Raw genomic sequence first — 115,343 nt, 5'->3', positions numbered from 1 at the left:
ACGTGGTGGCGCGGCACGGGCGGATCGACGTGCTGGTCAACAACGCGGGCCGCACCCACGTCGGCGCCTTCGAGGAGACGGGCGAGGACGAGCTGCGGGCCCTGTTCGACGTGCACGTCTTCGGGCCGGCCGCCTTGACGCGGGCCGTGCTGCCGCACATGCGCGAGCGGCGCTCGGGCGCGATCGTGCAGATGAGCAGTATGGGCGGCCAGATGTCCTTCGCGGGCTTCTCGGCCTACAGCGGGACGAAGTTCGCGCTGGAGGGCATGAGCGAGGGGCTCGCGGACGAGGTGCGGGAGTTCGGCATCAAGGTGCTGATCGTGGAGCCGGGCGCCTTCCGCACCGGCCTGTTCGCGAGCGGCGCGGCCGGGCTCAGCGCCGACAGCGGCGTCTACGCGAAGGTGAGTGAGACCCGCGGGCTCGTCACCGGCGGTGACGGCAGCCAGCCCGGCGACCCGGCCAAGGCGGCGGCGCTCGTCCTCGCCGCCCTGGCCGCCGACGACACTCCGCTGCGGCTGCCGCTCGGCGACGACGGGGTCGGCGCGGTCCTCGGTCACCTGGACCAGGTCCGGGCGGACGTCATGGCCTGGGAGAAGCAGACCAGGGCCACCGGCTTCGACGACTGAGCCGCACACGGGCCGGGGCCGGGAGGGGCGGCCCCCCGGTCCTCCCGCCTGCCGGTATTCGCGTACCGGCTCCGCCCCGCGCGCGCTTACCATGCGGTCAGTCACGCGGCCGAACGTTCCGGACGGCCGCTCTCACCCCGCGGAGCCCTCGCGCTGCCGCATGGATCAGGAGCACGGCACCCGTGTCCATACCGCCGCCCCCCGGACCCCAGGGGCCGTACCCCCAAGGGCCGTTCTCCCAGGGGCAGTACGCCCCGCAGCAGCCCCAGCCGGTCTGGGGCGGGCCCTACGGGGCGTTCCCGCGGCAGGCGCCCGTCAACGGCGTGGCCATCGCCGCGCTCGTCCTCGGCCTGCTCTGTTTCGTCCCGGCGGCCGGACTCGTGCTGGGCCTGATCGCCCTGCGCCAGATCCGGCGGAAGGGCGAGCGGGGCAAGGGGCTCGCCGTGGCCGGTTCCGTGCTCTCCTCCGTGGGACTCGCCCTGTGGGTGGTCTCGCTCTCCACGGGCGCCGCCGCCGACTTCTGGCAGGGCTTCCGGGATGCCGCCCGGGGCGAGGGCACCGCGTACGCCCTCTCCGAGGGGCAGTGCTTCACCACGCCCGACGGGGCTCTGCAAGGGGTCGCCTACGACGTCGACGTCGTGCCCTGCGACCAGGAGCACGACGGCGAGGTCTTCGCCGCCTTCGACCTGCCCGGCGGCTCCTACCCCGGCGACGACGAGATCACCCGGTCCGCCGACGACCGGTGCTACGCGCTCCAGGACGCCTACGCCATGGACCGTTGGGCCCTGCCCGCCGACGTCGACGTCTACTACCTGACGCCGACCCGGCAGAGCTGGCGCATGGGCGACCGCGAGATCACCTGCCTGTTCGGCAACACGGACGAGAGCGGCACGCTGACCGGTTCGCTGCGCAAGGACGCCATGACGCTCGACCCGCACCAGTACGCCTACCTCGCGGCGGAGGGCGTCCTCAACCGGGCCATGGACGAGATGCCCGAGGCCGAGACCGTCGAGGAGGACTTCCCGGCGTACGGGGTCTGGGCCGGGCAGGTCTCCGAGGCGCTGGTCCGGGAGACCGGGATGCTGCGCGGCCGCAGCTGGCCCGCCGAGTCCGAGCAGGAGGTCGCCGGCCTGCTCACCGACCTCGACGAGGCCCAGAAGGAGTGGGGCCTCGCGGCGAAGGCCACCGACGTCGACACCTACTACGAGCACTACGACAAGGCCTTCGACCTCATCGAGGCCGACTCGACGGTCACCGCACGCAAGGCCCTGGGGCTGTCCACGTCGCCTCCGGAGTACGTCGAGGACGGCGGCGACGGGGGAGACGGCACCGGCATGGAGGTGTGAGGGCGTCCACAGCGGGGAGAAAGTGCCTGCGTGAAGCCCTCCGACGGCACACGTCATCACTTCGGGTGAATCTCTGGCCTTCGCTTGCCTGGTACAACCTACGGTTGCCACGCTGTTGCTGTCTGTACAACCTGATGGGAGCGGCCAGTGACATTCGGTGAGCAGCCGGCGTACCTGCGTGTCGCGGGTGATCTCCGCAAGAAGATCGTCGACGGCCTGCTGGCGCCGCACACCCGCCTCCCCTCCCAGGCCCGGATCCGCGAGGAGTACGGCGTCTCGGACACCGTCGCCCTGGAGGCGCGCAAGGTGCTCATGGCCGAAGGGCTGGTCGAGGGTCGCTCGGGTTCCGGCACCTATGTGCGCGAGCGGCCCGTGCCCCGGCGCATCGCCCGCTCCGGGTACCGGCCGGCCGGCGGGGCCACGCCGTTCCGGCAGGAGCAGGCCGACGCGGGCTCCCGCGGCACCTGGGAGTCCCGCAGTGAACAGACCGAGGCGAGCGGCGCCGTCGCCGAGCGGCTCGGGATCAAGGCCGGGGACCGGGTGATGTGCACGCGTTACGTCTTCCGGGAGGGTGGCGAGGCGATGATGCTCTCCACCTCCTGGGAGCCGCTCGACCTCACCGGCCGCACGCCCGTGATGCTGCCCGAGGAGGGTCCCTTGGGCGGCATGGGCGTCGTCGAGCGGATGGCCGCCATCGACGTCGTCGTGGACAACGTCACCGAGGAGGTCGGCGCCCGCCCCGGCCTCGCCGAGGAGCTGCTCGCCCTGGGCGGCGTCCCCGGACACGTGGTGCTGGTCGTCCAGCGCACCTTCTACGCATCGGGCCGCGCGGTCGAGACGGCCGACGTGGTCGTCCCGGCCGACCGGTACCGGGTGGCGTACCACCTGCCCGTCAAGTAGGGCCTGGGGCACCCGGGTACGGCCACCCGCCCCTCGAACAGGGCCCCCGCCCACCGAGCCGGGCCCCGTCCGCCGTCGACCGGACACGCCGCCCTGTGAGATGGCGCACGCCTCCGTGCGCCTCTCGCGCCCCCTCGCCCGCGTCCGCACCGTGCCCCGCACCCCGCGCCACCACCCCGCACGGTGACGCTCTCGTCGTTCCCGCAGGTCGCCTCCGCCGCGCCGGATACTCCCGGGACCGGAAGCACCGGTGTCGCGCGACGGCGCATCCGGCATCGTGCGCCCCCTGCGTTCTGGCTGGTTGCGTACCTCTTTGTGAAAAGCCGTATTCGCTGCGTAAAGGTTAGGCGTAGGCTCGGGCATATGCGGATTGCGGTTTCCTCGACGTGCGGGGCGTGCGGGGTGCCGCGGGTGGGAAGCGGAGGGGCGCGATGAACGACAGCACGGTCACTCTTCCCTGGCTGGTCTTCCGCCAGGACGACAACGGCAATCGCTACCGCGTGGGCCGGTACGCGACCCGGGCCGAGGCGCAGGAGATCGCGGACACGCTCGACGGCCGCGGCCACAAACAGCTCTACTGGGTCGAGAAACTCACCCCGCCGGACAACTAGGCTCCCCTGTATGACGGAACGGATCGTGGTGGGCGCCGCGCTGCTCGACGGCGGGCGCCTGCTCGCCGCGCGGCGCAGCGCACCGGCCGAGCTGGCCGGACGGTGGGAACTGCCCGGCGGCAAGGTCGAAGCGGGCGAGACGCCCGAGGCGGCCCTCGTGCGCGAGCTGCGCGAGGAACTCGGCGTGTCCGCCGAGGCGGGCGAGCGCGTCCCGGGCCAGTGGCCGCTCAGACCCCCTTACGTCCTCCAGGTGTGGACCGCCCGCCTGCTGCCCGGCTCCGCCGCTCCCGAACCCCTCGAGGACCACGACACCCTGCGCTGGCTGGCCCCCGCCGAGATCTGGGACGTGCCCTGGCTCGACCAGGACGTACCGGCCGTCGAGCGGGCGCTCGCGCACCTGGCGCCGGAGGCGAAGGGCGCGCCGGGCGCGTGAAGGAGCAGGCGCCGGTGACCCGCACGCCGCCGGTGCTTCAACGCGCCTGCGAGGCCACCGGTGTCCTCACGGACGGTACCGGAACCCTGATAACGGGTATAAGTCGATTAATCCCACGAAACCGGACAGAGTGGGGTTGCCGGCCTGGGAAGTGATCGGCGTGACCGACCCCGAAGACGACTGCGCCGAAGTCGAATGGGTCTTCCCGGGAGAGCCGGGCTCCGTGCGGACCGCGCGCTCCCTCGTGCGCGACCGGCTGCGCGCATGGAATCTCGACAGCGTCGACGACATCACGACCCTGCTGGTCAGCGAGCTGGTCACCAACGCCCTGCGGCACGCGACCGGCCCTATCGGGGTCCGTCTCGTCCTCCGCCCCGACGGGCCCGAAGGCCTTGACGGCGTCCTGCTCGTGGAGGTCTCCGACCCGATCCCGGACCCGCCCCGCCGGCGTGCCGCCCGCCCCGAGGACGAGGACGGCCGAGGGCTCCAGCTGGTGGCCTCCTCCGCCCGCCGCTGGGGTACCCGGCCCGGCGGGAACGGCAAGACGGTCTGGTTCGAACTCGCGGTGCCCCGATGAGGGACCGGCGGCCGCGCCGGGACGCCCCCGCATCCGGTAGCGTCCCGACCGCCGACCGGTTCAGGCCAGTGGCAGTTGTCGGCGTACGTGATTCGATGCCGTGTCCGCTGGTTAGAAGACTGGAAGTGTTGTCACGGTCCGGACCGAAAAGCATCGGGACCGTGCTGTGATCGTGAACACCGTGTTGTGCGGCGCCGTAGTGCTGGATACTGCGGGCAGCCGCTCCCGGTGACCGGTGCCGGGTGCGGTGAGCTGGAGGGGACGGTTCGCGTGAGCGAGATACCAGCGAGGGCCACGGAGTCCGAGGGTCCGTCGGACCGTGCCGGGGCCGGCGCCGCGGGTGCCACGGGCGCGGCCCGGGCCGCGACGGGCACCGGTCACGGCGGCGGCCCGTCCGGCGGCTCGTCCGGTGACGCGGTGTGGCAGAGCAGCCCGCCCGGCTCCATGTACGACTACATCAAGGTCGCGTCCTTCTCCATCGGCCCCGACGGCCTCGTCGACCAGTGGAGCCTGCGCGCCGAGCAACTCCTCGGCATCCCCGCCGAACAGGCCGTCGGCACCGACCCCATCGAGACGTTCATCGACCCCGACCTGCGGGCCCGGGGCCAGCGCAAGATGGCGGAGATCCTCGACGGACGCGAGTGGACCGGCGTGGTCCCCTTCCGCGCACCGGCCGTGCGCACCGAGGACGGCGGACGCGAGCGCCGCGGGCCGCGCGGCCTCGCCGAGGTGTACGTCATGCCGACGCGCACGGAGGACGGCGAGAAGGCCGCCGTCTGCATCGTCGTCGACGTCCGCACCCTGCGCACCATCGAGACCGACCTCGCCGCCTCGCAGGCCATTTTCGGCCAGTCTCCGTTCGGCTTCCTGCTGATCGACCCCGAACTGCGGGTGCGCCGCGCCAACCAGCGGTTCGCCTCCGTCTTCGGCGGCACGCCCGACACCCACCGCGGCAAGGGCGTCCACGACTATCTGTCGCGCGCCGAGGCCGACCGGGTCTCCGCCACCCTGCGCCGGGTGCTGGAGACCGGCGAGTCCATCACCGACATGCACGTCACGGGCTTCGTGCCCGGGTCCGACGAGCGCCGCCACTGGTCCGTCAACCTCTACCGGGTGCACAGCGGTTCGGGCCGGCCCATCGGCGTCGCCTGGCTCGGCACCGACATCACCGCCCGCCGCGCCGCCGCCCGCGAGGCCGCCGCCGCCCGGCGCAACCTCGCCCTCCTCAACGACGCCGGCGCCCGCATCGGCAACTCCCTCGACCTGGAGACCACCGCCCGCGAACTCCTCGACGTCGTCGTGCCCGGATTCTGCGACCTGGCCACCGTCGACCTCTACCAGGGCCTGCTGGCCGGCGACGAAACCCCGCCCGGCCTCGCCGACGGCAGCGCCGAACTGCGCCGCGTGGCCTTCTCCAGCGCCGTCTCCGACGCGCCCTTCCACGACGGCGGCGAACGGGTCAAGCTCGGCGCCGTCCACCACTATCCGTTCAACTCGCCCTGCGCGGACGCCCTGCGCACGGCACGCCCGCGCACCGTGCCCGCCGAGGACGGCGGTCTCGTGCAGTCCACGCTCGCCGTCCCCATGGTCGCCCACGACACCGTCGTGGGACTCGCGCAGTTCGCCCGCACCAAGGGCAGCGAACCGTTCGGGGACCGCGACCGCGGTCTCGCCGTCGAACTGGCGGCGCGGGCCGCCGTCTGCATCGACAACGCCCGCCTCTACCGGCGCGAGCACGAACGCGCGCTGATCCTCCAGCGCTCCCTGCTGCCGCCCGGCGACCCCGAGGCCTCCGGACTCGACATCGCCTGCCGCTATCTCCCCGGCAGCGCGGCCACCGGCCGGCCCAGCGAGGTCGGCGGCGACTGGTTCGACGTCATCGAACTCCCCGGCCACCGAACCGCCCTGGTCGTCGGCGACGTCATGGGCCGCGGCCTGCGCGCCGCCGTCGCGATGGGCGAACTGCGCACCGCCGTACGGACGCTGGCACAACTCGACCTCGAACCGGCCGAGGTGCTCTCCCACCTGGACGAGATCGCCCGCGGCCTGGGCGCCCCAGGAGGCGTGCAGCAGGCGACGCGGGCCGCGCGGCGGCCCCGCGAGGCCGACCTGTCCGAGGTCTACCTCGCGACCTGCGTCTACGCCGTCTATGACTCGGTGACCCGGCGCTGCACCTTCGCCAACGCCGGCCACCTGCCGCCCGTCCTGGTCGAGCCCGGCGAGAGCGCGCTGATGCTGGACGTGCCGCCGGGCCTGCCGCTCGGCGTCGGCGGCGAGCCCTTCGAGGAGGTGGAGGTCGAACTGCCTGAGGGCGCCCTGCTCGCGCTCTACACGGATGGACTGGTCGAAAGCCGCGACCACCCGCTGGACGAGGGCCTCCAGGCCTTCGTCGGCGCGCTCACCGATCCCGCCCGTCCCCTCGAGGACGTGTGCGACCAGGTTCTCGACACCCTCGGCAGCCACCACGGCGAGGACGACATCGCCCTGCTGATGGCCCGAGTCCAGGGACTGCCCGCCGAGTCCGTCGGCGACTGGACCCTGCCGCGCGAGCCGCGCAGCGTCGGCCGGGCCCGCGAGTACGCCCGCGCGCAACTGCTCAGCTGGGACATGGAAGACCTGGTCGACACCACCGAGCTGCTGGTGAGCGAGCTGGTCACCAACGCGCTGCGGTACGGCGAGGGCGAGATCAGGCTCCGCCTCCTGCTCGACCGCACCCTGGTCTGCGAGGTCTGGGACTCCGGCCTGGTCCAGCCACGCCGGCGCCGCGCCCGCGACACCGACGAGGGCGGCCGCGGTCTGCAACTGGTCGGCCTGCTCAGCGCGGCCTGGGGCTCACGCCGTACGCCGCGCGGGAAGACGGTGTGGTTCGAGCTGCCCCTGCCGGGCGACGAGACCCAGCTGACCGACCCGGCGGAGGCCCTGCTGAGCCTCTTCTGACCCGCCCCGGCGTCGTACGGGTGCGGGCCCGCCGGATGCGGCGCATCCTGCCGTATCCGGCGAGCAGCAGCGCCGCCCCGGCCGTGACCAGGGGCGGCACCAGGTCGGCGGAGATCATCACGACACACCCCTGACCGCAACCGGAACACCGGTTCGAGTCGTCCCCGGTGGCAACACGCTCGGAGCGTATGCGCCGGAACAGGCCACCGCGACCGGGGACGGCCACAGGGAGGGGACACCGTGGAGGACACGGACCGCAGAGACACCGAGCGGAAGGCCGAGCCGACAGCCGACCCGGCACCTGAACCGAAGGCCGAGCCGACAGCCGACCCGGCACCTGAACCGAAGGCCGAGCCGACAGCCGACCCGAAGGCCGGTCCGTCAGCTGAGCCGGTTGCCGGTCCCGCAGCCGAAGCGGCAGCCGATCGGGCAGCCGCGGACGCCGATCAGCCCCCACGGAGGAAGAAGCGGCTCCGCCGTACCCGCCGCATCGCCCTCACCGTCCTCCTCGTCCTGCTGATCCCCCTCCTCACCGCCGAGGCCGCCCTCCGCGTCAACTACATGGGCGACCCCGCCGACGGCACCCACACCCGCAACCGCGACGCGATCTGGCTCGGCCACGCCTGGGTCGACGGCCGCAAGACCGACACGGACCTCACCGCGCTCGCCCGCAGCCTGAAGACCACCGGCATCCGCGACCTCTACGTCCACACCGGCCCGATGGAGCACGACGGCACGCTGCCCAAGTCGCTGTATCCGCGGGCGCGCTGGCTGACCGAGGCGGTGCACCGGGAGATGCCCGGCGTCCGCGTCCAGGCCTTCCTGGGCGACGTCCTCGCCACCGAGAGCCCCGACGGCATGCGGCTGGAGAAGGCCGCCACCCGGGCCGCGGTCGTACGCTCGGCCCGCCAGGTCCTGGACGTCGGCTACGACGGGGTCCACCTCGACCTGGAGCCGCTCCACTCCGGCGACCGGAACTACCTGTCCCTCCTGGACGACCTGCACGCCGTGACCCGGACCGAGGGCGCGCAGCTCTCGGTGGCCGCCCACCAGATCGACCCGCTCCCGGGCTTCCACTCCTTCTGGGGCACGGTCGCGGGGCACCCCAAGTGGTGGTCGCAGGAGTTCTTCGGCCAGGTCGCCCGCCGCGTCGACCAGATCGCCGTCATGTCGTACGACACCATGCAGCCCCTGGAGAGCCTGTACGGCGGCTACGTCGCCCAGCAGACCTCCCTCGCCCTGGAGGTCACACCGCCCACCACCCATCTGCTGATGGGCCTGCCCTTCTACCACGAGAACCGTTTCGGCCACTGGAATCACGCCGAGACCGTCTCCGCCGCCGTCCGCGGGGTCCGCCTGGGACTGTCCCGCACGGACGCCGACCGCGAACGTTTCGGTGTCGCCGCTTACATCGACTTCGCCGCGACGGAGGAGGACTGGACGGCGTACCGCGAGGGCTGGGTCCGCTAGCCGCGGCCCCGGCCGCGGGTCAGGACGACCGGCGCCTGATCTTCGAACCGAGCCACACCAGCGGGTCGTACTTGCGGTCCACGACCCGCTCCTTCAACGGGATCAGCGCGTTGTCCGTGATCCGGATGCCCTCGGGGCAGACCTCCGTGCAGCACTTGGTGATGTTGCAGTAGCCGAGACCGTGCTCGTCCTGGGCCGTGCGTCCCCGGTCCAGGCCGGTCTCCGGCGCCGCGTCCAGCGGGTGCATGTCCAGCTCGGCGACCCGCATGAGGAAGCGCGGACCGGCGAAGGCCGGCTTGTTCTCCTCGTGGTCGCGGACGACGTGACAGGTGTCCTGGCACAGGAAGCACTCGATGCACTTGCGGAACTCCTGCGAGCGGTCCACGTCCTCCTGCATCATCCGGTACTCGCCCGGCCCCAGGCCGGCGGGCGGGACGAACGCCGGGACCTCGCGGGCCTTCGCGTAGTTGAAGCCGACGTCCGTCACCAGGTCCCGGACGACGGGGAAGGCCCGCAGCGGGGTGACGGTGACCGTCTCCTCGCGGCCGAAGACCGACATGCGGGTCATGCACATCAGCCGCGGACGCCCGTTGACCTCCGCCGAGCACGAACCGCACTTGCCGGCCTTGCAGTTCCAGCGCACGGCGAGATCGGGGGCCTGGGTGGCCTGGATGCGGTGGATGATGTCGAGGACCACCTCGCCCTCGTTCACCTCGACACGGAAGTCCTCCAGTCCACCGCCCTCGGCGTCGCCCCGCCACACCTCGAACCGGGCCTCGTAGCCGCTCATTCGGTCAGCTCCTCCTCGGCGAGGTACTTGACCAGCTCCTCCTTCTCGAAGAGGGCGAGCAGGTCGGGGCGGATCGGCTCGGTGGTCTCCCGTTCCAGGCTGATCTGGCCGTGCTCCGGGTCCGTCGCCGCCAGGCCGCCGGTCGGGTCGGCCAGCGAGCACAGCAGGTTGACCGCACGCCACCGCCGGTCCATCGACGGACGGTCCTCGCGGGTGTGCCCGCCGCGCGACTCGGTGCGTTCCAGCGCCGCCCGCGCCACGCACTCGCTGACCAGCAGCATGTTGCGCAGGTCCAGGGCGAGGTGCCAGCCCGGATTGAACTGCCGGTGCCCCTCCACACCGGCCCGCCGGGCCCGTATCCGCAGCTCGGCCAGCTTCTCCAGGGCCTGCTTCATCTCCGGTTCGCGGCGGATGATGCCGACCAGGTCGTTCATGGTCTGCTGGAGTTCCTGGTGCAGGGTGTAAGGGTTCTCCGGCGGACCCTCGTCGGGTTCCTCCGTCTCGGCGGAGAACGGCCGCAGCGCCTCCGCGGCGGCCGCCGCGACCTGGTCGTCGTCCACCCGGGGCCGTGCACCGGGCTCCCGGTCCGCCGCGTGGCCGGCCGCGTGCCGGCCCGCCCGGCGCCCGAACACCAGCAGGTCGGACAGCGAGTTGCCGCCGAGCCGGTTGGAGCCGTGCATGCCGCCGGCCACCTCACCGGCCGCGTACAGTCCCGGCACCCCGCGCGCGGCGGCGGTGTCGGAGTCGACGGCGATGCCGCCCATCACGTAGTGGCACGTGGGCCCGACCTCCATCGCCTCGGTCGTGATGTCGACGTCGGCCAGCTCCTTGAACTGGTGGTACATGGACGGCAGCCGGCGCCGGATCACGTCGGCCGGCATCCGCGTCGACACGTCCAGGAAGACCCCGCCGTGCGGGGAGCCCCGGCCCTCCTTCACCTCGGCGTTGATCGCGCGGGCGACCTCGTCGCGGGGGAGGAGCTCGGGCGGCCGCCGGTGGTGGTCCGGGTCGTCGTACCAGCGGTCGGCCTCCTCCCCCGACTCGGCGTACTTCTCCTTGAAGACGTCGGGGACGTAGTCGAACATGAACCGCTTGCCGTCCGCGTTCCTGAGCACCCCGCCGTCGCCGCGCACCGACTCGGTGACGAGGATGCCCTTGACCGACGGCGGCCAGACCATGCCCGTCGGGTGGAACTGCACGAACTCCATGTTCAGCAGCGGCGCCCCGGCCAGCAGCGCCAGCGCGTGACCGTCGCTGGTGTACTCCCACGAGTTCGACGTCACCTTGAAGGACTTGCCGATGCCGCCCGTGGCGATCACCACCGAGGGCGCCTGGAGGACGAAGAAGCGGCCGCTCTCGCGCTCGTAGCCGAAGACGCCCGAGACCTCCCGGCCCTCCTTGAGCACACGGGTGACCGTGCACTCCTGGAACACCCTCAGCCGGGACTCGTGGTCGCCGGTCTCCCGGAAGTCCTCCTGCTGGAGGGAGACGATCTTCTGTTGGAGCGTACGGATCAGCTCCAGACCGGTGCGGTCGCCGACGTGCGCGAGGCGCGGGTACTCGTGGCCGCCGAAGTTGCGCTGCGAGATCCGGCCGTCCTTCGTCCGGTCGAACAGCGCGCCCCAGGTCTCCAGCTCCCACACCCGCTGCGGGGCCTCCTGGGCGTGGAGCTCGGCCATCCGCCACTGGTTGAGGAACTTGCCGCCGCGCATGGTGTCGCGGAAGTGGACCTGCCAGTCGTCGCCCGGGTTGACGTTGCCCATGGCGGCCGTGATGCCGCCCTCGGCCATCACGGTGTGCGCCTTGCCGAACAGCGACTTGCAGATCACGGCCGTACGGGCGCCCCGCTCCCGGGCCTCGATCGCGGCGCGCAGCCCGGCGCCGCCCGCGCCCACCACGACGACGTCCCACTCCTGCCGGTCGACCACGGACATCAGAACAACCTCGGATCGTCGAAGGCACCGGACGCGACGAGATACACGTAGAAGTCGGCGAGCGCCACGCTCACCAGAGACGCCCAGGCGAGGGCCATGTGCCGGGCGTTGAGCCTGCCGGCCAGACGCCACGCGCGGTAGCGCACGGGATGCCGGGAGAAGTGCCGGAGCTTGCCGCCGACGATGTGCCGGCAGGAGTGGCAGGAGAGGGTGTACGCCCAGATCAGCACGATGTTGGCGAGGAACACCAGGGTGCCGAGCCCCATGTGGCCCCAGGCGTAGTGCTCGTCGCGGAAGGCGAGCACCGTGTCGTAGGTGAGGATGCCGGCGACCGGGAGCGCCGCGTAGAAGAAGTACCGGTGGACGTTCTGCAGGATCAGCGGGAAGCGGGTCTCGCCGGTGTACGTCCCGTGCGGCTCGGCCACCGCGCAGGCCGGCGGAGACGCCCAGAAGCCCCGGTAGTAGGCCTTCCGGTAGTAGTAGCAGGTCAGGCGGAAGCCGAGCGGGAAGACCAGGATGAGGATCGCGGGGGACAGGCCCCACCAGGAGCCGAACAGCTCCCCGTTGGGACCGGAACGCATCGGCTCGCAGTTCTCCGCGAGGCACGGGGAGTAGAAGGGCGAGACGTACGGCGCCGCGTAGTAGTCGGCGTTCGCGAAGGCCCGCCAGGTCGAGTAGGCGATGAAGGCCAGCAGCCCGGCGACGGTGGCGGCCGGCGCCAGCCACCAGCGGTCGGTGCGCAGGTGCGGGGCGCGGATGGCGGCGCGGGCCGGTGAGCGGACGCCGCCGCGGGATCGGGGGTCCGTGTCGGGTGGTTCCGTTCCAGTGGCCACGGTGCGGCTCCGGGTCGGGGTCAGGGGGCGCGGCGGTCGCGGGCGCCGAGGCCCTCGTCGTCCGAGTCCGTCCACAGGGAGCCGTCGTACGGCGTGTCGGGGATCGGGACGAGGTCGGGCCGCTTGGCCGCGGCGGGGGAGGCGGCCGCCGCCCGCAGCAGCGCGACGCTCTCCCGCAGGTGGTCGGCGTCGGTGCGGACCCGGCGCATCTCCAGTCCGTCGCCGCCGAGCTGCTGTGCCAGCCGGCTCACCGAGCGGGACAGGTCGTCGAGGCAGCGCTGGAGGGATGACAGGTCGTCGTGCACGGACATGACGTGACCTCACTTCCATCGGGCCGGCACCCGGCCGGCCCTGGACGGCGACGTTCATGCGCCTGCGAGTGTCGCGCGTCACACCTTCCGCTGGGAAGGCACGTGCACGGATTGGCCGGGGCGTACAGGTGCGCGATGCGGTGCGTTCCGCCGCACGGGTGGGCTTGCGTACCGCCGCCGCCGTGTCTCCCCGCCTCGCCGAACCGTTTCCTCTTCAGTGGCCGCATACCGCACGGATACAAATGATCAACTCCAAATACCGCAAAAGCGATCACCGTGGACGTGATCACCGTGGACGTGATCACCAGCCCCGCGGCCCACCGGAGGTAGCAGAGATGTCCCACGTCGGCGTCGGACCCCGCGCGGTCATGCGCTCGGTCGCCTTCCTCACCGCGGGTGTGCTCGCGCTCCCCGCGCTGGCCGGATGCAGCTCCGAGGACCCCTCCGGCAAGCCCCTCGCCGGACAGGACATCGCCCTCGCCTCCCGCGCCCGCATCGCCGACGGCGGCACCCTGCACTGGGCCGTGGACTCCGTGCCGGACACCCTGAACACCTTCCAGTCGGACGCCGACGCCACCACGACCCGCGTCGCCCAGGCCGTGCTGCCCTCGATGTACCGGATGGACGCGACCGGCCGCCCGGTGCGCAACCCCGACTACCTGGAGTCCGCGAAGGTCGTCGACACCGAGCCCAAGCAGGTCGTGCTCTACAAGCTCAACCAGCAGGCCGTGTGGAGCGACGGCCGGGAGATCGGGGCCGCCGACTTCGCCGCCCAGTGGCGCGCCCTGTCCGGCAAGGACAGCGCCTACTGGACCGCCCGCAACGCCGGCTACGACCGGATCGAGAAGATCGAGCGCGGCAAGGGGAACCTCGAGGTCAAGGTCACCTTCAGCCGGCCCTACGCCGACTGGCGGTCGCTGTTCACGCCGCTGTACCCGAAGGACGTCATGGGCACCCCGGACTCCTTCAACGACGGGGCCCGGCGCAAGCTCAAGGTCACCGCCGGGCCCTTCTCGCTGAAGAAGGTCGACACCAAGGCCGACGAGGTCGTCCTCACCCGCAACCCCCGCTGGTGGGGCACCCAGCCCAAGCTCTCCGAGATCGTGCTGCGCGCCGTGCCGCGCGACGAGCGGGTCTCCGCGCTCACCGGCGGCAAGGTCGACCTCGCCGAGATCGACCCCGAGACCGCCGAGCAGGTCGCGCTGGCCTCAGGCCCCCGGGACACGGGGAGCAGCGCCCCGGTCATGGGTGCGAGCGGCAGCCCGGCCGCGGGCGGCACGCCGCTGCCCGGGCCCGACGGCAAGCGGTCCGCCGCGGACGACCTGCGCTCCTGGGCCGTCGCCAACGGCTCCGACGAGGAGGCCGCCGACGAGGAGACCCTCGCCCGCGAGGAGCGCCGCGAGGCCGCGGAGAAGTACCAGCGCCGGCAGGAGGCCCTGCGGGGATTCGAGCTCCGCAAGTCGCTCGAGCCCGCCTACACCCAGCTCGCCCTCAACGGCGCCGACGGCCCCCTCGCCGACGAGCGCGTCCGCCGCGCCGTCGCCCGCGCCCTGGACCGGAAAGCCCTGGCCAAGGCGGTGCTGAAGCCGCTGGGCCTGCCGGCCGAGCCCGTGGGCAGCCACCTCGCCCTGGCCGGCCAGCCCGCCTACGCCGACAACAGCGGAGCGCTCGGCGGACCGGACGCCAAGGAAGCCCGCGCCCTCCTCGCGGACGCCGGGTGGGTGCCCGGCGGGCCCGTGGACGAGCGGGAGAAGGGGGAGAAGGCGGCCGGCGCCGAGGGAGAGAAGAGCGAGGACGGCGAGAAGGACAAGGACGAGAAGACCGAGGGCGACGACGGCACCTACATCGTCGGCGAGGACGACAAGAACGACGACACCGACCGGGAGAGCGGCGAGCGGCACCGGAGCGGGAAGAACACCGCCCAGGGCGGCGCCCCCGGCGCCTACGCCCCCAAGGGAACCGCCGCCCCGGCCGGCCGGGCGGTGAAGCCGCTGGCCAAGGACGGCAAGGCCCTCACCCTGCGCTTCGTGCTCCCCTCCGGCCCCGGCTCCGAGGCGCTGCGCACCGTGGCGGACCGCATCTCGGCCATGCTGAAGAAGGTCGGCATCACCACCGACATCACCAAGGTCTCCGACGAGAGCTACTTCAAGGACCACATCGCCTCCGGCGAGTACGACCTGGCGCTCTACTCCTGGCCGACCACCGCCTTCCCCGCCACCGACGCCCGCCCCATCTACGCCAAGCCCGTGCCGGCCGCCGACGGCTCCCTGAACGTCGCGCAGAACTACACCCGGGTCGGCACCGACCAGGTCGACCAGCTCTTCGACCAGGCCCTGGGCACGCTGGACGAGGACGAGGCCCGCGACCTGCTGCGCAAGGCCGACTCGCGGATCTGGGCGGCGGCGGGCTCCATCCCCCTCTATCAGCGCCCCCAGCTGACCGCCGCCCGCAAGAACCTCGTCAACGCCGGCGCCTTCGGTTTCGGCACCCCCGTCTACGAGGACATGGGCTTCCTGAAGAAGGGCGCCGAGGGCGCGCCGCGGTCGGCGAGCCCCTCGTCCTGACCCGGCCTTCCCGGCCCCCGGACACGGCCCGGCAAGCCCCTGCCCCCGCGGCCCCGTACCATTGGGTGAGGCCGTGGCATGTAGCGCCCGGCAGGCCCGCGTGACACGGACGTCCGCGAGGGCCGTCCTCACACCCTCCGGGAGTACGCCACACATGGCTGTGTCTGTTACGCGTCACAACATCCGCAACGTCGCCATCGTCGCCCACGTCGACCACGGCAAGACCACCATCGTCGACGGGATGCTCAAGCAGGCCGGTGCCTTCGCCGCGCACCAGCTCGACTCCGTCGACGACCGCATGATGGACTCGAACGACCTGGAGCGTGAGAAGGGCATCACGATCCTGGCCAAGAACACGGCGGTGAAGTACCACCCGAAGGACGGCGGGGAGCCGATCACGATCAACATCATCGACACCCCCGGCCACGCCGACTTCGGTGGCGAGGTCGAGCGCGGTCTGTCGATGGTCGACGGTGTCGTCCTGCTCGTGGACGCCTCCGAGGGTCCGCTGCCGCAGACCCGCTTCGTGCTGCGCAAGGCGCTCAGCCAGCGGCTGCCGATCATCCTGTGCATCAACAAGACGGACCGGCCGGACGCCCGGATCGACGAGGTCGTCAACGAGACGTACGACCTCTTCCTCGACCTGGACGCCGACGAGGAGCAGATCGAGTTCCCGATCGTCTACGCCTGCGGCCGTGACGGCGTCGCCTCCCTGACCAAGCCGGAGGACGGCACGGTGCCGGGCGACTCCGACAGCCTGGAGCCGTTCTTCTCGACGATCCTGGAGCACATCCCCGCCCCCACCTACGAGGAGGGCGCCCCGCTCCAGGCCCACGTCACCAACCTGGACGCCGACAACTTCCTCGGCCGCATCGCGCTGCTCCGCGTCCACCAGGGCGAGCTGAAGAAGGGGCAGACCGTCGCCTGGATGAAGCGCGACGGCTCCGTCACCAACGTGCGCATCTCCGAGCTGATGATGACCGAGGCGCTCACCCGCAAGCCGGCCGAGAAGGCGGGCCCCGGTGACATCTGCGCCGTCGCCGGCATCCCGGAGATCATGATCGGTGAGACGCTGGCCGATCCCGAGAACCCGGTCCCGCTGCCGCTGATCACGGTGGACGAGCCCGCGATCTCCATGACCATCGGCACCAACACCTCCCCGCTGGTCGGCCGCGGCGCCACCGGCAAGGGCGCCGACAACAAGGCGGCAGTCAAGGACCGCAAGGTCACCGCCCGCCAGGTCAAGGACCGCCTGGACCGCGAGCTGATCGGCAACGTCTCGCTCCGCGTCCTGGAGACCGACCGCCCGGACGCCTGGGAGGTGCAGGGCCGCGGTGAGCTGGCGCTCGCCATCCTGGTCGAGACCATGCGCCGCGAGGGCTACGAGCTGACCGTCGGCAAGCCCCAGGTCGTCACCAAGGAGGTCGAGGGCAAGACGTACGAGCCCGTCGAGCGCATGACGATCGACGTGCCCGAGGAGCACATGGGCGCCGTCACGCAGCTCATGGGCGTGCGCAAGGGCCGGATGGACAACATGTCCAACCACGGCTCGGGCTGGGTCCGCATGGAGTTCGTCGTCCCCTCCCGCGGCCTGATCGGCTTCCGCACGGAGTTCCTGACCCAGACCCGCGGCACCGGCATCGCCCACTCCATCCACGAGGGCCACGAGCCCTGGTTCGGCACCCTCACGACCCGTAACAACGGTTCGCTGGTCGCCGACCGGGCCGGCGCCGTCACCGCGTTCGCGATGACGAACCTCCAGGAGCGCGGCGTGCTCTTCACCGAGCCCGGCACCGAGGTGTACGAGGGCATGATCGTCGGCGAGAACTCCCGCGCCGACGACATGGACGTCAACATCACCAAGGAGAAGAAGCTCACCAACATGCGGTCGTCCACGGCCGATGTGACCGAGTCGATCGTCCCGCCGCGCAAGCTGTCGCTGGAGCAGTCGCTGGAGTTCTGCCGTGACGACGAGTGCGTCGAGGTGACCCCGGAGGCCGTCCGCATCCGCAAGGTGAACCTGGACGCCCGCGAGCGCGCCCGCGCCGCGAGCCGCGCCAAGCACGGCTGACCCACACCGCCGAACGGCGCCGGGCGCCCCTTCCGAGGGGTGCCCGGCGCCGTTTTCGCGTCTTCGGTGCGATCCTCGGAGGAAGGGGCCGGCGGAGGCTCTGGAGCGGGGCTCGCGAAAGCGTAGGGAAAACCCTCTATTTCGTGACGGGACGCCGTCCGGGGGCCCGGTTCGCACTACCCTGCCCGCAAGTCACGCGGCCGTACGGGCCGGTGGGGCGGGATTCGCGTCACCGAGGCCGACGAGCCCGTGCACGGAGCGTGCTGAGCACGGGACATGCCTGTCGGCACCCTGCACGGCGGGCACGTTACTCGCAATCTCTTTTCCCGACACAGGTGTCCGCTATGCGGGCACCCGCTCCCGATAGATGTGTAACAAGTCCGTTTCGCAGTGATCTCTCACCAAACCCTTTGTCCGGATTTTGGAAGATCTAGCCCCTATCTGTGATCGAACCGAGACCTCGAGAGTGTGGTTCGGTCCCTGGCGGATGGCAGATAGTTAGGCGCGTAGAGCTCGTATGAACGGGTCACGCGCTGACGGCGCCGACTCGCGAGCGCGGGGGCACTTGGCGGATCTCAGGCACCGGTGACGGGGCCGGGAGTTGTCGTGTGCTCCTCTTTGCGGTGAACCAGCGGATTCATGAGGAGGAACCCATGCGAGGTGCCACAAGCGCCATATGGGTCGCGTCGTCCCCGGTGGCAGGTGCAGGTGCCGTGGGTGGGTTCAGTTCCGTTGCCTTCGCCGCGGTGGCGATCCGGTGGCGCGGACTTCCTTGACGGGTCGCTCCCGTGGCCGGCCGGTGCCGGCCGCGAGCCAGGGTTCCCCAAGGGCGGGTTCGCCGCCAGTCGTTGTTCCCCTCGCGCGCTTCGAATGACATACGCCGTGCGAAGGCCGTCGGACCACTCGTGCACTGCCGACGGTCTCCAACACCTGTGAAATGGACGAATCATGACGAGTCCAATCGAGATTGAGGGTGCTGAGGCCTCTTCCGTCTTGGACAAGGAGAGCGCACCCCAGGGTGACGCCAAGAAGTCGAAGAAGTCTTCTGAGGGGCGCACCCCCGGGCAGTTGATGTGGAGTCGCTTCAAGCGCGACCGGGCCGGCGTCATCTCTGCCTTCATCGTCCTGTTCTTCTTCGTCATCGCGGCTGCGGCGCCGCTGATTTCGAAGGTGTACGGCAAGGACCCGTATACGCTCTACGGCCAGGAGAACCCCGACCTCCTGGACATGTTCACCATGCCCGCGAAGCCGGCCGGCGGCATCGACGGCGAGTTCTGGTTCGGCATCGAGCCAGGCCTCGGCCGCGACGTCTTCACCCAGCTGCTGTACGGCATGCGGACGTCCATCGCCACGGCGCTGGCCGCGACCATCATCATGACGGTGCTGGGCGTGCTGATCGGCCTGGCCGGAGGCTACTTCGGCGGCAAGATCGACTACTGGCTCGGCCGGGTGACCGACTTCTTCATGGCGCTGCCCAGCCAGCTGTTCTTCGTCGCCGCGATGCCCGTGATCACCACGGTGTTCGTCGCCCCGGACGAGGAGACGCCCACCTACGTGCGCACTTCGGCGATCATCATCGTGCTGGCCTTCCTGGGATGGATGAGCATGGCGCGTATCGTCCGCGCCGCCACGCTGTCCCTGCGGGACCGGGAGTTCGTCGAGGCGGCGCGCATCTCCGGTGCCTCGTCCTGGCGGATCATCCGCAAGGAACTGCTGCCCAACATCGTCACCCCGACGCTGGTGCAGGCGACCCTCACGCTGCCGAGCACCATCCTCAGCATCGCCTTCCTCTCCTTCGTGGGTGTGGGATACGTCGAACCCACGCCGGACTGGGGCCGGATGTTCGCCATCGGCGCGGACATCGTGGAGCAGGACCCCTACTACATGCTCTTCCCCGGTGTCGCCATGGTGATCTTCATGGTGGCCTTCAACCTCCTCGGCGACTCGGTGCGGGACGCCTTCGATCCCAAGACGGGCCGCTGAGCCCCCACGGGGACTCCTCGCTCTGCCCCTCGGTCGGGCCCGGTGCCACACAGCCCGTCTCCGGCCACGTATCAGCAGTGCTCACTACTCACAGGCAGGTGGATTCGACTCCATGAGCATCTTCCGAAACCGCACCGCTACGGCCGCGCTCGTCGCGGTGGCGGCGGGCGCCCTGACCCTCACCGCCTGCGGCGGCGGCGACAGCGGCAACTCGTCCAAGGACAACAGCAAGAGCAAGCAGGACGCCGCGTCGCAGTCCAAGCCCGTGCAGATCGGCGACGCCGCGGCGTCGACCGGTCCCGCGGCAGAGGTGCCCGGCGCCAAGCCCGGCGGCGTTGCGACCGTGTACCAGGAGGACGACTTCTCCCACCTGGACCCGGGCCAGATCTACGTCTCGGACGGCAAGCTGCTCAGCCGCCTCATCTACCGCGGCCTGACCCAGTACTCCGAGGACGACAAGGGCAACCTGACCGTTGTGGGCGACCTCGCCACCGACGCGGGCAAGGTGTCCGACGGGGGCAAGACCTGGACGTACACCCTCAAGGACAACCTGAAGGACGAGAACGGCAACCCGATCAACTCGGCGGACATCCGCCACTCGGTCGAGCGCCTGTACGCGTCCTACATCACGGACGGTCCGACCTACCTGCAGCAGTGGCTGTCGGGTGCCGGCACCACCTACCGCAAGGCCTACGAGGGCCCGGACAAGGGCAAGCACCTGCCCGACTCCGTCCTGTCGACGCCGGACGACAAGACGGTCGTCTTCCACTTCAAGGAGGCGCAGCCCGACCTTCCGCAGATGCTGACCATGCCCGGTTACAGCGTCGTCCCGGAGGAGACGGACACCAAGGAGAAGTACGACAGCGACCCGGTCGCCACCGGTCCGTACAAGATCGCGGACTTCAAGCCGGGCAAGTCGATGAAGCTGGTGAAGAACACCCAGTGGGACCCCAAGTCCGACTCGGTGCGCCACCAGTACGTGGACGGCTTCAACATCAGCATGAACCACGATGACGAAGACCAGACCAAGACCCTCCTCGCCGACCAGGGTGAGGCCAAGAACGCGATGATGTTCACGGGTCAGGTCGCGACCACGCAGCTGCAGAAGGTCGTCAGCGACAAGAACGCGATGAAGAACCGCACGATCCAGGGCTACGCGCCCTACGTGTGGCAGCTGAACTTCAACCTGGACCGCGTCAAGGACAAGAAGCTCCGTGACGCCATCGCCCTGGCCCTGCCGGCCTCCGCGGTCTTCAAGGCCGACGGTGGCGCCTACGGCGGTGAGGTCGCCAACTCGCTGATGTCGCCCACCACTCCGGGCTACGACGAGAAGTACGACCCCTTCCACCGCGCCACGAAGCCGAACGGTGACATCGAGGCCGCCAAGAAGCTGATCAAGGAAGGCGGCTTCGAGGGCAAGAAGCTCGTCTACGCCTACGGCAACACGCCGACCCGTCAGCAGCAGGCCGTCCTGATCGCCGACGCCCTGGGCAAGATCGGCCTCGACATCCAGAAGAAGGAGATCGACTCCGCGACCTGGTACGAGCAGGTCGGCAAGGTCAAGAACGGCTACGACCTCTACATGACCGGCTGGGGCCAGGACTGGCCGTCCGCCTCCACGGTCATCCCGCCGTCGTACGACGGCACGCAGATCCAGGACGGCGCGTCGAACTACTCGCACATCAACGACCCGCACGTGAACTCGGAGATCGCCCGGATCCTGAAGATCACGGACACCGCCGAGGCCACCAAGGCGTGGGCCGAGCTGAACCAGTACATCACCGACAAGATCAACCCGGCCGCGCCGATCTACTACACCAAGGTCTTCCAGATCTTCGGTTCGAACATCGGCGGCATCCGCTACAGCTCCGACTCGAGCTATGTGGACGTCACCCGGATCTTCCTCAAGAAGTAGTCCGTCCTGTCGGGAAACCGGTGGTGGGTGCGCGGCGGAGCGCCCACCACCGGGGCCCGGACCCTCTTTTAGACCTCCCAACCGATTGCCGCCGTCCTGAGAGCAGCTGCCTGCCATGCTTCAATTCCTCATTCGCCGGACGTTCGGCGCGGCGCTGATTCTGCTGTTGATCAGTGCGTTCACGTTCTTCATGTTCTTCGCGATCCCGCAGGACCCGGCCACGCTGGCCTGTGGCAAGAACTGCACCCCGGACGCGCTGGCGATCATCCACAAGAACCTCGGCCTCGACTCGCCGGTCCCGGTCCAGTACTGGAACTTCCTGGTCGGCATCTTCGCCGGCCGTGACTTCGCCGTCGGCCACTGTGCCGCACCCTGCTTCGGTGTCTCCTTCGCGAACAACCAGAACGTCTGGGACACGATCCTCGACCGCTTCCCGCTGACCATCTCGCTGACCGTCGGCAGCCTCCTGGTCTTCCTCGTCGTCGGTCTCGGCGCCGGCATGCTGGCCGCGAAGTACCGGGGCACGTGGCTGGACAAGGTGTTCAGCTCCGGCTCGCTGGTGATCAGCTCCTTCCAGATCTACTTCCTCGGCCCGCTGGTGGTCCTCGCCCTGGTGTACAGCACCGGCTGGCTGGAGAAGCCGAAGTACGTGCCGTTCTCCGAGGACCTGGGCGGCTGGTTCATGGGGCTGCTGATCCCCTGGGTCGTCATGGCGACCATCTTCACCGCCAACTACACCCGTATGAGCCGTTCCTCGATGGTCGAGCAACTGCAGGAAGAACACGTGAAGGCCGCCCGCGCCAAGGGCATGTCGGGCAACTACGTCTTCTTCCGCTACGCCTGGCGCGGCTCGCTCATCCCCATCGTCACCATCCTCGGCATCGACCTGTCGGCGCTGCTGGGCGGCGGCATGGTGACCGAGATGACGTTCGGCCTGGCCGGCATCGGCCGGCTCGCGCTGGATTCCGTGCGTGACAAGGACCTGCCGATGCTGATGGGCGTCATGCTGGTCAGCGCCGCGTTCATCATCGTCTGCAACCTGATCGTGGACGCGCTGTACGCCGTCATCGACCCGCGCGTGCGCCTGTCCTAGGAGAACCACCGTGACCACTCAGACCAAGCCCGAAGAGGCCGCGGCCGCCGCCGCGGGGGACGCCTTCCTGTCGGTGCGCGACCTCAAGGTCCACTTCTCCACCGAGGGCGGCATCGTCAAGGCGGTGGACGGGCTCTCCTTCGACCTGGAGCGCGGCAGGACGCTCGGCATCGTGGGCGAGTCCGGCTCCGGCAAGTCGGTGACCAACCTGGCCGTCCTCGGCCTGCACAACCGCAAGAAGACCGCCATCGACGGGTCGATCACACTGGACGGTCAGGAGCTGACCGACGCCAGTGAGAAGCAGATGGAACAGCTGCGCGGCAAGAAGATGGCGATGATCTTCCAGGACGCGCTCACCGCCCTGTCGCCGTACTACACGGTCGGCCGCCAGATCGGCGAGCCGTTCATGAAGCACACCGGCGCCTCCAAGAAGGACGCCCGGGTGCGCGCCATCGACCTGCTGGAGAAGGTGGGCATCCCCCACCCGCAGCAGCGCGTCGACGACTACCCGCACCAGTTCTCCGGCGGTATGCGCCAGCGCGCCATGATCGCCATGGCGCTCGCGTGCGACCCCGACCTGCTGATCGCCGACGAGCCGACCACGGCGCTCGACGTGACCGTGCAGGCGCAGATCCTGGACCTGCTCAAGGACCTCCAGCAGGAGTTCGGCTCCGCGATCATCATGATCACCCACGACCTGGGCGTGGTCGCCAACATGGCCGACGACATCCTGGTGATGTACGCAGGCCGTGCCGTCGAGCGCGGCACGGTGCGCGAGGTGCTCAAGACGCCCCAGCACCCCTACACCTGGGGCCTGCTGGGCTCGATGCCGAGGCTCTCCTCGGACGTCGACGAGCCGCTGATGCCGATCCCCGGATCGCCGCCGTCGCTGCTGAACCCGCCCACGGGGTGCGCGTTCCACCCGCGGTGCGCGTTCACCGACAAGGTGCCCGGCGGCCGTTGCTCGGGCGAGCGTCCGACGCTCGCCCCGGGCCGCGCGGCCGCCTGCCACCTGACGGCGGAACAGCGGCAGCAGGTGTTCATCGAGACGATTCAGCCCCGGCTGGGCTGAGCGGAAACCGGCGACTGGGGCATCACCATGAGCGACAACAGCAAGACCAACACGGCGGTCGCCGACTCGATCCCGCAGCAGCGGGACGGCGACGGCGCACCCCTCATGCGGGTCAAGGGCCTGAAGAAGCACTTCCCGATCAAGGGCGGCTTCCCGATCCGGCGCACGGTCGGCGCGGTCAAGGCCGTCGACGGCGTCGACTTCGAGGTCTTCCCCGGCGAGAGCCTCGGCCTCGTCGGCGAGTCCGGCTGCGGCAAGTCGACCACCGGCCGGCTGATCACCCGTCTGTACGAGCCCACCGAGGGCACCATCGAGTACAACGGGCAGGACATCAGCAAGGCGAACCGGTCGCAGCTCGCGCCGATCCGGTCCCAGATCCAGATGATCTTCCAGGACCCGTACGCGTCGCTGAACCCGCGCCAGACCGTGGGCACGATCATCTCGGGCCCGATGGAGATCAACGGGATCAACCCGCCCGGCGGCCGTGAGAAGCGGGTCCGGGAGCTCCTGGAGATCGTCGGTCTCAACCCGGAGCACTACAACCGCTTCCCGCACGAGTTCTCCGGCGGCCAGCGCCAGCGCATCGGCGTCGCGCGCGCCGTCGCGCTGGAGCCGAAGCTGATCGTCGCCGACGAGCCGGTCTCGGCCCTCGACGTGTCGATCCAGGCCCAGGTCGTGAACCTGCTGCAGGAAGTGCAGCGGGAGATGGGCATCGCCTTCGTCTTCATCGCCCACGACCTGTCGATCGTCCGGCACTTCTCGCAGCGCGTCGCGGTGATGTACCTGGGCAAGATCGTGGAGATCGCGGACCGCGACTCCCTCTACAACCGCCCCCGGCACCCGTACACGCACGCGCTGCTGTCGGCCGTGCCGGAGGCGGACCTGGACGCGGACAAGCGGGAGCGCATCCGCCTCCAGGGCGACGTGCCCTCGCCGATCTCGCCGCCGTCCGGCTGCCGCTTCCGTACGCGGTGCTGGAAGGCGCAGGACAAGTGCGCGACCGAGGAGCCGCCGCTCGTCCGCATCGAGGGCAGCAAGGCCGGTCACCTGACGGCCTGCCACTTCCCGGAGGAGCCGAACACCGAGGCCCGCGCCGAGGACATCGTCCTCGACCCGGCTCTCGCGGCCATGGAAGAGGGCACCGACGGCGAGGCGGTCTCGAAGAGCTGACCCGGCGGACCCGGCCCCTGCGGCCGGGACCCTGACGGCCCGTGGACCGGGGGCGGGAGGACATCTCTCCCGCCCCCGGTCCTCGGCATGCCATCGGTTCCCGTGCCTCGGTCCGTCGTACGCCCGTCCGGAGGACCCCCGAACCCGTACGGACCGGACGAATGTGCGCTCCGCGACCCGCCCCCCGATCCTGGCCGAGACCGGATCATCGGACGAGTCAGGCACCGGGAGGCACTCCATGCGCGGAGCCACGCACGCACAATGGGCCGCTTGCGCAGCGGCGACCGCCCTCGCGCTGACGGCCTGCGGGGGCGGAGGAGGTGACGGCGGCTCGGACAGCGGGGCCGTGCTCAGCTCCTCGTGGGGCGACCCGCAGAACCCGCTGGAGCCGGCCAACACCAACGAGGTCCAGGGTGGCAAGGTCCTCGACATGATCTTCCGGGGCCTGAAGAAGTACGACCCCGACACCGGCGAGGCGAAGAACATGCTCGCCGAGAAGATCGACACCTCCGACTCGCAGAACTTCACCATCACCGTCAAGGACGGCTGGACCTTCAGCAACGGCGAGAAGGTGACCGCCCAGTCCTTCGTGGACGCCTGGAACTACGGCGCGAGCCTGAAGAACAACCAGCGCAACGCGTACTTCTTCGCGTACATCGACGGCTACGACAAGGTGCACCCCGAGGACGGCAGCGCGCAGAGCGCCGACACGCTCTCCGGGCTCAAGGTGACCGGCCCGCAGACCTTCACGGTCAAGCTCAGCCAGAAGTTCTCGAGCTTCCCCGACACCCTCGGCTACGCCGCCTTCGCCCCGCTGCCCAAGGTGTTCTTCGACGACCACGACGCCTGGCTGAAGAAGCCGGTCGGCAACGGGCCCTACCTGGTCGACAACTACGCCCGCGGCTCCCAGATGTCCCTGCGCAAGTGGGACCAGTACCCCGGGGACGACAAGGCCCAGAACGGCGGCGTCGACCTGAAGGTCTACACCGACAACAACACCGCCTACACCGACCTGATGGCCGGCAACCTCGACCTCGTCGACGACGTCCCCGCCGCCCAGCTCAAGAACGTCAAGAACGACCTCGGCGACCGCTACATCAACACCCCCGCCGGCATCATCCAGACCCTCGCCTTCCCGTTCTACGACGACGACTGGAACAAGTCCGGCTCGGACAAGGTGCGCACGGGCCTGTCCATGGCGATCGACCGCAAGCAGATCACCGACACGATCTTCCAGCAGACCCGCACCCCGGCCACCGACTGGACCTCGCCGGTGCTCGGCAAGGACGGCGGCTACAAGCCCGGTCTGTGCGGGGACGCCTGCGAGTACAACCCCGACCAGGCCAAGAAGCTGATCAAGGAGGGCGGCGGACTGCCCGGCGGCCAGGTCAAGATCACCTACAACGCCGACACCGGATCCCACGGACAGTGGGTCGACGCCGTCTGCAACTCCATCAACAACGCCCTGGACAACGACCGCGCCTGCGTCGGCAATCCGGTCGGCACCTTCGCCGACTTCCGCAACCAGATCACCCAGAAGAAGATGAGCGGTCCCTTCCGCGCCGGCTGGCAGATGGACTACCCGCTCATCCAGAACTTCCTCCAGCCGCTCTACTACACCAACGCCTCCTCCAACGACGGCAAGTGGTCCGACGAGAAGTTCGACGGACTCGTCGACCAGGCGAACGGCGAGTCCGACACCGCCAAGGCCGTCCAGACCTTCCAGCAGGCCGAGGAGGTCGTGCGGGACAACATGGCCGCCATCCCGCTCTGGTACCAGAACGGCAGCGCCGGCTACTCGCAGCGGCTGTCCGACGTCAAGCTCAACCCCTTCAGCGTCCCCGTCTACAACGAGATCAAGGTCAGCTGAGGAGGCGCCATGGGACGGTACGTCGTCCGGCGGCTGCTCCAGATGATCCCGGTCTTCTTCGGGGCCACGCTGCTGATCTTCCTGATGGTCAACGTGATGGGCGACCCCATCGCGGGCCTGTGCGGCGACCGGGAGTGCGACCCGGCGACCGCCGCCCAGCTGAGAAGGGAGTTCGGCCTCGACAAGCCCGTGTGGCAGCAGTACGCCACCTACATGGGCAACGTCTTCACCGGCGACTTCGGCACCGCCTTCAACGGCCAGCCGGTGACCGAGCTGATGGGGACGGCGTTCCCGGTCACCATCCGGCTGACCATCGTGGCGATCATCTTCGAGATCGTCGTCGGCATCGCGCTCGGCGTCATCACCGGCCTGCGCCGCGGACGCCCCGTCGACACCGGGGTGCTGCTGCTCACCCTCGTCGTCATCTCCGTCCCCACCTTCGTCACCGGCCTGCTGCTCCAGCTCCTGCTCGGCGTCAAATGGGGCTGGATCGACCCGGCGGTCTCCACGGCCGCCCCCTTCGACGAGCTGATCGTCCCCGGCCTCGTCCTGGCCTCCGTGTCCCTCGCGTACGTCACCCGGCTGACCCGCACCTCCATCGCGGAGAACCGGCGCTCCGACTACGTCCGCACGGCCATCGCCAAGGGCCTGCCCCGCCACCGGGTCATCACCCGGCACCTGCTGCGCAACTCCCTCATCCCCGTGGTCACCTTCATCGGCACCGACATCGGAGCCCTGATGGGCGGCGCCATCGTCACCGAGCGGATCTTCAACATCCACGGCGTCGGCTACCAGCTCTACCAGGGCATCCTGCGCCAGAACACGCAGACCGTCGTCGGCTTCGTCACCGTCCTGGTCCTCGTCTTCCTGATCGCCAACCTCGTCGTCGACCTCCTGTACGCCGTACTCGACCCGAGGATCCGCTATGCCTGAGCAGGAGCCCTACGAACCCGAACGCGCCATCGCCGGGACCGGCATGGGCGGCACGATGGACCTCGGCACCAGCGAGGCCGTCACCCTGGAGCAGCCGCCGGGTCCGGACGGGGCGGACCCGCGCGACAAACCCCGCAGCCTGTGGTCCGACGCCTGGCACGACCTGCGCCGCAACCCCGTCTTCATCGTCTCGGGCCTGGTCATCCTCTTCCTGATCGTCATCTCGATCTGGCCCTCCCTGATCGCCTCCGGAAACCCCCTCAAGTGCGACCTCGCCAAGGCCCAGGAGGGCTCCCAGCCCGGCCATCCCTTCGGCTTCAACGGCCAGGGCTGCGACGTCTACACCCGCACCGTCTACGGCGCCCGTACGTCGGTGGAGGTCGGCGTCCTCGCCACGCTCGGGGTCGCGGTCCTCGGCAGCGTGCTCGGCGGGCTCGCCGGGTTCTTCGGCGGCGTGGGGGACGCGGTGCTGTCCCGGATCACCGACGTCTTCTTCGCCATCCCGGTCGTCCTCGGCGGCCTGGTGCTGCTCTCCGTCATCACCAGCAACACCGTCTGGCCGGTCATCGGCTTCATCGTGCTGCTCGGCTGGCCGCAGATCTCCCGCATCGCGCGCGGCTCCGTCATCACCGCCAAGCAGAACGACTACGTCCAGGCCGCCCGCGCGCTGGGCGCCTCCAACTCCCGCCTCCTGCTGCGGCACATCGCGCCCAACGCCGTCGCCCCCGTCATCGTCGTGGCGACCATCGCGCTCGGCACCTACATCTCCCTGGAGGCGACCCTGTCCTTCCTCGGCGTCGGCCTGAAACCGCCCAGCGTCTCCTGGGGCATCGACATCTCCGCCGCCGCCCCCTACGTACGCAACGCCCCGCACGCCCTGCTCTGGCCCTCCGGCGCCCTGGCCATCACCGTCCTCGCGTTCATCATGCTCGGCGACGCGGTGCGCGACGCCCTCGACCCGAAGCTGAGGTGAGCCGCCGCCATGCTGCTCGAAGTGCGCGACCTGCACGTGGAGTTCCACACCCGCGACGGCGTCGCCAAGGCCGTCAACGGCGTCAGCTACGGCGTGGACGCCGGCGAGACCCTCGCCGTCCTCGGTGAGTCCGGCTCCGGCAAGTCCGTCACCGCCCAGACGGTCATGGGCATCCTCGACATCCCGCCCGGCCGCATCACCGCCGGTGAGATCCTCTTCGAGGGACGGGACCTGCTCAAGCTGAAGGAGGACGAACGCCGGAAGGTCCGCGGCGCCGAGATGGCGATGATCTTCCAGGACGCGCTGTCCTCGCTCAATCCCGTCCTCACCGTCGGCGACCAGCTCGGCGAGATGTTCACCGTGCACCGGGGCATGTCCCGCAAGGACGCCCGAGCCAAGGCCGTCGAGCTGATGGACCGCGTACGCATCCCCGCCGCGCGGGAGCGGGTGAAGCAGTACCCGCACCAGTTCTCCGGCGGCATGCGGCAGCGCATCATGATCGCGATGGCGATGGCCCTGGAACCCAAGCTCATCATCGCCGACGAGCCGACCACCGCCCTCGACGTCACCGTCCAGGCCCAGGTCATGGACCTGCTCGCGGAACTCCAGCGCGAACTGCACATGGGCCTGATCCTCATCACCCACGACCTCGGCGTGGTCGCCGACGTCGCCGACAAGATCGCCGTGATGTACGCGGGCCGGATCGTGGAGACGGCACCCGTCCACGACATCTACAAGGCCCCCGCGCACCCGTACACCCGTGGCCTGCTGGAGTCGATCCCGCGGCTGGACCAGAAGGGCCAGGAGCTCTACGCCATCAAGGGCCTGCCGCCCAACCTCACCCGCATCCCGCCCGGCTGCGCCTTCCACCCCCGCTGCCCGATGGCCCAGGACGTCTGCCGCACCGACGTGCCGCCGCTGTACGACGTGACGGAACCGGAGTGGTCCGGCGCGCCGCGCGGAAGCGCCTGCCACTTCTGGAGGGAGTGCCTGCATGGCTGAGGCCACGGAACCGATCCTCGAGGTCCGCGGCCTCGTCAAGCACTACCCGCTGACCTCCGGCATCCTCTTCAAGAAGCACGTCGGCGCGGTGAAGGCCGTCGACGGCGTCGACTTCGAGCTGGCCCGGGGCGAGACCCTCGGCATCGTCGGCGAGTCCGGCTGCGGCAAGTCCACGGTCGCCAAGATGCTGGTCAACCTGGAGAAGCCGACGGCGGGGGAGATCCGCTACAAGGGCGAGGACATCACCCGCCTGTCGGGCAAGGCCCTCAAGGCCGTGCGCCGCAACATCCAGATGGTCTTCCAGGACCCGTACACCTCCCTCAACCCCCGGATGACGGTGGGCGACATCATCGGGGAGGCCTACGACATCCACCCGGAGGTGGCCCCGAAGGGCGACCGCAGGAAACGGGTCCAGCACCTGCTCGACGTGGTCGGCCTCAACCCGGAGTACATCAACCGGTATCCGCACCAGTTCTCCGGCGGCCAGCGCCAGCGCATCGGCATCGCGCGCGGACTCGCCCTGCGCCCGGAGATCATCGTCGCGGACGAACCGGTCTCCGCCCTCGACGTCTCCGTCCAGGCGCAGGTCATCAACCTGATGGGCCGGCTCCAGGACGAGTTCGAGCTCTCGTACATCTTCATCGCCCACGACCTGTCGATCGTGCGGCACATCTCGGACCGGGTCGGCGTGATGTACCTGGGCCGCATCGTGGAGACCGGCCGCGACGCCGAGATCTACGACCACCCGACGCACCCCTACACGCAGGCCCTGCTCTCCGCCGTGCCCGTGCCCGACCCGGAGGCCCGGGAACACCGCGAGCGGATCATCCTGACCGGTGACGTGCCCTCCCCGACCAACATCCCCTCCGGCTGCCGCTTCCGCACCCGCTGTTGGAAGGCGCGGGAGCGGTGCGCCCTGGAGGTGCCCGCGCTGGCGGTGCCCGCCGAGTTCCGGGACGTCGCCGGCCCCGCCGCCCACGACTCGGCGTGCCACTTCGCGGAGGAGAAGCAGGTGGTGCCGCCCGAGACGGACGGCGAGGGCGAGGGCGGGGGAGACGGCAGCGGGCCGGGGTGACATGGTCGCCCCGGCCCGCTCACGGCACCCGCACGGCCGTACGCATAAGAGCTTCGCGCGTCCGTATATCGGTACCGCTTCGGCGAAGTTGCCTGCGTGTTACGGCTGTTGGTGTTCGGGTGAGGTCAGCCCCAGCGACCGCTTCAGGAAGTCCACCTGGAGCCGCAGCAGGTTCTCCGCGACCTCCTCCTGCGGCGTCATGTGGGTGACGCCGGACAGCGGGAGCACCTCGTGCGGGCGGCCTGCCGCCAGCAGGGCCGAGGACAGGCGCAGGGAGTGCGCCACCACCACGTTGTCGTCCGCCAGCCCGTGGATGATCATCATCGGACGGTGCGGTGCGGCGGCGTCGACCAGGCCCGCGTCGTCGATCACCGAGTTGCGGCGGTAGACGTCCGGCTGCTCGTCCGGGTGGCCGACGTACCGCTCCTGGTAGTGGGTGTCGTACAACCGCAGGTCCGTCACCGGGGCGCCCACGATCGCCGCGTGGAAGACGTCCGGCCGGCGCAGCGCCGCCAGTGCCGCCAGATAGCCGCCGAAGGACCAGCCGCGGACGGCCACCCGGCCCAGGTCGAGCGGGAAGTCCTCGGCCAGGGCGTGCAGGGCGTCCACCTGGTCCTGGAGCACGACCGCGGCCACGTCGTCCTTGATGGCCTTCTCCCAGGCGGGGGAGCGCCCGGGAGTGCCCCGTCCGTCGGCGACGACCACCGCGAAGCCCTGGTCGGCGAACCACTGCGAGGTGAGGTGCGCGTTGTGCGCGGCCACCACCCGCTGCCCGTGCGGGCCACCGTACGGGTCGAGGAGTACGGGGAGGGGGGTGTCACCGTGGTAGTCCGTTGGCATAAGCACGGCGCACGGGACACGGCGTGCGCCCCCTTGGGTGAGCGTCACGCGCGGGGACAAACCGGGATGTTCGGCGTGGGAGGCGATGGTCGCGACCGCCTTGCCGTCCCGCAGCACCTGGGCTCGGGAGCCCGGCCGGTCCGGCGTCGCCGAGACCAGAACGGTCACGCCCCCGGCGCGCACCGCCGAGTGCACGCCGGGCTCCTGCGAGACGCGCTCCACGCCGAGTTCGTTGACCCGGTAGACGTGGACCTCGCCGGTCTCCGGGGCGGCCGCGTCCTCGCCCGCCGACGCCGACACCAGCACGTCGTCCGCGGAGACGTCCAGCACCGCCCGCACATGCAACTGAGCCCCGGTGAGCGGCCGTTCGCCGACCGCCAGCACCCGCGCGCCGCCCTCGTCGGCGATCCGCACGAGCTGCCCGGACGGGCTCCAGCAGGGCACGCCGGGGAAGAGTTCCAGCCAAATCGGATCTTCGTCGGCGTGCACCATCCGGGTCGCCCCGGACGCGGTGTCCACGGCCAGGAAGAGCTGGCTGCGCTGGTCGCGTGCCTGCACCAGGATCAGCGGCGCACCCGCCGCTGACCAGTGCACTCGCGCCAGATAGGGGTACCGCGCCCGGTCCCAGAGGACCTCCGTGCGCCCCCCGTCGAGGCCGATCGCGAACAGCCGCACATCCGCGTTGGCGGTGCCCGCCGCCGGGTACGGGACGTGTTGTGGATCACGCCCGGGGTGGGCCGGGTCGGAGATCCACCACCGCTCGACCGGCGTGTCGTCCACCCGCGCGACCAGCAGCCGGTCGGAGTCCGGGCCCCACCAGAAGCCCCGGGTGCGCCCCATCTCCTCGGCGGCGATGAACTCGGCGAGCCCGTACGAGACGCCCTCGGCGTCCGGCTCGGCCAGCGCCCGGTCCCCGTCCCCCTCGGCGCCCACCACCCGCAGGGCACCCCGGGCGACGTAGGCGACGTGCCGTCCGTCGGGGGCGGGGCGCGGGTCGATCACCGGCCCGGGGACGGGGAGTTCACGTGCCGTGCCCGCGCGCAGCTCGGCCGTGAAGAGCCGCCCCGACAGGGCGAAGGCGGCCAGCTCCACGGCCGCGTCGGTGGCATATCCGACGATGCCGGCGCCGCCCTCACGGCTGCGCTCGCGCCGCGCCCTCTCCTCGGGCGGGAGGTGCTCCTCGGCGCCGCCCAGGAGGGCGCGCGGGTCGGCGGCGACGCGCTCCTCGCCGTCCGCGACGTCGAGGACCCACAAGGAGCCGGCCCGGTCCGTACCGGAGCCGGAGCGCAGGAAGGCGACCCGTGAACCGTCGGGTGCCACGGTGAACGCACGCGGCGCACCGAGCGTGAACCGCTGGGTGCGGGCGTGCCGTTTGGGGAAGGAGTCGGACTCGGTCGTCATGCCCCGACCATATTGGCCATGCGCCCCCTTGTGCGGCCGTGCGCCGATCGATGCGCGCGTACGGATAGTTATGATCACTAGCGCATAGTGGGTATCAACTCGGTGCCCGCTGCGTGGATTTATCTGCTCCTGCGTACCGAAGCGTTCCGATAGTCCGACCGCGTCCGACCTTCCCATGTCCCTGGGTTCTTTGGAGGTGAGCCGCCGTGGCACTCTCGATTTCGGCGGTGGTGCTGCTGGCGATCATCGTCTTCCTGCTGGTCAAGAAGTCAGGACTGAAGGCCGGGCACGCAGTGGTCTGCATGCTGCTCGGCTTCTACCTGGCCTCCTCGACCGTCGCCCCCACGATCAGTGAGGTGACGACGAACATCGCGGGGATGATCGGGAGCATCAAGTTCTGACGTCGGCAGGCGTGCCGCGGCCGGCGTCCCGGCCGTCCGGGACCGCTTGAGGTCAGCCGGAGGCCGCCGACGGCCGCGGACCGCCCGGTGTTCCCGAGGGCGCCCCGCCAGGCGGGGGGCCGGACGGCGCTCCCGCGGGCGGCGCGCCGGTCGGGGCGCCGCTGGGTGGCCGGCCGCCCTCGGGGCCGCCGCCACCGCCGCCGGGTGCGTTGCCCCCGGTGGGCTCGGTGGCGGTGTCGATGGGGACGGTCAGCTCGGCCGCGTAGCCCTCCTTCACCGACCCGCTCACGGACGCCAGCTGGTGGACGCCGCCGTCGTCGCCGAACACGTTGTCCGTCTTGAGCGTGAGCTGGGACAGATTGCGGACGGAGGACTCGTAGCCGTCGGTGGCGAAGACGGTGTCGCAGACGTCCTTCGGGAGCGCCAGCTGGGACGTCGAGAGGCGCTTGTCGTAGTCGGTGATGGACTCGAGGTCGGGGTAGACCTCGAAGTGGATGTGGGGCCAGCGGCCCGTGTAGCACGCGGGGAAGATGCTGACGAACGTGACCACTCCGTCGTCGTCGGCGACCTGCACGCCGCGCAGGTAGTTCTCGTCCTCGATGCCGCTGGAGTACAGGGAGTAGTTGCCTCCCCGGTCGCAGTGCCACGCGTAGACGGCCGCACCGGCGAGCGGCCGGCCGTCGTTGGCGATGTCCAGCAGGGTGAACTCGAAGGTCAGGGGGATGCCCGGGGCGGTCGTCGTGGAGTCGCCGAAGCTCGAGCGGATGTCCCGCCGGACGATGCCGTCCTGGTCCAGGACCTGGACCCCGTTGGTGCCGTCGGCCGGGTAGGGGCCGTTCGTCTCGTCGGGGATCTCGGTCAGGCCCGACGACGACGCCGAGGCGGAGGCCGCGGAGGTGCTGCCGCCCGAGCCCGAACCGCACGCCGCCAGTGCCGCCATGCCGCCGACCCCGCCGAGGACGGACAGGGCCCGCCGACGTGAGCAGAGAGTGCCCAGGTCGAACGCGAGCCCCTGGTCGACGACCTCCTCCTCGGGGTTCGGGAGCAGACGCCCCTGGTAGGCGGGAGCACCGGGGGTCCGGGTGGCTTTCGGCTTGCGCATCGGGAGCCTTCCGTCGGGGGTGACAGGGTGGTGTGGCCGCGCCGGGAGCCGGGCCCGGGACACCGTCGTCGGCCTGCGGAGCAGCCTGGCAGCGGAGTCCATGACCCGGCTCTGTGCCGCCTGTGCGTCGGCTGAGAGGCGCGACGGCCGGCGCCGGCGGTCTCCCGCGTTGCGGGTGCGGGCCCGCGGCCTCATAGGGTGGCCCCATGACGGAACCACCCGCCCGGCGTCTGCTGCTGGTGCACGCGCACCCGGACGACGAGTCGATCAACAACGGCGCCACCATGGCCAGGTACGCGGCCGAAGGCGCCCACGTGACGCTGGTGACCTGCACCCTCGGCGAGCGGGGCGAGGTCATCCCGCCCGGACTCGCGCACCTCACCGGGGCCGCCCTGGGCGGGCACCGCAGGGGTGAACTGGCGGCGGCGATGCGTGCGCTCGGCGTCGACGACTTCCGGCTGCTCGGCGGGCCCGGCCGGTACGCCGACTCCGGGATGATGGGCCTCCCCGACAACGACGACCCCGGCTGCCTCTGGCAGGCGGACCTCGACGAGGCCGCCGGCCTCCTCGTCGACGTGATCCGCGAGGTACGCCCCCAGGTCCTCGTCACCTACGACCCGGACGGCGGCTACGGCCACCCCGACCACATCCAGGCCCACCGCATCGCGATGCGCGCCGTGGAGCTGGCGGCCGAGGCGGGCTGCCCGGTCGCCAAGGTCTACTGGAACCGCGTGCCGCGCACCGTCGCCGAGGACGCCTTCGCGCGGCTCCGCGACGACCTCCCCGGCCTGCCCTTCGAGAAGGCGGCCGGTGTCGAGGACGTGCCGGGCGTCGTGGACGACGAGCGGGTCACCACCGAGATCCGCGCCGAAGGCACCCCGTACGCCGCCGCCAAGGCCGCGGCGATGCGTGCGCACGCCACCCAGATCACCGTGGCCGAGCCGTACTTCGTCCTCTCCAACGAACTGGCCCAGCCCGTCTTCACCACCGAGTACTACGAACTGGTGCGCGGTGAGCGCGCCGGTGACGGCGGCGGGCGCGAGAGCGACCTGTTCGCCGGGACCGGAACGGAGGGGACGGCGTGAGCGGGCGCACCCAGCCGCCGGCCTCCCCGCTGGCCCAGCCGCTGCGGCCGCCGTCCCCCGGACGGGCCGCCCTCTACCTCGGGCTCCTCGTCCTCGGCGCGCTGACCGGTGTGGCGGGGGCGCTCGTGCAGTCGGCGTGGTTCCCGGGCGGACTGCTGCTCGCGCTGGCCGCCGAGGCGGGACTGTGTCTCGGCGCCGGCCGGGCCATGGCCCGCCGCGGCGGAGCCGTGGCGCCCGCCGTCGGCTGGGCCGTCGCCGTGGTGCTGCTCACCGCCAGCCGCCCCGAGGGCGACTTCGTCTTCGCCGCGGGCGCCGGCTCCTACCTCTTCCTGCTCGGCGGCATCGCCGTCGCTGTGATGTGCGCCACCCTCGCGCCGGTACGGCAACCGGACGGCGGCGGCGCCCGACTTGGCAAATGACGTACTACTTCGCCGTGGCACGGGCGTGCGAGTCCGGTGTGGGTTTCCCCGGCAGTCATGGGATACGCGTGAGAAGTGGCCAGTATGGTGGTGCGCGCCGCCGAGCCGCCCGCTATCTGGTGTGCCGGGCGGCGGAGCCAACCGGGAGAACCTGCCTTGAGTCGTGAAACTGACAGTCCGTCCTCCGGGCCCAACGGGCGCGGTGGAGCCGCGTACCCGTCGGGCACCCCGCCCTACGGGACCCCCGTGGCTTCCGGCGCCGGTACGGACGCGGGCCGTTCGGCCACGCGCCCGGAGGAACGCAAGACCGAGACGACGCTGACGACCCGGATCCGGATCAACATCCCCGGATCGCGGCCCATTCCGCCGGTCGTCGTGCGCAAGCCCGTCGCGGACGCCGAGAGCGACACCGCCGACACGGAGCCGGCCGAGCACCCCGAGCCGGGCGCCACCGCGCCCACGGGCAGCGCCGAGGCTCCCGCCGAGCCCGCCGCCCCGCAGGCCGAGGAGAAGGCGACCAGCGACTGGTTCGCGCCCCGCAAGTCGGCGCCGGCCAAGGGCGGTCAGGGCGGCGGCTCCACCAACGGCGCGGGTCTTCCCGGGGGTTCCGGAGCCGGCGGCGCCGGCCCGAACGCCGGTCAGGGCCCCGCGGCCCCCGGTGCCGGTACGGCCGGCGGTGCGCGGCCGGGCGGCGGGAGTGGCCGTCCCGGTGGCGTGGTCGGCTCCATGAGCGTGCCGGGCGGTTCCCGGCCCGGCTCCACCAACGGCGCCGGCCTGCCCGGCGCGACCGGCGGTCCCGTCGCGCCCGGACACGGCGGCGGCACCGGTTCCTTCGACGTGACCGAGGCGCTGACGGCGGGCCCGCTCGGCGGCAACGGCAACGGTCCCGCCGACAGCAGCCGTGACGACCGGCCGTTCTCCCCGGAGGGCGCGCGGGGCGAGCGGAGCACCCCCGACGGACCGGGCGGCCGCAACCGGCAGAACGGGCAGCCCGCCTTCGGCGGCGCCCAGGCGCCCGCGGGCCCGACGACCGGCCCGGTCACCGGGGACGGTCCGTCGGTGCCCCCGCTCGGCGGACCGGGCGCACCCGCACGGTCCGGCGGCCCCGGCGCGCCCGACGGACAGCGCGGCCCCGCCGCCCCCGGCCTGCGCGGCCCCGGCACCCTCGGCGTACCGGGCCTGCCCGGCGGGCCCCAGGGCCCCGGTCAGGGCCCCGGCCCCGCCCGTCCCGGCCCCGGCGGCGGACTGAGCGACGACACCGCGATCCTCACCCCGCAGCGGCTCGCCCCGGAACCGCCCGGCGGTGCCCGCCCCGGCAACCCGGACAACGTCTCCGGCAACACCGTCACCAGCGGCATCCCCGTCGTGCCGGGCGACCGCAACGCGCCGTTCCCCGGCGCGTCCCCCGACGGACCGCGCCCGCACACGCCCCCGAAGGCGCCCGAGCCTGCCCCCGCGGCGCCGGCGGGATCCGCCAAGCCGACCGCCCGGAAGAAGGGCCGCAAGAAGCTCCCGCTGCTCGTCGGCGCCCTGATCGTCGTCGTCGGCGGTGCCTACGGCGCCGGTCTGCTGATGAACCGCTCCGACGTGCCCAAGGGCACCACGGTGCTCGGCGTCGACATCGGCGGCGGCACGCGCGACGACGCCGTCGAGAAGCTCGACGCCGCCCTCGGGGACCGGGTGAACAAGCCGCTGAAGCTCACGGTGGGCGGCGACAGCGTCTCCCTCAAGCCCGACCAGGCGGGGCTCCAGTTCGACACCCAGGCCACGGCCAGCGCGGCGGCGACGAGCGACTACAACCCGGTCTCCGTGATCGGCTCGCTCTTCGGCAACCACCGTGTCGTCGAGCCGCAGATGCCCGTCGACGAGGAGAAGCTGCACGCCGCCCTCAAGAACGCGGCGGGCGGCGCCGGCTCGATGACCGAGGGCACGATCAGGTTCGAGTCCGGCAAGGCCGTCCCCGTCTACGGCAAGGCGGGCAAGGGCATCGACGTCGCCGGGTCGACCGAGGCCGTCGAGAAGGCGTACCGCACCCAGGTGGAGACCGGCGCCTCCACCCCGGTGAACGTGCCGACGACCACCCGGCAGCCGGCGGTCTCGAACGCCGAGGTCGACCGGATGATGAAGGAGTTCGCCGAGCCGGCGATGTCCGGCCTGGTCACGGTCCGCACCGACGCCGCGCACGAGATCTCCTTCAGCCCCGCCAAGTCGCTGTGGAAGTTCCTCGCCGTCAAGCCGCAGAACGGCAAGCTGGTCGAGTACTACGACCAGGCCGCCCTGAAGGAGCTGTACGGCGACACCTTCGACGGCGTGCTCATCACCCGCGGTACCGGCCAGAAGACCCCGGTCACCGTCCAGGACGTGATCAGCGCCCTGCGCCCGGCGCTGAAGAGCACGACCAACCGCGTCGCGGTCATCGACACCGACCCCAGCTGACGCACGGCCCACGCCACGAGAGGGGGCACCCGGCAGACGCCGGGTGCCCCCTCTCCGCATCGGGACCGGGCACCGTATGACATCTGTCATCCGGCACTCGGGACCGCCGACACTGCCGCGCACCCGGCCCCGGCGGCCACGATGACCGGCATGACGACGACAGAGGTGGTCGGTTTCGACCAGGTGACCAAGAGCTACGGGGACGTCCGGGCCGTCGACGGCCTGACGCTCACCCTGCGCCCCGGGGAGACCGTGGCCCTGCTGGGGCCGAACGGGGCGGGCAAGTCGACCACGCTCGACCTGCTGCTCGGCCTCAGGCAGCCCGACACCGGCACCGTCCGGGTCCTCGGCACCGGCCCGCGCGAGGCCATCGTGGCCGGGCGGGTGGGCGCGATGCTGCAGAGCGGCGGACTGATGGACGAGGTCACCGTCGCCGAACTGGTCCGGCTCGGCTGCGCGCTCCACCCCAGGGCCTACCCGGTCGCCGACGTCCTGGCCCGCGCCGGTCTCACCAAGTTCGCCGACCGCAAGGTCGACAAGCTCTCCGGCGGCCAGGCCCAGCGCGTCCGCTTCGCGCTCGCCACCGCCGGCGACAGCGACCTGATCGTCCTGGACGAACCCACCACCGGCATGGACGTCTCCGCCCGCCAGGCCTTCTGGGCCACCATGCGCGCCCAGGCCGAGCAGGGCCGCACGGTCCTGTTCGCCACGCACTACCTGGAGGAGGCCGACGCCATCGCCGACCGGGTGCTCGTCCTGCACCGGGGCAGGCTGCTGGCCGACGGCACCGCCGCCGAGATCAAGGCCAGGGCCGGGGCCCGCCGGATCTCCTTCGACCTCGACGGCCCGATCGACGAACGGGCCCTGAGCGCCCTGCCCTTCCTGACCTCCCTCACCGTCTCCGGCCGGGCCGTGCGCATCCAGTCCTCCGACGCCGACGCCACCGTGCACGCCGCGTACGGCCTCGGCCTCTACCCCCGCAACCTCGAAGTCGCCGGCCTCGGACTCGAGCAGGCCTTCGTCGCCATCACCGCCGCCGAGGAGGCCAAGCAGTCGTGAACAGCCTGATCAAGCTGGAACTCACCCGTGCCCTGCGCAACCGCAAGTTCCTGTTCTTCTCGGTGATCTACCCCTCGGCCCTGTTCCTGCTCATCGCGGGCAGCGCCGACGGCACCACCGAGGTCGACGGCACCGGCCTGACCCTGCCCACCTTCTTCATGGTCTCCATGGCCTCCTTCGGCGCCCTGACCGCCGTGCTGATGGGCAACAGCGAACGCATCGCCAAGGAGCGCGAGAGCGGCTGGGTACGGCAGCTGCGGCTGACCACGCTCCCCGGCCGCGGCTACGTCCTCGCCAAGACCGCGAGCGCCGCCGTCGTCAGCCTGCCCTCCATCGTGATCGTCTTCGTGGTCGCCGCCGCCGTGAAGGACGTGCGCCTGGACGCCTGGCAGTGGCTCGCCCTGACCGGCGCGATCTGGGCGGGCAGCCTGGTCTTCGCCGCGCTCGGCGTCGCCATCGGCTACCTGGCGACCGGGGACGCGGTCCGTCCCATCACGATGATCGTCTACTTCGGCCTGTCCATGCTCGGCGGCCTGTGGATGCCCACGACCACCTTCCCGGGCTGGCTCCGGGACATCGCCGAATGGCTGCCCACACACGCGTACGCTTCCCTGGGGCAGGCGATCGAACAGAGTCACGCCCCGCACGCACAGGATCTCGCCATTCTCGCCGTCTCGTTCGTGCTCTTCACGGGCGGCGCGGCCTGGCTGTACCGGAAGGACACGCTGAAGGCGTGAGCGGCGTCGGCATCGGGCAACGCCCGGAGAACCGCAGGCAGAAGACCATCAAGGTCATGTGGACCGCCATCTGGCTGGCCTACCTGAGCGCCCCCGTCAGCGACCTGCTGCACGGCGGTCACGCCGCGGGCGTCCAGGTCCTCGGCTGGCTCGGTCTCGCCGTCTTCGTGGTCTGGTACATGCTGTTGCTCTTCCGCACCGGCAGGGGAGACCGGGCCGGCGTGGTCATGGGCTCCCTCGCCGTCCTCGCGGCCCAGTCCACGGTCCTCGCGCTCACCCTGGGCCGCGAGTGGCTCGTCCTGTTCGTCTACGTGTCGATCGCCTCCGGCGCCGCCCTGCCGCTGCGCCTGGCCCGCTGGACCATCCCGGGCGCTTCGGCGCTGCTGACGGCGCTCGCGTTCGCGGTGCCGGGCGGCACCTCCTTCATCGGCGGCCTGCTGCTCCCGGCGCTGCTGGGCGGCTTCGCCATGACCGGCGTGCGCGAGCTGATCCGCACCACCATCGCGCTGCGCGAGGCCCGCGCCACCGTCGCCCACCTCGCCGCCAACGAGGAGCGGCTGCGGCTCGCCCGCGACCTCCACGACCTGCTCGGCCACTCGCTCTCCCTGATCACGCTGAAGAGCGAACTGGCCGGCCGCATGCTCCCCGGCCACCCGGACAAGGCCGCCCAGCAGGTCGCCGACATCGAACAGGTCAGCCGCCAGGCCCTCGTCGACGTCCGCGAGGCCGTCACCGGCTACCGGCGCCCCCGCCTGACCGCCGAACTCGCCGGCGCTCAGGTGGCGTTGACGGCAGCCGGCGTGGTCCCCGAACTGCCCGCCGAACCCGACCTGACCGGCGTGCCGGAGGAGTCCGAGTCGGCCCTCGCCTGGGCCCTGCGCGAGGCGGTCACCAACGTCGTACGGCACAGCGGCGCCCGGCGCTGCACGGTGGAACTGCTGCGCCGCCAGACCCTCGACGGTCCGGTGCTGGAGCTGTCGGTGGAGGACAACGGCTCCGGCGGCCGAGGGCCGGCCGCCGGCCCGGGCAACGGCCTGACCGGGCTCGCCGAGCGCCTGGAGAAGGCGGGCGGCGAGCTGGAGGCCGGCCGGACCCGGCAGGGCTTCCGGCTGGTCGCCCGCGTGCCGGCCCACGCCGTCGCGGACGTAGGATCCGGGGCATGAGCCGCACGATCAAGGTCCTGCTGGCGGAGGACCAGGCGATGGTCCGCGAGGCACTGGCCGCCCTGCTCGGCCTGGAGGAGGACATCGAGGTCGTCGCCCAGGTGGCGCGCGGCGACGAGGTGCTGGACGCCGCCCGCGAGCACGGCGTGGACGTGGCGCTGATGGACATCGAGATGCCGGGCGCGACCGGAATCGAGGCGGCGGCCCTGCTGCACCGCGAACTCCCCGCGGTGAAGCTGATCGTCCTCACCACCTTCGGCCGGCCCGGCTATCTGCGCAGCGCCATGGAGTCGGGCGCGGACGCCTTCCTGGTCAAGGACGCTCCGGCGGCCCAACTGGCCGAGGCGGTACGGAAGGTACTGGCGGGCGAGCGGGTCATCGACCCCACCCTGGCGGCAGCGGCCCTCGCCGAGGGCGCCAACCCCCTCACCGACCGGGAACGCGAGATCCTGCGCGCCGCGTCCGACGGCTCCACCAACGCGGAACTCGCCCGGGCCCTCCACCTCTCCCAGGGCACGGTCCGCAACTACCTCTCGACCGCCATCCAGAAACTGACGGCCCGCAACAGGGCGGAGGCGGTCCGCATAGCCCGAGAAAAGGGCTGGCTGTAGCCGCCCGGCTCGGCAGCCGCGTGCCCCGCCCAGCCGGTGGCCTGCCGCGCCTCACCCGCCTTCCCGCCCGCCCAGCCTGCGGGCAGTCGTGCCTCCCCCAGTGCCTGAACGGCCTGGGAGGTACCCCCAGGGGCGGCACGGGTGAGCTGGGGGTCCCCCCTCTGGGGGAGGCACCCCGCAACGCCGGGCCGCGCATCCCTCTCGCCGCCAACGGCACCGGCGGCACCCCCGCAAGGCGGAGCGACACCACCGACCCCACGCCCCCACCCGCAGCGGGCGTTCAGTTCAGCAACGCCCGAGCCGCCCGAGCCTCCCCCCGCACCTTCTCCGCGGCCCCCTCGTCCACCGCCGCGACCACATCCGCGTACGCCTCCAGCTCCACCGCCCCCGCCACGAACTCCCCCCGCCGCACCAGCAACTGCGCCCGCTCGTACCGCAGCCGCGCCGCATGCGACGGCAACAGCAACGCCAGCTCGATCGCCCAGAGCCCCACGTCCGACCGCTCCGGACGAGCCGCCGCCCACGCCCGGACGTTGTTCAGGATCCGCGACACCACGTCCAACGGCGCCGCAGGCTCCAGCATCGACGGGTCGAGCCCCGCCCCCGTCGCCCCCGCCACCAGCACCTCCGCGTCGTTCCCGCTGAGCACCCGCCCCCCGTCGAAGGGATCGGCGAGCACCCGCTCCTCCTCCGGCCCGAACCCGACCACGAAGTGCCCCGGCAGCCCCACCCCGTACACCGGAGCCCCCGCACGCCGGGCCACCTCCAGCCACACCACCGACAGCAGGATCGGCAGCCCCCGCCGACGCCGCAGCACCTCGTGCAACAGCGAGGACTCCAGACGCCGGTAGTCCGCCGCCGTCCCGTGGAACCCGTACCGCTCACCGAGCAGGTCCCGCAGCGCGACCGCCCACGCCCGCGGCGACCCCGGCCGGAACGGCACCTGCCCGGCCAGCCGGTCGAGCTCCATCTGCGCGGCGTCCAGCCCCTCCTCGTCCAGGCCCCCGTCCGCCACGGCGCCCACCAGGAGGCACAGCGTCGACAGATCGGGCCGCTCGGACCGCGCCTCCTCGGCGAACCGGCGCCGCACCTCGGCGGAACGCCCGGACGACGGCGGTTGGGGAAGGTGACGACGCATATCAGGCTCGCGCCCCCTCACGGCGATCGGCGCCCTCCGGCGCGCGGTAGTGGTGATACGCGTGGTGCGCCGAGAAGCCCATCCCGGCGTACAGCGCCCGCGCCCCCGCATTGTCCGCCTCCACCTGGAGCCACGCCGCCGAGGCGCCCTCGTCGAGCGCCCGCCGGGCCAGCGCGGCCATGACGGCGGTGGCGAGCCCCCGTCGCCGTTGCCCGGGGTCGACCTCGACGGCTGCGAAGGAGGCCCACCGCCCGTCCACGACACACCGCCCGATCGCGGCCGGCGCCTCAGCGCCGGGCACCGTCGCGAACCACACCGAGGGACCGCTGCCCAGCACCCGCAGTGCCACCTCGCTCACGCCCTTGCGCTGATACCGGGCGAGCCACGCCTCGTCGGCCTCCCGGGACAGCACCACCCCGGCCCCCTCGGCCCGGTCGGCGACCGGAGCCAGCGCGCCGGTCCACACCTCGGCCGTCACCTCCCGCACCCAGCCCCGCCGCTCCAGCTCCGCGCACAGCAGCTCCTGCGTGCCCTCGGCCCCGGTGGCGGTCTGGACGTACGCGGGCAGGCCACGTGCCTCGTACCAGCGGCGTACGGCGCTCAGCGCGTCGTCGAGCGATGTCCCCGGTTCGCCGAGCGGCAGTACGGAGTTGGCCCGCCGGGTGAAGCCGGCGGCGGCGCGCAGCTCCCATTCGCCGAGCCACTCGCTCTCCACCGGCCGCCAGGCACGCGCGGCGACCCGCGCCAGCTCCTCGTAGGACGCGGCGGGGCCGCGGCGACGCGCCGGGGCGGGCGGCACCACCTTGCCCGCCACCACGGTGGATTGAGCGATCCGGACCGATTCGCCACTCTTCCGTGTGATCAGCAGCACACCATCGTCCCATGATGTGAGAACCCCGACCGTGTCGGTGAACTTCTCCGCCGCGACACCAGGCTCCCTCAAGCACCGCACAGAGACTCGTTTGCCCACGTCAGCAGCCGTAATACGGACCTCGAGCCGCCCGGCGGCAGAGAATTCCACGGGTCGGTCCACCCCTCCTGTTCGGATCATGCCCAAGAACGGAGATACTAGGGGCGGGCATCGACGACGCCGCGCTCCCGCGCGCCAGGCGGCGGAGCCTGAGGAGGCCCGCCAGCGCCCTATCGAGGAGGAACGACAGCGTGACCTACGTCATCGCGCAGCCTTGTGTCGACGTGAAGGACAAGGCGTGCATCGAGGAGTGCCCGGTCGACTGCATCTACGAGGGCCAGCGGTCCTTGTACATCCACCCGGACGAATGCGTCGACTGTGGTGCCTGTGAGCCGGTCTGCCCGGTCGAGGCGATCTTCTACGAGGACGACACTCCGGAGGAGTGGAAGGACTACTACAAGGCGAACGTCGAGTTCTTCGACGAGCTCGGCTCGCCCGGCGGCGCCAGCAAGCTGGGTCTGATCGAGCGCGACCACCCCTTCGTCGCCGCGCTGCCGCCGCAGAACAAGTAACGGCGGCCCGCACGCGCGCCGCCTCGGTCCCGTACGGCCCGGTCACCCCGACCGGCGCCGCACGGGACCGAGGCGTTTGCCGTACCGGGCGCCCACGAGAAAGTGAGCCACCACCGTGTCCGCAGTCTCCGACCGCTTGCCCACCTTCCCCTGGGACAAGCTGGAGCCCTACAAGAGGACGGCCGCCGCGCATCCGGACGGCATCGTCGACCTCTCCGTCGGCACCCCGGTCGACCCGGTCCCCGAGCTGATCCAGAAGGCCCTGATCGACGCGGCGGACTCCCCGGGCTACCCGACCGTCTGGGGCACCCCGGCACTGCGCGACGCGATCACCGGCTGGGTCGAGCGCCGTCTCGGCGCCCGCGACGTCACCCACCGCCACGTCCTGCCGATCGTCGGCTCCAAGGAACTCGTCGCCTGGCTCCCGACCCAGCTGGGCCTCGGCCCCGGCGACCGCGTGGCCTTCCCGCGGCTCGCCTACCCGACCTACGAGGTCGGCGCCCGCCTGGCCCGCGCGGAGTACGAGGCGTACGACGATCCGACCGAGCTGGACCCGGCGGGCCTGAAGCTGCTCTGGCTCAACTCACCGTCCAACCCGACCGGCAAGGTCCTCTCCCGGGCCGACCTCACCAGGATCGTGGCCTGGGCCCGCGAGCACGGCGTCCTCGTCGTCTCGGACGAGTGCTACCTGGAGCTGGGCTGGGAGGCCGACCCGGTCTCCGTCCTCCACCCGGACGTCAACGGCGGCTCGTACGACGGCCTGGTCGCCGTCCACTCCCTCTCCAAGCGCTCCAACCTCGCCGGCTACCGCGCGGCCTTCCTGGCCGGCGACCCTGCCGTCCTGGGCCCGCTGCTGGAGATCCGCAAGCACGGCGGCATGATGACCTCGGCGCCGACCCAGGCGGCCGTGGTGGCGGCCCTCGGCGACGACGAGCACGTGCACGTCCAGCGCGAGCGCTACGCGGCCCGCCGCGCGGCCCTGCGCGAGGCGCTGCTCGGCCACGGCTTCCGCATCGAGCACAGCGAGGCCAGCCTCTACCTGTGGGCCACCCGCGACGAGTCCTGCTGGGACACGGTCGCCCACCTGGCCGAACGGGGCATCCTCGTGGCCCCCGGCGACTTCTACGGCCCCGCGGGCGAGAACTTCGTCCGAGTGGCCTTCACCGCCACGGACGACCGCGTGGCAGCGGCAGTGAGCCGCCTGTAGCACTCGAGCGCCCACAACCCACGCGGCCGTCCGCAGCCGCACGCACCCGCACGACAAAGCGACGGGGTCCGGGGGACACCCCCCCGGACCCCGTCGCCGCAACAGGCCGTCGTCGGACACTCGTCAGCGCAGCGGCAGCCCCTGCACCGGCAGCGTGTCACTCGCCGGCAGCCCGCCCTTCGTGGCCGTCGAGGCGGCGTCACCGACCAGCTCCCCGGTGGTGTCCGTCGCGTCGCCCGCGGCCTTCTTCACGACCGAGCCACCGGTCTTCCCCGCGGCCGGCACCGTCTTCTTGACGGCCTTGCCGCCGGTGTCACCCGCGACCTTGGTGACGTTCTGCGCGGCGCCGTCGACGGCCTCGCCGACGTTCGCCCCGTCCAGCGCGGTCAGCCCGCCGAGGTTCGGGGCGGCCGGCAGCTCGGGAGCCGCACTGGCGGAGCCGGCCGCACCGACCCCGGCTGCCGCTCCCGCAGCGACGAGCAGCGCGGCACGGGCGATCCGGCGGGTCAGGGGGAGGGACATGATGCTCCTTCGACGGAAGTGAACGATGAGGTTCCGACCTCGCCCGGCGGGTGATCGCCGGGCTCGGACGCAGTGACTACCGCTCGAAGGCCACGAAGGTTGCGGCGGCCCAACCTAAAGAGTTGGCAATGCGTCGCATTATCGGTTGCACGGAAAAGCGGGCAAAAGGGCTCCGTCCGCAAAGCCTGCCGAATCCTTACAGCCCTTTGCTTTCCCGGGCTCCGCCGGATTCGGGGGCGGCGACGTGAAAACCCGCGTCCCCCGTCGACCCGCCGCCCCGACGACTCCCTCCCACGGGGGACGGCTCGCACTATCGCGCGGACGTGATCCGGACCGCTCCCGCGCCCTGCTCCGCACCGTGCGTGCCGGACCCGCCCGTCGCGTACCACTTGCTGTCGGTGTTCCCGGCGGTCCACTGCCGCCCGGCGTAGGTGACCCGCTCGATGCGCAGCGCGGAGGCGTTGGCCACCGCCCAGTGCGCCAGCTGCCAGCCGCGCCGCTCGGCCGCCCGGTCCGTGCCCGAGCCGTCGTCCACGGGCAGTGTCACGGTCCGCCCGTCGGAGCCGCCGGTGCCCGGGGACGCCGTGGGGCGGGGCTCCGCCGAGCCGCCCACCTCCGCGCCGACCGGCTGGAGCACATCGCGCCCGAAGTCCCGTACGAGCGCCGCGCGCACCGCGTCCGGACCCGTGGCCCGCTGCTCGCCGGGGCGGCCCTCGCAGGTCAGCGTCGCCGCGGACCGCCCGGTCAGCGCCGCCGCCAGCAGCGTGGCGTCCGGCTCGTGCTTGGCGTACGCGTCGGGGAACCCGCTGCGCTGCACGCGCTGCGCGGCGACCGTCAGCGGCAGCCGCGTGTAGTCGGGCACCTCGACCAGGTGGTCGTAGAACATGCCCGCCGCGTACGCCGGGTCCATGATCTCCTTCGCGCTGCCCCAGCCCTGCGAGGGCCGCTGCTGGAACAGGCCGAGCGAGTCGCGGTCGCCGTAGTCGATGTTGCGCAGCGCGGACTCCTGCAACGCGGTCGCCAGGGCGATCGTCACCGCCCGCTCGGGCAGCTTGCGCGCGGTGCCGACGGCGGTGATCGTCGCCGCGTTCACCGCCTGCTCCGGTGTGAACTCGTAGGCCGTACGGTCGTCTTCGCCCGAGACGACCTTGCAGCCCGGCGCGCCGCCGGTGACGTACTGGACCGTGAGATAACCGGCGACCGCGAGCAGGACGACCAGGGCGGCCCCGAAGCGGAGGAGGCGGCCACGGCGTGTGCGGGTGGAGGACGGCTCAGACACGCGTACAAGGTACTGGAGAGTAGGACTTCTGGGGCCCCCGGTGCGGATGATGCGCGAGAAGGCGGCCCACGACCCGGCGGGTAGGGTCGACGGCATGGCCGATACCCCGCTTGACCTCACGCTGGACGCCGCGGAGCTCACCGCGCGGCTCGTCGACTTCCCCTCCGAGAGCGGCTCCGAGAAGCCCTTGGCGGACGCGATCGAGGGCGCGCTGCGCGCCCTGCCGCACCTGACGGTCGACCGGTACGGCAACAACGTCGTGGCCCGCACGAACCTGGGCCGGACGGAGCGCGTGATCCTCGCCGGGCACATCGACACCGTGCCGATCGCCGACAACGTCCCCTCGCGGCTGGACGAGGACGGCGTCCTGTGGGGCTGCGGCACCTGCGACATGAAGGCGGGCGTCGCCGTGCAGCTGCGCATCGCGGCCACGGTCCCGGCGCCCAACCGCGACCTGACCTTCGTCTTCTACGACAACGAGGAGGTCGCCGCCGAGCTGAACGGCCTGGGGCACGTCGCCGAGGCGCACCCCGAGTGGCTGGAGGGCGACTTCGCCGTGCTCCTCGAACCGTCGGACGGCCAGGTGGAGGGCGGCTGCCAGGGCACCCTGCGGGTGCTGCTGAGGACGACGGGGGAGCGCGCGCACTCCGCCAGGAGCTGGATGGGGTCCAACGCCATCCACGCCGCCGCCCCGATCCTCGCCCGCCTGGCCGCCTACGAGCCGCGGTACCCGGTGATCGACGGCCTGGAGTACCGCGAGGGCCTCAACGCGGTCGGCGTCACGGGCGGGGTCGCGGGCAACGTCATCCCCGACGAGTGCGTGGTCACCGTCAACTTCCGCTACGCCCCGGACCGCAGCCCCGAGGACGCCCTCGCCCACGTCCGCGAGGTGTTCGCCGACTGCGGGGTGGCGGAGTTCGTGGTCGACGACCACAGCGGCGCGGCCCTGCCGGGACTGTCCCACCCCGCCGCGGCGGCCTTCATCGAGGCGGTCGGCGGCACCCCGCAGCCCAAGTACGGCTGGACGGACGTGTCGCGCTTCTCCGCGCTCGGCGTCCCCGCCGTCAACTACGGCCCGGGCAACCCGCACTTGGCGCACAAGCGGGACGAACGGGTCGAGACGTCGAAGATCCTCGCGGGGGAGGAGCGGCTGCGGTCCTGGCTGACGGCATGATCCGGACGACCCGGTCCGGGTTTACGCCGCTGCGTGCCGGACATGCTGACGTCCCCCGTACGTAACCCGCGTAGATCTACGCTGAGGTGGAACGACCTGCACACGGAGGGAGCGCATATGCCTACAGGCAACCCGGAGGGCAAGAAGCAGCCGCCCGATGAGCAGCGCCTGGGCCCGGTCCTCCGGCGGCGGGACCAGGTCCAGGGGAGCACGACCGACCAGCGCCTGCTGGACGAGCGGGCCCCCACGGACTGGGTCCACACCGACCCCTGGCGCGTCCTGCGGATCCAGTCGGAGTTCATCGAGGGCTTCGGCACGCTCGCCGAACTCCCGCCCGCGATCAGCGTCTTCGGCTCCGCCCGCACGCCGGTCCACTCGCCGGAGTACGACGCCGGGGTCCGGCTGGGCCGGGGCCTGGTCGACGCGGGCTTCGCGGTCATCACCGGCGGCGGGCCGGGCGCGATGGAGGCGGCCAACAAGGGCGCGCTGGAGGCCAAGGGCATCTCGGTCGGCCTCGGCATCGAGCTGCCCTTCGAGCAGGGCCTCAATCCCTATGTCGACATCGGGCTGAACTTCCGTTACTTCTTCGTCCGCAAGATGATGTTCGTGAAGTACGCCCAGGGCTTCGTGGTCCTGCCCGGCGGCCTGGGCACCCTCGACGAACTCTTCGAGGCGCTCACCCTGGTCCAGACCCAGAAGGTCACCCGCTTCCCCATCGTCCTCTTCGGGACGGAGTACTGGGGCGGCCTGGTCGACTGGCTCCGCAACACCCTGGTGGCCCAGGGCAAGGCCGCGGAGAAGGACCTGCTCCTGTTCCACGTCACGGACGACGTGGAGGAGGCAGTGGCCCTGGTCTCCAAGGAGGCGGGCCGCTGACCGCGGCAGGGGGCAGGCCGCGACCCCGGCGGACCCCGGCGGACCCGGCAGCGCCCGGGGACGCGAGCCCGGCGGCGGCCCGGGGACGCGGGCCCTGCGGGGGCGCAGAGGGCGCGGCCCCCGCGCAGTCCCCGCCAGGGTCCAGGGGCGGAGCCCCTGGAGAAGGGAACGGGTAAGGGCGCAGGGGCGGGCCCCCCACGCCCACCCCACCCGGTCCCGCGACCGCCCGCCCTACGCCAGCCCCCGCCGGGCGACCGCCGGCTCCCGGTGGCCGGCGATCGTCGCCACCATGTCCAGCACCTGCCGCGTCTCCGCCACCTCGTGCACCCGGTACACCCGTGCCCCCAGCCAGGCCGACACCGCCGTCGTCGCCAGCGTCCCCAGCACCCGCTCCTTCACCGGCCGGTCCAGCGTCTCCCCGACGAAGTCCTTGTTGGACAGGGACACCAGCACCGGCCACCCCGTCTCCGCCATCTCCCCGAGCCGCCGCGTCGCCTCCAGGCTGTGCCGCGTGTTCTTCCCGAAGTCGTGCCCCGGATCGATCAGCACCGACTCCCGCGGCACCCCCAGCGCCACCGCCCGCTCGGCCAGCCCCACCGTCACGTCGAGGATGTCGGCCATGACGTCGTCGTACACCACCCGGTGCGGCCGCGTCCGAGGCTCCGCGCCACCCGCGTGCGTGCACACCAGCCCCGCCCCGTACCGCGCCGCCACCTCCGCGAGCTTCGGGTCGACACCGCCCCACGCGTCGTTCAGCAGATCCGCCCCGGCCTCGCACACGGCCTCGCCGACCTCGTGCCGCCACGTGTCCACGCTGATCACGACGTCCGGGAACCGCCGCCGCACCTCCGCGACGAAGCCCACGGTCCGCCGTGCCTCCTCCTCGGCCGACACTTCGTCGCCGGGCCCGGCCTTCACCCCGCCGATGTCGATGATCGCGGCCCCGTCGGCCACGGCCTGCTCCACGCGCGCGAGCGCCGGCTCGTCGCGGAAGGTGGCGCCCTGGTCGTAGAAGGAGTCCGGGGTCCGGTTCACGATCGCCATGATCACCGGCTCGTGCGGCGCGAACTCGCGCCTGCCCAGCCTGAGCATCCCCTGTGACATCTCCTCGTCCACTCCGTCCCTCGCCCGCGTCCTTCGACCTTCGACCGCCCGCGTTCGACCGCCTGCGATCCCGACTGTCAGACTCGCATGGCACGATCGGACCCGACACAACGACTCCGATCCAACCAGCCGACGCGATCCGTCCACGCACCTCGCACCACAGCACCACGCGATCGCGGCGCCCGATCCGACAAAGATCCGACCAGATCGACCGTGGGGGCCCCAGCGATGGTCATGTTCCTCTTCCTCGTCGTCGCGCTCGCCGTCGTGGTCGCCGCGGTGACGCTCGCCGTGGTGAGCGGCGGCGACAGCGGGCCGCTGCCCGAGGCCGCCCCCGAGCAGCTGAGGGACTCCCTGCCCCCGGACCGCCCGGTGGCCCGTGCGGACGTGGAGCGGCTCCGCTTCCCGCTCGTCGTCCGCGGCTACCGCATGGCGGACGTCGACGACGCCCTCGGCCGCCTCGGCGCGGAACTGTCCGAGCGCGACGCCCGGATCGCCGACCTGGAGTCCGCGCTGGCGGGTGCCCGGGCCGCCGCCGTCCACCACGGCGCCCCGGAGAAGCCGGCGCAGGAGGAGCAGCAGTGAGCGCCGGAGAGGCCGTCACCGGCCCGGACGGCGCGCCGCGCTGCCCCTGGGCCCTGTCCACCGCGGACTACGTGACGTACCACGACGAGGAGTGGGGCCGCCCGGTCCACGGCGACGACGCCCTGTTCGAGCGGCTCAGCCTGGAGGCCTTCCAGTCCGGCCTGTCCTGGATCACGATCCTGCGCCGCCGCCCGGGCTTCCGCACCGCCTTCGCGGGCTTCGAGATCGCCGAGGTCGCGGAGTTCACCGACGAGGACCGCGAGCGGCTGCTCGCCGACCCCGGCATCATCCGCAACCGCGCCAAGATCGACGCGACCCTCGCCAACGCGCGCGTGCTGACCGGCTGGGCCCCCGGCGAGCTGGACGAGCTGATCTGGTCCCACGCCCCCGACCCGGACGGCCGCCCGGTGCCGAAGACCCTCGCCGACGTCCCGGCCGTCACCCCGGAGTCGACGGCCCTGTCGAAGGCCCTGAAGAAGCGAGGCCTGCGCTTCGTCGGCCCCACGACGGCGTACGCGCTTATGCAGGCGTGCGGACTGGTCGACGACCACCTGGCGGCCTGCGTGGCACGCCGCGCGTGAACGGCACGGGCGGGCGGCGCGGGACACCTCCCGCACCGCCCGCCCGCCCGTGCCCGCCCGTGCGCGCCCGGCTCAGCGCCCTACGTGCCCCGGCTCAGCGACCCAGGTACACCGGCTTCCGCTTCTCGACGAACGCCCTCACCGCGATCCCGTGGTCCTGCGACGCCCCGGCCCGCGACTGGAGCTCGTCCTCCTTCTCCAGCGTCTCGGAGAGCGAGTGCGTCAGCCCGTACGCCATCGACTCCTTCAGCGCGGCGTACGCCACCGTCGGCCCTTCGGCCAGGGCCCGCGCCGTCCGCTCGGCCTCGGCGCGCAGGTCGGCGGCCGGGACGAGCCGGTTGGCGATGCCCAGGTCGTACGCCTCCCGGGCCTTGATGCTGCGCGGGAACAGCAGCAGGTCGGCGGCGCGCCCGGGGCCGACGACGCGCGGCAGCGTCCAGGAGACGCCCGAGTCGGCGGTCAGCGCGACGCCCGCGAACGACGTGTTGAAGGCCGCCGTCTCCGCGACGATCCGGTAGTCCGCGGCGAGCGCGAAGCCGAAGCCCGCCCCGGCCGCCACCCCGTTCACGGCGGCGACCACCGGCTTCGGCGCCTCGGCCAGCGCCCGCACGATCGGGTTGTAGTGCTCGCGGACCGTGCTCATGGTCCGGCCCTCGCCCGTCTCCCGGTCGGCGGCCAGCAGCCCGATGTGCTCCTTGAGGTCCTGGCCGACGCAGAACGCCCGGTCCCCGGCCGCCGTCAGCAGCACCGCCCGTACCGCGTCGTCCGCCGCGGCGGACCGCACCACGTCCCGGAGCGCGACCTTGGTCTCGATGTCCAGCGCGTTCATCGCCTCGGGGCGGTTCAGCGTGATCGTCGCGAGCCCGTCGCTCACCTCGTAGAGCACGGTGTCGGCCATGGATATCCCCTCCGCGTCGCGGCTTGTGTCTGAGGGACAGCATGACGGAGATCACCGGCGGCGGACCGCCGCGGGGGTGTGACCTCCGTCAAAGAATTCCGGTCCGTATCCATTCGGTGGAAGTGGGGCGGGGCGCGCAGTATCGCAGTCACATCGCCGAATTGAGTGGTTTTGCTCGCGCGCGTTGCCCAAGCGATGCGGACCGATGTTGGTCATCGGGTCCTGGGATGCGGGATAATGGCTGGGAAGCAATGTGTTCGATGCCGGTGTCGCGCGTCCGTGCCGGACTGCGCGTGCCCTCACGGGCCGTCGGCGGTGACGGTGAGCTGGTATCAGGAAGGGGAACGAGCATGGCGGCCATGAAGCCGCGGACGGGCGATGGCCCGCTCGAGGTGACCAAGGAGGGGCGGGGCATCGTCATGCGCGTTCCGCTCGAAGGCGGCGGTCGACTCGTCGTCGAGCTGACCCCCGACGAGGCCGACGCGCTCGGCGACGCCCTCAAGAAGGTCGTCGGCTGACGCGCAAGCGACCATACCCGTTCAGTCGCCCCGGTGCCGTAGCTGGTGCCGGGGCGATTGTTCTTCCCCGACTTCTCCGGATTTCCGGATTCCCGCGGACACTTCCGGCGGGTTTTCCCCGCGCCGGACACCGCTTCTCCGAGGCGGTTCTCCGCGCCGCTTCCCCGGGCCGCACACGGCTGCCGCTACCGCTTCACCGCGCACAGCAGCCCGTCGCCCACCGGCAGCAGCGACGGCACCAGTTCCTGGCTCTCCCGCACCGCGCGCAGCACCTCCCGCAGCCGCAGCACCTCGGTGGGCTGCGGTCCCGAGTCGATCGTCCGGCCCGCGCCGAAGACGCCCTCGAAGGCGACGAGACCCCCCGGACGCAGCAGGCGCAACGATTCAGCTAGGTAGTCCGGGTACTCCAGCCGGTCGCCGTCGCAGAAGACGAGGTCGTAGCCGGCGTCGGCCAGCCGGGGCAGCACCTCCAGGGCGCGGCCCGGGATGAAACGCGCCCTGTTGCTGGCGAAGCCCGCGGCCCGGAAGGCCTGCCGGGCGAACTGCTGGTGCTCCGGCTCCGGGTCGACGGTGGTCAGGACCCCGTCCGGCCGCATGCCCTGCAGCAGATGGATCCCCGACACGCCGCAGCCGGTACCGATCTCCGCGACCGCCTTGGCGTCCACGGCGGCGGCGAGCAACCCGAGCGCCGAGCCCGTGCCGGGCGTCACCGAGCGCAGGCCCGCCTCGCTGGCCCGGTCGCGTGCCCAGCGCAGCGCGTCGTCCTCGGCGACATAGGCGTCGGCGAACGCCCAGCTCGTCTGCCGGTTGCCGGTAATGACCCTCTCCTGTCCCCGTCGTTGCCTCGGCGTGACTGTATCCGTTGGCCTCGGGAACCCGCAGATGGGACCGGTCGTTTAAAGGGGTACGGGAAGACGCGACGGAGCGGCCGGTACGGCGACGGGGGGAAGCGGATGGGCAGCGGCACCGCGCAAGTGCTGACGCAGCCGTACGAGCGGTACGGGCTCAGATCAAATTCTCGTAAAACCGCTTATCCGGAGCTAACGGGCGAGGTGGCTATGGTAGGGGCTCCACTGGACACCACCAGAGCCGACAGGGGAGGTGCGGCCGCACCTGTGGATCGGGGAGGAGTGCTGCGGCGCTTTCTCGGATCGGCGGGCAGGCCGAAATCCGTGAACGACACCGCTGCTGACCACAGCCACGCCGGTCCCGCCACCGGACAGACCCAGACCGCGACCTTCACCAGCGACGCGGACGGGCAGGCGTGGACTCCGCCCACCTGGGAGGAGATCGTCAGCACACACAGCGGCCGGGTCTACCGCCTCGCCTACCGCCTCACCGGCAACCAGCACGACGCCGAGGACCTCACGCAGGAGGTCTTCGTCCGCGTCTTCCGGTCCCTGTCGACCTACACTCCGGGGACCTTCGAGGGCTGGCTGCACCGCATCACCACCAACCTGTTCCTGGACATGGTGCGCCGCAAGCAGCGCATCCGCTTCGACGCCCTCGGCGAGGACGCGGCCGAGCGGCTGCCCAGCAAGGAGCCCACCCCGCAGCAGGTCTTCCACGACGCCCACTTCGACGCGGACGTCCAGCAGGCGCTGGACACCCTCGCCCCCGAGTTCCGCGCCGCCGTCGTCCTGTGCGACATCGAGGGGCTGTCGTACGAGGAGATCGCCGCGACCCTCGGCGTCAAGCTCGGCACCGTCCGCTCCCGTATCCACCGGGGCCGGTCCCAGCTGCGCAAGGCCCTCGCGCACCGTTCTCCCCAGGCCCGCGCCGAACGCCGCTCCTTCGTGGCCCGCGTTCCGGTACTGGGAGGAGGGGGCACGAGCGCGTGAGTGGGTCACGGCCGAATCCGGAGGGACACCTCGCGGAGCAGCACCTGGGAGACCGACTCTCCGCCCTGGTGGACGGAGAGCTCGGTCATGACGCGCGTGAGCGCGTGCTGGCGCACGTGGCGACCTGCCCGAAGTGCAAGGCGGAGGTCGACGCGCAGCGCCGTCTGAAGAACGTCTTCGCGGCCGCCGCCCCGCCGGCCCCGTCCGAGAGCTTCCTGGCCCGGCTCCAGGGTCTTCCGGGCGGCGGTGACACGGACGGCCGCGGCTCGCCGCTGAGCGGCGGGGGCTTCTCCGACCCGATGCCCGGGATGCCCGGCAAGTTCGAGTTCGGATACGTCCCCGCCCGGTCCCACTCCTCTCTGCTGCCCTCCTCGGCGGACCGGGGCTTCCGGATCCATGACGTGAGCCGGCAGGAGTCGGAGCGGTCGGCCTCGCGCGGGATGCGGTTCGCGTTCGTCGCCGCCGGAGCGGTGTCGCTGGCCGCGATCGCGCTGGGCGGTGTCACCCTCGGCACGCCCGACACCACGACCACGGAGGCCAGGGGCTCCGGCTCCGGCAGCAATGTGACGCCGATGGGCACCCAGGGTGCGGCGGCGTCCAAGGCCCCGGAGAACCAGCGGCGCCGCTCGGCCGGCCCACTGCTCGGACAGGCCCAGGGCCAGCGGGGACTCGGCGAGAGCCCCGTGGCGCCGACCGGGGTGTCCGCACCGCTGCTGCCCGGCCTGCCGGTCCCCGCGGTCGCCGATCCACGGCAGCAGCCCGTACGGGCGCTGACCGCGCCGGTCCCGGTCGGCGCGGTCACCGTCTCCCCGCTGATACGGCCGCTGAACGGGCTTCTGCCGCTCGTCCCGCCCGCCTGGCCGTCGCCGCCCGCGGCCGCACGGCCCACGGTCGAAGCACCGGTGACCGCATCGCCCGCGGCCGGACCGCCCGGTCTGTTCACCGCACCCGTCCCCGACCCGGTCTCCTCCGCCCGGGCCTCGGCGCTCCCCGCCGCGTCCCACCGGCCGGCTCCCTGACGGGATCTGCGCACCGGCACGCGGACCTGATTGAATCCGGGGTGGCACCAGAGCCCTTGGAGCCGACGATCTGCGGCCAGGTGTGGGGAGAGCATGAACGAGGGGAAGCCCACGAAGGCGAAGTGGTGGAGCCGTCCTCGCCCGTCCGGGGACGGCTCCGACGGAGACTTCGAACTGGCACGTCCGCGTGCCGCCGGGGACGACTTCCCGTCGGAGCGCCCGGAGACGCCCGAAGCGACCGGTGAGCGGGACCGCGACGGCGACTACGAGCTGGACGGTCCCGCGGCGCGCCCCGACGGGCCGGCTCAGAACGCCCCCGTGACGGTCCCGGAGCCCCGCACCACCACCGACACCCCGGGCGCACCCGGTGCCGACGCCCTCTCCGGGGACACGGGCCCCGACACCGGCGCCGTCGGCATCCCCGAGGCCCCGGCCGCCCCCGTCGACCCCCGCTCCGACGACCGCCCGGCCTCCGCCACCACCCCCGTCGCCGAGCGCCCCCGGCCCCTGCACGACCCCGATCCGTACAGCACCCCGCCCTACGGCGAGCCCGGTCCCTGGGCCCCCGCCCCGCCGGTCCAGCACCCGGGGACGACGCCGGCGCACGGCACACCGGCCCCGCTGCCGCACGGCACGACGGCACCCCCCGCACCGGTGCCCCCGGGATCCGCCGCACCGCCCGCAGCGGCGACACCCGACCCGGCCTACGCGGACGCCCCGCCCCCGGCCCCGCTGCCCCCGCACCCGGCGCCGGCCCCCCGGACACCCATGAGCGCCCCCGCCGCGGGCACCCCCACCGCGCCCGGCGCGTCCGTGCCGCCGGCCCCGCTCCCCGGCGGCACCCCGCCCGCGGGCGCGCCCGCGCCCGACCCCTGGCGGCGGTACGACCCCTGGGCCGCGGCGGCCGCCGGCCCGCTCCAGCAGAACGGCGCCACCGCCGAGGCGCCCGGGCAGCGGCGTAAGCGGGCCCGCCGGACACTCGTCGTCGGCATCGTGCTGATCGCCCTCGTCTCCGGCGGCATCGGCGGCGCCGTGGGCGCGTACCTGGAACGCCACGGCGGCCTGGGCACGGTGGAACTGCCGCAGGCCGGGAAGGAACCGGCCGACCGGGCCCCGGACAGCGTCGCCGGGATCGCCGCGCGGGCCCTGCCCAGCGTGGTGACGCTGCACGTGAGCGGCAGCGACGCCGCGGGCACCGGCACCGGCTTCGTGCTCGACGGCCGCGGCCACATCCTCACCAACAACCACGTCGTCGAGCCCGCCGGGAACGGCGGCGAGATCACCGTGACCTTCAACAGCGGCGACACCGCCGAGGCCACGGTCGTCGGCCGCGACAGCGGATACGACCTGGCCGTGGTGAAGGTCAAGGGCGTCGACGGCCTCACCCCGATGCCCCTCGGCAACTCCGACAACGTGCAGGTCGGAGACCCCGTAGTCGCCATCGGGGCGCCTTTCGACCTGGCCGGCACGGTCACCTCCGGCATCATCAGCGCCAAGGAGCGGCCCATCACGGCGGGCGGCGAGGAGAGCGACGGCAGCGACGTGTCGTACGTCGACGCGCTGCAGACCGACGCGCCCATCAACCCCGGCAACTCCGGCGGCCCCCTCCTGGACGCCCGGGGCCGGGCCATCGGCATCAACTCCGCCATCCGCTCCGCCGACGGCGGCGGCGCCGAGTCCGAGGGCGGCCAGGCCGGCTCCATAGGCCTGGGCTTCGCCATCCCCATCAACCAGGGCAAGCGCGTCGCCGAAGAGCTGATCAACACCGGCAAGGCCACCCACCCGGTCATCGGCATCACCCTCGACATGGGCTACACCGGCGACGGCGCCCGCGTGGGCACCGAGGGCAGCGACGGCGGCCCCCCGGTCACCGCGGGCGGACCCGGTGCCGACGCCGGCCTCAAGGCCGGGGACGTGATCACCGAGGTCGACGGCCGGCGCGTGCACTCCGGTGAGGAACTCATCGTCAAGACCCGCGCCCACCGCCCCGGCGACCGCCTGGCGCTGACCGTGGAGCGGCAGGGCAAGGAGATGAACGTCTCGTTGGTGCTCGGCTCCTCCGACGGAGGCTGAACCAGGACAGACCGGCACACGGCCAGGAACCGGGGCCGGGAAGGCAAACAATCGGGAAAGCGCTCGCATACGCACGGTCGGTGGTCACGGGACGGTACCGGCCGGGCGGGATCGGCGGGTACCGTGGTTGCGGCCCGGACATCCCAAGGAGCTTCAGGTGTTCAATGACATAGGCGCACTCGAGCTGGTGACGCTCGTCGTCCTCGCCGTGCTCGTGTTCGGTCCGGACAAGCTCCCGAAGGTCATCCAGGACATCACGCGGACCATCCGGAAGATCCGGGAGTTCTCGGACAGCGCCAAGCGGGACATCCGGGAGGAGCTGGGCCCCGAGTTCAAGGACTTCGAGTTCGAGGACCTCAACCCCAAGACGTTCATCCGCAAGCAGCTGGACAACGACGAGCTGGGGCTCAAGGAGATCCGCAACAGCTTCGACATGAAGAAGGACATGGCCGAGGTCGCCGACGCGGTCCACGGCCGCGAGCCGGAGACGCCGTCGGCGGGCTCCCCGGGCGGGGCCATCGACATGTCGAAGAAGATCGACATGTCCAAGAAGCCCGAGACCGCCGCGCAGGACGAACGCCCGCCCTTCGACGTCGACGCCACCTGAGCCCCGGCGGACCGGCTCTCCGCTTCCCTGCGGCCTGTCGTACGTGACGCGTCTCATACTCCGAACCGGTCGCACGTGCCCCGATCACGGCACCGGTGCGGCCCACGCGCCGGGCGCTTTCCCGGCTGTCCCCACGGGTGTGGCTATGCTGCCGAGTTGTTGTGCGGAGCGGACGAGTGCGCCCGAAGGGGGGTGGGCCGATCCGCTCCGACGAGAGCGAGGAGGCGTCCGGGCACATGGAGACGACGAACGCGGCGGTCGCGCAGGCGCCGGCCGCGGAGGACGGACAACCAGTCCCCTCCGCCCGGCGTACGGTCGACGGCTATCTGCGGGCGCACTTCCCGTGGTACGGCCTCGACGAGGCGTTCACGGGGCGGCGCTGGCTGATGCAGGTCGGCACGTCGGCCGACGGGTCCGTGGAGCACGGATCGATCGGACACGGCGACGAACCGTCGGTGCGCAACGAGCACGTGGCGGGTGACGAGCAGGACGCCAAGGAGAGGTTCGCGGTGGTCGTGACGGTGGCCGCCAACCCCGACCGGCGCAGCGCCGACGGCACGGGCCTGCTGGAGGCCACCTCGGTCTCCTCGGCGGCGTGGCTCGCCGGGGTGGGGCTGCTGTCCTTCACCTGGCCCGGCCAGATGGACCACTCCCTGCGCGACAACTGGCTGGAGCAGCAGACCGAGACCGCGTGGGTGCTCGCCGACGACCTCGACGGGGAGGACTGGACGACGCTGTCCCTGCCCGTGGACGGCGTGCCGACGCCCTTCCACTACCGCGAGTCCGAGTTCGGCTGGGTGCTCGCCGGTACCACCGACCGGGGCGTCCACCTCGGGGCGTACGGCCGTGGCATGAGCGCCTACGGACTCGCCTTCTCGGTCGTCAAGGACATCGCCGCCTACGACGCCTGACCGGCGCGCCGGGCGCGCCGGCAGCAGCACGACAAGGGGCGCCGTCCCTCAGGACAGCGCCCCCGGTGCCGTACGGGCCGTGGAAGGCTCAGAACTTGTTCCGGGGCGTGATCCCCAGCGACAGCCCCGACAGGCCGCGCTGACGGCCGCCCAGCTTGCCCGCGATCGAGCGCAGGGCCGCGCCCGCCGGGGACTCCGGGTCGGACAGGACCACGGGCCTGCCCTCGTCGCCGCCCTCGCGCAGGCGCACGTCGATCGGGATGGAGCCGAGGACCGGGACCGAGGCGCCGGTGGTGCGGGTCAGGCCGTCGGCGACCATCTGGCCGCCGCCCGTGCCGAACACGTCGACCATCTCGCCGCAGTGCGGGCAGGGCAGCCCCGACATGTTCTCGACGACGCCGACGATCTTCTGGTGGGTCTGCACGGCGATCGCACCGGCCCGCTCCGCCACCTCGGCGGCCGCCTGCTGAGGGGTCGTCACGACGAGGATCTCGGCGTTCGGCACGAGCTGCGCCACGGAGATCGCGATGTCGCCGGTGCCGGGCGGCAGGTCGAGCAGCAGGACGTCCAGGTCGCCCCAGTACACGTCCGCCAGGAACTGCTGGAGCGCGCGGTGCAGCATCGGGCCGCGCCAGACGACCGGCGCGTTCCCCGGGGTGAACATGCCGATCGAGATGACCTTCACGCCGTTGGCCGACGGCGGCATGATCATGTTCTCGACCTGGGTGGGCCGCCCGTCGGCGCCCAGCATGCGCGGCACGGAGTGGCCGTAGATGTCGGCGTCGACGACACCGACCTTCAGACCGTCGGCCGCCATCGCCGCCGCCAGGTTCACCGTGACCGACGACTTGCCGACGCCGCCCTTGCCGGAGGCGACCGCGTAGACCCGGGTCAGACTGCCCGGCTTGGCGAAGGGCACCTCACGCTCGGTCTGGCCGCCGCGCAGGGCGTTCGCCAGCTCCTTGCGCTGCTCGTCGCTCATCACGTCCAGTTCGACGTCGACCCGAGTGACGCCCTCGACCCGCGAGACGGCGTCGGTCACCCGCTGCGTGATGGTGTCCCGCATGGGGCAGCCGGAGACCGTCAGGTACACGGCGACCGCGACCGCTCCGTCCGCGCCGATCTCCACCGACTTGACCATCCCGAGCTCGGTGATGGGCCGGTTGATCTCGGGGTCGTTCACCGTCGCCAGTGCCTCGCGCACCGCGTCTTCCGTAGCCATAAGGACGATGGTACGGCGCCGCCCACGGGGCACGGAAAGGGCCGTCAGCGGTCGTGTACGTCACGTCCGCCGGACCGGTCTGCCGGGAATACCCCGTCTCCGCGGCGATGGCCGTCCTGCCGTTCCTCCATCTCCCTGATCAGGTCTTGGAGCTCGGAGCGGATCCAGTCCCGCGTCGCGACCTCGCCGAGTCCGATGCGCAGGGCCGCGATCTCCCGGGTCAGGTACTCGGTGTCGGCGATCGACCGCTCGTTCTGCTTGCGGTCCTGCTCCAGATTGACCCGGTCCCGGTCGTCCTGCCGGTTCTGCGCGAGCAGGATCAGCGGGGCCGCGTAGGACGCCTGGAGCGACAGGGCCAGCGTCAGGAAGATGAACGGGTACTCGTCGAAGCGCAGGCTGCCCGGCACGGACACGTTCCACAGCACCCAGACGATGATGACGACCGTCATCCAGACGATGAACCGCCCGGTGCCGAGGAAGCGCGCGATGCGCTCCGAGAGCCGTCCGAAGGCCTCCGGGTCCCACTCGGGCAGCAGCCGGCGGCGCGGCGGCCGGGGCTGGTCCAGGCGGGCGCCGCGGGGCCGGCCGGCGGCCGTGGCCCCCGACACCGCCCGCTCACGCGGCGTGCTCTCGCGCTCAGGCGCCATCGGCGCTCACCTCCCTCGGCCCGTCCGTCTCGTCCAGGTGGTACTCGGTCTCCCGCCAGTCGTCGGGCAGCATGTGGTCCAGTACGTCGTCCACGGTGATCGCGCCGAGCAGCGACCCGGAGTCGTCGACGACGGGCGCTGCCACCATGTCGTACGTGGCGAAGAACCCGGCGACCACGGGCAGCGCGGCGTCCGGTTCCAGCGGCTGGAGGTCGTCGTCGAGGATCGACCCGACCAGCGTGTACGGCGGGTCGCGCAGCAGGCGCTGGAAGTGGACCGTGCCCAGGTACTTGCCGGTCGGCGTCTCCTCGGGCGGCCGGCAGACGTAGATCTGGGCGGCGTGCGCCGGCGACAGGTCCGGGTTGCGGATGCGGGCCAGGGCGTCGGCGACGGTGGCGTCCGGCCGCAGCACGATCGGCTCGGTCGTCATCAGACCGCCGGCCGTGTGCTCCTCGTACGCCATCAGCCGCCGCATGTCGGCCGCGTCGTCGGGCTGCATCAGGCTCAGCAGGCGTTCCTTGTCCTCCTCCGGCAGCTCGCCGAGCAGGTCGGCCGCGTCGTCCGGGTCCATCGCCTCCAGCACGTCCGCGGCGCGCTCCTCCTTGAGCTTGCCGAGGATCTCGATCTGGTCGTCCTCCGGCAGCTCCTCCAGCACGTCGGCCAGACGGTCGTCGTCGAGGGCGGCGGCGACCTCGGCGCGGCGCTTGGCCGACAGGTGGTGCAGCACGTTGGCGAGGTCGGCGGGGCGCAGCTGCTCGAAGGTGGCCAGCAGGTTCTCAGCGCCCTGCCCCTGCTCCTCCACGGACAGCCCGGTGACGCCGGACCACTCGACGGTCAGCGTCTCGCCCTTGGCCCGCCGGAAGGCACTCCCCTTCCTGCCCTTGCGGACGAAGACCTTGTCGATCTCCCAGTCCCGGCGCGCCGGCAACTGCTGGACCGACAGGTCGAGGATGGTGGCCTCCTCGCCGTCCTCGGTCAGCGTCACGCGCCGGTCCAGGAGCTCGCCGAAGACGAGGCGCTCGGTGGGCCGCTGCTCGAAGCGCCGCACATTGAGCACCCCGGTCGTGATGACCTGCCCGGACTCGATCCCGGTGACCCGGGTCATCGGCAGGAAGATGCGGCGCCGGGTGGACAGTTCGACGACCAGCCCGAGCACCCTCGGGGGCTTGCGGCCGACGCGGAGCATGACGACCAGGTCGCGCACCCGTCCCACCTGGTCGCCGGCCGGGTCGAAGACGGCGATGCCGGAGAGGTGCGAGACGAAGATCCGGGGGGCGCCCGCTGCCATGGCCGCGGCTCCTTTTCGTCAGTCAGTCCGTGAGAGGAGTTTCGTACTGTGTCTCTTTTCCGAATTGCCCGCTCGGACGGCCTTCAGGCTAGCCCGTCCCGAAGCGGTCCGCCCTGGCGGCCGGTCCGGACGGACTGGCTCCGATCATCGCCTTCGGCCCCGGTACGCTGCGGTACGCCGCTTGGATCTCCGTCAGAAAGGCAGCCCCACCTGTGACCGTCACTCCCCGGCGCCGATTCCGCAGGGCCGCCTGGCTGGGCGCGGTGTGCGCCCTGGCCGTGACGGGCGCGGGACTGGCGGGGTGCAGCAGCGAGGACCCGGACGCGGGCACCAACGGGGTGGGCAAGCTCCCGGCGGAGAAGATCCACGCCAAGACGCGCGCGGCCGCCGGCTCCGCACGCGCGGTGCGGCTGCACGGGACGGTGGCCGCCGGCGGCAGCACGTACACCCTGGACATGCGCCTGAAGTCGGACGGCGGCACCGGTTCGGTCGCCGCCGAGGGGGCGACCTTCCGGCTGCTGCGCGTCGGTGAAGAGCTCTTCCTCAAGGCCGACGCCGGTTTCTGGAGCCACGACGGCGGCGACGCCGCGGCCGCGGAGAAGCTGGCCGGCAAGTACGTGAAGGTGCCGGAGGGCGACCCGGCGTACCAGAAGTTCAGCGGCTTCACGGACAAGGACGTCCTCCTCGACGGACTGCTCACCCTGCACGGCACGGTCGAGACGGACGGCCGGCACGAGCAGGACGGCGTGCGCACCGTCCGCATCACCGGTGACCAGGGCTCCGGCGGCTCGCTGGACGTCTCCCTGGAGGGCACCCCCTATCCGCTGCGCCTGGTGCGGGCGGGCAGCGCGGGCACGCTCGACTTCTCCGACTGGAACAAGGACTTCGCGCTCACGGCACCGGCCAAGGACGACACCCTGGACTACGGCAAGCAGCTGCCGACGTCCTGAGGCCGCGGCTCAGCCCCGCCGGCTCTTCTTCCGCCGCTTCAGCAGCAGGCGCGGCAGCCCCGCCGGGACCGGTTCGCGCGTCGTCGCCGGGCTCGGCAGCGGAGGCTCGGCCAGCGAGCCGTCGGGCAGCGGCTCGAGCGCCCCCGTCGGCTCCAGGCGCAGCACCCGGCACTCACGGGCCCAGCGGTCGGTCATCGCCTCGCCGTCCGGCGCGTTGAGCCGCTTGCCCTTGAGGTCGGCGACCGCGGCCCGCCACGCCTCCGAGCCGGACGGCAGCTCGACGACCCGCGCCGCCCAGGAGACCAGCCGGCCCCCCTTGTCCTTGCTGCGCACCGTCACCTCGGCCGCGGCCCCGTCGGCCAGGCCCGGCAGCGGCTGCTCGCCCGGTCCGTCGCCGACGACGCAGGCCGCGCCCTCGTGCCAGACGTGCCACAGCGCACGGGCGGGCACACCGGACCCCTTGACCCAGATGAGGCCGGACTTCTTGGTGGCCTCCTCGACGAGGGCCTGGTCGAGCAGCTCGCGTGTCATGCGGTCAGCCTATCCAGGAGCCGCGGGACGCCTCAGAGCCAGCCGTTGCGCTTGAGCGTGCGGTGGATGCCCAGACAGATGCAGACCGTGACCGACAGGACCAGCGGATAGCCGTACCGCCAGTGCAGTTCGGGCATGTGCTTGAAATTCATGCCGTAGACCCCGCACACCATCGTCGGCACGGCGATGATCGCCGCCCATGAGGTGATCTTGCGCATGTCCTCGTTCTGCGCGACGGACGCCTGGGCGAGGTTGGCCTGGAGGATGGAGTTCAGCAGCTCGTCGAAGCCGATGACCTGCTCCTGGACGCGCGCCACGTGGTCGGCGACGTCCCGGAAGTACTTCTGGATCTCCGGGTCGATCAGCCGCATCGGCCGCTCACTGAGCAACTGCATGGGCCGCAGCAGCGGCGCCACCGCCCGCTTGAACTCCAGCACCTCGCGCTTGAGTTGGTAGATCCGGCCGGCGTCCGTGCCGCGCGGGCTGCCCTTGCGGCCCGGCGAGAACACCTCGGTCTCGACCTCGTCGATGTCGTCCTGCACCGCGTCGGCGACCGCGATGTAGCCGTCGACCACGTGGTCGGCGATGGCGTGCAGCACCGCGGAGGGGCCCTTGAGCAGCAGCTCGGGGTCGTCCTGCAACCGGTGCCGCAGGGTGCGCAGGGAGCCCTGCCCGCCGTGCCGGACGGTGATGAAGAAGTCCCGTCCGGTGAAGCACATGACCTCGCCGGTCTCGATGACCTCGCTGTTCGCGGTGAGCTCGTCGTGGTCGACGTAGTGGACGGTCTTGAAGACCGTGAACAGGGAGTCGTCGTAGCGCTCCAGCTTGGGCCGCTGGTGGGCCTGGACGGCATCCTCCACGGCCAGCGGGTGCAGCCCGAACTCCCTTGCGATACCGGCGAATTCGTCCTCGGAGGGCTCGTGCAGGCCGATCCACACGAAGCCGCCGTCGCGGCGCACCTGACGCATCGCCTGCTGCGGGCTCAGCGGGGTGTCGGTCACGACGCGGGTGCCGTCGCGGTAGACGGCGCAGTCGACGACGGCGGAGGTGGTCTCCGGGTCGCGGGCGGTGTCGTAGGCGCCGTCGTCCTTGCGCAGCGAGACGCGGGACGGGCGGACCGCGGCGCGCAGGTCACGGATCATCGACATGGCAGGCTCCTTCGCGACGGGCAGCGAGCGTGCCGGCGACGGGTGGAACCACCCGGAATGAGGACGTCCAGACCACGCGTGCTCGGCGCGTCCACAAAGCGGGGGGCACCGCACCGTCGCGGTGGCCGGCTTCACTGCTGATTCAGCGCTGCTGTTGCAGGCAGGCAGATCAGGCAAAACGAGACGAAGTGCTCTTCCGAGGAGAGGCGCGCGAGCAGGAAGCGGCGGTGGAAGAACCGGAGCAGCTGCGTCAGCGACCGGAAGAGCGAGTGGTACTGCACGGTCGACTTCGGTCCATGCCGCCCACCTCCTCCGGCCGGTCCCTCGTGAGGGACGATCCATACCCCTGTTTGGCGGGGTTCCCCGTAGGGGAGTGTCCTTAGCGTCGGGGTCATGATCGCGCATCCTCCAGAGCCTGGAGGGCCTGGGAGGTACCCCAGCTGCGTGCTGCCCCAAAACCGCTGGCCCAGAGTATCAGTGACTCGACGTGTCAAGGCGCCGCTTTGCCGCGTACTGACGAGTTCTATGCTCGCCGCATGGCTGATGTTCTTCCTCTGGTCGAGGCCCGGTTGTGTACGGCCCTGGGCGAACCGGACGCACGCGCGGCGGTCACCTTCCTCGGCGCCGACCGCATCGAGGTGCTGCGCTTCCCCGGCGGCGGCCCGGAGGGCGACATCGTCCGCTACGCCACCCTCGGCATGTCCGCCCAGCCCATGGCGGACCCCACGGCCGTGCTCGCCGACCCGGTCAAGGGCCCCCGCGCCGAGCTGGTCCTCTCCGTCCGGGCGGGCGCCGCCGACACCGGCAAGGTGCTCCGGCCGCTCGCCGTGCTCGCCGCGTCCCCGCAGGTCGAGGGTGTCGTCGTGGCGCCCGGCGCCTCCCTGGACGTCGGCGAGCCGCTGTGGCCCGGCGCCCCGTTCACCTCGGTGCTGGTCGCCGAGCCGGGCGGCCTGGTGGAGGACCTGGAGCTGGACGCCCCGCTGGACCCCGTACGGTTCCTGCCGCTGCTGCCGATGACGCCGAACGAGGCCGCCTGGAAGCGGGTGCACGGCGCGCAGGCCCTCCAGGAGCGCTGGCTCACGCACGGAACGGACCTGCGGGATCCGTCCCGCAGGTCCGTGACCCTGGAGTGAGGTAACTCACCAACGGCGGTGCGCCTTGGCTCAGTTGGCGAAGACGGTGGTCCCGTCCTCGGCCGCGTGCCGCGGCTCCGGCTCTTCGGCCATGGGGGTCCCCCCGCTCGAGCGAAGCCGAGAGTGGGGAAGGGTGAGCGCCCGGCGCCGCACGACGACCACGGCCGCGCCCAGCAGGGCGGTGACCGCCGCCACCACGAAGGGGATGTGGATGTCGGTCCACTCCTCGATCTTCGGTGCGAAGTACGGGGCGGCCGCCGCCGCGAACCAGCGCACGAAGTTGTAGCCGGCGCTCGCCACCGGGCGCGGCGCGTCGGACACGCCGAGGGCCAGCTCCGTGTACACGGTGTTGTTCACGCCGATGAAGGCGCCGGACAGGACGGTGCAGACGATCGCCGCGGTGTGGTTGCCGTAGCCGAGGACCAGCACGTCGGCCGCGAGCAGCACCAGCGAGCCGCCGAGCACCTTCAGCGAGCCGAAGCGCTTCTGCATGCGCGGCGCCACCAGCACCGAGAACACGGCGAGCAGCACGCCCCAGGCGAAGAACACGGCACCGGACTTGTAGGGGGTCATGTTCAGCACGAACGGCGTGAAGGCCAGCACCGTGAAGAACGTGTAGTTGTAGAAGAACGCGGAGATCGCCGCGGAGGCGAGGCCGCCGTGGCCCAGCGCCTTGATCGGGTCAAGGAGCGAGGTCTTGCGGGCCGGCTTCGGCTGCTCCTTCAGGAACACCGTGATGCACAGGAAGCCGATCGCCATCAGGAACGCGGTGCCGAAGAACGGGTAGCGCCAGCTGGCGTCGCCGAGCAGCGCACCCAGCAGCGGGCCGCAGGCCATGCCGAGGCCCAGGGCGGACTCGTACAGCAGGATCGCCGCGGCGCTGCCGCCGGCCGCCGCGCCGACGATGACCGCGAGGGCCGTCGAGACGAACAGCGCGTTGCCGAGGCCCCAGCCGGCCCGGTAGCCGACGAGCTGGCCGACGGTGTCGGAGGTGCCCGCCAGGCCCGCGAAGACCACGACGAAGGCCAGGCCGAGCAGCAGGGTCTTGCGCCCGCCGATGCGGCTGGAGACGAAGCCCGTGACCAGCATGGCGACGGCCGTGATCAGGAAGTAGGAGGTGAACAGGAGGGAGACCTGGCTGGCGCTCGCGTCCAGACCCTTGGCGATGGACGGCAGGATCGGGTCGACGAGCCCGATGCCCATGAAGGCGACGACGGACGCACCGGCGGTCGCCCACACCGCCTTGGGCTGCCGCAGGATGCCGCCCGCACCCGCGTCGAAGGGGTCCATGGTTGCTCCAATGCCGACGGAGATGGTTGGTGTATGCACATAGTAAGTTAGCGTAGCTAATTAATGCAACATGCACCTACTTTCCTCCGGTCATGTCCGCCGCCCGGATGGGTGATCGTCCTTGACGTGGGCGGGCGAGGGTAGGACCGTGGGGCTGTATGAGGGGCGAACCCAGTTGCCCGAAGTGTGGTGGCCGGGTCAGGGCTCCCGGTCTCTTCGCCGATTCATGGCAGTGCGACGTGCACGGCACGGTGCACCCGCTCCAGCCCGTGATACCGCCCAGCGTCGAGGCGCTCGGCGTCGTGGTGCACCGCACCCAGGTGCCGGTGTGGATGCCGTGGCCCCTGCCGGTCGGCTGGCTGTTCACCGGCGTGGCCTGCGCGGGCGACGACCGCAGCGGCGGCCGGGCCACCGCGGTCGCCTGCTCGGGGCCGGGCCCGCTCGGCGGCCCCGGCGAGCTGATCCTGGTGGCCGAGGAGCTCGGCGTCGGACTCGGCGCCCGGTACGCGGGGATCGACGCCCCGGACCCCGGCCCCTACATGGACGTCGAGAAGCCGGCCCAGGCCAAGGTCCTCGCCGCCGGACGCCCGACCCCGCTCTGGCATGTCTCCGGCACCCCGGCCGACCGCGCGGTGTTCGCGGGGGAGGCCCTCGGGATGTGGCTGTGGGCCGTGCTGTGGCCCGAGCAGTCGGGGCTGCTCATGTACGACGAGCTGGTGCTGACCGACCTGAGGGATGCCGGCGCCGAGGTCGACCTGGTGCCGTGCGGCGCGCTGTCGCCACGGCTGATCCGGCCGTAGGGCGGGGTGCCGTGGGGCGAGGTGCGGAGGCGGGCGGCGGAGTCGTGCGCGTAGGGGGCGCGGGGCCGTTTCGGGTGTGACATCGGGGTGCGAAATTCCGGTTATCCTTGAGCGTCCCCTTCCGTCCCGTCACCGCCTGGAGTCAGCGTCGTGCGCGTCGATCTGCACACCCACTCCACCGCGTCCGACGGCACGGACACCCCGGCCGAACTGGTGCGCAACGCCGCCGCGGCCGGTCTCGACGTCGTCGCGCTGACCGACCACGACACCACCCGGGGCCACGCCGCTGCCGTCGCCGCGCTGCCTGAGGGCCTGACGCTGGTCACCGGCGCCGAACTCTCCTGCCGTCTCGACGGCGTCAGCATGCACATGCTGGCCTACCTCTTCGACCCCGAGGAGCCCGCCCTGCTCGCCGAGCGGGAGCTGGTCCGGGACGACCGGGTGCCGCGGGCCCGCGGCATGGTCGCCAAGCTCAACGCGCTGGGCGTCCCCGTCACCTGGGAGCAGGTCGCGCGGATCGCCGGCGACGGCTCGGTCGGGCGCCCGCACGTGGCGTCCGCGCTCGTCGAGCTGGGCGTCGTGCCGACCGTGAGCGACGCCTTCACCGAGGACTGGCTGGCCGACGGCGGCCGGGCGTACGTCGAGAAGCACGAGACCGACCCCTTCGAGGCGATCCGGCTGATCAAGGGCGCCGGCGGCGTCGCGGTCTTCGCCCACCCGGCCGCCGCCAAGCGGGGCCGCACGGTGCCGGAGCCGGCCATCGCCGAGCTCGCCGCCGCCGGGCTGGACGGCATCGAGGTCGACCACATGGACCACGACGCGGACACCCGGGCGCGGCTGCGCGGACTCGCCGCGGAGCTCGGGCTCCTGGTGACCGGCTCCAGCGACTACCACGGCAGCCGGAAGACCTGCCGGCTGGGCGAGTACACGACGGACCCCGAGGTGTACGGGGAGATCACACGGCGGGCGCACGGGGCGTTCCCCGTGCCGGGGGCCGGCGGAGCCTGAGGCCCGCGGCGTCCGAGGCCCGCGGGCCGCTCCCGTCTCCCACCCCGTTCGTTGTTCCTGTCATCGCAAGGCTCAGTCACGCTCATGTTCGACCTCGCCGTCTTCGGTTCCCTCTTCCTGACCCTTTTTGTCATCATGGATCCCCCCGGGATCACCCCGATCTTCCTCGCGCTGACCGCCGGCCGGCCCGCCAAGGTGCAGAAGCGGATGGCCTTCCAGGCCGTCTGCGTGGCCGGCGGTGTGATCACGGTGTTCGGGCTGCTCGGGCACCAGATCCTGAACTACCTGCACGTCTCCGTGCCCGCGCTGATGATCGCGGGCGGGCTGCTGCTCCTGCTGATCGCGCTCGACCTGCTCACCGGCAAGACGGACGAGCCCAAGCAGACCAAGGACGTCAACGTCGCGCTGGTGCCGCTGGGCATGCCGCTGCTGGCCGGACCCGGGGCCATCGTGTCGGTCATCCTCGCCGTGCAGAAGGCCGACAGCGTGACCTCCCAGGTGTCGGTCTGGTCGGCGATCCTCGCCATCCACGTGGTGCTGTGGCTGGTGATGCGGTACTCGCTGTTGATCATCCGCGTCATCAAGGACGGCGGCGTCGTCCTGGTGACCCGGCTCGCGGGCATGATGCTCTCCGCGATCGCCGTGCAGCAGATCATCAACGGGGTCACGCAGGTGATCCAGGGCGCGTGAGCGCCGGAGAACCACGGAGCCCCCGCGCGGCACCGGTGACGGTGCCGGGCGGGGGCTCTCGGCGTGTGGAACGGACCGCGCTACAAGGCCGAGGTGTCGGCGGGGCGGATCCACAGGCGCTGCCCGATGGCGGCGGCCTGCTGAACGATGCGGTTCACGGAGGCGGCGTCCACGACGGTCGTGTCGACGGGCGTTCCGTCGATGTCGTCGAGTCGCATGACTTCAAAGCGCATGGGCCTCTCCCTTGATCTGGTCATCCTCCTGAGGAGAACTACTGGTGTGGGTCCCGGGTCGTCGGTGCCCGGGCGTCCATGGGAGTCAACGGTCCGGATGTTACGAACATTCCCTACGCTAAAGAAATTTTTCGAACAACTAATTACTGACGCGTAAGAAGACGGCCGCGAAGTGATCGTCGGACGGTCGTACAAGACTGACCGGGACCGGTTGTGTTCGCAGCGTGACCGCCGGGACAATGGAGGCGATGAACGACGACCTCGCGTCCCTGAACGCCCGCATCGACCGCACCAACGAGCTGCTGCAGCGCATGCTCGCCGAGGTGGCGAAGACGCCCTCGACCCACGCGATCTTCGTCGACGCGGGGTACCTCTACGCGGCGGCCGGACGGCTGGTCGCCGGGACCGAGGACCGCCGGGCCTTCGACCTGGACGCCGAGGGGCTGATCGAGGCCCTCATCGACAAGGCCCGCACGATCTTCGCGGACAGCCGCCTGCTGCGGGTCTACTGGTACGACGGCGCCCGCCGCCGCATCCACACCGCCGAGCAGCAGACCATCGCCGAACTGCCGGACGTCAAGGTCCGCCTGGGCAACCTCAACGCCAACAACCAGCAGAAGGGCGTCGACTCCCTCATCCGCTCCGATCTCGAGTCCCTCGCCCGGCACCGCGCCATCAGCGACGCGGCCCTGCTCGGCGGCGACGAGGACCTGGTGTCCGCGGTCGAGGCCGCCCAGGGGTACGGCGCCCGCGTCCACCTGTGGGGCATCGAGGCCCCCGAGGGCCGCAACCAGGCCGAGCCGCTCCTCTGGGAGGTCGACAGCCAGCGCACCTTCGACCTCGACTTCTTCAAGCCCTACGTCTCCCGGCGCACGGCCCACGCCTACGAGCCGGCGGGCGTCGTCCGGCCGGCCCGCGAGGACGTCCGCTTCGTGGGTGCCCAGATCGCGGCGAAGTGGCTGGCGGCCCGGGGCCGCGACACCCTGCTGGAGCTGCTCCCCGGCCATCCGTACCTGCCCGGTTCGGTCGACCAGGACCTGCTGGTGGAGGCCGAAGGGCTGCTCCAGTACTCCCTGCGCGGCCAGGCCGACCTGCGACGGGCGCTGCGGGACGGCTTCTGGGAGCACCTCCGGGCGCAGTACTAGGCCGTCACGGCGCGGGGACGCCGTCCCAGAAGTCGGCCAGGGCGCGGGCGGTCGGCAGCGGCTGGTCCGTGTTCGGCGAGTGCTCGGCCCCCGGGACGACGGTCCGGCGGGCCTTCAGCCGTACGGCCATCTCGTCCAGGAGAGGCACGGGCCAGGTGTCGTCGAAGGCGCCCGACAGCACGTGGAACGGCAGCGGCACCGCGGCGAGCTCGGCGACCCGGTCCGGCTCGGTGCACAACTGGCGCCCTGTGGCGAGCAGTTGGGCCGGTCGGGTGCCCAGCCAGCGCTCGCGCAGCCGCTCCGGTGCGTCCGGTCCGTGCGCGGGCACCGGGGCACCGGCCTCCTCGGGCGGCCCCATCGCCTGCATCACCTCCCAGACCTGGGCCATCGTCATGGTGTCCAGTGCGTCCCGCAGGAGCTTCACGCGCTGCTGCTGCGACTCGGAGATCCGGGCCGGGCCCGAGGACATCAGCGTCAGGGAGAGGAAGGGGGAGTGGTCGAGGAGAACGGCGGCGCGGGCGATCTGACCGCCGAGCGAGTGCCCGACGAGATGCACACGCGTCCCGAGCGCGGCGACCTGCGCGAGGACGTCCCGGGCCAGCTCGGTCTGCGCGTAGCCGGCCTCGTCGTGCTCCGGGCCGTCCGACTCGTACTGCCCCCGCCCGTCCACGGCGACCGTACGGTACCCGCGCGCGCCGAGCGGCTCGTGCAGCAGCGTGAAGTCCTCCTTGCTGCCCGTGAACCCGGGCAGCATCAGCACGACCCCCTTCGGCACACCCCCGCCCGCCACGGGCGAATCGACGACGGCGAACTCCCCACGCGCGGTACCCATCCGGTACACACGGGCATCGGGCGGCGGGGTGAAACGGGCGTTCGTACTCACGAGGAGAGGCTATCGGGCCCCCATCCAGCCGGCCTGAGGGCAGTCGTCCCTCCCAGTGCCTGAACGGCCTGGGAGGTAGGCCCAGGGGCGGCACGGGCGGGTGCTGGGATCCCCCGACGGGGGCGCCCTGTGAGCGCCGGCAGGCGCCCCCGCCCCCGCGCCGGACCGGTCCTCCGCACCCTCCGGACATCGCGGTCCCGACACACCGACGGCCCGGCCCCGCCTGACTGGCGGGACCGGGCCGACGTCCGGACGAACCGGCGGGATCAGCTCTCGGCCGACTCCGCGGACGTCACCGCCTTACGCGCACGACGAGCCTTCGGCTTCGCCTCCTGCGTGGCCTGCGCCGGGATCTCGGCGGTCCCGGCGGCGGCCTCGGCCGGCTCGGCGGCCTTGCGGGTGCGGCGGCGCGGCTTGGTCTCCGTGCCCTCGGCCGTGTCGACAGCGGCCTCGGCCTTGGCGGCAGCCGTCTTACGGGTGCGGCGCGGCTTGGCCTCGGTGGTCTCCGGAGCGTCCGCCGTCTCCACCGGCGCCGTCGCCTTCTTGCGCGTACGGCGCGGCTTCTCCTCGGCCACCACACCCTCGGCGGTGTCGACCGCCACCTCGGCGGCAGCCTTACGGGTGCGCCGGCGCGGCTTCTCGGCGGGCGCCTCGACGACGGCCGCCTCGGGAAGCTCAGGGGCCTCGGGAACCTCGGTCACCGGAGCTTCCACCACGGAAGCCTCGGCCGCGACAGCGGTCGGCTCCGCCGACTTGCGGGTGCGCCGACGACGCGGCTTCGCGTCCGCGGCCTCCGGAGCAGCGCCCTCCGCCGTGGCCACCGCCGCCTCCGGCGCCGTGGTCTCGGCCGTGGCGGCCGCCACCGGCTGCTGGGCCGGCTCACCACCGCGCGTACGGCGACGCCGACGCAGGGTGCGGGGACCCTGCGTGGTGCCCTCGGCATCCGGGGCGCCGTCCGCTCCGCCGGTCACGGCCTCGGGCGCGGCGGTCCCGCCGGCCGGCGCGTCCACCTGGGCCCCGCCCCGCGTACGACGACGGCGACGCGGCGTACGGGCCGAACGCTCGGAGGAACGCTCGCGGTCACCGGAACGGGACTCCTCACCACGGCCACCGCGGGCGCGACCGCCCCGGCCGCCCGGCTCGCCAAGGTCCTCCAGCTCCTCCGCGTCAAGACCGGCGCGCGTGCGCTCCGAGCGCGGCAGGATGCCCTTGGTGCCCTCGGGGATACCCAGGTCGGAGTAGAAGTGCGGGGAGGTGGAGTACGTCTCCGGCGGGTCGTTGAAGTCCAGCTGCAGCGCCTTGTTGATCAGCTGCCAGCGCGGGATGTCGTCCCAGTCGACCAGCGTGATCGCCGTGCCCTTGGCGCCCGCGCGGCCGGTGCGGCCGATGCGGTGCAGGTAGGTCTTCTCCTCTTCCGGCGACTGGTAGTTGATGACGTGCGTCACGCCCTCGACGTCGATGCCGCGGGCGGCCACGTCGGTGCAGACGAGCACGTCCACCTTGCCGTTGCGGAAGGCGCGCAGGGCCTGCTCGCGGGCGCCCTGGCCGAGGTCGCCGTGGACCGCGCCGGAGGCGAAACCGCGCTGCTTGAGCTGGTCGGCCAGGTCGGCCGCGGTGCGCTTGGTGCGGCAGAAGACCATGGCGAGACCGCGGCCCTCGGCCTGCAGTATGCGCGCCACCATCTCGGGCTTGTCCATGTTGTGCGCGCGGTAGATGAACTGCTTTGTGTTCGCGACCGTCGCGCCCTCGTCGTCCGGCGAGGTGGCGCGGATGTGCGTGGGCTGCGACATGTAGCGGCGGGCCAGTCCGATGACCGCGCCCGGCATGGTCGCCGAGAACAGCATGGTCTGACGCCGGGCCGGCAGCATGTTGATGATCTTCTCGACGTCGGGCAGGAAGCCCAGGTCGAGCATCTCGTCGGCCTCGTCGAGGACCAGGCACTTGATGTGCTTCAGGCTGAGCTTCTTCTGGCCGGCGAGGTCCAGCAGACGGCCCGGGGTGCCGACGATCACGTCGACGCCCTTCTTCAGGGCCTCCACCTGGGGCTCGTACGCCCGGCCGCCGTAGATCGCGAGGACGCGCACATTGCGGACCTTGCCGGCGGTCAGCAGGTCGTTGGTGACCTGCTGGCAGAGCTCACGCGTCGGGACGACGACGAGGGCCTGCGGGGCGTCGGTCAGGGACTCGGGCGCGGCGCGGCCCGCCTCGACGTCGGCGGGCACGGTGACGCGCTCGAGGAGCGGAAGGCCGAAGCCCAGCGTCTTGCCGGTGCCGGTCTTGGCCTGGCCGATGACGTCCGTGCCCGACAGGGCCACGGGGAGCGTCATCTCCTGGATGGGGAAGGGATTCACGATGCCGACGGCCTCGAGGGCTTCGGCGGTCTCGGGGAGGATCCCGAGGGATCGGAACGTCGTAGTCAGGGTGCTGCCTCTTCTGTGTGCGTGGTGCGAGGCGAGCGCGCGGGTCGTGCCGGACCGTGTCGGGGACGTCGGCGGCCCTTACGGGTGAGCCGTAGGACACGGGACCTCTGTCGACGCTCCAGCGCTCGTACCACTGAGGGTCCCCCTCCGGGGTCCGTACGCAGTGTGGCGTACGGCAGGGAGGGCTGTCGGGTCGGAGCCGATCGGGCCACCGACCGGGCATCCTCATGCGTGCGGCCCGACGAAGACGTCACGTACCCGTACGTCACATACTCGGCAGGCGCATTACCACCATACCCCGGATTCGCGCACACGCGATGGCCGATTTGGTCACGTAGTCGTCGTCACAGTCACTGACCAGGCCCTTACGGTCCACGGCGGGCGGGCTATTGTGCGCTGCATGACGAGCTCTGACAAGCCTGGCAACGCCGCAGACGCCCCCGCCGAGACCACCGGAGCGACCGGGGTCGCCGGAGCCACCGGAGTCGCCGCCCAGGACTGGGCGACGGCGGCCGCCGACCCGCAGTACCGCGCCGCGGTCGTGGACCTGCTCGGCGCGCTCGCGTACGGCGAGCTGGCGGCGTTCGAGCGGCTCGCGGAGGACGCCAAGCTGGCGCCCACGCTGGCCGACAAGGCGGAGCTGGCGAAGATGGCGTCGGCGGAGTTCCACCACTTCGAGCGGCTGCGCGACCGGCTCGCCGAGATCGGTGAGGAGCCGACGGCGGCCATGGAGCCGTTCGTGGCCGCCTACGACGGTTTCCACAAGCAGACGGACCCCTCGGACTGGCTGGAGGGCCTTGTCAAGGCCTACGTCGGCGACTCCATCGCCAGCGACTTCTACCGGGAGGTCGCCGCCCGGCTCGACTCCGACACCCGGGGCCTGGTGCTGGCCGTGCTGGACGACACCGGGCACGCGAGCTTCGCCGTGGAGAAGGTGCGCGCGGCGATCGACGAGGACCCGCGGGTGGGCGGGCGGCTCGCGCTGTGGGCGCGGCGGCTGATGGGCGAGGCGCTCTCGCAGTCCCAGCGGGTGGTCGCCGACCGGGACGCGCTCTCCACGATGCTCGTGGGCGGCGTCGCGGACGGCTTCGACCTCGCCGAGGTGGGCCGCATGTTCTCCCGGATCACCGAGGCGCACACCAAGCGGATGGCCGCGCTGGGCCTGGCGGCCTAGACATCGCCCTCCCGGACATCCGCCGGTGCCCGCGCCGGCGGATGGTCAGACGGTCGCCGAACGGCGCCGCAGCCCTCCCGCCGGGCGCAGCAGCAGCGACAGCGAGGCCGCCGAGACGGCCACCGCGCCCATCAGGACCAGCACCAGCCCCCCGGCGCCCAGCGCGGTGTGCGTGACGAACGCCCCGCACAGGGCGCCGGCGACACCCGTCGGCATGACCAGGACGCGGTCGGGGAGGCGGTGCGGCAGACGGTGGGCGGCGGCCCAGGCCAGAGCGAGGCCGAGGATCGAGGCGCTGAGCGCTTCCAGGAGCATGTCGGGGTCCCTCCCACGTGGCCGGCCTGCCCGAAACGGTCCTTGCACGACATACCCCTGACCTGCGGAATGCAATCCTCCCCCTGTGGACGAGCTGTGCGCCGGACGAGGAGACGGACCGAGTGGGGAGGCGGCCGGGACGGAGAGACGGACCGGGCGGGACGGAGAGGCGGACGGGATGGGGAGGCGGCCGGGACGGAGAGACGGACCGGGCGGGACGGAGAGGCGGGCGGGACGGGGACACGGAGAAGGGCCCGGCGGTCATGGCCGCCGGGCCCTTCCGTGTGTCCTGCGTCGGCTACAGCGCCCCGAAGCCCACCTTGCGCGGGCTCGGCTCGCCGATCTCGACGTACGCGAGGCGGTCGGCCGGGACCAGGACCTTGCGGCCGTGCTCGTCCACGAGGCTCAGCAGCTGCGACTTGCCGGCCAGTGCCTCGGCCACCACGCGCTCTACCTCCTCGGCACTCTGACCGCTCTCCAGAACGATCTCGCGGGGCGCGTGCTGCACGCCGATCTTGACCTCCACGGCTATGTCCCTCCGACGGTCAGTGAAGTGCGCGATCTTCCGCGCCGTACCCCGCACACATTAGCCCGGTGAGGGGACGTACACGCTCCGCCCGAGAACGCCAGGAGCGAACAGCCCGGGGGAACAAGCGCCCCCCGGTACGCCGAACGTGCGACGCTCAGTGCTGCTCGCTGCCGTGCAGCGGGAAACCGGCGATGCCCCGCCAGGCCAGCGACGTCAGCAGCTGGACCGCCTGGTCGCGCGGCACGCTGCGGTCGCTGTGCAGCCAGGCGCGGGCCACCACCTGGGCGAGGCCGCCCAGGCCGGAGGCCAGCAGCATCGACTCGGCGCGGGAGAGGCCGGTGTCCTCGGCGATGACGTCGCAGATCGCCTCGGCGCACTCGTTCGTGACCTTGTCGACGCGCTCGCGCACCGCGGGCTCGTTGGTCAGGTCCGACTCGAAGACCAGGCGGAAGGCGCCGCCGTCGTCCTCGACGTACGCGAAGTAGGCGTCCATCGTCGCCCGGACGCGCTGCTTGTTGTCGGTCGTCGACGCGAGCGCGTTCCGCACGGACTGGATCAGCGCCTCGCAGTGCTGGTCCAGCAGTGCGAGGTAGAGGTCGAGCTTGCCGGGGAAGTGCTGGTACAGCACCGGCTTGCTGACGCCGGCACGCTCGGCGATGTCGTCCATCGCGGCGGAGTGGTACCCCTGCGCCACGAACACCTCCTGGGCGGCGCCCAGCAGCTGGTTGCGTCGGGCACGGCGGGGAAGGCGTGTGCCCCGCGGGCGTACCGCCTCTGTCTGCTCGATGGCTGTCACGCCGCCTCCCAAAGTCGTCCACGTGCGGTGTGCGCCGCGACGCCATCGTACTTTTCGGTAACCGTGCTGTGCGCGGTGCGAGCGCAGAATTTCACGGACCGGACGGTGGCGAAAGCCGCACAACAGGTTTCAAAAGATCCCAGGGCGGGCAAAAATCGGCCTCCCTCCTGCTCGGCGGCCCCCGCTCTCAGCGGTAGTCGTCCTCGTCGTGCGAGACGACCCGGGCCTGTTCGGCCAGGTCGGCCTCGTTGGCGCGGTCCGGTTCCACGTCGGTCAGCGGGTCGTCGCGGTCGGGGGTGATGTCCGCGTGCTGCTCGGCCGCGTCGGCGTCCGGCGCCTCGACGTCGAGTTCCTGAGGCTCCTGGTCCTCGTCGTCGAAGGTCTCCGGGTCGGTGGGGTCGACGGTCATGCTGGGCTCCCTTCCTACGGTCGTCCCTGGAGATGCAGGGGCCACATGCGGGTGCCCTCTCCATGAGCCTAGGAGACACCCGATTCGGCCGCCAGGCGTCACCGTGCGCCGATTGCGTACCCGGCCCGCCGGGTGCCGGACGCGCGCCTGTGACGGCGAACACATGAGCCACTGCGTGATCGTCTCGTAACATTGCCGCATGCCTTCGACCGAGCCGCCGCCCGTGCCGCCCGCCACCGTGCTGCCGAAGGTGGCCGCCGTCAAGGTCGCGGACGGGGAGCGGCTCCGCTCGGTCCGGCTGCCCGGGATCAGCCTGACGGTGCGCTCCAGGCGGCCCGCACGCGAAGGGCTCCCGCCCGCGCTGTACGTCCACGGCCTCGGCGGTTCCTCGCAGAACTGGTCGGCGCTGATGCCGCTGCTGGACGACGTCGTCCACAGCGAGGCCGTCGACCTGCCCGGCTTCGGCGACTCGCCGCCACCGGACGACGGCGACTACTCCGTCTCGGCCCACGCCCGGGCGGTCGTCCGCCACCTCGACGCGTCCGGGCGCGGCCCCGTGCACCTGTTCGGCAACTCGCTCGGCGGTGCGGTCGCCACGCGCGTCGCCGCGGTGCGGCCCGACCTCGTGCGCACCCTGACCCTCGTGTCGCCCGCGCTGCCGGAGATCCGTGTCCAGCGCAGCGCTGTGCCGACGGGGCTGCTGGCGCTGCCCGGCGTGGTGTCGCTGTTCACCCGGCTGACCAGGGAGTGGACCGCCGAGCAGCGGGTCCGCGGGGTGACGGCCCTGTGTTACGGCGACCCCGCGCGGGTGTCGCCGGAAGGCTTCCGCAACGCCGTGGAGGAGATGGAGCGGCGGCTGCAACTGCCGTACTTCTGGGACGCGATGGCGCGTTCGGCGCGCGGGATCGTCAACGCGTACACCGTCGGCGGCCAGCACGGACTGTGGCGGCAGGCCGAACGGGTTCTCGCACCCACGCTGCTGGTCTACGGTGGACGGGACCAACTCGTCGGCTACCGCATGGCCCAGCGCGCCGCCCGGGCCTTCCGCGACTCCCGGCTGCTGACCCTGCCGGACGCGGGACACGTGGCGATGATGGAATACCCGGAGGCCGTGGCCACCGCGTTCCGTGAACTCCTCGCGGACACCGGGAAGCCGGCGGTCGGCGCACGCACCGACGGGGCCGTCGACGACGAGCCCGCCAACCAGACCACAGGAGGCTGAGGCGCGAGTGGGACGCCACAGCCGCCGCGGACCCGCCCCCAAGAGCGACCACGCGGACGCCCCCGCAGCAGCACGGGAGGACCGGTCCGCACGCCCGGGCCGACGACGCGTGCCCGGGCCGCCGGCGGAGGGGATGCCGGGCCCGGCTCCCCGGGGCGCGGTACCGGGCGGGGGTCAGGGGTACGCGGTCCCACGTCTTCCCGACGGGACCCCCGCCGAGGGGTTTCCGGGGGTCCAGGGCGGCACGCCCGCGCACGGCGTCCCCCGGTTCCCGGACGCCACGCCGGCCCACGGCGTCGCCCGGTTCCCCGACGGCACCCCCGCGCAGGGCGTTCCTCGGGTGCAGGGCGGTATGCGGCAGGCCCAGGGCTTCCCGGGGTTCCCGGACGGCACGCCCGCGCACGGTTCCCCGCGTATCGGGGGCGGCACGCCCGCGCGAGGTGTTCCCCGGTTCCCCGACGGGACCCCGGCGCACGGCATGCCGCAGGTGCGCGGCGGGCATCCCGAGCAGCGTGAACCCGGCGGTGGCTGGGGCGAGCCGGGCGGGCGGTCCGGCGCCGCGTACGGCGCGCCGGCCGGATCGCCGCCCGGCGTGTCCACGCCCGGCGTGCCCTTCCCGCGGCAGCGGCAGGCGCCCGCCGAAGGGCCTAGGCCGGACTACCTGGACGCCTTCGGCGAGGACGACGACGACGTCTTCTCCGCCCGCACCCGGCGCCGTACCCCCGTCCCCGGCCAGGCCCCCGACCCGTACGGCTCCGTCGCCGACCGGAGCTCCGGCGACGGCCCCGGCGCCCCCGTCGACGACACCGCGCCCACCGGCGAACCCGCACCGGCCAAGGGCGGCAAGGGTCGCACCTTCACCGGCATCGCCGCCGCGGCCGTCACCACCGTGCTGGCCGTGGTCGTGGCCGGCCAGGTCGCCGACGGCCAGGACGGCGAGGGGGCGGCGAGCTCCCGATCGGCGACCGACCAGGCCCGCGACGCCCGCGACCCCGCCTCCCGCGCGGACGGGCGGCCGACCCCGTCCGCGTCCGGCGGTGCGGCGGCGCCGCTGACGTACGAACAGGCGATGGCCAAGACGTACCCGCTCGGCGCCGGCTACAAGGGGTCGGGGAAGTTCGAGGCGATCCCCGGCTTCGACAAGGCGCCGGGGACGGGGCAGAAGTACACCTACCGCGTGGACGTGGAGCAGGGGCTCGGCCTCGACGGCGCACTCTTCGCGCAGGCCGTGCAGAAGACGCTCAACGACAACCGGAGCTGGGCGCACAACGGCGCCCGTACGTTCGAGCGCATCCACTCCGGTGAGCCCGACTTCGTGATCACGCTCGCCAGCCCCGGCACCACGGCCGACTGGTGCGCCAAGTCCGGCCTGGACACGACCGAGGACAACGTCTCCTGCGACTCGGCCGCCACCGAACGCGTGATGATCAACGCCTATCGGTGGGCCCAGGGCGCCGAGCCCTTCGGCGACCAGATCTACGCCTACCGGCAGATGCTGATCAACCACGAGGTCGGCCACCGCATCGGCTACAACCACGTCTCCTGCGACAAGGACGGCGAACTCGCCCCGGTCATGCAGCAGCAGACCAAGTTCGTCGACCACGACGGCATCGACTGCCGTCCCAACGCCTGGGCCTACCCCAACGGCTGAGTCCGCCAGGTGTGGCCGGTGCATCGCTCATGGTAATCGCATGATCTCTTAGCGCGACCGAACGCGTCCCGCCCGGGAAAGTTACGACCGTTCACCCCTTTTGGTGGCGCGACGGACAACCGTCCATCGCGCCACCGCCTTGTCCGCATACGTTCGTCCCGCTGCGAGCCGCCGGACCAACGGCGGCTCCCTCAACGGGAGATCGGGGGTGCGCGCGTGCGCATCGGACTGCTTACGGAGGGTGGCTATCCGCATCTGAGCGGTGACGCCGGACTCTGGTGCGACCGGCTCGTGCGCGGGCTCGGGCAGCACGAGTTCGACGTCTACGCCCTCAGCCGCAGTGCGGAGCAGGAGGACCGGGGATGGGTCCCGCTGCCGCCGCAGGTCGCCCGGGTGCGCACCGCGCCGTTGTGGGACGCCGCCGACGACGCTCACCGGGGCGGTTCGACAGGGCTCGTCGGCCGGGTGACGCGGAGCGAGCGCTGGGCGTACGGGCGGCGCGCGCGCCGGCGCTTCACCGAGTGCTACGACGAGCTGGCCGCCGCCCTGTGCACCCCCGCCCCACAAGACCCGTCCGGGGCCTCGACGGAGGCGTCCGCCGTTGAGGCGGACCGTTTCGCCAGTGCGCTGTACGGCCTCGCCGAACTCGCCCGCGACGAGGACGGACTGGGGGGCGCCCTCCGCTCGGAGACCGCCGTACGCGCCCTGGAACGCGCCTGTCGCGCGCCCGGCGCCCCGCCTGCCGCCCGCACGGCGCGCGTCCCCGAGCTGCTGACCGTCGCCGCGCGCCTGGAACGCGCCCTGCGCCCCCTGTCGCTCGACTGGTACGACGCCGACGGGCTCGGCGCGGTCGACCTGTGCCATGCCGCCTCCGGCGGTACGGCGGCCCTGCCCGGCCTGCTCGCCCGGCACTTCCACGGCGTTCCCCTGCTGGTGACGGAGTACGGCGTGCGGCTGCGGACGCACTACCTCACGGACCACGGCGCGCCGCCTGCCATACGCTCCCTGCTGGCCGCCTTCCACGGGCGGCTGGCCGCCGAGACCTACCGGTGCGCGGCCGTGATCACGCCCGGCAACGCGCACGCCCGCCGCTGGCAGGAGCGCTGCGGGGCAGACCGCGCCAAGCTCCGCACCGTGCCTCCGGGCATGGACGTGACGCCCTTCGCCGAGGCGGGGGAGTCGCCCGAGTGCGCCGATCCGCACACCCTCGTCTGGGTCGGCCGCGTCGAGCCCGCCAAGGACCTGGTCTCGCTGCTGCACGCCTTCGCGGAGATCCGCAGACGCGAGCCCACGGCACGGCTCAGGATCGTCGGCGCCCCTCTCGGCGCGGAGGGCGCGGCCTATCTCGCGCACTGCAAGGCCCTGGCCGCGCAGCTCTTCCCCGACGAGGCCACCGGCCCGCACGCCGTCGGCGACAACCCGGTGTCCTTCGAGGAGACCGGCGGACCGGAACTGCCCACCCGCGCCGACGCCTATGCCGCGGGCGCGCTCGTCGTCCTCTCCAGCGTCGTCGAGGGATTCCCGGCCGGCCTGGTCGAGGCCATGTTCTGCGGCCGGGCGACGGTCTCCACGGACGTCGGCGCCGTGGTGGAGGCCATCGGCGGCACCGGACTCGTCGTGCCCCCGCGCAATCCGCGGGCGCTCGCCGAGGCGTGCGTCGCCCTGCTGCGCGACCCCGAGCGCCGTGCGCGCCTGGGGGCCGCCGCGCGCGCCCGCGCTCTGGAACTGTTCACGGTCGAACAGAACATCGCGGCATTTCACAGCATTTACGTGGAGATCCTCTCGCGCACGCCGATCCGCCGCGTCGTCCTCGACGAGGCCGGGGAGCCCCTGCCGTTCGCCGTTCCCGCCGAGGCACGGGTCACCGGCGGCTGGACCGGACGCGCCGGCCGGGTCGTGGCCCGGGGCGGCCCAGGGTGGGCGACGGACGGCCCCGTCCGCGCCACGACCGCGGCCTCCGCGAGCGAGGGGGTCCGATGAGCGGCCTGGGCGAGCTGGACCGCCCCGGGACCCCGAACAGCCCGGGCGCCTGGGACGAGCGCTCACACGAGTGTCTGGGCGAGGAGGGACCGGGGACGGGGACACCCGTCGGCGCACGGTCCGGCACCGGGCACGGCGACGCGGCGTCCCCGGCCGGCAAGCAGGCGTCCGCGGCCGGCAAGCAGGCGTCCCCGGCCGGTACGCGGTCGGCCCCCGCCGCACGGCGCGTCGCCGACCCCGTCAAGGCCCTGATGCACCGTCACCGCGACCTCTGCGAGCGGGCCGTGGACCCCCTGGAGATCGCGGCCGGACTGGAGGCGCACGGCGTCACCGACCGGACCGCGGCCCGCTTCCGCCACCGCGACGTCTTCTCCCTCGCCGAGGAGATGTTCGCCCGCGTCCCGCGCGACGGCGAGGCGGCCGAGGACCCCGCCGCACCGCCGGCGCCCCGGCTGCGCGGCACCTGGATCGTCCTCGCCCTGCTGCCCGGGACGCTGTGCGCCGCCGCCGCGGCCGGCCTGCGCCTCACCGACGGACGGGCGAGGCTGACCGTGGCCGTCGCCGCCGTCCTCGCGGTGACCCTGACCCTGCGCGCCGTACTGCGCCGAGGCCCGCTGAGCGCCGGCGCCGACACCGGCTCCGCCCCGGTCTGCTGGCTCCTCGGCTACGCCCTCCTCGGCGACGGCCTGCTGAGCAACGCCCTCACCGGCGGCCCCGACAACCTGCCCGACGGCACCGCGGACGGCCCCTGGCCCGTCACCGTCGCGCCCGTCGTGGCCCTCGCCCTGGCCTGCGCGCCCGCCGCCGCGAGCGCCCATCTCTTCGCCGCCGGGGCCCGCCGCAAACTGGCCGCCAGCCGCGGACTGACGGACTTCTCCGCTTCCGTACGCCCCCTGCTGTTCGGCGTGTTCACCCTGTTCCTGGGCGCCCTGGCGGTCCTGCTCGCGCTGACCGGCGCGGCCCTCGGGGAGCCGGCCGCCTACCCGCAGGCGCTCACCCTCGGCGCGCTCCTGCTGCCGGCCCGCCTCCTCGCCGTCCACGGCTTCACCCACGCCGCCCGGCTCGTCCTCACCGCCTCGGCCGTGGCCGAGGGGACCGCCGTGGCCACCCTCTTCGCCGGCCGCCTCCCCGGCCTCGACCTCCTCGCCGCGCCCGTGGAGGCCCTCGTGGCCGCCTGGGGACCGGCCGGCGTGCCGACGACGGCCTGCGGCATCGGCGCCCTGGTCCTCCTCGGCCACGCGACCCGCCGCCTCACCCGGGCATCCGCCCACGCACCCACGGAGCGGACGCGATGACCGCGCGCTCCGGACGACCCCCCACACGTCCCGCACCGCCCCTCGAAGGAGACCCCCAGATGACCACCTCCCGACCGGACGCCTCCGCCCCGGGAGCCGCGCGATGAGAGTCCTGCTGATCGGAGCCAACGGCTACATCGGCCGGTTCGTCGCCGACCGCCTGCTCGCCGACCCCGCCGTCCAGCTCACCGCCCTCGGCCGCGGCGACGACGCCGACGTCCGCTTCGACCTCGCCACCGGCAGCCCGGGCGCCCTCACCCGCTTCCTCGACGCGGTCCACCCGGGCGTCGTCGTCAACTGCGCGGGCGCCACCCGCGGCGGCGCCCGCGACCTCACCCGCCACAACACCGTCGCCGTCGCCACCGTCTGCGAGGCCCTGCGCCGCAGCGGCTGCGGCGCCCGCCTGGTGCAGATCGGCTGCAGCTCCGAGTACGGGCCCAGCCAGCCCGGCTCGTCCACCGCGGAGGACGCCGTGCCCCGGCCCGGCGGCCCCTACGGCGTCAGCAAACTGGCCGCCACGGAACTGGTCCTCGGCTCCGGTCTGGACGCCGTCGTCCTGCGCGTCTTCTCGCCCGCGGGGCCCGGCACCCCCGCCGGCTCGCCGCTGGGGCGCCTCGCCGAGGCGATGCGCCGGGCCATGCAGTCCGGCGACGGCGAGCTCAGGCTCGGCGGCCTCGGCGTCCAGCGCGACTTCGTCGACGTCCGCGACGTGGCGCGCGCCGTCCACGCCGCCTCGCTCTCCGCCGCCCAGGGCGTCATCAACATCGGGTCCGGCCGTGCCGTCCGTCTGCGCGACGCCGCCGCCACCCTCGCCCGTGTGGCCGGATACGGCGGTGCCCTGCACGAACTCGACGCACCGCCCGGCGCCCTGCGGCCGGTCATCGGCCATCCCCGCACGGAAACCGTCGGCCACCGCGTCGACGCCCTGGCCCACCACCGCGCCGAGACCCTCGGCCACCACCGCCCCGATTCCCCCGTGCACCGCGGCGACCACCGCGCCGACGCCGAGCACGCGGCCCCGGTCGCCCACCCCTATCCCGACGGCTGCGGCGGCTGGCAGCAGGCCGATGTGCGCACCGCGCGCGACCGGCTCGGCTGGCGGCCCCGGATCAACCTGGAGGAGTCCCTCGCCGACATCTGGATGGAGGCGGCATGCCGTATCTGACCAGCGCGCAGACAGGCACCGCGAGCACAGGCGTCCACACCGGTCTGGGTGTCCCCGGCCTCGCCCACCCGCTCGTCGCGCCCGACGAGTGGGCCGGCCTGGCCTCGCACGGCACCTCCCTGCACTGGGTCGTCCTCAACGTCGATGACGGCCCCGGCGCCCAGCCCGACCCGCACTGCCTGGAGGCGTCCGGCCGACTGCGCAACGCGGGCGTCCGCGTCCTCGGGCATCTCGACGCCGCGTACGGGGCCCGCGGCTTCGGGGAACTGATCTCCGACGCCCACCGGTATCTCGACTGGTACCGGGCCGACGGCTTCCTCCTCGACCGCTGTCCGTCCGACCGGGCCGCGCTCCCCGAGGTCCGCCGCACGGTCTCCACGCTCCGCGTCATCCGTGACGACGCGCACATCGTCCTCGGCCACGGGACCCACCCGTACCCCGGCTACGCCGAGAACGCCGACCAGCTCGTCACCTTCTCGGGAGCCTGGAGCGACTACCGCTGGTCCCAGGCGGCAGAGTGGAGCGCCGACTACCCGCCCGAGCGCTTCTGCCACTTCGTCCACGGCGTGCCCCGCGGCCACCTGGAGGAGGCGCTGCGCATCGCCCGCTGGCAGGGCGCCGCGACGATCTACTTCACCGACCGCGCGAACCGGGCCGGGCGAGCGGACCCCTGGGAGACGATGCCCGGCTACTGGGACGACATCGTCTCGCGCATCGGGACGGGTGTCTCGGAATGAAAAAGGCCGTGGCAGTGTTACGGGAAGAACACCCGTAATGATTGACCGACCAACGGAGTCCCCGTGTCGCTGCCACCCCTGGTCGAGCCGGCTGCCGAGCTCACCGTAGACGAGGTCCGCAGGTACTCCCGCCACCTGATCATCCCCGACGTCGGGATGGACGGGCAGAAGCGGCTGAAGAACGCCAAGGTGCTCGCCGTGGGCGCGGGCGGCCTCGGCTCGCCGACGCTGATGTACCTGGCGGCAGCCGGTGTCGGCACGCTCGGCATCGTGGAGTTCGACGAGGTCGACGAGTCGAACCTGCAGCGTCAGGTCATCCACAGCCAGGCCGACATCGGCCGTTCCAAGGCGGAGTCCGCCCGCGACACCATCAAGGGCATCAACCCGTACGTGGACGTGGTCCTTCACGAGGAGCGGCTCGAGGCCGACAACGTGATGGACATCTTCAGCCAGTACGACCTGATCGTCGACGGTACGGACAACTTCGCGACCCGTTACCTCGTCAACGACGCCTGTGTGCTGCTGAACAAGCCCTACGTCTGGGGCTCGATCTACCGCTTCGACGGCCAGGCGTCCGTCTTCTGGTCCGAGCACGGCCCCTGCTACCGCTGCCTCTACCCGGAGCCCCCGCCCCCCGGCATGGTCCCCTCCTGCGCCGAGGGCGGCGTCCTGGGCGTGCTGTGCGCGTCCATCGGCTCCATCCAGACCAACGAGGCCATCAAGCTTCTCGCGGGCATCGGCGAGCCGCTGGTCGGCCGCCTGATGATCTACGACGCCCTGGAGATGCAGTACCGCCAGGTCAAGGTCCGCAAGGACCCGAACTGCGCGGTCTGCGGCGAGAACCCGACCGTCACCGAGCTCATCGACTACGAGGCCTTCTGCGGCGTCGTGTCCGAGGAGGCGCAGGCGGCGGCCGCCGACTCCACGATCACTCCCAAGCAGCTCAAGGAGTGGCTCGACGACGGCGAGAACATCGAGCTCATCGACGTCCGCGAGCCGAACGAGTTCGAGATCGTCTCCATCCCGGGCGCCCGGCTGATCCCGAAGAACGAGTTCCTCATGGGCTCCGCCCTGGAGAGCCTCCCGCAGGACAAGAAGATCGTCTTGAACTGCAAGACGGGTGTCCGCAGTGCGGAAGTCCTGGCGGTCCTCAAGTCCGCGGGCTTCTCGGACGCCGTCCACGTCGGCGGCGGCGTGATCGGCTGGGTCAACCAGATCGAACCGGAGAAGCCGGTGTACTGAGCCGTGTCCGGCTCGGGCGGACACGGATCCGCCCGCCTCGGTCTCCGGGCGGCGGGGGTCTCGCGCACGCAGGGTGCGCGGGGCCCCCGCCGTCGTCATGAGCAGACCTTGCCGTCCTTCGGGACCGTGCCCTTCAGCAGGTAGGTGTCGACCGTCGAGTCGACGCAGTCGCTGCCGCTCCCGTAGGCGCCGTGGCCCTCGCCCTTCCAGGTGAGGACCACTCCGACCCGCTTGCCCAGCTCGTCGGCCATCCTGCGGGCGCCCTCGTAGGGGGTGGCCGGGTCGCCGGTGTTGCCGACCACGAGGATCGGGGCCGCGCCGGGCGCGCTCACCTCCGGGGTCTCGTGCTGTCCGGGCACCGGCCAGTCGTGGCACCAGCCGGCCGTGTCCCAGCCGAGGAACGGGCCGAAGACGGGGGAGATCTTCTCGAAGGCGGGCAGACGCTTCTTCGTCTCCTGCGCGGTCGGGCGCTGCTTGCCGTCCAGACACGATATGACCCGCTGCGAGTGGGTCGTCGTGCCGTAGTGCCCCGCCTCGTCGCGCTCGTTGTAGCCGTCGGCGAGGGCCAGCAGCTCCGAGCCGTCGCCGTCCTGGGCCGCGGCCAGCGCGCTCGTCAGGGCCGGCCAGCCGTCCTTGCTGTACAGCGGCAGCACGATGCCGGTGATCGCCAGGGTCTGCGTCAGCTTCCGGCCCGCGGACGACGTCGGCAGCGGCTCGGCGTCGATCCGCTTCAGCAGGGCCGCGATCTTCCGCGTGCCCTCCTCGGGCTCCTGCCCCGTGGATTCCAGGTAGTCGTCCAGCGCCCGCTGGAAGCCGCGCGCCTGGTTCTCCGCGTGGCCCATGGTGTCGGCGCTCGGGTCCACGACCGCGTCGAGGACCATCCGCCCCACGTGCTTCGGGAACAGGTGGGCGTAGACGCCGCCGAGTTCGGTGCCGTACGAGATGCCGAAGTAGTGCATCTTCTCGTCGCCCAGCACATGCCGCATCAGGTCCATGTCACGGGCGGTGTCCGCCGTCGAGACGTGCGCCATCAGCTTGCCGGCGGCCTTCTCGCAGCCCTCGCCGAAGTCGGCGGCGTCCTCGAAGAACGCCTCCTCCTCGGCCGGGGTGTCCGGCGTCGCGTCCACCGACTCGGCGTCCTCGATCTCCTCGTCGCCGCGGCAGCGGACGCCCTCGCTGGCGGCCACCCCGCGCGGGTCCCAGCTCACCAGGTCGTACCGCTCGTGCAGTGCGGAGACGGTGTCGGCGTAGGACGGCATCATGGACACGCCCGATCCGCCCGGTCCGCCGAAGTTGAACAGCAGGGAGCCGGCGCGGCCGTCGCCGGTCGCCTTGGACCTGATCAGGGCGAGGTCTATCGTCTCGCCGTCCGGCTCGGCCCAGTCGAGCGGTGCCTCGAGCGTGGCGCACTGCCAGTCGCCGCCCGGCGCGGGCGCGTCCGCCGTGGCCTTGCAGCGGCCCCACTCGAGTGTCTGAGACGCCAGCGACGCGGGCACGCCGGAGGGCGCCGCGGCGGACGGCCGCGCACCGCTCGTGTCCCCGTCGTCCCGGTCGTCGCCGGACGAGCCCCCGCTGCAGCCCGCCGTCAGCAGTGCGGCGGCGGCGGTCAGAGCCGTCCACCGGACGAGACGTGTCATGGCAATCCCCCCTCGCTGGCCGTCCGCGCCGTGCGGCGGATGGCGTTCCTGCCATCGTAGGGGGACGCCACGAAACCCGCGGGGCCCTGTGGATAACGCTGTGACCTGCGAGTTCGGGGAGGGGGAGGCTGTCGGAGATCTGGGGGATCAGGAGCAGACCGTCCCGGCCGCGGGTACCTTCCCGTCCAGCAGATAGCCGTGCACCGCGTTCTGCACGCACTTGTTCTTGCTGTCGTAGGCCCCGTGCCCCTGTCCCTTGTAGGTGAGCTCCACTCCGACGTCCTTGCCCAGTGCGTCGGCCATCCGCCCCGCGCCCTCGTAGGGCGTCGCCGGGTCGCCGGTGTTGCCGATCACCAGGATCGGCGCCGCACCGGGCGCGCTGACGTCGGGGTGGTCGGCCGCACCCGCCACCGGCCAGCCGGTGCAGCCGACCATGGACCAGGCGAGGTAGTCGCCGAAGAGAGGGGACGCCTTCCTGAACTCCGGCAGCTGCTCCTCCACGAACGCGGGGCCGTAGCGGGGTTTGTCGTCGGCGCAGTTGATGGAGACGTTCGCCGCGGTGATGTTGCTGTACTCGCCGTCCTCGTTGCGCCCGTTCAGCGAGTCCGACAGGGCCATGAGGATCCTGCCGTCGCCGTCGTAGGCCTGCTCCAGACCCTCGGTGAGGTACTCCCAGAAGTCCTTCGAGTACAGCGCCTGGGCGATGCCGCCGGTCGCGGCGGTCTGGGTGAGGTCGCGGGGGAAGATGCCGGGGATCGGCTTGCGGTCGAGGTCCTTCAGCAGCCGCGCGATGCGGTTCTCGACGTCCTGGACGCTGTCGCCGACCGGACAGTCCTCGACCTTGGACACGCAGTCCTCGGCGTAGTTGCCGAGGGCCAGCTGGAAGCCCTGGGCCTGTCCGAGCGAGCTCTCCTCGGGGTTCTGCGTGGGGTCGACGACCGCGTCGAACACGGCCCGGCCCACCTTCTTCGGGAACAGATGGGCGTAGACGCCGCCGAGTTCGGTGCCGTAGGAGATGCCGAAGTAGTGCAGCTCGTCGTCGCCGAGGACCTGCCGCATCAGGTCCATGTCGCGGGCCGCGTCGGTGGTGGCCACGTGCGGCAGCATCTCCTCGGAGTGCTTCTCGCAGGCCGAGTTGAACTTCTCGGTGTTGTCCATCAGCTTCGTGCGCTCGGCCGCGTCGTCGGGGGTGGCGTCCTGCTGGAAGTACGCGTCGAGCTGCTCGTCGTCCAGGCACTCCACCGGGGCGCTGCGGCCCACGCCGCGCGGGTCGAAGCTGACCAGGTCGTAGCGGGTGCGCAGGGTCGCGTAGTCCTCGCCGAAGGCGGGCAGGGTGGTGACGCCCGATCCGCCGGGGCCGCCGAAGTTGAAGACCAGCGAGCCGATCCGCCGGTCCGCCGGGCCGCTGGTTCTCGCCCGGATCAGTGCCAGCCCGATGGTGTCGCCCTCGGGGTCGTCCCAGTCGCGCGGGGCCTTCATGGTGGCGCACTGCCAGTCGTCGCCGTCCGGCAGCGGCGAGGGTGCGGGGCCGCCGCCCTCGGCCTGGGACGGCGCCGGGCAGTCCTTCCAGGAGAGCTTCTGCTCCGTCAGGTCCGCGTCGTCCTGCGGACCGTCGCCACAGCCCGCGAGGAGGGCGGACAGCAGGACGGCCGTGGCGGTGAGGGCGGCGGCGCGCAGCCGGGCGGGATTCGGCATGCTCCCATCGTGCGGCCGGCCAGGTCCGCGCGCCCGGGGCGCGAGCCGTACGAGGTACGGGGGCTGGCTGGACCGGCGGGAGCCTCGCAGCTCTCCCCGCGGGGCCGGCGCGTTTCCTGCGGGGCCCTTACAACGTCCCCTGCGGGGTCCTTACAACGTCCCCTGCGGGGCCCTTACAACGTCCCCTGCGGGGCCGTTACAGCGCGCCCTTCCGGGACAGGTGGTTGAAGGCCAGCCAGCCAGGCAGCACCGGCAGCCACAGGGTGAGCAGCCGGAACAGCAGCACCGCCGGTGCGGCGACCTCCTTGGGCAGGCCGACCGCGATCAGACCGACCGTCAGGGTCGCCTCCACCGCGCCGACACCGCCCGGCGTCGGCGCCGCCGACCCGAGCGCGTTGCCCGCGAGGAAGACGACGGCGACACTCGCCAGGCTGATCGACGACGACTCGTCGCCGAAGGCCCGGATCGAGGCGTCCAGGCACATCACGAAGCAGGCGGTGAGCAGCAGCATGCCGCCGATGCCGGTGACCAGCTTCTGCGGCCGCTGGAGCACGTCCAGCATGCGCGGCACGACACCGGCGAAGAGCGACCGCACGCGCGTGACGACGAACTTCCGCAGGAAGGGCACCGACGTCACCACGAGCACGAGCACCGCCACCGTCAGCAGGCCGGCGATGACGGTCCGGGACGGCGACAGGGAAGGCGTCTTCTCGGTGCCGGTCAGATAGCCGAAGGACAGCAGCATCAGGATGTGGCAGCCGAGCCCGAACAGCTGCGACGCGCCGACACTCGCCACGGCGAGCCCCGGCCGTACGCCCGCGCGCTGCAGGAACCGGGTGTTCAGCGCGACGCCGCCGACCGCCGCCGGAGCGACGATCTTGACGAACGACCCGGCCACCTGCGCGGCCACGGTCCGCAGGAAGGGCACCCGCTCGGGTACGAAGCCGAGCAGGGCCATCGCCGCGGCGACATAGCTCGCCGCCGAGAAGAGCACGGCCGCGGCGACCCAGCCCCACTCGGCGTTGGAGATCAGCGGGCCGAACTCGATGTGCGTGAGCTGGGTGAGCAGGAAGTACGCGCCGATCGCACCGGCGATGAAGCTGATCAGCGTGCGGGGCCGCACCCGTTCGAGACGGGCCGGCTCGACCGGCGCCTGCGGCCTGATCCGCAGGACCGCGTGCCGGATCTGCGTGAGCAGATCCTCCTCGCGGGCCTCCTCCAGCGCATCGTCGAGCGCCCGTTTCTCGGCCCGCTGCTCCGCGCGCGCAGCCTTCTTGTCGGGCTTGCCGGGTACGGCGGTCTCGTCGGCGCCGGCCGCCTCCGAGCGGGCCAGCTTGGCCTGGCGGGACGCCTCCAGGACCGCCTCCCGCTCGCGCTCGGCCCGCTCGCGGGCCAGCTTGCGCAGGGTCGCGCGGGTGGAGCGGCTGAGTGCGATGGGCTGGAGCATCGGCAGACAGTCGGCCACGGCGTCGGGGCCGAGCACGTCCACGGCCGAGGCGACCGCGCGCTCGGCGCCCACCCGCAAACCGAGCGTCACCAGGAGCTGGGAGATGTCCATGCGCAGCAACAGGTCGCCGGCGGCGATCTCGCCGATGCGCAGTTCGGTGAGGATCACGGTGCCGGAACGATCCACCAGGATGGCGTCGCCCACCAGCCTGCGGTGCGCGATGCGCCGGGACTGCAGGGCGCGCACCTGCTGCCAGGCCTCGCGCAGCAGGCCGTCGGTGATCTCCTCGTCCGGCAGTGAGTCGAGGGTGCGGCCGCCGGTGTGCTCGTAGACGAGCATCACGGCGTCGGGCCCGAGCTCGGACGTCGCGATCAGCTTCGGCGCGTTGGCCCCGGCCGCGATCGCCGCGTAGGCGAGCAGCGCCTCCTGCTCCAGCGCCTGCCGCAGCGAGGGGAGGCTGCTGCGGGTGGCGAAGCCGCGCAGGGTCAGATTGCGCCACGCGCGGTAGAAGAAGCCCTGCGCCTGCTGCTCGCGGTCGACCACCGTCACGTCCAGCGGGCGGCCGTCCTCCAGGGTGACGAAGTAGCGCCGGCCCCGGTCACCGGTCTCCGCGTTATCCTGCGACGCCTCCTCGCGGGCGGCGGTCACCGGGCGGAAGCCGACCGTCCGCAGGCCCGCCATCAGCGTCCGGCCGGTGGGACGTGCGTTGGGGGAGCCGACGGCGTACAGAGTGCCGTAGGCCACGGTCCAGCCGATGAGGACGGTGAGGATGATCGAGAACGGCGTCGTGTAGCCGGTGACGAGCATGGAGAAGGCGTCGAGGAGCAGCACGATCCACAGCACCGCACGCCAGCGGGGTCTGCGGGACATCCCGACGGCCGTCATGTAGGCGATGACCGGCGCGAGGTAGCCGTGCACCGGGTCGGTGAGCGCGTGGACGTCGCCGGGTGAGGGCTGGGTGAGCGCCTCCTGGATGGAACCGGGGGCCGCCTTGGCCACCCACAGGTCAGTGGCGAGCGTCACCCCGTGCGCGAGGACCGCCGCGAGCACGCCGTCGGCGATCCGCAGCCCGTCCCGTTTGATCAGCCGTTCGACGGCGAACGCGACCGGCACCAGGAGGATCGCGATGCTGGAGGCCAGTCCCGCAACCTTGATCAGCAGGTCGGGGGCCTGCCCGGTGCCCTTGTTGATGTCCTGCTCGAGACCCGAGGTCGTGCCGTGCGCGAAGGCGGCGACGGCCAGCAGCACGCCGATCGCGAGCACGCCCACCAGCAGCCGCATCAGGTCGGACGGGCGGTGCACGCGCGCGGGGAGCAGCGGTTCGTCGCCCTCCACCTCGTCGATGTGCGCCACGTCCTCGGGGTCGGCGGCCGTCGCCGACGGGCCGTCGGCGGTCTTCCCGTCCCCGGCGGACTTCTCGTCCCCGGTGGTCTTCCCGTCCCCGGCGGCCGCGTCCGGGCGCGACGAAGAGTCAGAGGTGCCCTCGGCGTCCTCGGGGTGCACACCCTGCTGCTTCATCGCCTCTTCTTGCTCTCGTATCACTGGTCACCGACCGCACGATGGTGGCATGCCGGACCGACAGCCGGGGGCATCAGGGTGCCCGTGCGGGCGGCACAGTCTGCCCGAAGCGCCGCTCGCGGGCGAGAGACGCACACCGTCGCGAGCGCGTCGCATTGTCGGTGGGGTGCGGCAGGATGGGACGGATGAGCGAGCAGAGCCTTCCGGACGGAGCCCCTCCGGAGAACGCGGACGCGCTGCCCGAGTACGCCGAGCGGGTCCTCGACGTCGCCGACCTGATCCCGCCGGGCCGCGTCATGACGTACGGGGACGTCGCGGAGTACCTGGAGGAGGGCGGTCCCCGGCAGGTCGGCCGGGTGATGTCCCTCTACGGGGGAGGCGTCTGCTGGTGGCGGGTCGTCCGCGCCGACGGTGTCCTGCTCGCGGGGCACGAACTGGAGGCGCTCGGCCACTACCGGGCGGAGGGCACGCCCCTGAAGGAGGCGAGCAGAGCCGCCGAGGGCCATCTGCCGCGCCTCGACCTGAGACGGGCCCGGTGGGACGGCGGCGAACGCGCGCAGGGTCACACCTGACAGCTTCCGCCATCGGACGGGCCGGTGTGCGACCTGTGATCCGTATGAGGGAAACGGGGCGGATCGGACACGTGCGCCGCATGACGTACGTTCGAAGGGCGGGGGACACCCGCGCCGCGAGTGACCCGGGGGAAGGACCGGAAACCCTGCTTCCGCCTCGTCCACCGGCGTAGCGTCGGCCGCGCGCGTCCCCCTCATACGGCGGCCACCGCCGCCCCCGCGGGACGGACAGCCCACCAGCACACCCACCAGGACCGGCGAACCACGTGAGCTCCTCTTCCTCCACCGGACGACCGGCGCACCCCCAGGTGCGCCGGGGGAGCTCCGGCGCCTACCGACTGGTGCGTACCCCGCCGGAGCAGGTGACTCCCCCTCGTCTGGACGCCGCACAGCGTGCCGTGGTTGACCACCGGACCGGGCCCCTGCTCGTCCTCGCAGGCCCGGGCACCGGCAAGACCACCACCCTGGTCGAGTCCGTCGCCGACCGGATCGCCCGCGGCGGCGACCCGGAGCGGATCCTCGTCCTGACCTTCAGCCGCAAGGCGGCCGTCGAACTGCGCGACCGGATGGCACTGCGCATCGGCGCGGCGCGCGCCCCCCGGGCGACGACCTTCCACTCCTTCGGCTACGCCCTGGTCCGCGCCCACCAGGACAGCGAACTGTTCGTGGAGCCCTTGCGGCTGCTGTCCGGTCCGGAACAGGACGTCGCGGTCCGCGAGCTGCTGGCCGGGCAGGCGGATCTGGAGCGGCTCGGCCTCGCGCACGTGCGCTGGCCCGACGAGCTGCGCGCCTGTCTGACCACCCGCGGCTTCGCCGACGAGGTCCGCGCGGTCCTCGCCCGCAGCCGCGAACTGGGCCTCGGCCCGGACGCCCTGGAGGCGTTCGCCCGGCGCATCGGCCGCCCCGACTGGCGGGCCGCCGCCACCTTCCTCGCCGAGTACCTCGACGTGCTCGACCTCCAGGGCGTCCTCGACTACGCCGAACTCGTGCACCGCGCGGTGCTGCTCGCCCGCCGCCCCGAGGTCGCCGCGCAGCTGGCCGCACGGTACGACGCCGTCTACGTCGACGAGTACCAGGACACCGACCCGGCCCAGGTACGGCTGCTGCACGCCCTCGCCGGGGGCGGGCGCACGCTCGTCGCCTTCGGCGATCCCGACCAGTCGATCTACGCCTTCCGCGGCGCGGACGTGAACGGCATCCTCGACTTCCCGCACGCCTTCCCGCGCGCGGACGGCCGCCCCGCGCCGGTGGAGGTGCTGCGGACCTCGCGCCGTTCCGGGGCAGCGCTGCTGGCCGCCACCCGGCTGCTGACCCGGCGCATGCCGCTGACCCGCCTGCCGGCCGAGAAGGTACGCGCCCACCGTGAGCTCGCCGCCGCACGGGACGGGGGGCGCGTCGAGGTGTACACCTACCCGACGTCCGGCACCGAGCTCGACAACGTCGCCGACATCCTGCGCCGGGCCCACCTGGAGGACGGGGTCCCGTGGAGCGACATGGCCGTCCTCGTGCGCGCCGGATCACGCACCATCCCGGCGGTGCGCCGTGCCCTCACCGCGGCCGGCGTCCCGCTGGACGTCGACGGCGACGACCTGCCCCTGCGGCACGAACCGGCGGTGGCACCCCTGCTGACGGCCCTGCGGGCGGTGGCCACGGCGGTGGCGCAGGCGGCGGTGGCCGAGGAACGTCCGGAAACGGTGACCTCAGGAGGGGTGTCCGACGTCCCGTCGGGCTCGGGGGCTGTGCCCGGTGCCGCGCCTGATGCGGGAGACGCACCCGGCTCCGCTGCCGCGTCCGACGCGGGGGGCGTGTCCAGGACCGGCCCCGGCTCCGCCGCCGCGTCCGACGCGGGGGGCGTGTCCGGGACCGGACCCGGCTCCGCCGCCACGCCCGACGCCGACGACGTACCTGACGCAGCCGACGCCGAGCCCGCCGCCACCGGCGTATCCGAGGCAGAACCCACCCCCGCCGGAGGCACCTGGCTCGGGACCGAGACCGCCCTCACCCTCCTCACCTCCCCCCTCGCCGGCATGGACGCCGCCGACCTGCGCCGCCTCGGACGCGCCCTGCGCGACGAGGAGCGCGCCGCCGGCAACCCGCTGCCGCCGCCCTCGGACGAGCTGCTCGCCCGAGCCCTGGCCGAACCCGAGCGCCTCGCGGTGCACGACCCGGCGTACGCACGCGGTGCCCAGCGCCTCGGCGCGCTGCTCCGCAAGGCCCGTGAGCGCCTCGCCGGAGGCGGCAGCGCCGAGGAGGCGCTGTGGGACCTGTGGGAGGGCACCCCCTGGCCCGCCCGCCTGGAACGCTCGGCCAGGCGCGGCGGCGCCGCCGGACGCAACGCCGACCGCGACCTGGACGCCGTGTGCGCCCTGTTCGCCACCGCCGCGCGCGCCGAGGAGCGCACGGGCGGACGCGGCGCGCTGAACTTCCTCGAGGAGATCGACGCCGAGGACATCGCCGCCGACACGCTCACGCGCCGTGCCGTACGCCCCGACGCCGTCCGCCTGATGACCGCGCACCGCTCCAAGGGACTGGAATGGCGGCTGGTCGTCGTCGCGGGCGTCCAGGAGGGCCTGTGGCCGGACCTGCGCCGCCGCGGCTCCCTGCTGGAGGCCGACCGGATCGGCCGCGACGGACTCGCCGAACCCCTCACGCCCGGCGCGCTGCTCGCCGAGGAGCGCCGCCTGTTCTACGTGGCCGCCACGCGCGCGCGTGAGCGCCTCGTCGTGACCGCCGTGAAGGCACCGGCCGACGACGGCGACCAGCCCTCCCGCTTCCTGACCGAGCTCGGCGTCGAGCCCTCCGACGTCACGGGCCGCCCCCGCCGCCCCCTGGCCGTCGCCGCCCTCGTCGCCGAACTGCGCGCCACCACCGTGGACCCGCGCGTCACCGCCCCCCTGCGCGAGGCCGCCGCCCACCGCCTGGCCCGCCTCGCCGCGCTCGCCGACGAGGACGGCCGCCCGCTGGTGCCGTCCGCCCACCCCTACCGCTGGTGGGGCATGTGGGACCCGACCGAGAGCAAGGTGCCGCTGCGCGACCGCGACCAGCCCGTCACCCTCTCCGGCAGCGCCCTCGACCAGCTCGCCAACACCTGTGCCCTCCAGTGGTTCCTCGGCCGCGAGGTGAAGGCGGACGCGCCCGCCACCGCCGCGCAGGGCTTCGGCAACGTGGTGCACGTCCTCGCCGACGAGGTCGCCTCCGGGCACACCCCGGCCGACCTCGACGTGCTCATGGAGCGCCTGGACTCGGTGTGGAACGCGCTAGCCTTCGACGCGCCGTGGAAGTCGGCGCAGGAGAAGGCCAACGCGCGCGTGGCGCTCGAACGCTTCCTCAAGTGGCACGTCATGGACCGCGCCGGGCGCACCCCGGTGGCGAGCGAACACGACTTCGACGTGACCCTGGAGGCCGGCGACTACGAGGTCCGCATCCGCGGTCAGATGGACCGCGTCGAGGCCGACGGGGACGGGCGCGCGTACGTCGTCGACTTCAAGACCGGCAAGCAGGCGCCCAGCGCCGCCGAGGTGGCCCGCCACCCCCAGCTCGCCGTCTACCAGCTCGCCGTCCGCGAGGGCGCCGTGGACGAGGCCTTCGACGGGGTGCGCCCCGAGCCGGGCGGCGCGGAACTCGTCCAGCTGCGCCAGGGCGCGGCCAAGCGCGACGGCGGGGATACGCTGCCCAAGGTGCAGGCCCAGGACTCCCAGGCCGGCCCCGAGGGCGAGTGGGTCGGGGACCTCCTGGCCACGGCCGCCGGCAAGGTCCTGGACGAACGGTTCACCCCCACCGCGGGCCAGCACTGCACGCACTGCGCCTTCCGGGCGTCGTGCAGCGCACGGCCCGAGGGACGGCACGTCGTGGAGTAGGACGCTCCGGCAGCAGCACGCCCTCGACGCGCGGCGGCGGGTGTGACCAGTCGCACCACACGCACTGACCTGCGCTTCTCTCCGCCCGCCAGGCGCATCCGGCCGCCGCTGTCAGTGCCCGCGGCTAGCCTCTTCGACGTGCCCGCCCGTATCACCGATCCCGAGCAGCTCAAGGAGCTCCTCGGCATCCCCTTCACCCCGGAGCAGACGGCCTGCATCGTGGCGCCGCCCGCCCCGCAGGTCATCGTGGCCGGAGCCGGGTCGGGCAAGACGACCGTGATGGCGGCGCGCGTGGTCTGGCTGGTCGGCACCGGCCAGGTCGCCCCCGAACAGGTGCTCGGTCTCACCTTCACCAACAAGGCCGCCGGCGAACTCGCCGAACGCGTCCGCAAGGCCCTCGTCCGGGCCGGCGTCACCGACCCCGACGTCATCGACCCGGACGATCCGCCGGGCGAGCCGGTCATCTCCACGTACCACGCCTTCGCGGGCCGCCTGCTGACCGACCACGGCCTGCGGCTCGGCCTCGAGCCGACGTCCCGCCTGCTCGCCGACGCCACCCGCTACCAGTTGGCCGCGCGCGTGCTGCGCGAGGCGCCCGGACCGTATCCGGCGCTCACCCGCTCCTTCGCCGACCTGGTCAGCGACCTCCTCGCCCTCGACGCCGAGCTCGCCGAACACCTCGTACGCCCGGAGGACCTCCGTGCCTGGGACGCGGACCTCCTGACCTCCCTGGAGGGCGCCAGACTCAGCAACGCCGATCTGCGCAAGGTCCCCGAGGCCGCCGCCGCCCGCCGCGAACTCGCCGACCTGGTGATCCGCTACCGGGCCGCCAAACGCGAACGCGACCTCCTCGACTTCGGCGACCAGATCGCCCTGTCCGCCCAGCTCGCCGGGCTGTCCGAGGTGGGCCGCGCCCTGCGCGACGAGTTCCGGGTCGTCCTGCTCGACGAGTACCAGGACACCTCGGTGGCCCAGCGCATCCTCCTCGCCGGGCTGTTCGGCGGCGGCACCGGCCACCCCGTAACCGCCGTCGGCGACCCCTGCCAGGCGATCTACGGCTGGCGCGGCGCCTCCGTCGCCAACCTCGACGACTTCCCGGAACATTTCGCGCACGCCGACGGCCACCCCGCCGCCCGTCAGGCGCTCAGCGAGAACCGCCGCAGCGGCGGCCGCCTCCTCGACCTCGCCAACGGCCTCGCCGAGCCGCTGCGCGCCATGCACGCGGGCGTGGAGGCACTGCGCCCCGCTCCCGGCGCCGAACGCGACGGCACGGTCCGCTGCGCCCTGCTGCGCACCCACGCCGAGGAGATCGACTGGATCGCCGACTCGGTCGCCCACCTCGTGCGCACCGGCACCGCGCCCGGTGAGATCGCCGTCCTGTGCCGCACGGCGACCGACTTCGCCGAGATCCAGGGCGCGCTGGTGGCCCGCGACGTCCCCGTCGAGGTCGTGGGCCTGTCCGGCCTGCTGCACCTGCCCGAGGTGGCCGACCTGGTCGCCGTCTGCGAGGTCCTCCAGGACCCCGGCGCCAACGCCTCCCTGGTCCGCCTGATCACCGGCCCCCGCTGGCGCATCGGCCCCCGCGACCTGGCCCTCCTGGGCCGCCGCGCCCGGCTGCTCGTGAGCCACGCGCGCGTGGACGGCGGCGACGACCCCGACCGGCGGCTCGCCGAGGCCGTCGAGGGCGTCGACCCGTCCGAGGTGATCTCCCTCGCGGACGCCCTCGACACCTTCCTGGAGACGCCGCTGGACGGCACCGGCGACGACGACGGACTGCCCTTCTCGCCGGACGCGCGCGTGCGCTTCGCCCGCCTGGCCGCCGAGCTGCGCGACCTGCGCCGCGCCCTGTCCGACCCCCTGATGGACGTCCTGCACCGCGTCCTCGCCACCACCGGTCTGGAGGTCGAGCTGTCGGCGTCCCCGCACGCCCTGGCAGCCCGCCGCCGCGAGACCCTGTCGAACTTCCTGGACGTCGCCGCATCCTTCGCCGCGAGCGACGGCGAGGCCACCCTCCTCGCCTTCCTCGGCTTCCTGCGCACCGCCGCCCAGTACGAGAAGGGCCTCGACAACGCCCTGCCCGGCGGCGAGAACACCGTCAAGGTGCTCACCGCGCACAAGTCCAAGGGCCTCGAGTGGGACGTCGTCGCCGTCCCCGGCCTGGTCACCGGCACCTTCCCCAGCGGGCAGGGCCGCGAGAAGTGGACCGCGCAGGGCAAAGTGCTGCCGCACGGGCTGCGCGGCGACGCCGACACCCTGCCCGACGTCGCGTCCTGGGACTCCCGGGGCCTGAAGGCCTTCCACGAGGCCATGAAGGAGCACCAGCACACCGAGGAGCTCCGCCTCGGCTACGTCACCTTCACCCGGCCCCGCTCCCTGCTCCTGGGATCCGGCCACTGGTGGGGACCCAGCCAGAAGAAGCCCCGCGGACCGTCCGACTTCCTCCAGGCACTGCACGACCACTGCGCCGCAGGACACGGCGAGATCGAGGCATGGGCCGACGAACCCGCCGAGGGCGAGGAGAACCCGGCCCTCCTCGAGAACACCGCCGACCGGGCCTGGCCCCTGCCCCTGGACGACACGGCCCTCGCCCTGCGCCGGTCCGCCGCCGAGACGGTCCTCGCCCACCTGGACCGCCTCGCCGCCCAGGACGACGGCCGGCCCACCGCCACGCACGACCCGGACGCCCACGACGCCCCGGACTGGCCGCCACCCCCCGAGGACGACGAGCTCCTCCTCCCGGACGACGCCCTCCTTGATGACGACGCCTTCCCCGGCGACGAGCCCCCCGGCCCCGTGGAGGACCCCGCCGACTGGGACTCCTGGGCGCCGGCCCGCCCCGTGACCCGGCCCACGGTCCCGCACCAGGCGTCACCCCCGCCACAGCCGGACCACACCGGCGTACCCGTACCCCAGGAACCCGGGCAGCCCGGACGCACCGGCATCCCCCACCCCCAGGAGCCCCCGCGGCCCGCCCCCTCCCGCCTCACCCCCGAGGAGGCCCGCACCGTCGCCTCCTGGGACCGCGACCTGGAGGCCCTCACCGGCGAGCTGCTGCGCGCCCGCGAGAGCGTCACCGAGGTGCGCCTCCCGGCATCCCTGACCGCCACCCAGCTGCTGCGCCTGGCCGCCGACCCCGACGGCTTCGCCCAGGAGCTGGCCCGCCCCATGCCCCGCCCGCCCCAGCCCGCCGCCCGCCGCGGCACCCGCTTCCACGCCTGGGTCGAATCCCGCTTCGAAGCGCTGACCCTGCCCATGCTGGAGCCGGACGAGCTGCCCGGAAGCGAGGCCGAGATCGCCGACGAACGCGACCTGGAATTCCTCAAGGACGCCTTCGAACGCACCGCGTACGCACACCGCACCCCCTACCGCGTCGAGGCGCCCTTCCAGCTCACGCTCGCCGGACGCGTCGTACGCGGCCGCATCGACGCCGTCTACAAGGAAGGCCGGGGCCCGGACGCGACGTACGAGATCGTCGACTGGAAAACGAGCCGCGAGGGCACCGCGGACCCGCTCCAGCTCGCCGTGTACCGCCTCGCCTGGGCCGAGCAGCAGCGGGTGCCGCTGGAATCGGTGACCGCCACCTTCCTCCACGTACGCACCGGCGAGGCCGTGCGCCCCGAAGGACTGCCGGACCGCGCCGGACTGGAGCGCCTGCTGCTCGGCGAGCCGGTCGGTGACGAACCGCACGACCGGGGCACCCGCGCGGGCCGATAGGCTCGTGAGCATGAGCCACCCCGTTGACAACGCCGTCAGCGCCGTCCGTACGTACATCGAACAGCACCGCGCCGCCTTCCTCGACGACCTCGCCGAGTGGCTGCGGATCCCGTCCGTGTCGGCCCAGCCCGCCCACGCGACCGACGTACGCCGCAGCGCCGACTGGCTCGCCGCCAAGCTGAAGGAGACCGGCTTCCCGACCGCCGAGGTCTGGCCCACCGCGGGCGCCCCGGCCGTCTTCGCCGAATGGCCCTCCGGCGACGCCGCGGCACCGACGGTCCTCGTCTACGGCCACCACGACGTCCAGCCGGCGGCCCGCGAGGACGGCTGGCACAGCGACCCCTTCGAGCCCGTCGTCCGCGACGACCGCCTCTACGCGCGCGGGGCGGCCGACGACAAGGGCCAGGTGTTCTTCCACACACTCGGAGTCCGCGCCCACCTCGCCGCCACCGGCCGCACCGCACCCGCGGTCAACCTCAAGCTGCTGATCGAGGGCGAGGAGGAGTCCGGCTCCCCGCACTTCCGCGCCCTGGCCGAGGAGCACGCCGAGCGGCTCGCCGCCGACGCGGTGATCGTCTCCGACACCGGCATGTGGTCCGAGGACACCCCCACGGTCTGCACCGGCATGCGCGGCCTCGCCGAGTGCGAGATCCGCCTCCACGGACCCGACCAGGACATCCACTCCGGCTCCTTCGGCGGCGCGGTCCCCAACCCGGCCACGGCCGCCGCCCGCCTGGTCGCCGCCCTGCACGACGAGCACGCGCGCGTCGCGGTCCCCGGCTTCTACGACGGCGTCATCGAGCTCACCGAACGCGAACGCGCCCTCTTCGCCGAGCTGCCCTTCGACGAGCGGCAATGGCTGCGCACCGCCAAGTCCCACGCCGCCCACGGCGAGGCCGGCCACACCACCCTGGAACGCATCTGGGCCCGCCCCACCGCCGAGGTCAACGGCATCGGCGGCGGCTACCAGGGCCCGGGCAGCAAGACGATCATCCCGTCCTCCGCCATGGTGAAGCTCTCCTTCCGCCTGGTCGCGGGACAGGACCCCGACCACGTCGAGAAGGCCGTCCGCGCCTGGGCCGCCGAGCAGGTACCAGCCGGCATCCGCAGCGAGATCATCTTCAGGCCGGCCACCCGCCCGTGCCTGACCCCCCTGGACCACCCGGCACTGCAATCAGTGGTCCGCGCCATGGGCCGCGCCTTCGACAAACCGGTCCGCTTCACCCGCGAAGGCGGCTCCGGACCGGCCGCCGACCTCCAGGAGGTACTCGGCGCACCCGTGCTCTTCCTCGGCATCTCCGTACCGTCCGACGGCTGGCACGCCCCCGACGAGAAGGTCGAGCTCGACCTGCTCCTCAAGGGCGTCGAAACCTCAGCCCACCTGTGGGGCGACCTGGCGGAGCACTGGCGCCACGCACCCTGAGCCCCCCGCTCGGCCCGGACCAGGACCGGCAGCGCACCCGCGGCACACTGAAAGGGCCGCCCCGCACCGCCGATCCTCCCGGACCCGGTCGCCACCCGCCGCACGACCCGCTGAACCGCCTGCCGAACCACAACCGCTCACCGGGGGAGTTGGAAGCACCCGTGACCACCTGGACCGACCACACCGCCGACCGTCCCATCTCGCTCACCGCCCCGAACGGCGTCGACCGAGCCGCCCACCACCGGCTCGACGAGGCCTGGCTCGCGGCGGCCTGGAGCCACCCCTCGACGCGCTGCTTCGTGGTCTCCGGCGGCCAGGTCCTCATCGACGAGACGTCCGACGGGCGCACCGAACTCGTCATGACCCCCTCCTTCGAGGCCCCGCTCACCGAGGCGCACCGCTACTTCCTGGGCACCGACGAGGACGGCGTCAGCTACTTCGCGCTCCAGAAGGACTCCCTGCCCGGCCGCATGGACCAGTCCGCACGCCCGGCGGGTCTGCGCGAGGCCGGGCTGCTCCTGTCACCCCGCGACGCGGGCCTCATGGTCCACGCGGTCGCCCTGGAGAACTGGCAGCGCCTGCACCGCTTCTGCTCCCGCTGCGGCGAGCGCACCGTCATCGCCGCGGCCGGCCACATCCGCCGCTGCCCCGCCTGCGGCGCCGAGCACTACCCGCGGACCGACCCCGCGGTGATCATGGCCGTCACCGACGCGGACGACCGCATCCTGCTCGGCCGCCAGGTCCACTGGCCCGAGGGCCGCTTCTCGACGCTCGCCGGTTTCGTCGAGCCCGGGGAGTCCATCGAGCAGTCGGTGCGCCGCGAGGTCTTCGAGGAGGTCGGCATCGCCGTCGGTCCCGTCGAGTACGTCGCCAGCCAGCCCTGGCCCTTCCCGTCCAGCCTCATGCTGGGCTTCATGGCCCGCGCCACCTCGACGGAGATCGACGTCGACGGGGACGAGATCCACGAGGCCCGCTGGTTCTCCCGGGACGAGCTGGGCGCCGCCTTCGAGTCCGGCGAGGTGCTCCCGCCCTACGGCATCTCGATCGCGGCCCGCCTCATCGAACTCTGGTACGGCAAGCCGCTGCCGACCCGCGGCTTCATCTGACACGGAACACGGCGAAGGGGCGGCTCCCCGCACAGGGAGCCGCCCCTTCGCCACACACCGCGCCGCTCAGGCGCCGATCTTCTGCTTCACCTGCGCCAGCGACGGGTTCGTCAGCGTCGAACCATCGGGGAAGAGCACGGTCGGGACCGTCTGGTTTCCGCCATTCGCCTTCTCCACGAAGGCGGCGGAGTCCGGGTCCTGCTCGATGTTGATCTCGGTGTACGCGATGCCCTCGCGGTCCATCTGGCTCTTCAGCCGACGGCAGTAGCCGCACCACGTGGTGCTGTACATCGTCACAGTGCCCGGCATGTCTCTCGTGCTCCTTCGGCGGCTCGGGGATGAGGTCGCAGGAGGAGAACGTCCGGGGCGGCGCCACCATTCCCGGCGCGTGACGCCGGTCGCATCAGTACGACCATCGGTGCGTGCCTGTGGACAACCGGCGCACCCGTCTCGCGCGACCTGGCAGCATGGCTGTGTGACAGCAGCAACGCACTCCGCCCTTTTCCCGCAGGTACCGGACACGGCCGACGCGGTGCTCGAAGGGCTCGACCCCGAGCAGCGCGAGGTGGCCACCGCCCTGCGCGGCCCGGTGTGCGTGCTGGCCGGCGCCGGTACCGGCAAGACCAGGGCGATCACCCACCGCATCGCCTACGGGGTGCGCGCCGGGATCCTCCAGCCGTCCAGCGTGCTCGCCGTCACCTTCACCAACCGCGCCGCCGGAGAGATGCGCGGCCGGCTGCGCCAGCTCGGTGCGGCCGGCGTCCAGGCCCGCACCTTCCACTCGGCGGCGCTGCGCCAGCTCCAGTACTTCTGGCCGAAAGCAATCGGTGGCTCCCTGCCCCGGCTCGTCGACCGCAAGATCCAGCTCGTCGCCGACGCGGCCGCCGCCTGCCACCTGCGTCTCGACCGGGGCGAGCTGCGGGACGTCACCGCCGAGATCGAGTGGGCGAAGGTCACCCAGACCGTGCCCGCCGACTACGCACCCGCAGCCGCCAAGGCCGGCCGCGAGGCACCCCGCGACGCCGCGGAGATCGCCCAGCTGTACTCGGCCTACGAGGATCTCAAGCGGGGGCGCGGCGTCATCGACTTCGAGGACGTGCTGCTGCTCACGGTGGCCGTGCTCCAGGACCGGCACGACGTCGCCGAGCAGGTCCGTGCCCAGTACCAGCACTTCGTGGTCGACGAGTACCAGGACGTCAGCCCGCTCCAGCAGCGTCTGCTGGAGCTGTGGCTCGGCGACCGCGACGACGTGTGCGTGGTCGGGGACGCGAGCCAGACGATCTACTCGTTCACGGGAGCAACCCCCGATCACCTGCTCGACTTCCGCAGCCGCCACCCCGGCGCGACCGTCGTGAAGCTGGTCCGCGACTACCGCTCCACCCCCCAGGTCGTCCACCTCGCCAACGGTCTGCTCGCCCAGGCCCGCGGCCGGGCCGCCGACCACCGCCTGGAGCTGGTCTCCCAGCGCCCCGCGGGCCCCGAGCCCGTCTACACCGAGTACACCGACGAGCCGGCCGAGGCGGAGGGCGCCGCCCGCCGTATCCGCGAGCTGGTCGACTCGGGCGTGCCGGCCGCCGAGATCGCGATCCTGTTCCGCACGAACTCCCAGTCCGAGACCTACGAACAGGCTCTCGCCGACGCCGGCGTCCCCTACCAGCTGCGCGGCGCGGAACGCTTCTTCGACCGCCCCGAGGTCCGCAAGGCCATCAGCGCCCTGCGGGCCGCCGCCCGCTTCGGTGGCAACGACCGTCTCCTCGACGACGCCGTCGACCTGCCGTCCCAGGTGCGTGCGGTGCTGTCGGGGGAGGGCTGGACTCCGCAGCCTCCGGCGGGCTCCGGCGCCGTCCGCGAGCGCTGGGAGTCGCTGGCCGCCCTGGTCTCCCTGGCCCAGGACTTCGCCGCCGCCCGGACCGGAGCCACCCTGGGTGACCTCGTCGCCGAACTGGACGAGCGGGCCGGCGCCCAGCACCCTCCGACCGTGCAGGGCGTCACCCTGGCCTCGCTGCACTCGGCCAAGGGTCTGGAGTGGGACGTCGTCTTCCTGGTGGGCGTCGCCGAGGGCATGATGCCGATCACCTACGCAAAGACCGACGAGCAGATCGAGGAGGAACGCCGTCTCCTCTACGTCGGCGTCACCCGCGCCCGCGAGCGTCTGCACCTGTCCTGGGCGCTCGCCCGCTCGCCCGGCGGCCGGCCCAGCCGCCGGCCCAGCCGCTTCCTGAAGGGGCTGCGGCCCGGCACGGCCCCGGCCGGTGCCCGCACGTCCGCCGGCGGTCCCGGCGGTGTGGAGCGCGGCTCCGGGCGTGGCCCCGCGCCGGCCGTGCCGCGGCGGACGCGGCGGACGCCGGCCCGCTGCCGGGTCTGCGGCCGCACGCTCACCGAGGCCGGCGAGATGAAGCTGATGCGCTGCGAGGACTGCCCGTCCGACATGGACGAGGGCGTCTACGAGCGGTTGCGCGAGTGGCGTGCGGTCCAGGCGGGGCGCAGTGGGCAGCCCGCGTTCTGCGTCTTCACCGACAAGACGCTGATGGCGATCGCCGAGTCCGTGCCGGAGGACGAGCACGAACTGGCGCGGATCCCGGGGGTCGGCGCGCGCAAGTTCCACCGCTACGGAGCCGACGTGCTGGCCATCTGTGCAGGCCGGGACGTTGCCGGGCTTGACGACGGCGACTGATCCGAACTCGTCGAAAAAATAGTTTGCGCATGCCCCGGGAATCCCCATAGGTTCTTGGTCACGGGGAACGACGGCCTTCCCGAAGGCCCTGCCCCCGTGTTGTACTTGCATATCCGCGGACCGGTTCGCACCGGTCCCCCGAGACGCCGAGAGGAGGCGAGTCCAGTGATCAGCATCAGCATCAGCACCACCGCCGGTTCCACCGCCAAACTGACCGATCGCTCGGCCGTCTCCCTGTGCATGCTCGGCGTTTCCAACCCGGGCACCGGTCTGTCCGGCATTCGTGCCGTGCGTCCGGCGTCCGCGTCCGTCGCTCCCGCGGGCCTTCCCGTCCGTGAGCGCGATGAGCGACCGACCAAGGCACTGGAAGCAGCAGTAGTGGCACAGGCCCAGGCCTATGCCTTTACGGCGACCGGTGCCGGATTCCGGAAGCAGACGACGCAGCACCACCAGATGTGGGCCTTCCGTGGGCCAGAACCCTGGAGTGATCCAGCCTGATCTCGATCAGGCCGGCGCCTTCAGGGCCGCGGAACCCCATCCGGGATCCGCGGCCCTTCTGTTTTCCCCGAACGGGGACGACAGCACGAAGGAGCCTCGGGACAAGAAAAGAACCCGGTACCAAGCCGCACCCGGCCGACCGGCCGGAACGACCAGACGAGGAAGACCAACCGTGCAACTCGAAGCGCACGCCCCGTCCGTACCGCCTTCCGACACGATCCCCAAGCCCGGCCTCACGGAGGACCCCACCTTGACCCCGCTCACCGCGCTCACCGCGCTCGACGACGCCATCGAGAACCTCGGCGTGCCCGTCCCCTGCCGTTCCTACGACCCGGAGGTCTTCTTCGCGGAGTCGCCGGCGGACGTCGAGTACGCCAAGTCCCTCTGCCGCACCTGCCCGCTGATCGAGGCCTGCCTCGCCGGTGCCAAGGAGCGGCGTGAGCCCTGGGGTGTCTGGGGTGGCGAGCTGTTCGTCCAGGGTGTCGTCGTCGCCCGGAAGCGGCCGCGTGGCCGCCCGCGCAAGAACCCGGTCTCGGCATGAACATCACCGGAACGATCGACCGCCCCCTCACGCACGACCCCAAGAAGCAGGCCCCGATGAAGCCGTCCACCGACGAGATCGCAGGCGCGACGCCTGAAGACTTCACCACCAGCGGCGCGAAGGACTCGCGTCAGAACAGGACCCGTGAGATGCAACTCATCCCAGAAGCCCTGGCACGTGCGCATATGCACGAGCGCCTGCATGAGGCCGAGCGGGAACGCCGCGCCCTGCGCGTGGCGACCGCCCGCCGGATGCAGCGCCGGGCCGAGCGCGCCTCGCTGCGCGCCCGGCGCGCGCTCGCCATGGCGGTCATGCAGTAACCGACCACACTCGAAGCGGTGGCCTCCGTCCAGGAGGCGAAGCCTTCTCCGTGGGGGCCGGTCCGTCCGAACGGGCCGGCCCCCACGGCGTGTTCAGCCGTGGCGGCTCAGGCCTCCACCGCCTCCTCGACCTCGTCCTCCGCTCCGTCCGCGGGGGCGAAGCCCACGAGCCACTCCTCCAGTTCCTCGCGCAGCCGCACCGTCGCGCCCAGCTGGCACAGCACCCCGATGGTGCTCAGGGTCACCCGGTGGATCAGCAGATAGGCCGGAGGCAGGTTCAGCTGCTTGGCAAGCTGGTAGGCGGGGGAGCGGGGGTCGGCGATCCGGGCCGCCTGGCTGCGCATCCAGCCGCGGGTGAAGGTGAACTCGTCGACGCGGGACGGCTCGATGATCGGCAGGAGATAGTCGAGGACGGCGTCCGGGTCCAGCTCTATCGACTCCTTGACGAAGCCCTCCGCGCAGAGCATCTCGTAGACGGCCTCGGCCTCGCCGTCCAGCGTCATGCGCAGTGCCTCGCCGATGGGCTCCGGCAGTCCGCCCGGGAGGCGGTCGACCGTGCCGAAGTCCAGAACGCCCAGCCGCCAGTCGTCCTCGCCCTCCGGCCCGCCCGGCAGCAGCCGGAAGTTGCCCGGGTGGGGGTCGGCGTGCAGGAGGCCGGTGCGGGCGGGCCCGGAGAACAGGAAGTGCGCCAGGAGCTGGCCGGCCCGGTCCCGCTGCTCCGGGGTGCCGTCCGCGATCACCTCCGACATCGGGATGCCGTCGATCCACTCGGTGATCAGGACCTGCTCGCACTCGTGGACCACGTCCGGCACCACGATGTCCGGGTCGCCGGCGAATTCCTCGGCGTGGGTGCGCTGCGCCTGGGCCTCCAGCCCGTAGTCCAGCTCCTCGGAGACACGGTCCTTCAACTCCGTGATCAGCGGCTTGATGTCCATGCCGGGCACGAGCGGGCCGAGGAGGCGGGCGAAGCGGCTGAGCTGGTTCAGATCGGACAGCAGGGCTTCGCCGGCGCCCGGGTACTGGACCTTGACCGCCACTTCGCGGCCGTCGTGCCACACCGCCCGGTGCACCTGGCCGATCGAGGCCGCCGCGGCGGGCTTGTCCTCGAACTCAAGGAACAGGCCGGACCAGTCCTCGCCGAGCCGCTGCGCCAGCACGGCGTGCACCGTGCGCGTCGGCATCGGGGGAGCGGCCTCCTGCAGCTTGGTCAGTGCGGCCCGGTAGGGACCGGCGACCTCCTCCGGCAACGCCGACTCGAAGACGGACAGGGCCTGCCCGAACTTCATCGCGCCGCCCTTGAGCTCGCCCAGCACCTTGAACAGCTGCTCCGCCGTGCGCTGCTGGAGCTGCTGGCCGACGATCTCCGCGGACTCGCCCACGATCCGCTTTCCGAGTCCCCAGGTCGCCCGCCCGGCGAAGCCGAGCGGGAGCGCGGCGAGCTTGGCGGTCCGGGTGACCGCCTTCCGCGGAAGATCAGACATGCGCCCTCCAAGTCCCAGCCGGCCGCACCGCCGCCGCCTCACGGCGGGCGTCGGCTGACGGCCATTGCCCAGCCATTGTCGCGCGCCGGTCCCCGTTCCCGGGGGTGTGTTCCTGCTTACCTTTCCGGGCGGCTCCGCACGGGCACGCCGGGTGCGGCCGGACCGGTCGCGTCCGCCACCGCAGAGCGGGCAGTGAGACCTCCCAGCGTGCGTCGGCACTGGACGGCGTCCGGCCGTCGAGAAAGGCGAGGGCGTGGGCCGCCGCGAGGCCCGCGACGGTCGTGGCCAGTGACAGGTCGCAGGGCGGCACCCGGCGCTGCCGGCCGGAGCGCCACTGCGCGACCAGCCGCGGCCAGGCGGGGTCGCGGTCGGTGCGGTCCGCGTGCAGGCAGCCGGCGCAGCCCGTCTCGCCGGGCAGGACGAGGGGGCCGACGACGCCGGTCCCCTCCACGACCCCGGCGTACAGATGGGGCGTGCCCGACGCGATGAGGGAGCCGGCCAGTGCCGGGTCGGGCGTGTGCGACGCGACGTCGTCGCGCGGGGAGAGGACCACCAGGGAGAAGCCGGGGCCGCCGTCCTCGGGCGGGGACGCGGGGGCCCGGCGCGGCGGCCGGTCCGGGGCGGCCCGTCGCACGGCCCGCCGGGACGCCTCGTCCCGGCGGTCGCCGACGGCCTCGGCGGGCAGCCCGCCCGGGGCGACGTCCCAGGGTTCGACGCGCCCGGTGTCCCGCACGTCGATGTCGCCGACGCCCGCCGCCGACAGCAGGCAGGCCAGCACCGCACCCACCCGGCCCGCGCCCCGCACCCGTACGCGCATCGCGCGCCGGGCGGCCAGGTGCCGGATCGCGTCGCCCGGGCGGGAGGTCGTCAGGGTCAGGGAGGCGAGGTCGGGGCGGAGCCGGTCGAGGACCTCCTTCTTCTTCCGCAGGGCCTCGCCGGCCGGCCCGCCGCCCCGGGAGTCGTCGAGGAGCCCGGCCCCCGCCAGCCGCTCCACCAGCCGGTCGACATGGCCGTCCGGAAGATCCATGCGCCGGCCCTCCTCGCGCAGCAGCGCCGGCCCGCGGGTGCCGTCGAGCAGTTCGAGGAAGCTGCCCGTCGCCGTGTCCACCGGCCGGAGTGTCACCGCGTGCGCCGGCGTCATCCCGAACTGGACGGTGTTGAGATCACGCCAGCCGCGCCTGAGCGCGGGCTTCACCATCGGATGCATGACAGAACCCCCGTGAGTCCTCGAACGTCCCCGTGCGCCGGCGGTACCCGACGTGTGGCGGCTGTGCGGTCGGTCACACGTCCGCCAGCGCATGCCAGCATGCCCGGATTCGCCGAGGAGCGTCGAAAGTTGTCCACAGGTGCAGGGTGTTCGTCGTACAAGATGGTCGTGCGTGCGGTCGTGTGGATCGGCATGGAACCGTTCCGGAGCCGGGACTTCCCCGTGCGCAGCGGGTAACGTCGGGGCGTGTCCGCCGACCCACTGCACCGCGCCGGAGCGCCCCAGCGCACGCCGACGAGTCCGCCGCCGAGCGGCACGGCGGCGAGCGCGATCGAGGTTCGCAGAAGCACCCGTCGACGCCGGACCGTCTCCGCGTACCGCGAGGGCGACCGTACCGTCGTGCTCATCCCCGCCCGGATGTCCGAGGCGGAGGAACGACGCTGGGTGAGCGTCATGCTGGACAAGCTGGCCGCCCAGGAGAGCAAGCGCGTCCTCGGCGACACCGAGCTGGCCGAGCGCGCCGCGCGGCTGTCGGCCCAGTACTTCGAGGGCCGGGCCCGCCCCGCCTCGGTGCGCTGGGTCACCAACCAGAACACGCGATGGGGCTCGTGCACCCCGGCCGAGGGCAGTATCCGCCTGTCGCACCGCCTCCAGGGCATGCCGGAGTACGTGGTCGACTACGTCCTCCTGCACGAGCTGGCCCATCTGCTCGTCCCCGGGCACGGGCCCCGTTTCTGGCAGCTGCTGGAGGCGTATCCGCGCACCGAGCGGGCCCGGGGCTACCTCGAAGGTGTGGTCGCCGCCGACCGGCTGCCGCACGTGCCCGGCGCCAGAAGCGAGTGACACGGCCGCGCCGGGTGCCCGCTACGGGCCGGGCAGGGTTCTGTACCGGCTCTGTACCGACATCCTCCGGTGTCGGCGTTTGCCGTTAGCCTGGCGCGACGCACTCACATTCGGATGGGGGACGGTCGTAACGCATGGCCAGGGAATTCCAACGCGGCCACAAGGCCAGGATCAGTGACCTCACCGCGGGCACGGATCTGTACGTAGGCGTGCAGATCTCCGGCCCCGGTCTGAGCTTCGACATCAGCTGCTTCGGGCTCGACGCCGACGAGCGGCTCTCCGACGACCGGTACTTCGTCTTCTTCAACCAGCCGAAGACCCCCGAGGAGTCCATCCAGCTCCTGGGTGCGCAGGCGGGTGACACGGAGTCCTTCCGCGTCACCCTGGACAAGATCCCGCCGCAGATCCAGAAGCTGTCCTTCACGGCGACGATCGACGGCGCCGGGCAGATGTCGCAGGTCGGCCCCGGGTACCTCCGGATCGTCGCGGGCGGCGAGGAGGTGGCCCGCTATCCGTTCAGCGGGTCGGAGTTCTCGACCGAGCGTGCGGTGATGCTGGGCGACTTCTACGTGAAGGACGTGTGGCGCTTCGCCGCCGTCGGCCAGGGATTCGACGGCGGGCTCGAGGCGCTGCTGAGGAACTTCGGCGGTGAGGTGGCCGAGGACGAGGCGCCCGCGCCGCAGCAGGCGCAGCAGCCGCAGGCCGGTGCCGCCCCGGGCTTCGCCCCGCCGCCCGGAAGCACCCCGCCCCCGGCGCCCGCGCCCAACGTGCACGCCGCGCCGACCATCGTCGCGCCCCTGCACACCCCGCCCGGCGGCTCCCCGGTGCCGCCCCCGGCCCCGGCGCCCGCGCCGTACGGCCAGCCCGCTCAGCAGCCGCAGTACGGCCAGGTCCCCGGCCAGACGGCCCCGCCGCCCCCCGGCTACGGCCAGCCCCCGGCCCCTCAGGTCCCGGGAACCCCGCCCCCGCCGCCCGGCTACGGCCAGCCGACCCCGCCCCCCGGCTACGGCCAGCAGGCACCCTACGGCGCACCCCTGGGCGCCCCGCAGGCCAGGCCCCAAGGCGCCCCGCAGGCCCCCGGAGTGGCCGCCGCGCTCCAGCAGTACCGCGAAACGGCGACCGGGCAGCGCTGGACCCAGCAGAACAAGAAGTTGGTCCGCGTCGACCTGGGCGCCGAGGGCCAGCCCGTCCTGGCCCGGCAGGGCAGCATGGTGCTCTACCAGGGCAAGGTCGACTTCAGCTACAAGGGCGCCGGATTCGCCGGCCGGGTCGTCGGTAACGCGACGGGCCAGGAGATGCAGCTGATGCGCTGCTCCGGCAAGGGACAGGTGTTCCTCGCCGACAACTCCGCGATGCTGCACCCCATCGAGCTCCAGGGCGACGCCGTCTGCGTCTCCGCCGAGAACGTCCTCGCCTTCGACGAGAGCCTCCAGTACGAGGTCCGCCGCATCGAGGGGCATGGCATCCCCGGTGGCGCGCTGTTCACGATGCAGTTCCAGGGCACCGGCACCATCGTCGTCAAGACGCACGGCGTGCCGGTGGTGCTGCCGGTCACGCCCACGACGTTCGCCGACTGCAACGCCGTCGTCGCCTGGTCGGCCGCCGCCCAGGTCGTCGTCTCCAGCCAGGTGCGGATGCGCCGCAACGCGTACGCGGGCGACACCGGCGAGAGCGTCAACCTGCAGTTCCGGGCCGCGCCCGGCAACTTCGTCGTCGTCCAGCCGTACGAGATCTGAGGGAGAGCCCGACATGAACCAGCCGCTCGCGGGCTACGCCCCCGCACCGGTCACCGCCCGCATGGAGAACCACGGCAACCACATGCTGAAGGTCGCCATGCAGACCGGGAACGACCTCCTCGCGCGCGTGGGCTCGATGGTCGCCTACGAGGGCTTCGTCCAGTACGAGCCCAACCCGCCGGCCGTGCGCCAGATCGCCAGGGACTGGATGACCGGCGAGGGCGCCCCTCTGATGAAGTGCTCCGGCGACGGACTGCTCTACCTCGCGGACTACGGTGCCAACGTCGTCGTGATCAACCTCAACGGCGACGGGATCAGCGTCAACGCCACGAACCTGCTCGCCTTCGACGCCCATCTCACCTGGGGCGTCGAGCGGGTCAAGGGACTGGCGAAGTTCGCCGGCCAGGGCCTGTGGAACACGAAGATCTCCGGCCAGGGCTGGGTAGCGCTCACCTCCCGCGGCAAGCCGATCGTCGTCGACTGCGGTGGTGGCGAGGACGAGACGTACGTCGACCCGGACGCGCTCGTCGCCTGGTCCCCGAACCTCAAGGTGAAGGGCAAGCGCAGCTTCAAGGCGCAGTCGCTGATCGGCCGCGGCAGCGGCGAGGCCTATCAGATGGCCTTCTCCGGTCAGGGCATCGTCGTCGTCCAGCCCAGCGAGGACAGCACCGACCGCCTCCGGGTCCGGGGCTGAGGGGGAACCAGAACATGCAGAGCCCGCTTTTCGCCTACAACGACCAGCAGACCCAGGACCGCTGGAGCCTGCAGAACAAGCACATGCTCAGGGTCGCGCTGGAGGGCCACGACGACGTGCTCGCCCGCAAGGGCACGATGGTCGCCTACCAGGGCCTCGTCGAGTTCGACGCGGAGTACCAGAGCAACAACCAGTCACGCGCGCGTGCACACACCGGCGAGGGCCTGGACCTGATGCGCTGCCACGGGCAGGGCACCGTCTACTTCGCCAACCTCGCCCAGTGCGTCCACGTGATGGAGGTCGAGCAGGACGGTCTCACCGTGGACAGCAGCTACGTCCTGGCCATGGACTCCTCGCTGCACCACGAGGTCATCGCCGTCGACAGCCTGTACGGCATCTCCGGCTCGGGGAAGTACCAGCTCAACATCACCGGCCGGGGCAGGGTCGCCCTGATGACCTCGGGCTCCCCGCTGCTGATGCAGGTGACGCCCGACAAGTACGTCAACTGCGACGCCGACGCGATCGTCGCCTGGTCCACCGGACTGCGCGTGCAGATGCAGGCCCAGACGCACTCCTCCGGGGTGTGGCGGCGCCGCGGCAACACCGGTGAGGGCTGGGAGCTCAGCTTCATGGGCAGCGGCTTCGCGCTCGTGCAGCCCAGCGAGCTGCTGCCGCCGCAGAACGCCCAGATCGGATCGGGTCTGGCCGCGCAGTACGGCATGGGACAGCAGGGTGCCCGTGGCCAGAACCAGGGCAACGTCTGGAGCTGACCCGGCCTCGGCACGGGCAGACGGGTAAGGGGTGACCGCCAAGGCGGTCACCCCTTAGACATCATCTCATTTGGTCGGGATAAGGTGTCGGTCACGGTTGACACACAAGGGCATCGATGCAGGTCGCCCCAGCGGATAACCAGACCAAG

100 protein-coding genes (1 of these 100 running past the window's edge) are annotated in these 115,343 nt (G+C 72.3%); 67 read left to right on the top strand and 33 right to left on the bottom strand.

The features are described from left to right. The 8 genes from AB0E77_RS00500 to AB0E77_RS00465 all read left to right on the top strand — a co-directional run. Positions 1 to 626, top strand: partial view of an oxidoreductase gene (locus AB0E77_RS00500; RefSeq protein WP_361563444.1) — the 3' portion only. 205 nt of this gene lie to the left of the window's left edge; the window shows 626 of its 831 coding nt (coding positions 206–831); its start codon lies beyond the left edge, outside the window; its stop codon occupies positions 624 to 626. Between the two features lie 182 nt (positions 627 to 808). After that, positions 809 to 1,972, top strand: coding sequence for a DUF4190 domain-containing protein (locus tag AB0E77_RS00495; protein ID WP_361563441.1), 1,164 nt, complete (start codon positions 809 to 811; stop codon positions 1,970 to 1,972). A gap of 147 nt (positions 1,973 to 2,119) precedes the next feature. Then, the gene (locus AB0E77_RS00490) at positions 2,120 to 2,872 is read left to right on the top strand and encodes a GntR family transcriptional regulator (protein WP_361563438.1); all 753 of its coding nucleotides are present in this window, start codon (positions 2,120 to 2,122) and stop codon (positions 2,870 to 2,872) included. 431 nt (positions 2,873 to 3,303) lie between these two features. After that, positions 3,304 to 3,483, top strand: a complete 180-nt coding sequence (locus AB0E77_RS00485; protein ID WP_361563435.1) for an SPOR domain-containing protein — start codon at positions 3,304 to 3,306, stop codon at positions 3,481 to 3,483. Between the two features lie 10 nt (positions 3,484 to 3,493). Beyond that, positions 3,494 to 3,916: a (deoxy)nucleoside triphosphate pyrophosphohydrolase gene (locus tag AB0E77_RS00480; RefSeq protein ID WP_361563432.1), complete on the top strand. Its 423-nt coding sequence runs from the start codon at positions 3,494 to 3,496 to the stop codon at positions 3,914 to 3,916. Positions 3,917 to 4,046: 130 nt separating this feature from the next. Further along, positions 4,047 to 4,493 (top strand): ATP-binding protein, encoded by a 447-nt coding sequence (locus AB0E77_RS00475; RefSeq protein WP_361563429.1) that lies wholly within the window; start codon positions 4,047 to 4,049, stop codon positions 4,491 to 4,493. Positions 4,494 to 4,763: 270 nt separating this feature from the next. Next, positions 4,764 to 7,430, top strand: a complete 2,667-nt coding sequence (locus AB0E77_RS00470; protein ID WP_361563426.1) for a SpoIIE family protein phosphatase — start codon at positions 4,764 to 4,766, stop codon at positions 7,428 to 7,430. A 240-nt stretch (positions 7,431 to 7,670) separates the two neighbouring features. After that, a complete protein-coding gene (locus AB0E77_RS00465; RefSeq protein WP_361563424.1) occupies positions 7,671 to 8,900 on the top strand; it encodes a glycosyl hydrolase family 18 protein in 1,230 nt (409 codons plus the stop codon). 19 nt (positions 8,901 to 8,919) lie between these two features. On the opposite strand, the gene AB0E77_RS00460 is transcribed toward AB0E77_RS00465, so the two are convergent. Genes AB0E77_RS00460 through AB0E77_RS00445 form a run of 4 tightly spaced genes read right to left on the bottom strand, consistent with a single transcriptional unit; the run spans position 8,920 to position 12,768 of the window. Then, positions 8,920 to 9,690, bottom strand: coding sequence for a succinate dehydrogenase/fumarate reductase iron-sulfur subunit (locus AB0E77_RS00460; RefSeq protein ID WP_361563421.1), 771 nt, complete (start codon positions 9,688 to 9,690; stop codon positions 8,920 to 8,922). After that, on the bottom strand, positions 9,687 to 11,624 hold the full coding sequence (locus tag AB0E77_RS00455; protein WP_361563418.1) for a fumarate reductase/succinate dehydrogenase flavoprotein subunit: 1,938 nt from the start codon (positions 11,622 to 11,624) through the stop codon (positions 9,687 to 9,689). The genes AB0E77_RS00460 and AB0E77_RS00455 overlap by 4 nt, the downstream gene beginning before the upstream one ends. Further along, entirely contained in the window at positions 11,624 to 12,457 is an 834-nt protein-coding gene (locus AB0E77_RS00450; RefSeq protein WP_361563416.1) for a hypothetical protein, read from the bottom strand. The genes AB0E77_RS00455 and AB0E77_RS00450 overlap by 1 nt, the downstream gene beginning before the upstream one ends. 20 nt (positions 12,458 to 12,477) lie before the next feature. After that, positions 12,478 to 12,768 (bottom strand): hypothetical protein, encoded by a 291-nt coding sequence (locus AB0E77_RS00445; RefSeq protein ID WP_361563413.1) that lies wholly within the window; start codon positions 12,766 to 12,768, stop codon positions 12,478 to 12,480. A 335-nt stretch (positions 12,769 to 13,103) separates the two neighbouring features. Between AB0E77_RS00445 and AB0E77_RS00440 the strand changes: the two genes are divergently transcribed. The 12 genes from AB0E77_RS00440 (at position 13,104) to AB0E77_RS00385 (ending at position 30,489) form a co-directional block, all read left to right on the top strand. After that, a complete protein-coding gene (locus tag AB0E77_RS00440) occupies positions 13,104 to 15,332 on the top strand; it encodes an ABC transporter family substrate-binding protein (RefSeq protein WP_361563410.1) in 2,229 nt (742 codons plus the stop codon). 154 nt (positions 15,333 to 15,486) lie between these two features. Continuing rightward, complete coding sequence (typA, locus tag AB0E77_RS00435) at positions 15,487 to 17,403, top strand: translational GTPase TypA (protein WP_361563408.1); 1,917 nt, start codon at positions 15,487 to 15,489, stop codon at positions 17,401 to 17,403. A gap of 948 nt (positions 17,404 to 18,351) precedes the next feature. Then, complete coding sequence (locus AB0E77_RS00430) at positions 18,352 to 19,386, top strand: ABC transporter permease (protein ID WP_361563405.1); 1,035 nt, start codon at positions 18,352 to 18,354, stop codon at positions 19,384 to 19,386. A 112-nt stretch (positions 19,387 to 19,498) separates the two neighbouring features. Continuing rightward, positions 19,499 to 21,301: an ABC transporter substrate-binding protein gene (locus AB0E77_RS00425; protein WP_361563402.1), complete on the top strand. Its 1,803-nt coding sequence runs from the start codon at positions 19,499 to 19,501 to the stop codon at positions 21,299 to 21,301. Between the two features lie 115 nt (positions 21,302 to 21,416). Then, the gene (locus AB0E77_RS00420) at positions 21,417 to 22,394 is read left to right on the top strand and encodes an ABC transporter permease (protein WP_361563400.1); all 978 of its coding nucleotides are present in this window, start codon (positions 21,417 to 21,419) and stop codon (positions 22,392 to 22,394) included. A 10-nt stretch (positions 22,395 to 22,404) separates the two neighbouring features. Further along, complete coding sequence (locus AB0E77_RS00415; protein ID WP_361563397.1) at positions 22,405 to 23,466, top strand: ABC transporter ATP-binding protein; 1,062 nt, start codon at positions 22,405 to 22,407, stop codon at positions 23,464 to 23,466. A 27-nt stretch (positions 23,467 to 23,493) separates the two neighbouring features. Next, the gene (locus AB0E77_RS00410; protein ID WP_361563395.1) at positions 23,494 to 24,636 is read left to right on the top strand and encodes a dipeptide ABC transporter ATP-binding protein; all 1,143 of its coding nucleotides are present in this window, start codon (positions 23,494 to 23,496) and stop codon (positions 24,634 to 24,636) included. A 238-nt stretch (positions 24,637 to 24,874) separates the two neighbouring features. Continuing rightward, complete coding sequence (locus AB0E77_RS00405; protein ID WP_361563392.1) at positions 24,875 to 26,506, top strand: ABC transporter substrate-binding protein; 1,632 nt, start codon at positions 24,875 to 24,877, stop codon at positions 26,504 to 26,506. Between the two features lie 9 nt (positions 26,507 to 26,515). Further along, entirely contained in the window at positions 26,516 to 27,439 is a 924-nt protein-coding gene (locus AB0E77_RS00400) for an ABC transporter permease (RefSeq protein ID WP_361563389.1), read from the top strand. Further along, positions 27,432 to 28,412, top strand: coding sequence for an ABC transporter permease (locus AB0E77_RS00395; RefSeq protein WP_361563386.1), 981 nt, complete (start codon positions 27,432 to 27,434; stop codon positions 28,410 to 28,412). Before AB0E77_RS00400 ends, AB0E77_RS00395 begins: the two co-directional genes overlap by 8 nt. 9 nt (positions 28,413 to 28,421) lie before the next feature. Beyond that, positions 28,422 to 29,414 (top strand): ABC transporter ATP-binding protein, encoded by a 993-nt coding sequence (locus AB0E77_RS00390; RefSeq protein WP_361563384.1) that lies wholly within the window; start codon positions 28,422 to 28,424, stop codon positions 29,412 to 29,414. After that, positions 29,407 to 30,489, top strand: coding sequence for a dipeptide ABC transporter ATP-binding protein (locus AB0E77_RS00385; RefSeq protein WP_361563381.1), 1,083 nt, complete (start codon positions 29,407 to 29,409; stop codon positions 30,487 to 30,489). The genes AB0E77_RS00390 and AB0E77_RS00385 overlap by 8 nt, the downstream gene beginning before the upstream one ends. A 99-nt stretch (positions 30,490 to 30,588) precedes the next feature. Here AB0E77_RS00385 and AB0E77_RS00380 read toward each other — a convergent pair whose 3' ends face one another. After that, complete coding sequence (locus tag AB0E77_RS00380) at positions 30,589 to 32,730, bottom strand: prolyl oligopeptidase family serine peptidase (RefSeq protein WP_361563378.1); 2,142 nt, start codon at positions 32,728 to 32,730, stop codon at positions 30,589 to 30,591. 206 nt (positions 32,731 to 32,936) lie between these two features. Between AB0E77_RS00380 and AB0E77_RS00375 the strand changes: the two genes are divergently transcribed. Beyond that, a complete protein-coding gene (locus AB0E77_RS00375) occupies positions 32,937 to 33,131 on the top strand; it encodes a hypothetical protein (RefSeq protein ID WP_361563375.1) in 195 nt (64 codons plus the stop codon). A 52-nt stretch (positions 33,132 to 33,183) separates the two neighbouring features. Here AB0E77_RS00375 and AB0E77_RS00370 read toward each other — a convergent pair whose 3' ends face one another. Next, entirely contained in the window at positions 33,184 to 34,233 is a 1,050-nt protein-coding gene (locus AB0E77_RS00370) for an intradiol ring-cleavage dioxygenase (RefSeq protein WP_361563372.1), read from the bottom strand. Between the two features lie 206 nt (positions 34,234 to 34,439). Here AB0E77_RS00370 and mshB point away from each other — a divergent pair, with 206 nt between their 5' ends. The 7 genes from mshB to AB0E77_RS00335 all read left to right on the top strand — a co-directional run bounded on the left by mshB (position 34,440) and on the right by AB0E77_RS00335 (position 41,743). Then, positions 34,440 to 35,318, top strand: coding sequence for an N-acetyl-1-D-myo-inositol-2-amino-2-deoxy-alpha-D-glucopyranoside deacetylase (gene mshB, locus AB0E77_RS00365; protein ID WP_361563369.1), 879 nt, complete (start codon positions 34,440 to 34,442; stop codon positions 35,316 to 35,318). Continuing rightward, on the top strand, positions 35,315 to 35,737 hold the full coding sequence (locus tag AB0E77_RS00360) for a DUF6113 family protein (protein WP_361563366.1): 423 nt from the start codon (positions 35,315 to 35,317) through the stop codon (positions 35,735 to 35,737). Before mshB ends, AB0E77_RS00360 begins: the two co-directional genes overlap by 4 nt. Positions 35,738 to 35,893: 156 nt before the next feature. Continuing rightward, entirely contained in the window at positions 35,894 to 38,173 is a 2,280-nt protein-coding gene (locus AB0E77_RS00355) for a hypothetical protein (protein ID WP_361563363.1), read from the top strand. A 150-nt stretch (positions 38,174 to 38,323) separates the two neighbouring features. Then, positions 38,324 to 39,232: an ABC transporter ATP-binding protein gene (locus AB0E77_RS00350; protein WP_361563361.1), complete on the top strand. Its 909-nt coding sequence runs from the start codon at positions 38,324 to 38,326 to the stop codon at positions 39,230 to 39,232. Beyond that, positions 39,229 to 39,969: an ABC transporter permease gene (locus tag AB0E77_RS00345; protein WP_361563358.1), complete on the top strand. Its 741-nt coding sequence runs from the start codon at positions 39,229 to 39,231 to the stop codon at positions 39,967 to 39,969. The genes AB0E77_RS00350 and AB0E77_RS00345 overlap by 4 nt, the downstream gene beginning before the upstream one ends. Next, entirely contained in the window at positions 39,966 to 41,132 is a 1,167-nt protein-coding gene (locus AB0E77_RS00340) for a histidine kinase (protein WP_361563356.1), read from the top strand. The genes AB0E77_RS00345 and AB0E77_RS00340 overlap by 4 nt, the downstream gene beginning before the upstream one ends. Further along, the gene (locus tag AB0E77_RS00335; protein WP_361563353.1) at positions 41,129 to 41,743 is read left to right on the top strand and encodes a response regulator transcription factor; all 615 of its coding nucleotides are present in this window, start codon (positions 41,129 to 41,131) and stop codon (positions 41,741 to 41,743) included. The genes AB0E77_RS00340 and AB0E77_RS00335 overlap by 4 nt, the downstream gene beginning before the upstream one ends. 280 nt (positions 41,744 to 42,023) lie before the next feature. Here the strand turns inward: AB0E77_RS00335 and AB0E77_RS00330 are convergent, their stop codons facing one another. Continuing rightward, positions 42,024 to 42,881: a transglutaminase-like domain-containing protein gene (locus tag AB0E77_RS00330; protein ID WP_361563350.1), complete on the bottom strand. Its 858-nt coding sequence runs from the start codon at positions 42,879 to 42,881 to the stop codon at positions 42,024 to 42,026. 1 nt (position 42,882) lies between these two features. Beyond that, positions 42,883 to 43,902, bottom strand: coding sequence for a GNAT family N-acetyltransferase (locus AB0E77_RS00325; protein ID WP_361563347.1), 1,020 nt, complete (start codon positions 43,900 to 43,902; stop codon positions 42,883 to 42,885). Positions 43,903 to 44,042: 140 nt separating this feature from the next. Between AB0E77_RS00325 and fdxA the strand changes: the two genes are divergently transcribed. Next, positions 44,043 to 44,363: a ferredoxin gene (gene fdxA / locus AB0E77_RS00320; protein ID WP_361563344.1), complete on the top strand. Its 321-nt coding sequence runs from the start codon at positions 44,043 to 44,045 to the stop codon at positions 44,361 to 44,363. Positions 44,364 to 44,478: 115 nt separating this feature from the next. Next, positions 44,479 to 45,570 (top strand): bifunctional succinyldiaminopimelate transaminase/glutamate-prephenate aminotransferase, encoded by a 1,092-nt coding sequence (locus tag AB0E77_RS00315; RefSeq protein ID WP_361563341.1) that lies wholly within the window; start codon positions 44,479 to 44,481, stop codon positions 45,568 to 45,570. Between the two features lie 123 nt (positions 45,571 to 45,693). Here AB0E77_RS00315 and AB0E77_RS00310 read toward each other — a convergent pair whose 3' ends face one another. After that, positions 45,694 to 46,092, bottom strand: coding sequence for an ATP-binding protein (locus tag AB0E77_RS00310; protein ID WP_361563338.1), 399 nt, complete (start codon positions 46,090 to 46,092; stop codon positions 45,694 to 45,696). A gap of 310 nt (positions 46,093 to 46,402) precedes the next feature. Then, entirely contained in the window at positions 46,403 to 47,371 is a 969-nt protein-coding gene (locus AB0E77_RS00305) for a heavy metal transporter (protein ID WP_361563335.1), read from the bottom strand. A gap of 94 nt (positions 47,372 to 47,465) precedes the next feature. On the opposite strand from AB0E77_RS00305, the gene dapE reads away from it, so the two are divergent. Both dapE and AB0E77_RS00295 read left to right on the top strand, forming a co-directional pair. Next, positions 47,466 to 48,545 carry a succinyl-diaminopimelate desuccinylase gene (gene dapE, locus AB0E77_RS00300; RefSeq protein ID WP_361563332.1) on the top strand — a complete coding sequence of 360 codons (1,080 nt, stop codon included), beginning with the start codon at positions 47,466 to 47,468 and terminating at the stop codon, positions 48,543 to 48,545. 117 nt (positions 48,546 to 48,662) lie between these two features. Next, positions 48,663 to 49,421: a TIGR00730 family Rossman fold protein gene (locus AB0E77_RS00295; RefSeq protein ID WP_361563329.1), complete on the top strand. Its 759-nt coding sequence runs from the start codon at positions 48,663 to 48,665 to the stop codon at positions 49,419 to 49,421. A gap of 231 nt (positions 49,422 to 49,652) precedes the next feature. Here the strand turns inward: AB0E77_RS00295 and folP are convergent, their stop codons facing one another. Then, complete coding sequence (gene folP / locus AB0E77_RS00290; protein ID WP_361564396.1) at positions 49,653 to 50,513, bottom strand: dihydropteroate synthase; 861 nt, start codon at positions 50,511 to 50,513, stop codon at positions 49,653 to 49,655. 240 nt (positions 50,514 to 50,753) lie between these two features. Here folP and AB0E77_RS00285 point away from each other — a divergent pair, with 240 nt between their 5' ends. Together AB0E77_RS00285 and AB0E77_RS00280 are read left to right on the top strand one after the other, a co-directional pair. Then, complete coding sequence (locus AB0E77_RS00285; RefSeq protein WP_361564393.1) at positions 50,754 to 51,110, top strand: DivIVA domain-containing protein; 357 nt, start codon at positions 50,754 to 50,756, stop codon at positions 51,108 to 51,110. Further along, entirely contained in the window at positions 51,107 to 51,691 is a 585-nt protein-coding gene (locus AB0E77_RS00280) for a DNA-3-methyladenine glycosylase I (RefSeq protein WP_361563327.1), read from the top strand. The genes AB0E77_RS00285 and AB0E77_RS00280 overlap by 4 nt, the downstream gene beginning before the upstream one ends. A gap of 94 nt (positions 51,692 to 51,785) precedes the next feature. Here the strand turns inward: AB0E77_RS00280 and AB0E77_RS00275 are convergent, their stop codons facing one another. Continuing rightward, a complete protein-coding gene (locus tag AB0E77_RS00275; protein ID WP_361563324.1) occupies positions 51,786 to 52,589 on the bottom strand; it encodes an enoyl-CoA hydratase-related protein in 804 nt (267 codons plus the stop codon). A gap of 350 nt (positions 52,590 to 52,939) precedes the next feature. Here AB0E77_RS00275 and AB0E77_RS00270 point away from each other — a divergent pair, with 350 nt between their 5' ends. Continuing rightward, on the top strand, positions 52,940 to 53,107 hold the full coding sequence (locus tag AB0E77_RS00270; protein WP_003966491.1) for a DUF3117 domain-containing protein: 168 nt from the start codon (positions 52,940 to 52,942) through the stop codon (positions 53,105 to 53,107). A 185-nt stretch (positions 53,108 to 53,292) separates the two neighbouring features. Here AB0E77_RS00270 and AB0E77_RS00265 read toward each other — a convergent pair whose 3' ends face one another. After that, positions 53,293 to 53,991 (bottom strand): O-methyltransferase, encoded by a 699-nt coding sequence (locus AB0E77_RS00265; protein WP_361564390.1) that lies wholly within the window; start codon positions 53,989 to 53,991, stop codon positions 53,293 to 53,295. Positions 53,992 to 54,279: 288 nt separating this feature from the next. On the opposite strand from AB0E77_RS00265, the gene sigE reads away from it, so the two are divergent. From sigE to AB0E77_RS00240, 5 genes are all read left to right on the top strand, one after another. Next, on the top strand, positions 54,280 to 54,948 hold the full coding sequence (sigE, locus tag AB0E77_RS00260; protein ID WP_361563321.1) for an RNA polymerase sigma factor SigE: 669 nt from the start codon (positions 54,280 to 54,282) through the stop codon (positions 54,946 to 54,948). Further along, positions 54,945 to 55,967: a zf-HC2 domain-containing protein gene (locus AB0E77_RS00255; protein ID WP_361563318.1), complete on the top strand. Its 1,023-nt coding sequence runs from the start codon at positions 54,945 to 54,947 to the stop codon at positions 55,965 to 55,967. The genes sigE and AB0E77_RS00255 overlap by 4 nt, the downstream gene beginning before the upstream one ends. 93 nt (positions 55,968 to 56,060) lie before the next feature. Next, positions 56,061 to 58,040 (top strand): trypsin-like peptidase domain-containing protein, encoded by a 1,980-nt coding sequence (locus AB0E77_RS00250; RefSeq protein WP_361563315.1) that lies wholly within the window; start codon positions 56,061 to 56,063, stop codon positions 58,038 to 58,040. A gap of 157 nt (positions 58,041 to 58,197) precedes the next feature. After that, positions 58,198 to 58,647: a sec-independent translocase gene (locus AB0E77_RS00245; protein ID WP_361563312.1), complete on the top strand. Its 450-nt coding sequence runs from the start codon at positions 58,198 to 58,200 to the stop codon at positions 58,645 to 58,647. Between the two features lie 236 nt (positions 58,648 to 58,883). Then, complete coding sequence (locus AB0E77_RS00240; protein ID WP_361563309.1) at positions 58,884 to 59,558, top strand: hypothetical protein; 675 nt, start codon at positions 58,884 to 58,886, stop codon at positions 59,556 to 59,558. 88 nt (positions 59,559 to 59,646) lie between these two features. Here AB0E77_RS00240 and AB0E77_RS00235 read toward each other — a convergent pair whose 3' ends face one another. From AB0E77_RS00235 to AB0E77_RS00225, 3 genes are read right to left on the bottom strand one after another with little or no spacing between them, the layout of a single operon-like run. Continuing rightward, positions 59,647 to 60,780, bottom strand: coding sequence for an Mrp/NBP35 family ATP-binding protein (locus AB0E77_RS00235; RefSeq protein ID WP_361563305.1), 1,134 nt, complete (start codon positions 60,778 to 60,780; stop codon positions 59,647 to 59,649). A gap of 44 nt (positions 60,781 to 60,824) precedes the next feature. After that, a complete protein-coding gene (locus tag AB0E77_RS00230; RefSeq protein WP_361563302.1) occupies positions 60,825 to 61,427 on the bottom strand; it encodes a DUF1003 domain-containing protein in 603 nt (200 codons plus the stop codon). Next, positions 61,417 to 62,715 carry a CBS domain-containing protein gene (locus tag AB0E77_RS00225; RefSeq protein ID WP_361563300.1) on the bottom strand — a complete coding sequence of 433 codons (1,299 nt, stop codon included), beginning with the start codon at positions 62,713 to 62,715 and terminating at the stop codon, positions 61,417 to 61,419. The genes AB0E77_RS00230 and AB0E77_RS00225 overlap by 11 nt, the downstream gene beginning before the upstream one ends. Before the next feature lie 212 nt (positions 62,716 to 62,927). On the opposite strand from AB0E77_RS00225, the gene AB0E77_RS00220 reads away from it, so the two are divergent. Beyond that, positions 62,928 to 63,665 (top strand): hypothetical protein, encoded by a 738-nt coding sequence (locus tag AB0E77_RS00220; protein ID WP_361563297.1) that lies wholly within the window; start codon positions 62,928 to 62,930, stop codon positions 63,663 to 63,665. Positions 63,666 to 63,674: 9 nt separating this feature from the next. Here AB0E77_RS00220 and AB0E77_RS00215 read toward each other — a convergent pair whose 3' ends face one another. The 3 genes from AB0E77_RS00215 to AB0E77_RS00205 form a co-directional block, all read right to left on the bottom strand. Next, positions 63,675 to 64,196, bottom strand: a complete 522-nt coding sequence (locus tag AB0E77_RS00215) for a hypothetical protein (protein ID WP_361563294.1) — start codon at positions 64,194 to 64,196, stop codon at positions 63,675 to 63,677. A 32-nt stretch (positions 64,197 to 64,228) separates the two neighbouring features. Then, a complete protein-coding gene (locus tag AB0E77_RS00210; protein WP_361563291.1) occupies positions 64,229 to 65,344 on the bottom strand; it encodes a magnesium and cobalt transport protein CorA in 1,116 nt (371 codons plus the stop codon). Positions 65,345 to 65,475: 131 nt separating this feature from the next. Continuing rightward, a complete protein-coding gene (locus AB0E77_RS00205; protein WP_361563288.1) occupies positions 65,476 to 65,625 on the bottom strand; it encodes a hypothetical protein in 150 nt (49 codons plus the stop codon). A 255-nt stretch (positions 65,626 to 65,880) separates the two neighbouring features. Here AB0E77_RS00205 and AB0E77_RS00200 point away from each other — a divergent pair, with 255 nt between their 5' ends. Next, positions 65,881 to 66,477 (top strand): suppressor of fused domain protein, encoded by a 597-nt coding sequence (locus AB0E77_RS00200; RefSeq protein WP_361563285.1) that lies wholly within the window; start codon positions 65,881 to 65,883, stop codon positions 66,475 to 66,477. Between the two features lie 30 nt (positions 66,478 to 66,507). Here the strand turns inward: AB0E77_RS00200 and AB0E77_RS00195 are convergent, their stop codons facing one another. After that, positions 66,508 to 67,767 (bottom strand): MFS transporter, encoded by a 1,260-nt coding sequence (locus AB0E77_RS00195; protein WP_361563282.1) that lies wholly within the window; start codon positions 67,765 to 67,767, stop codon positions 66,508 to 66,510. Positions 67,768 to 67,925: 158 nt separating this feature from the next. Between AB0E77_RS00195 and AB0E77_RS00190 the strand changes: the two genes are divergently transcribed. The 3 genes from AB0E77_RS00190 to AB0E77_RS00180 all read left to right on the top strand — a co-directional run bounded on the left by AB0E77_RS00190 (position 67,926) and on the right by AB0E77_RS00180 (position 70,265). Further along, on the top strand, positions 67,926 to 68,567 hold the full coding sequence (locus tag AB0E77_RS00190; protein ID WP_361563279.1) for a DUF6758 family protein: 642 nt from the start codon (positions 67,926 to 67,928) through the stop codon (positions 68,565 to 68,567). A 150-nt stretch (positions 68,568 to 68,717) separates the two neighbouring features. Then, the gene (locus tag AB0E77_RS00185) at positions 68,718 to 69,575 is read left to right on the top strand and encodes a PHP domain-containing protein (protein WP_361563276.1); all 858 of its coding nucleotides are present in this window, start codon (positions 68,718 to 68,720) and stop codon (positions 69,573 to 69,575) included. An 84-nt stretch (positions 69,576 to 69,659) separates the two neighbouring features. Then, positions 69,660 to 70,265, top strand: coding sequence for a MarC family protein (locus tag AB0E77_RS00180; protein WP_318214324.1), 606 nt, complete (start codon positions 69,660 to 69,662; stop codon positions 70,263 to 70,265). 80 nt (positions 70,266 to 70,345) lie between these two features. Here AB0E77_RS00180 and AB0E77_RS00175 read toward each other — a convergent pair whose 3' ends face one another. Next, positions 70,346 to 70,498 (bottom strand): hypothetical protein, encoded by a 153-nt coding sequence (locus tag AB0E77_RS00175; protein ID WP_225632295.1) that lies wholly within the window; start codon positions 70,496 to 70,498, stop codon positions 70,346 to 70,348. Between the two features lie 239 nt (positions 70,499 to 70,737). Here AB0E77_RS00175 and AB0E77_RS00170 point away from each other — a divergent pair, with 239 nt between their 5' ends. Beyond that, positions 70,738 to 71,643: an NYN domain-containing protein gene (locus tag AB0E77_RS00170; protein ID WP_361564387.1), complete on the top strand. Its 906-nt coding sequence runs from the start codon at positions 70,738 to 70,740 to the stop codon at positions 71,641 to 71,643. 4 nt (positions 71,644 to 71,647) lie between these two features. Here the strand turns inward: AB0E77_RS00170 and AB0E77_RS00165 are convergent, their stop codons facing one another. Then, entirely contained in the window at positions 71,648 to 72,526 is an 879-nt protein-coding gene (locus AB0E77_RS00165) for an alpha/beta hydrolase (protein WP_361563273.1), read from the bottom strand. A gap of 266 nt (positions 72,527 to 72,792) precedes the next feature. Continuing rightward, on the bottom strand, positions 72,793 to 74,877 hold the full coding sequence (locus tag AB0E77_RS00160) for a DEAD/DEAH box helicase (RefSeq protein WP_361563271.1): 2,085 nt from the start codon (positions 74,875 to 74,877) through the stop codon (positions 72,793 to 72,795). Between the two features lie 469 nt (positions 74,878 to 75,346). On the opposite strand from AB0E77_RS00160, the gene AB0E77_RS00155 reads away from it, so the two are divergent. Beyond that, a complete protein-coding gene (locus tag AB0E77_RS00155) occupies positions 75,347 to 76,120 on the top strand; it encodes a ferritin-like fold-containing protein (protein ID WP_361563268.1) in 774 nt (257 codons plus the stop codon). A gap of 45 nt (positions 76,121 to 76,165) precedes the next feature. On the opposite strand, the gene AB0E77_RS00150 is transcribed toward AB0E77_RS00155, so the two are convergent. The 4 genes from AB0E77_RS00150 to AB0E77_RS00135 form a co-directional block, all read right to left on the bottom strand. Next, on the bottom strand, positions 76,166 to 76,435 hold the full coding sequence (locus AB0E77_RS00150) for a hypothetical protein (RefSeq protein WP_361563265.1): 270 nt from the start codon (positions 76,433 to 76,435) through the stop codon (positions 76,166 to 76,168). 298 nt (positions 76,436 to 76,733) lie between these two features. Beyond that, the gene (locus AB0E77_RS00145; protein ID WP_019327022.1) at positions 76,734 to 76,961 is read right to left on the bottom strand and encodes a DUF3107 domain-containing protein; all 228 of its coding nucleotides are present in this window, start codon (positions 76,959 to 76,961) and stop codon (positions 76,734 to 76,736) included. Between the two features lie 157 nt (positions 76,962 to 77,118). Beyond that, positions 77,119 to 77,760 (bottom strand): TetR/AcrR family transcriptional regulator, encoded by a 642-nt coding sequence (locus AB0E77_RS00140; protein ID WP_361563262.1) that lies wholly within the window; start codon positions 77,758 to 77,760, stop codon positions 77,119 to 77,121. Positions 77,761 to 77,947: 187 nt separating this feature from the next. Further along, positions 77,948 to 78,169: a hypothetical protein gene (locus AB0E77_RS00135; RefSeq protein WP_361563259.1), complete on the bottom strand. Its 222-nt coding sequence runs from the start codon at positions 78,167 to 78,169 to the stop codon at positions 77,948 to 77,950. Positions 78,170 to 78,368: 199 nt separating this feature from the next. On the opposite strand from AB0E77_RS00135, the gene AB0E77_RS00130 reads away from it, so the two are divergent. The 7 genes from AB0E77_RS00130 (at position 78,369) to moeZ (ending at position 87,461) form a co-directional block, all read left to right on the top strand. Beyond that, positions 78,369 to 79,391: an alpha/beta hydrolase gene (locus AB0E77_RS00130; RefSeq protein WP_361563256.1), complete on the top strand. Its 1,023-nt coding sequence runs from the start codon at positions 78,369 to 78,371 to the stop codon at positions 79,389 to 79,391. 7 nt (positions 79,392 to 79,398) lie between these two features. Further along, complete coding sequence (locus AB0E77_RS00125; RefSeq protein WP_361563253.1) at positions 79,399 to 81,042, top strand: DUF3152 domain-containing protein; 1,644 nt, start codon at positions 79,399 to 79,401, stop codon at positions 81,040 to 81,042. 216 nt (positions 81,043 to 81,258) lie between these two features. Beyond that, a complete protein-coding gene (locus AB0E77_RS00120) occupies positions 81,259 to 83,022 on the top strand; it encodes a DUF3492 domain-containing protein (RefSeq protein WP_361563250.1) in 1,764 nt (587 codons plus the stop codon). Continuing rightward, positions 83,019 to 84,317 (top strand): hypothetical protein, encoded by a 1,299-nt coding sequence (locus tag AB0E77_RS00115; protein WP_361563247.1) that lies wholly within the window; start codon positions 83,019 to 83,021, stop codon positions 84,315 to 84,317. Before AB0E77_RS00120 ends, AB0E77_RS00115 begins: the two co-directional genes overlap by 4 nt. A gap of 103 nt (positions 84,318 to 84,420) precedes the next feature. Next, on the top strand, positions 84,421 to 85,482 hold the full coding sequence (locus tag AB0E77_RS00110; protein ID WP_361563245.1) for an NAD-dependent epimerase/dehydratase family protein: 1,062 nt from the start codon (positions 84,421 to 84,423) through the stop codon (positions 85,480 to 85,482). Next, entirely contained in the window at positions 85,470 to 86,219 is a 750-nt protein-coding gene (locus AB0E77_RS00105) for a spherulation-specific family 4 protein (RefSeq protein ID WP_361563242.1), read from the top strand. The genes AB0E77_RS00110 and AB0E77_RS00105 overlap by 13 nt, the downstream gene beginning before the upstream one ends. Before the next feature lie 63 nt (positions 86,220 to 86,282). After that, entirely contained in the window at positions 86,283 to 87,461 is a 1,179-nt protein-coding gene (moeZ, locus tag AB0E77_RS00100) for an adenylyltransferase/sulfurtransferase MoeZ (RefSeq protein ID WP_361563239.1), read from the top strand. 95 nt (positions 87,462 to 87,556) lie between these two features. On the opposite strand, the gene AB0E77_RS00095 is transcribed toward moeZ, so the two are convergent. From AB0E77_RS00095 to AB0E77_RS00085, 3 genes are all read right to left on the bottom strand, one after another. Then, on the bottom strand, positions 87,557 to 89,098 hold the full coding sequence (locus AB0E77_RS00095) for an alpha/beta hydrolase (protein WP_361563236.1): 1,542 nt from the start codon (positions 89,096 to 89,098) through the stop codon (positions 87,557 to 87,559). A gap of 147 nt (positions 89,099 to 89,245) precedes the next feature. Continuing rightward, the gene (locus AB0E77_RS00090) at positions 89,246 to 90,793 is read right to left on the bottom strand and encodes an alpha/beta fold hydrolase (RefSeq protein WP_361563233.1); all 1,548 of its coding nucleotides are present in this window, start codon (positions 90,791 to 90,793) and stop codon (positions 89,246 to 89,248) included. 196 nt (positions 90,794 to 90,989) lie between these two features. Then, the gene (locus AB0E77_RS00085) at positions 90,990 to 93,758 is read right to left on the bottom strand and encodes a lysylphosphatidylglycerol synthase transmembrane domain-containing protein (protein WP_361563230.1); all 2,769 of its coding nucleotides are present in this window, start codon (positions 93,756 to 93,758) and stop codon (positions 90,990 to 90,992) included. Between the two features lie 185 nt (positions 93,759 to 93,943). Here AB0E77_RS00085 and AB0E77_RS00080 point away from each other — a divergent pair, with 185 nt between their 5' ends. The 5 genes from AB0E77_RS00080 to nudC all read left to right on the top strand — a co-directional run bounded on the left by AB0E77_RS00080 (position 93,944) and on the right by nudC (position 104,430). Beyond that, the gene (locus AB0E77_RS00080) at positions 93,944 to 94,330 is read left to right on the top strand and encodes an MGMT family protein (RefSeq protein WP_361563227.1); all 387 of its coding nucleotides are present in this window, start codon (positions 93,944 to 93,946) and stop codon (positions 94,328 to 94,330) included. 266 nt (positions 94,331 to 94,596) lie between these two features. After that, positions 94,597 to 98,187, top strand: a complete 3,591-nt coding sequence (locus tag AB0E77_RS00075) for an ATP-dependent DNA helicase (protein ID WP_361563224.1) — start codon at positions 94,597 to 94,599, stop codon at positions 98,185 to 98,187. Positions 98,188 to 98,325: 138 nt separating this feature from the next. Then, entirely contained in the window at positions 98,326 to 101,901 is a 3,576-nt protein-coding gene (locus AB0E77_RS00070; RefSeq protein ID WP_361563221.1) for a UvrD-helicase domain-containing protein, read from the top strand. A 10-nt stretch (positions 101,902 to 101,911) separates the two neighbouring features. Beyond that, a complete protein-coding gene (locus AB0E77_RS00065) occupies positions 101,912 to 103,324 on the top strand; it encodes a dipeptidase (RefSeq protein WP_361563218.1) in 1,413 nt (470 codons plus the stop codon). A 161-nt stretch (positions 103,325 to 103,485) separates the two neighbouring features. Beyond that, positions 103,486 to 104,430 (top strand): NAD(+) diphosphatase, encoded by a 945-nt coding sequence (gene nudC / locus AB0E77_RS00060; RefSeq protein ID WP_361563215.1) that lies wholly within the window; start codon positions 103,486 to 103,488, stop codon positions 104,428 to 104,430. A 66-nt stretch (positions 104,431 to 104,496) separates the two neighbouring features. On the opposite strand, the gene AB0E77_RS00055 is transcribed toward nudC, so the two are convergent. Then, entirely contained in the window at positions 104,497 to 104,739 is a 243-nt protein-coding gene (locus AB0E77_RS00055) for a mycoredoxin (RefSeq protein ID WP_161168532.1), read from the bottom strand. Positions 104,740 to 104,905: 166 nt separating this feature from the next. Here AB0E77_RS00055 and AB0E77_RS00050 point away from each other — a divergent pair, with 166 nt between their 5' ends. The 4 genes from AB0E77_RS00050 (at position 104,906) to AB0E77_RS00035 (ending at position 108,463) form a co-directional block, all read left to right on the top strand. Then, positions 104,906 to 107,104, top strand: a complete 2,199-nt coding sequence (locus AB0E77_RS00050; RefSeq protein WP_361563212.1) for an ATP-dependent DNA helicase UvrD2 — start codon at positions 104,906 to 104,908, stop codon at positions 107,102 to 107,104. A gap of 165 nt (positions 107,105 to 107,269) precedes the next feature. Beyond that, positions 107,270 to 107,602, top strand: coding sequence for a hypothetical protein (locus tag AB0E77_RS00045; RefSeq protein WP_361563209.1), 333 nt, complete (start codon positions 107,270 to 107,272; stop codon positions 107,600 to 107,602). 172 nt (positions 107,603 to 107,774) lie between these two features. After that, positions 107,775 to 108,143, top strand: coding sequence for a WhiB family transcriptional regulator (locus tag AB0E77_RS00040; RefSeq protein WP_361563207.1), 369 nt, complete (start codon positions 107,775 to 107,777; stop codon positions 108,141 to 108,143). After that, positions 108,140 to 108,463: a hypothetical protein gene (locus AB0E77_RS00035; RefSeq protein ID WP_361563204.1), complete on the top strand. Its 324-nt coding sequence runs from the start codon at positions 108,140 to 108,142 to the stop codon at positions 108,461 to 108,463. Before AB0E77_RS00040 ends, AB0E77_RS00035 begins: the two co-directional genes overlap by 4 nt. A gap of 107 nt (positions 108,464 to 108,570) precedes the next feature. Here AB0E77_RS00035 and AB0E77_RS00030 read toward each other — a convergent pair whose 3' ends face one another. Together AB0E77_RS00030 and AB0E77_RS00025 are read right to left on the bottom strand one after the other, a co-directional pair. After that, positions 108,571 to 109,944, bottom strand: a complete 1,374-nt coding sequence (locus AB0E77_RS00030; RefSeq protein ID WP_361563201.1) for an AarF/ABC1/UbiB kinase family protein — start codon at positions 109,942 to 109,944, stop codon at positions 108,571 to 108,573. Beyond that, positions 109,937 to 111,151 (bottom strand): TOMM precursor leader peptide-binding protein, encoded by a 1,215-nt coding sequence (locus tag AB0E77_RS00025; protein WP_361563198.1) that lies wholly within the window; start codon positions 111,149 to 111,151, stop codon positions 109,937 to 109,939. The genes AB0E77_RS00030 and AB0E77_RS00025 overlap by 8 nt, the downstream gene beginning before the upstream one ends. A 246-nt stretch (positions 111,152 to 111,397) precedes the next feature. On the opposite strand from AB0E77_RS00025, the gene AB0E77_RS00020 reads away from it, so the two are divergent. From AB0E77_RS00020 to AB0E77_RS00005, 4 genes are all read left to right on the top strand, one after another. Continuing rightward, positions 111,398 to 111,994: a M48 family metallopeptidase gene (locus AB0E77_RS00020; RefSeq protein ID WP_361563195.1), complete on the top strand. Its 597-nt coding sequence runs from the start codon at positions 111,398 to 111,400 to the stop codon at positions 111,992 to 111,994. A 134-nt stretch (positions 111,995 to 112,128) separates the two neighbouring features. Further along, entirely contained in the window at positions 112,129 to 113,730 is a 1,602-nt protein-coding gene (locus AB0E77_RS00015; RefSeq protein ID WP_361563192.1) for a TerD family protein, read from the top strand. 13 nt (positions 113,731 to 113,743) lie between these two features. Further along, positions 113,744 to 114,424 carry an AIM24 family protein gene (locus AB0E77_RS00010; RefSeq protein ID WP_361563189.1) on the top strand — a complete coding sequence of 227 codons (681 nt, stop codon included), beginning with the start codon at positions 113,744 to 113,746 and terminating at the stop codon, positions 114,422 to 114,424. Positions 114,425 to 114,438: 14 nt separating this feature from the next. Then, a complete protein-coding gene (locus AB0E77_RS00005; RefSeq protein ID WP_361563186.1) occupies positions 114,439 to 115,194 on the top strand; it encodes an AIM24 family protein in 756 nt (251 codons plus the stop codon). Positions 115,195 to 115,343 lie beyond the last annotated feature (149 nt).

Source organism: Streptomyces sp. NPDC032940 (genome assembly GCF_040636935.1).
Classification (GTDB): Bacteria; Actinomycetota; Actinomycetes; order Streptomycetales; family Streptomycetaceae; genus Streptomyces.
Note: the sequence above shows the minus strand (reverse complement) of the source record. Positions and strands in the feature narration are given on the sequence as shown.

Excerpts from the sequence above, each read along its gene's own strand:
- AB0E77_RS00485 (WP_361563435.1), top strand. The coding sequence starts at position 3,304 with ATGAACGACAGCACGGTCACTCTTCCCTGGCTGGTCTTCCGCCAGGAC.
- AB0E77_RS00480 (WP_361563432.1), top strand. The coding sequence starts at position 3,494 with ATGACGGAACGGATCGTGGTGGGCGCCGCGCTGCTCGACGGCGGGCGC.
- AB0E77_RS00460 (WP_361563421.1), bottom strand. The coding sequence starts at position 9,690 with ATGAGCGGCTACGAGGCCCGGTTCGAGGTGTGGCGGGGCGACGCCGAG.
- AB0E77_RS00455 (WP_361563418.1), bottom strand. The coding sequence starts at position 11,624 with ATGTCCGTGGTCGACCGGCAGGAGTGGGACGTCGTCGTGGTGGGCGCG.
- AB0E77_RS00445 (WP_361563413.1), bottom strand. The coding sequence starts at position 12,768 with ATGTCCGTGCACGACGACCTGTCATCCCTCCAGCGCTGCCTCGACGAC.
- AB0E77_RS00440 (WP_361563410.1), top strand. The coding sequence starts at position 13,104 with ATGTCCCACGTCGGCGTCGGACCCCGCGCGGTCATGCGCTCGGTCGCC.
- typA (WP_361563408.1), top strand. The coding sequence starts at position 15,487 with ATGGCTGTGTCTGTTACGCGTCACAACATCCGCAACGTCGCCATCGTC.
- AB0E77_RS00430 (WP_361563405.1), top strand. The coding sequence starts at position 18,352 with ATGACGAGTCCAATCGAGATTGAGGGTGCTGAGGCCTCTTCCGTCTTG.
- AB0E77_RS00425 (WP_361563402.1), top strand. The coding sequence starts at position 19,499 with ATGAGCATCTTCCGAAACCGCACCGCTACGGCCGCGCTCGTCGCGGTG.
- AB0E77_RS00420 (WP_361563400.1), top strand. The coding sequence starts at position 21,417 with ATGCTTCAATTCCTCATTCGCCGGACGTTCGGCGCGGCGCTGATTCTG.
- AB0E77_RS00410 (WP_361563395.1), top strand. The coding sequence starts at position 23,494 with ATGAGCGACAACAGCAAGACCAACACGGCGGTCGCCGACTCGATCCCG.
- AB0E77_RS00405 (WP_361563392.1), top strand. The coding sequence starts at position 24,875 with ATGCGCGGAGCCACGCACGCACAATGGGCCGCTTGCGCAGCGGCGACC.
- AB0E77_RS00400 (WP_361563389.1), top strand. The coding sequence starts at position 26,516 with ATGGGACGGTACGTCGTCCGGCGGCTGCTCCAGATGATCCCGGTCTTC.
- AB0E77_RS00395 (WP_361563386.1), top strand. The coding sequence starts at position 27,432 with ATGCCTGAGCAGGAGCCCTACGAACCCGAACGCGCCATCGCCGGGACC.
- AB0E77_RS00390 (WP_361563384.1), top strand. The coding sequence starts at position 28,422 with ATGCTGCTCGAAGTGCGCGACCTGCACGTGGAGTTCCACACCCGCGAC.
- AB0E77_RS00385 (WP_361563381.1), top strand. The coding sequence starts at position 29,407 with ATGGCTGAGGCCACGGAACCGATCCTCGAGGTCCGCGGCCTCGTCAAG.
- AB0E77_RS00380 (WP_361563378.1), bottom strand. The coding sequence starts at position 32,730 with ATGACGACCGAGTCCGACTCCTTCCCCAAACGGCACGCCCGCACCCAG.
- AB0E77_RS00370 (WP_361563372.1), bottom strand. The coding sequence starts at position 34,233 with ATGCGCAAGCCGAAAGCCACCCGGACCCCCGGTGCTCCCGCCTACCAG.
- mshB (WP_361563369.1), top strand. The coding sequence starts at position 34,440 with ATGACGGAACCACCCGCCCGGCGTCTGCTGCTGGTGCACGCGCACCCG.
- AB0E77_RS00350 (WP_361563361.1), top strand. The coding sequence starts at position 38,324 with ATGACGACGACAGAGGTGGTCGGTTTCGACCAGGTGACCAAGAGCTAC.
- AB0E77_RS00335 (WP_361563353.1), top strand. The coding sequence starts at position 41,129 with ATGAGCCGCACGATCAAGGTCCTGCTGGCGGAGGACCAGGCGATGGTC.
- AB0E77_RS00330 (WP_361563350.1), bottom strand. The coding sequence starts at position 42,881 with ATGCGTCGTCACCTTCCCCAACCGCCGTCGTCCGGGCGTTCCGCCGAG.
- AB0E77_RS00310 (WP_361563338.1), bottom strand. The coding sequence starts at position 46,092 with ATGTCCCTCCCCCTGACCCGCCGGATCGCCCGTGCCGCGCTGCTCGTC.
- dapE (WP_361563332.1), top strand. The coding sequence starts at position 47,466 with ATGGCCGATACCCCGCTTGACCTCACGCTGGACGCCGCGGAGCTCACC.
- AB0E77_RS00295 (WP_361563329.1), top strand. The coding sequence starts at position 48,663 with ATGCCTACAGGCAACCCGGAGGGCAAGAAGCAGCCGCCCGATGAGCAG.
- folP (WP_361564396.1), bottom strand. The coding sequence starts at position 50,513 with ATGCTCAGGCTGGGCAGGCGCGAGTTCGCGCCGCACGAGCCGGTGATC.
- AB0E77_RS00285 (WP_361564393.1), top strand. The coding sequence starts at position 50,754 with ATGGTCATGTTCCTCTTCCTCGTCGTCGCGCTCGCCGTCGTGGTCGCC.
- AB0E77_RS00275 (WP_361563324.1), bottom strand. The coding sequence starts at position 52,589 with ATGGCCGACACCGTGCTCTACGAGGTGAGCGACGGGCTCGCGACGATC.
- AB0E77_RS00270 (WP_003966491.1), top strand. The coding sequence starts at position 52,940 with ATGGCGGCCATGAAGCCGCGGACGGGCGATGGCCCGCTCGAGGTGACC.
- AB0E77_RS00250 (WP_361563315.1), top strand. The coding sequence starts at position 56,061 with ATGAACGAGGGGAAGCCCACGAAGGCGAAGTGGTGGAGCCGTCCTCGC.
- AB0E77_RS00240 (WP_361563309.1), top strand. The coding sequence starts at position 58,884 with ATGGAGACGACGAACGCGGCGGTCGCGCAGGCGCCGGCCGCGGAGGAC.
- AB0E77_RS00235 (WP_361563305.1), bottom strand. The coding sequence starts at position 60,780 with ATGGCTACGGAAGACGCGGTGCGCGAGGCACTGGCGACGGTGAACGAC.
- AB0E77_RS00230 (WP_361563302.1), bottom strand. The coding sequence starts at position 61,427 with ATGGCGCCTGAGCGCGAGAGCACGCCGCGTGAGCGGGCGGTGTCGGGG.
- AB0E77_RS00225 (WP_361563300.1), bottom strand. The coding sequence starts at position 62,715 with ATGGCAGCGGGCGCCCCCCGGATCTTCGTCTCGCACCTCTCCGGCATC.
- AB0E77_RS00215 (WP_361563294.1), bottom strand. The coding sequence starts at position 64,196 with ATGACACGCGAGCTGCTCGACCAGGCCCTCGTCGAGGAGGCCACCAAG.
- AB0E77_RS00210 (WP_361563291.1), bottom strand. The coding sequence starts at position 65,344 with ATGTCGATGATCCGTGACCTGCGCGCCGCGGTCCGCCCGTCCCGCGTC.
- AB0E77_RS00200 (WP_361563285.1), top strand. The coding sequence starts at position 65,881 with ATGGCTGATGTTCTTCCTCTGGTCGAGGCCCGGTTGTGTACGGCCCTG.
- AB0E77_RS00195 (WP_361563282.1), bottom strand. The coding sequence starts at position 67,767 with ATGGACCCCTTCGACGCGGGTGCGGGCGGCATCCTGCGGCAGCCCAAG.
- AB0E77_RS00190 (WP_361563279.1), top strand. The coding sequence starts at position 67,926 with ATGAGGGGCGAACCCAGTTGCCCGAAGTGTGGTGGCCGGGTCAGGGCT.
- AB0E77_RS00180 (WP_318214324.1), top strand. The coding sequence starts at position 69,660 with ATGTTCGACCTCGCCGTCTTCGGTTCCCTCTTCCTGACCCTTTTTGTC.
- AB0E77_RS00175 (WP_225632295.1), bottom strand. The coding sequence starts at position 70,498 with ATGCGCTTTGAAGTCATGCGACTCGACGACATCGACGGAACGCCCGTC.
- AB0E77_RS00170 (WP_361564387.1), top strand. The coding sequence starts at position 70,738 with ATGGAGGCGATGAACGACGACCTCGCGTCCCTGAACGCCCGCATCGAC.
- AB0E77_RS00155 (WP_361563268.1), top strand. The coding sequence starts at position 75,347 with ATGACGAGCTCTGACAAGCCTGGCAACGCCGCAGACGCCCCCGCCGAG.
- AB0E77_RS00150 (WP_361563265.1), bottom strand. The coding sequence starts at position 76,435 with ATGCTCCTGGAAGCGCTCAGCGCCTCGATCCTCGGCCTCGCTCTGGCC.
- AB0E77_RS00135 (WP_361563259.1), bottom strand. The coding sequence starts at position 78,169 with ATGACCGTCGACCCCACCGACCCGGAGACCTTCGACGACGAGGACCAG.
- AB0E77_RS00130 (WP_361563256.1), top strand. The coding sequence starts at position 78,369 with ATGCCTTCGACCGAGCCGCCGCCCGTGCCGCCCGCCACCGTGCTGCCG.
- AB0E77_RS00115 (WP_361563247.1), top strand. The coding sequence starts at position 83,019 with ATGAGCGGCCTGGGCGAGCTGGACCGCCCCGGGACCCCGAACAGCCCG.
- AB0E77_RS00110 (WP_361563245.1), top strand. The coding sequence starts at position 84,421 with ATGAGAGTCCTGCTGATCGGAGCCAACGGCTACATCGGCCGGTTCGTC.
- AB0E77_RS00105 (WP_361563242.1), top strand. The coding sequence starts at position 85,470 with ATGCCGTATCTGACCAGCGCGCAGACAGGCACCGCGAGCACAGGCGTC.
- AB0E77_RS00095 (WP_361563236.1), bottom strand. The coding sequence starts at position 89,098 with ATGACACGTCTCGTCCGGTGGACGGCTCTGACCGCCGCCGCCGCACTG.
- AB0E77_RS00090 (WP_361563233.1), bottom strand. The coding sequence starts at position 90,793 with ATGCCGAATCCCGCCCGGCTGCGCGCCGCCGCCCTCACCGCCACGGCC.
- AB0E77_RS00085 (WP_361563230.1), bottom strand. The coding sequence starts at position 93,758 with ATGAAGCAGCAGGGTGTGCACCCCGAGGACGCCGAGGGCACCTCTGAC.
- AB0E77_RS00080 (WP_361563227.1), top strand. The coding sequence starts at position 93,944 with ATGAGCGAGCAGAGCCTTCCGGACGGAGCCCCTCCGGAGAACGCGGAC.
- AB0E77_RS00065 (WP_361563218.1), top strand. The coding sequence starts at position 101,912 with ATGAGCCACCCCGTTGACAACGCCGTCAGCGCCGTCCGTACGTACATC.
- AB0E77_RS00055 (WP_161168532.1), bottom strand. The coding sequence starts at position 104,739 with ATGCCGGGCACTGTGACGATGTACAGCACCACGTGGTGCGGCTACTGC.
- AB0E77_RS00035 (WP_361563204.1), top strand. The coding sequence starts at position 108,140 with ATGAACATCACCGGAACGATCGACCGCCCCCTCACGCACGACCCCAAG.
- AB0E77_RS00030 (WP_361563201.1), bottom strand. The coding sequence starts at position 109,944 with ATGTCTGATCTTCCGCGGAAGGCGGTCACCCGGACCGCCAAGCTCGCC.
- AB0E77_RS00025 (WP_361563198.1), bottom strand. The coding sequence starts at position 111,151 with ATGCATCCGATGGTGAAGCCCGCGCTCAGGCGCGGCTGGCGTGATCTC.
- AB0E77_RS00015 (WP_361563192.1), top strand. The coding sequence starts at position 112,129 with ATGGCCAGGGAATTCCAACGCGGCCACAAGGCCAGGATCAGTGACCTC.
- AB0E77_RS00010 (WP_361563189.1), top strand. The coding sequence starts at position 113,744 with ATGAACCAGCCGCTCGCGGGCTACGCCCCCGCACCGGTCACCGCCCGC.
- AB0E77_RS00005 (WP_361563186.1), top strand. The coding sequence starts at position 114,439 with ATGCAGAGCCCGCTTTTCGCCTACAACGACCAGCAGACCCAGGACCGC.